Here is a 111352-nt window from a genome sequence, read left to right on the forward strand (position 1 = left end):
GGCCTTGGTGCGGCACCGGAATGGACCCACGAGCAGATGCCGTTGATGCCCAAAGGGCGCTACAAACTGATGGACGCCTATATGCAGAAAGTCGGCTCCATGGGCCGGGTGATGATGCGGCGGACCTGCACGGTGCAGGTGAACCTCGATTTCGGCTCCGAGGCCGACATGGTGCAGAAGATGCGGGTGGCGATCGCGCTACAGCCGGTGGCCACGGCGCTTTTCGCCAATTCACCCTTCTTCGAGGGTAAACCGAACGGTCACAAAAGCTGGCGAAGCCGAGTCTGGCGTGATCTCGATCCGGCGCGCACGGGCATGATCCCGTTCATTTTCGAGGACGGGTTCGGGTTTGAACGTTGGGTCGATTATGCGCTCGATGTGCCGATGTATTTTGTCTATCGCGACGGCGAGTATATCGACGCGCTGGGCCAGAGTTTCCGTGATTTTCTAGAGGGTAAGCTGCCCGCGTTGCCGGGCGAGACGCCAACATTGAGCGACTGGGCCGACCACCTGACCACCGCTTTCCCCGAAGCCCGCGTGAAGAAATATATCGAGATGCGCGGCGCCGATGGCGGTCCGTGGCGCCGCCTGTGTGCGCTGCCCGCCCTTTGGGTTGGGCTGATGTATGATCAGACCGCTCTGGATGCGGCCTGGGACATGGTCAAGGACTGGGACGCGGAAACGCGTGAAGCCTGGCGGGTCGAGGCCTCGGTCATGGGTTTGCAGGCGGTTGTCGGCGGGAGGCGGATGCTGGATCTGGCCGGTGAGGTGCTGGCAATTGCCCGTGAGGGACTGCGCGCGCGGGCCAAACCGGGGGCCGGGGGCATGGTGCCAGACGAGCGCCATTTCCTGCACGCGCTGGAGGATTCGGTGACCGATCACAAGGTGCCCGCCGACGAGTTGCTGGAACGCTATCAAGGTGAATGGAATGGCGATCTGAGCCGGATTTACGAAGAGTTCGCCTATTGATCGGTAAACGAGCGGTTAAGAGAATTTAACCTTTCTTAACGCCGTTTTCGTCGAAAATGGGTGTATGGAATCCGTCTGGCATCTGTCGGGTATCTGTCCCGCGAACGGTGTGCCCCCTGATTTCGGCGGAATTGGTTAAGATTGGGCCGAACGCACGGGTCAGAGCTTGTTTGCAATGGTTACTTCTTGCCAATCTTCGGCTCGGTTCCGGCATTGATCCGGGCGATGTTTTCGCGGTGGCGCCAGAAGAGCAGCAGGGTCAGGATCGCGCCCAGAATGATGGCGGTGTTGACGCCGAAAACCAGCATCCAGAGCGGTGACGACCCGGCGGCAAACAGAGCCGAGAGCGATGAAATCCGGCTCAGCAATGCGGTGAAAAGCCAGGTGGCGCAACAGGCCAGCCCCACCGGCCAGGCCAGTGCCAGCATGATGCCAAGGAATGTGGCGACGCCCTTGCCGCCCTTGAAGCCCAGCCAGACCGGGAAGCAATGGCCGAGAAAAGCGAAGAGAGCGGCGATTTGGGCCGCGTCCTCGCCGACAATCCAACGCGCCAGCAAGACGGCGACCGCGCCCTTGGCGCCATCGAGCAGCAGTGTCAATGCAGCGGCCTTTTTCGAACCAGTGCGCAAGACATTGGTCGCCCCGATATTGCCCGAGCCGATCTCGCGCAGGTTGCCCAGCCCCATGAGCTTGGATAGCACTATGCCGAAGGGGATCGACCCCAGAAGGTAGCCAAGCACCGCCCAGAGGGCGAGCGTTCCGTAGCTGGCCTCGATGAATGGCATCAGCCGTAAACCCTTTCTCCGCCGACATAAGTGGCGGTCACCTTACCCTGCATACGCTGGCCGTCAAATGGGGTGTTTTTCGATTTCGATTTAAGCGTAGTGCGGTCGAGCACGAAGGGTTTGTTCGGGTCAAACAGGACCAGGTCGGCTGGTGCGCCGGATGACAAGCGGCCCGAGGCAAGGTTCAGGCGTCTGGCCGGGTTGAGCGAAATGGCGCGGAAAAGCTGCGGCAAAGTCAGCTGGTCCGCATGCACAAGGCGCAGGGCGGCTGGCAGGAAGGTTTCCAGTGCCACGGCACCCGAGGCCGCCTCTTCAAACGGCAGTCGTTTGCTTTCCTCGTCCTGTGGCGTGTGCATCGACGAGATCGTGTCGATCAGGCCCGAGGCCACCGCCTCGACCACCGCCAGACGGTCGTCTTCCGAGCGCAGCGGTGGCTTGACCTTGAAGAACGTGCGGTAGTCGGCAACATCGAGCTCGTTCAGGGTCAGGTGGTGAATCGAGGTGCCGGCAGTGATGTTGAGCCCGTTCTTCTTGGCCCGTTCCAGCGCAGGCAAGGCGCGCGACGTGGTGATCTGATCGGCGTGATAGCGCGCGCCGGTCATCTCCAGCAGCGCGAGGTCACGGTCGAGCCCCATGCGTTCGGCCATGGGCGAGACCCCCGAGAGGCCGCGCAGCGAAGCGAATTTGCCCGAGGTGGCGGCGGCACCGTCGGACAGGATCGGGTCCTGGACGTGGGCGATGACCAGCGCGCCGAGGCTTTTGGCGTAGGTCAAGGCGCGGGAGAACACCTTGGGATTCGCGATCACGCTGTCGCAATCGGTGAAGGCCACGGCACCGGCATCCATCAGGAAGCCGATCTCGGCCATTTCACGACCCTTGCGGCCCTTGGTCAGGGCGGCCATCGGCAGGACATTGACCGGGGCAGCCTCGTTGGCGCGACGGCGGACGAACTCCAGCGCCTCGGGCGTGTCGATGGCGGGCAGGGTGTCGGGGCGGGTGACCATGGTGGTGACACCACCGGCTGCGGCGGCGAGGCCCGCGGAACGATAACTTTCCTTGTGGCGTTCACCAGGCTCGCAGACCTTGACGCCGATGTCGACGATACCGGGGGCGAGACAGTGGCCATTGCAGTCGATGGTTTCGTCAACCTGCTCGCCCGGCTCTTTCGTGCCAGTTTCGCAGATGACGCCGTTTTCGATCAGCAGCCAACCGGGGGTTTCGGATTGCGCCTCGGGGTCGATCAGGCGGGCATTGGTGAGAAGGGTTTTCATGTCTCGTCCCCAGATTGGATGTCGCGCATTAGCCGATAGACCTCGGAGGCCTCCTCGATCCGTTCGAAACCGACGGGTACCCGGTAGGTGCCGTTTCTGCCGCGTCGCACGTCATGGGCAAAATAGATCGTCCCGGGATGACCGCCGTCATAGTCCAGCGCGGTTTTGACGGTGATCGGGTAGGATTTCAAGCGTTTCCCCTTGAGCGGCAAGTTGGTGGCGACAAAGGCATGGCGGTTGGTCAGCGTGTACCAGGTATGGCGGGCACGATAGGCGCGGGTGAAGGCATAACCTCCGGCCATGTGCAACCCGACAAAGACGAAGATCATCCCGAACAGGGGGAAGACGTAGCGGAAGAACCAGGGTGCGTTCGAAGACCAAGTCATCGAGATCGCCATGGAAACCCAGAAAATCGCAAAGACGGTGAAAAAGATGCCCATCACGACCTGCATCGGGCGCACCGGCAACAGCGAAAGTTTCGTGTTGGGGCGGCCCTGCCAGAGGATTTCTTCGCCGTCGCGCAGGATGTCTTCCCATCCCGCGGTGGCGATGACATTCTGCTGCCCGGTGGGGGTGTTCATGGCCGCCCTCCGGCGCGGACGCGTTCGATCAGGGCCTTGGCGGCCTTTGCGTCGAGTTGATATTTGATCAGGTTTTTGCCGCCAGACTGGGTGACCACCTGCACCGCCGACATCAGGGTATTGACCGATTTGACCTCGCGCAGACCGATTGCGCGGCCCCCGGGACCCAGAAGGCGACGATCGGTCAGATCCCAGCGTTGGGTGAGTTCGTCTGAGGCGACATACCAGCCGCGCAGGATAATCGCCGCCAACCCGCCAATCGCCCCGGTCCAGACATGCGGATTGCCCAGCACCCAGAGGATCGCCATGCCGACGCCCATGGCAATCGCCGCCATCCAGGCGTGATCGCGGATGTAGGTGCCGCGGTCGGGTGTGAGGCTGGCCAACAGCTCTTCGCCCTCGTTCAGCGGAGCGGTCGGAGTGTTGTCGTATTTCAGGTCGGGTGCGTCAGGCATGGGATTCAGTGTCTTGTTTGGGAGCGTCGGGGTGCAGGGCCTTCTGTGCGGCCTCGATTTCCGATTGGATCTCGCGTGGGCGGGAAACGAACCGCATCGCAGTCGATGTTCCGCCTTCGAACCCCAATTGCAGCGCCCACCACAACCAGGGGCGCATCCATTCGATTCTTGCAAGCGGCACGGCAGCGTCCTCTTCCGGCGCGCCGACACGCTCGTAGATCAATCGCCGGTTGGTCAAGTGCCAACGATCGTTGCGGTGGCGGAACCACGTGGTGATATCGTCGAACACGATCAGGAAAATGACGGTAAAGCAGGGCACCGCAATCAGCCATTGCACCAGCGTAAGATAGCCGAGGCTGGCCAGCACCACGGCGGTGGCAAAGGCCAGCATCAGTGCGCGCTGGGCAAAGAGAAACATTTGCGGCTTCCATGTTCCCAGAAGTTGCTCGCCATCCTGGAACTGAGTCACCGGGGCAGGGTCGCTAGGGTTATGAGGCCCTGATGTGTTCATCCTGCAACCCAGATCATTATGCCCATCAAGGCGAACATGACCAGAAGCGCCACCATGGCGACCATGCCGCTGGCGCGTGGATCCTTGGGGTCTTCCTGGGACATGGTGGGGTCTCTTTCGGGGTCGGGATTATAGGGTGAAGATTTGCCAGAGTAGGATGGCGGCAATTGCCGCGATCAGCAAGAGCAACGGGGGCCAGGGGGATCGGGTGCGGGGCATGTCGGAAGGGGTGCCTGTCGCGCCGATGCGGGCGCGGCTGCCGGGCGGGGTGAACCGTCCCATGCGGTTGTCGGCCCCGGGCAGTGCATAGGTGGCAACCAGATTCAGCGACCGAATGGGAGAAAGCCGTGTGGCCCTCCGATCAAAGGCCTGGGACAGCAGCAACAGAGCATAGCCCTTGATTGCATCGAGCCGGGCGGCATCGGGGGCAAGGGTTTCGGGTGCAAGGTCGTAGCCCTCGCTCAGATAGCCCCTAAGGCCCAGTCCCGCGAGATCGGTCGTGTCGAACAGCTCGGCGTGGCGGTCGTCGAGACCGCCGATGCCCAACAACTGGGCGGCAGGTGAGGGGGTGGGCTGTGTGCCGTTTACCGGTTGCAGCATCTCACGCATCGCTTCGCGGGGCAGGTTGATGGCAAAAAGCCGAAGGATGTCATGCTCACCAGCGGGGATGTCGATCGTTGTCCCTTCGCTGCCTGGCGCAGTGGTCATGCCATAACGGCCTGGGGCGCTGGGGCCAGGTTGCGGGCCAGCAGGTCCATCGCCGCCATGCGTACCGCGACACCCATTTCCACTTGTTCCTGGATTACCGAGCGGTTGATGTCGTCGGCAATGTCGCCGTCGATCTCGACCCCGCGGTTCATCGGGCCGGGGTGCATGACGATGGCGTCGGATTTGGCATGCGAGAGCTTCTCGGCATCCAGCCCGTAGCGATGATAATACTCGCGCTCAGACGGGATGAAGCCGCCATCCATGCGTTCCTTCTGCAGGCGCAGCATCATCACCACGTCGACGTCCTTCAGCCCTTCTTCCATGTCGTCATAGACTTCGACCCCGAATTCGCCGATTTGGCTCGGCATCAGGGTCGGTGGGCCGACAAGGCGGACGCGGTTTTCCATCTTGCCCAGAAGCAGGATATTCGAGCGCGCCACGCGGGAATGGGCAATATCGCCGCAGATGGCGATGTTGAGCCGGTGCAGCCGGCCTTTGGCCCGGCGGATGGTCAGCGCATCGAGAAGCGCCTGGGTCGGATGCTCGTGACGCCCGTCGCCCGCGTTCAGCACGGCGCAATTCACCTTCTGCGCCAACAGGTCGACAGCGCCGGAATTAGGATGCCGCACCACCAGCAGATCGGGATGCATCGCGTTCAGCGTCAGAGCGGTGTCGATCAGGGTCTCGCCCTTTTTGATGGAACTGGCCTGCATCGCCATGTTCATTACGTCCGCCCCAAGCCGCTTGCCCGCCAGCTCGAAACTGGCCTGGGTGCGGGTCGAGTTCTCGAAGAACATGTTGATCTGGGTCAGCCCGGCCAGCGCCTCGGAATGCTTCACCGTCGAGCGGTTGAGCGTCACATATTGATCGGCAAGGTCGAGAACGGTGGTGATTTCCAACGGAGAGAGCGGTTCGATCCCCAGAAGATGCCGGTGTGGAAAGCTCATGGGCGGCGCCTCTCTTGTCGTGACTGGGGCGGTTATAGGAAGGGGAGGGGACGGAGTCTAGCGGTTGGCGAAGGAACTCGCTTTGCCACGCTCCCACCCGCCCACCCCGCATGACAAAGCGTGTTCACCGCTCGTTTGGGCGTCACTTTTAGGGGTTGTCGTTGCGCAGGTGAGTATTTTCACCAAGATAGAGATGAAGGGACCATGCAAGCCGGGACTCTTTCTTGGTCGAACTTGGTCGAAATTCTCAAATCCAACCGTTGCAGCGCGCGCTTCAATCGCAATTGAGGAACCACGCCGAGCGTGAGCTCGGCGCCACCAGATGCCATGCGGGGCCGAGCGCAGCTAGGACCCGGGCGACGCCGTCAGGCGGCGCAACCCTACTGGCGCAATTCATCGGTTCAGGTGGCGGGCTGGATCGGATAGGTTGGAGCCATGGAATCGGCGTTGGATTATCATGCCGCGGCAGCGGCGCTGGACTGGCTGGTCGAGCTCGGGGCGGATGAGGCGATCGGTGAAGCACCGGTCGACCGCTATGACTTGCCGCAATCGGCACCCAAAGCAAAACAGCCTGCCGCCACGCCGCAAGCGGTGGCTCAGGAACAGGTCGCCCAGAGGGTGCGCGCGGCGGATGTGCCAGCGGTCGATACCGTGGGCGAGGCCCGGCACCTGGCCGAGGCGGCACAGGACCTCGATGCGCTGAAGGCGGCGATGGCCAGCTATGAGCATTGCGAGTTGAAACGCGGCGCGCGGCAGCTGGTGTTTGCCGATGGCATTGCCGGTGCGAAGCTGATGATCGTCGGCGAGGCCCCGGGCCGCGACGAAGACCGCGAAGGGAAGCCGTTTGTCGGCCGGGCCGGGCAGTTGCTGGACCGGATGCTGTTGGCGATCGGCATGGGCCGTGCCAAAGCGGAGGCCCCGGTTTACATCACCAACGTCATGCCGTGGCGTCCGCCGCAGAACCGCGATCCCAAACCGGAAGAGATTGCCATGATGCTGCCATTCCTCGAACGCCACGTAGCGCTGGCCAATCCGGACATCGTGGTCCTGATGGGCAATATCAGCTGCCAGGCGGTGTTGGGTCGTCGAGGGATCACCCGGTTGCGCGGAAATTGGGTTGAGGCATTTGGCCGCCCCGCTTTACCTATGTTTCATCCGGCCTATCTACTAAGAACCCCAAGCGCCAAGCGTGAAACTTGGGCTGATTTGCTGAGCGTGAAGGCCAGATTGGGAACGTGACGGATGAAAAACCGGGCGATACTGGGGATGTTGACTTCCTTGCTATGCGGGCCTGCGATGGCCGGCGGCGTTGTGACAGAAGCACCAGCGGCTGAGATTCCAGCGATTTTGCCGGCGGAAACGGTTATATCCGGTTGGAATCCGGTCTTTGGCGAACCCACGCTGACAGGGTCGGCGCTTCGTTCGGTCAGCTATCGCGCCTTCGGCACACTAGGGCTGAACCCTGATCATCTGGGCCCGGCCGGCTGCGGCTACCACGCCATGCTCGATATCGTCGGATTCGTCGGCGATGCGACAGGGGCGGGGCGTGCGGTACGATCTGGATTGACGATGTGGAACGGGGCAATGGATATTCGGACACAGTTCTGTCCGATGACGAATTTCCTGAGCCAGACAACAGGCAGCTGGACAGATGGGTTTGGGCTGTTGCATCCCGAGCCTTGTGAGGAGGACGGCGCTTGATCGGCCGCTGTGTGGCCCGGTGCGGTGTCAAAGCTTGAGGAAAAAATGAAACTTCTCGCCTTCTCCGACCTGCATGCCAGCGGGAAACAAGCCGCGTCTCTCGTAGAGGCTGCGCAAAATGCGGATTTGGTGATTGGTGCCGGGGATTTCTGCAATGCACGCAGGGGGTTGGATGAGGCGCTTGCGCTGTTGGACGGCATCCGTGCGCCCATGGTTTTGGTGCCGGGCAATGCCGAGAGTGCAGAGGAACTGCGTGCGGCAGCGGGCAATAGGGCGAATGTGCTGCACGGCGACGGGATCGAATTCGAAGGTCGGTTACTACTGTTCGGCCTGGGTTATGGTGTTCCGCTCACACCATTTGGCGATTGGTCCTGTGATCTGACCGAGGAACAGGCCGAAACCATGTTGGCCGATTGCAAGGCGGCCGACATCCTGATCACCCATTCGCCACCCAAGGGCGTGGTGGATCAGACATCGCAGGGGATTTCGGTGGGATCAACCGCGATCAGGGCGGCGATAGAGCGCATCAAACCGGGGCTGGTGCTTTGCGGCCATATCCACGACAGTTGGCAGCAGCAAGGGCGAATTGGTGAAACGCGCGTCGTCAACCTTGGCCCCTTTGCCAACTGGTTTGAATTGTGAGGCAACCATGAGCAAGATCGGCGAAAACAACGACTTCATACCAGTCCGCATCGCGGTGTTGACCGTGTCGGACACGCGGCAGTTGGAAGAGGACCGCTCGGGTGATACGCTCGTCAAACGGATTGAGGGTGCGGGGCATATCCTGGCCGATCGCAAGATCATCCGCGACGAGCGTGAGCAGATTGCCGAGCAGCTGCGCGCCTGGATCGCCGACGACGGTATCGATGTGGTGATTTCGACCGGGGGCACCGGCCTGACCGGGCGAGATGTGACTGTCGAGGCGCATCGCGATGTCTACGAAAAGGAAATCGAGGCGTTCGGCACCGTGTTCACCATCGTATCGATGAAGAAGATCGGCACCAGCGCGGTCCAGAGCCGGGCCACGGGCGGGGTTGCCGGCGGCACTTACCTCTTTGCGTTGCCGGGCAGTACCGGAGCCTGCAAGGATGCTTGGGACGAGATTCTGGTGCACCAGCTGGATTACCGCCATCCGCCCTGCAATTTTGTTGAGATCATGCCACGGCTGGATGAACATCTGAGACGCAAGTGAGTGGGTTCCGCGACATTGGCGTAGTGCCGGAGACAGTGATCTGGCGCGGGGCCGGAATGCTGGCCCATGACGAACAGGGCCGGGTTCTGATGCATTTACGCGATGACCTGCCCGGGGTGGCGGCACCGGGGCTGTGGAGTTGTTTCGGCGGCGAGGTCGAGCCAGGCGAGACACTGGAGCAGGCGGCAAAGCGCGAGTTTCTCGAGGAAACCGGGGTGGACGTGTCGGGGGATGTGATCCGCCCGCTCTGCCGATTTGCAACGATTGCACATGGCGGCGGTGTACTGCATGTGTTCCAGTTGGAAAGGCCGGTGGCCGCCCAGGACATTCGATTGGGTGAAGGGGCTGGTTTTGCGTTTTTGAACCGCGATCAGCTGGCGCGTTTCCCCCTGATCGCCAATTTGCGGCAGGCGTTCAGTGATCTTGGTTTCATATAACCAAATTTCGCCGGAAATTCGCCGTGCTCACGTAACAGTGTTGTGGCTTGGCTTATCTGGTGGGTGCGTTAGACTTATCCACTGATAAATCACGGGTGTGCAACAAAGGGCCCATTGATGCGTTTTCTTCGTCAGAGCCTGACCGGGCTTTTCCTTCTCTCGCTTACGCTGGGCGTGCTGTTTTACGCGGCCGTCATGCTGCGCGACGCGGTGCAGGAGCGGATGGCACGCGACGCTCGCCCGACCCAGGCGCGCGAACGGATGTTCGCGGTCAACGTGGTACGGGCCGAAGTCGGGCAGGAGGCCCCGGTTCTGACCGCCTATGGGGAGGTGCAAAGCCGCCGGACGCTGGATTTGCGCGCCGCTGTGGCTGGTAAAGTCATTGAACTGGCAGAGAATTTTGTCGAAGGCGGACAAGTCGAACAAGGTCAGTTCTTGCTGCGAATCGATCCGGCGGATGCCGAGGCGGCGCTGGCGCGCGTGGCAAGTGACCTGCAGGATGCAGAGGATGAGGCGCGCGATGCCGACCGTTCGCTGATCCTGGCAAGGGACGAATTGAAGGCCGCCGAGGAGCAGTCGGATCTGCGCGAGCGTGCCTTCATGCGGCAGAAAGATTTACGCGCCCGGGGGGTTGGTACCGACGCGCAGGTGGAAACCGCTGAACTGGCGGCAAGTGCGGCACGCGCCACTGTGCTGGCGCGCCGGCAGGCACTGGCCCAGGCCGAGGCGCGGGTCGACAAGGCGGCGACAAGGCTCACCCGGGGGCAGATTGCCCGAGATGATGCTGCACGAACGCTGGCCGAAACTGAGCTCAAAGCCGGGTTCTCGGGCACGTTGAGCGGTGTGAGTGTGGTTGAGGGGCGGCTGTTGAGCGCGAACGAACGGGTGGCGCAACTGATCGACAATTTGGCGCTCGAGGTGGCGTTCCGCCTGTCGACGCGGGGCTACGCCCGGCTGTTGGATGTTGACGGAAAGCTGACCCAGGCGCCGATCCGGGTGCGCCTGGATGTGTTCGGCGTGGCGCTTGAAGCTACAGGTCAGATCAGTCGCGACAGTGCCGCCGTGGGCGAGGGGCAGACCGGACGCTTGGTCTTTGCGCGGATCGACAGCGCACGTGGGTTGAAGCCTGGGGATTTTGTCACCGTCGAGATTGACGAGGCACCACTCAACGGTGTTGTGCGCCTGCCTGCCGGGGCGTTGGGGCCGGATGGCACGGTTCTGGTGTTGGGCCCGGAGGACCGGCTGGAGCTGATCGAGGTCGAACTGCTGCGGAGGCAAGGCGACGACGTTATCGTGCGTGGCCACAGGCTTGATGGCCGCGAGGTGGTGGCCGCGCGCTCGCCGCTTCTGGGAGAAGGAATCAAGGTCAAGCCGCTGCGGGTTGGGCCAGAGGGGGCCGAGGCCCCGAAAGAACCCGAATTGCTGGAATTGAGCGATGAACGCCGGGCCAAGCTGGTGGCCTTTGTCGAGGCCAATACCCGGATGCCTGAGGAAATGCGCGACCGTATCCTTACGGCGTTGAGCCAACCCAAGGTTCCCGCCCGCATGGTTCAGCGGCTGGAAGAGCGGATTGGGGGCTGATCATGTGTCCTTACCATGATCCGGAGCTGATGAAATGAGGCGCGGTCTGCTGTCCTATTTCGCCCGCCATGCCACGGCTGCGAACCTTCTGTTAATGATACTTCTGGTCGCGGGCATTGCCGCGCTGCCGCGGATGCGGGCGCAGTTCTTTCCCGACGTAATCGTCGACAATGTGCGGATCAATGTCACCTGGGAAGGCGCCGGGGCCGAAGATGTGGACGCGGCCATCGTGCAGGTTCTGGAACCAGCGGCTTTGGCGGTCGAGGGTGTGGAAAGCTCGGTGGCGACTTCGACCGAAGGCAAGGTGAGGATCACGCTGAACTTCGAACCGGGCTATGACATGGCGCGCGCCGCAGATGACGTGCAGGCGGCGGTGGATGCGGTCACCACCCTGCCCGAAGAGGCCGACGAGCCAAAGGTCAAGCGCGGAGCCTGGCATGACCGGGTAACGGATGTGGTGATCACCGGCCCGGTCGGGCCGGACCAGTTGGGGCTGTTTGCCGACGAGTTTGTGACACGGCTGTTTGCCGCCGGGGTGACACGCACCACCATTCGCGGCGTTGCCGCGCCCCGCACGGTCGTCGAGGTGCCGACCGTCAACCTGATTGCCCATGACATCACGTTTGCCCAGATCGCCAAGGCGATTGCCGAGGAGGTCGATGCCGACCCGGCAGGCGACGTGGAAGGTGCCAATGCGCGGATTCGCACCGGGATCGAAAAGCGCAGCGCGGCGCAGATTGCGCAGGTGGTTTTAAAGGTTAACCCAGACGGATCAAAGCTGACCGTTGGGGATGTGGCACAGTTACGGGTCGAAGGTACCAACCGCAATCGCAGCTATTTTGTCGGTGAAAACCCGGCCACGTCGATCCGGGTGGACCGCTCGGTCCAGGGCGACGCGATCAAGTTGCAGCGCCAGGTCGAGGAGGTCGCCGAAGAGATGCAGGCGACCCTGCCCGAGGGGGTGAGCATCGACCTGATCCGCACCCGGGCCGAGGCGATCACCGATCGTCTCAATATCCTGCTCGACAATGGCGCGGTGGGGCTGATGCTGGTGGTGACGCTGCTCTTTCTGTTCCTCAATGCGCGCACCGCTTTCTGGGTGGCGGCGGGGATCCCGGCCTCGATGCTGGCGGCGATTGCATTGATGTATGTTTTCGGGCTGACCATAAATATGGTGTCGCTGTTCGGTCTGATCATCACGCTGGGTATTGTCGTGGACGATGCCATCGTGGTGGGGGAACATGCCGATGCGCGTTATCGCAAGTTCGGTGAAAGCCCGGTTCAGGCGGCGGAAAATGCCGCCAACCGCATGGCGTTGCCGGTGTTTTCCGCGACCCTGACCACGATCATCGCCTTTTTCGGTCTGACCGTGATATCGGGACGATTTGGTGACCTGATCGCCGATATTCCGTTTACTGTTATCGCCGTGCTGGCTGCAAGCCTGGTTGAGTGTTTCCTGATCCTGCCCAACCATATGGCGCACTCTTTAAAACATTCAGAGAAAGAGCATTGGTATGACCTGCCGTCGCGCCTGGTTAATCGCGGTTTTGTCTGGATGCGCGAGACCCTGTTCAGACCCTTCATCGCCGGTGTGATCTGGCTGCGCTACCCGGTTCTGGCGGGGGCGGTTCTGTTACTCGCTACCCAAACGGCGCTGTTCGTCAGTGGTGACGTTAAATGGCGCTTCTTCAACGCGCCTGAACGCGGCAGTGTGACCACCAACTGGGCGATGGCGCCGAGCGCCACCCGTGAAGACACCCGCGCGATGATGCTGGAAGTGCAGCGCGCGGTCGAGGCGGTAGGCAAAGCCTATGAGCAGGAACATGGGCTGAATCCGGTGGCCTATGCGGTGGCCGAGGTAGGTGGCAATTCGGGCCGGCCCTTGTGGGTGGCGGGCACCAAAGATCAGGACCATCTGGGCGGGATCGCCATCGAACTGATCGATGCCGACGACCGACCCTATTCAAGTTTTGCCTTTGTGGCGCGATTGCAGGATGAGGTGCAGCGTCATCCGCTGGTCGAAACCTTCAGCGCCCGCGGCTGGCGTTCGGGTCCCGGCGGCGAGGCGCTGGACGTACAGTTCTTTGGCGCCGAGGCCGGAACCCTGAAGGCAGCGGCGCAGGCGCTTGAGGCCGCGGTTGGCCGCTACCCCGAGGTCACGGCGGTTGAGGACGATCTCGCCTATGACAAGGACGAGTTGATCCTGGACCTGACGGCGCAGGGCCAGGCACTGGGCTTTACAATCGACAGTCTGGGCCGCGTGCTGCGCAACCGGTTGAACGGGCTTGAGGCCGCAACTTTCCCCGACGGGCCACGCAGCGCCGAGATCCGCGTGACCCTGCCCGAGGACGAACTGACCGCAGATTTCCTCGAGCGCCAACAGATGCGTACCCCGGACGGGGTCTATGTGCCGCTGGCGGATATCGTCAGCGTCTCCAACCGCACCGGGTTCTCCACGGTGCGACGCGAAAACGGGATCCGGACCGTGACCGTGACGGGCGATATTGCTGGTGACGACCCGGACCGTGACGCCGAGATCATGGCGGCATTGGAAAACGAAATCCTGCCCGATATCGCGGCGCGCTATCAGGTCGAGTGGCAACTCTCGGGCCTGTCCGAGCAGGAGGACGACTTCCTCAATGACGCGCGGCTGGGGCTGATGCTGTGCCTGTCAGGTATTTACCTTGTGCTGGCCTGGGTGTTTTCCAGTTGGACCCGCCCGGTGGTGGTGATGGCGATCATTCCCTTTGGTCTTGTCGGCACGATCTATGGCCACCATGCCTGGGATGTGCCGCTGAGCATGTTCACGGTTGTGGGACTCTTGGGCATGACCGGGATTATCATCAACGACTCGATCGTGCTGGTCACGACGATTGACGATTACGCCAAGGATCGCGGGCTGGTGCCGTCGATCATTGACGGCACGGCGGACCGGCTCAGGCCGGTGTTCCTGACCACGGCGACCACGGTGATCGGGCTGGCGCCGCTGCTCTATGAACGCTCGCAGCAGGCGCAATTCCTCAAACCCACGGTCATTACACTGGTCTACGGGCTTGGGTTCGGCGTGTTCCTGGTGCTCCTGGTGGTGCCTGCGCTGATCGCGATTCAGTCGGACGTGAAACGCCAGATCACGGCGTTTCGCCGGGCGCTGCGGGCGCGGCGCGGGGCGGGCGTTGTGCAGGGGGTCAGCCTTGCCGGTGCCGTTCTGGTGCTGGGCTGGCTAGCGGCGACGATGGGGCATTTGGCCTGGACGGGCGCACTCTGGCCCGGGGTTGCGGCGCTGTTGCCTGGGGGGGTGGCACAAAGTAATGCGCTGTCTCTGGGGTTGGCGCTGTTTGTCGGCGGCGTGTTGGTGATCGCTCTGTTCCTGTTCATCATTGGTGGCGTACTGCGGGTCGCGTCACAGCGGCGCGCCCGGGGGTAGCATCCCGGTTATTCGGCCAAAATTGGCCCGAGCCCTCCTGTCGCACTGGACCAGCGGGGGGCGGATCGGATATGACCGGAAACCGATGCGGTTGGGGGGTAGCCTGCGCGTGCGCCATCTTTTTTTCCTCTTGGGTTTCGTGGTCCTGTCGGCCTGTGCCGGTGATCCTCTGAAGGATGTGCCGCGCCTTCAGGACGTTGACGTGGTTGAGTCGACCCCTGTGGTCGAGGCCGTGGCCGCACCGCAGGAAACCGACGAAAAGGTCGGGTTCTTCCAGCGCGTAATGCGCAAGCGCGAGATCACGTCCGATGGGCAAGAGGCCGCCGCAGAGGCCGTGAAACCCGATGGCGACGAGCTGACGGTCGAGACCAAACCGGTTGATTCGCAGGTGGACGAAGAGCCCCAGGCCGCGCCGGATGACAAGCCCAGGAAACGCGGATGGTTGTTCGGACGGAAACCCAAGCCGGAGACCCAGGCCGAGCGTGTGGCCCCGGCGGAAACTTCGGACGAAGTCGTGCCGGTTGCGACCGCCGAGACGGAAGCACCGGCGGACGCCGCGCCTGATGTGGCCGAGGTGTCGACCAGGAAACGTGGACTCTTTGGTTGGGGCGGTAAGAAGGAAGCCAAGCCGGAAACCCTGCAACGGGCATCGCTGACCCCGGATACAGCAACGGATGACGCGGTCGAGGACGCCGCGAAGACCGAGAAAGCTGCCCGGACGGGGCTTTTCTCCAAGAAGAAGGCCGCGCGCCTGACCGGACCGGATGCGCGCGAAGTTGCTGCGGGCGAAGTTTTGCCCTTCGGCGCGGTGGCGCGCGCCTGTCACGTCAAACGTGGGCAGTTGGGCCGCGAGGTTGCGAAGTATCCCGAACGAGGCGCAAAATACCGGGTCTATGACAGTGCGCCGGGCAATCTGGGCCTGCACACTTTCTACGTCACCGGTTTCAAGGATGGCTGCCCGCGGCAGTTTACCGCCGCGCTGGCGGTGTTTGGCAGCGCCGGCATGTACGAGGCTCTGCGCTATGGCCTGCCGGTCAAGGCGCGGTCGAAAAAGCCGACCGATCTGGCCTATGAAAAGCTCAAGTCGCGCACCTGCGGTGTGAGCAGGACCAAGCCCTGTGGCGCCAAGATCGGAAGGATGGAAAAGAACACGGTGTTCTTGAGTCTTTACAACCGCTTTGGCGGCGCATCGGGCTGGACCAACCTTTTGCTCAGCGATGGCAAAGTTCTGGCCAAGGACAGCTGAGGCAGGCGCATTCGGGTGCTGACCGCGAGATGGATGCGCGAGGTTCCTTTCGGCCAGGCGCGGCAAGAGCGGTGTGAACCAGCGGTAAACCGAATGGTAGCAGGCGACGTGGTCCAGGGCTGCGGATGGCGTGGCTTTGGCGAATATAGTGCTGATAGTCGATCGAACCGCCAGGCAGGGTTTTGTATTCGGGTTGCTGTGTCATCGGGTGTCTCCTTTGCTGTGTTGTGTTCATGTTGCGCCACCCGGGAAGTGCCCGCTTGAAGATGTCCTTTAGAAACTCTTGTGATTTTCTTGATTTGTACTGCGTTTCGCCTGACTCTCGGGGGAACCAAGGGGAAATTGGGCCATTTCCTGCGATACTGTTTTGCCGATTGCGAGTTGGACACCAAGCGCTACACGCAGACTCGTGATGGTGCGCCGGTGGCGGTGGAACCTCGGGTGTTCGACCTGTTGGTCTGTTTGGTCTTTCTTGCCGAAAATGCGGGCGAGCAGGTCAGCAAGGATCGGTTGATCGATGTGGTCTGGGGCGGGAGTGACCGGTTCAGTAATGCGGTGGCGGGGGTTCGTCGCCGGCAAAGACGTGAGAGCTGCCGCCGGCGGCCTCTCGCTCGCCTTCGCGGCGCATCAGCATCTCGACCCGGCGTTTCAGAACGGCAATCTCGCCCTCTTGGCGCGCGATCACGTCCGAGAGTTCCTCGGTGACGCGGGTCAGGTGGGCAATGGCCTCTTCAAGCTGGGTGCGATCATCGGATGACATGGCGTAAGCGATAGAGGAATTCTGATCTGGGTCAATAGCTCCGTCGCGCACACGGCGTAGAACTGCAGCAGAAGAAGGAGGCCATGATGTCCGGATCGTCAAACATTGCCCTGATCGCAGCTGCCGCTATCGGCCTTGCCAGTGGGGTCCAAGCCTATGACGGCGAGCAATATGTCACCTGTGGGCTGGATCCGAATGGCGACAATTTTCTGGCCCTGCGCGCCTGTGGGTCATCGAAATGCGAGATGTTGCTCAAATTGGGGCCGGGGACCTTCATGATCTCGCTGGAACCTGTGGGGACCAAGGGCTGGCGCGAGGTGATCGTGCAAAGCGACGTAATGGACTGGTCCTACGAGGGCCCCAAGGGCTGGGTTTACGAGAAATACATCTGCTCGGCGACAAGTTAAGCCTTCAATGACCGGGCCCTGCCTTGCCCCTGCGGCCCCCATCCGTTAGAGGCTTGCGCCAAGCATAAAGGCAAGGAAGAGCCCCATGGCCAAGCAGAAAAAAACCCCGCGCCCCAAGGCGATCACGCCCAAGGGGTTCCGCGATTATTTCGGGTCGGACGTGACCGAGCGCGCCGAGATGCTGGCAAAGATCGCCGGGGTCTATCATGCCTATGGGTTCGACGCGCTGGAATCGTCGGCCGTCGAGACAGTCGAGGCGCTGGGCAAGTACCTGCCCGATGTCGACCGGCCCAACGAGGGTGTGTTCGCCTGGGAAGAGGATGAGAGTGGTTGGGTGGCGCTGCGCTATGACCTGACGGCGCCACTGGCACGGGTCTATGCCCAGCACCGCAATGACCTGCCGACGCCTTATCGCCGCTATGCGATGGGGCCGGTGTGGCGCAACGAAAAGCCCGGTCCGGGGCGCTATCGCCAGTTCTATCAATGCGATGCCGACACCGTGGGCGCGGCCAGCGTGGCAGCAGATGCCGAGATTTGCGCGCTCTTGAGCGATTGTCTTGAAACCGTGGGTATTCCCCGTGGGGATTACATTGTCCGGGTGAACAATCGGAAGGTCCTGAATGGCGTGTTGGAGGCTATGGGCGTTACCGATGAGGTGCAATCGGCTGCGGTTCTGCGCACCATCGACAAGTTCGACAAAGTGGGCGAGGCCGGGGTGCGCGAGCTGTTGGGCAAGGGGCGGCTGGATGCCTCCGGGGCTTATATCGACGGCGTAGGACTGGCCGAGGAACAGGCCGAGCCGGTGATTGCGTTTCTGACCTCAAAGGGCGAGAGCAACGAAGAGACTCTGAGCAATCTGCGCGCCGCGATTGGTGAAAGCAGCATTGGCGCCGAGGGCGTGGCCGAGCTGGAACAGATCGGTGCACTGCTGGCCGCGCAGGGCTATGGCCCGGACCGGATCGTGATCGACCCGTCGGTCGTACGCGGTCTGGGCTATTACACTGGGCCGGTCTACGAGGCCGAGCTGACCTTTGAAATCCTCGATGACAAGGGTCGCAAGCGGCAGTTTGGATCGGTCGCTGGCGGTGGCCGTTACGACGATCTGGTCAAGCGTTTTACGGGACAAGCTGTGCCTGCGACGGGTGTTTCCATCGGTGTTGACCGCCTGCTCGCGGCGCTGCGCGAAAAGGGTCGGATCAAGAGCCATGCACAAGGCCCGGTGGTCGTGACCGTAATGGACCGCGACCGGATGGCCGACTATCAGGCCATGGTGGGCGAGCTGCGCCAAGCAGGCATCCGCGCCGAGGTTTACCTGGGCAATCCGAAGAATTTTGGCAACCAGCTGAAATACGCGGACAAACGCGAAAGCCCAGTGGCGATTATTGCAGGCAGCGACGAGTTCGACGCCGGCAAGGTGCAGATCAAGGACCTGATCCTGGGTGCGAAGATTGCCGAGAACGCGACGTTGGAAGAGTGGAAAGAGCGCCCCAGCCAGTTTGAAGTGGCGCGCACAGACCTTGTGGCCAAGGTGCGTGAGATTCTGGACGGGCAGGACGACTGATGCCCATTCGTGCGGCAAAACGGGCCGAGGCGGCGCGCCTCAAGGCGCTCTTTGAGGCTGAAGGCGCACAAGCGGTTGAGGCGGCAATCCTGCTGCCTGCCGAGACGCTGCTGGACCTATATGGCGAGGATATCCGGGCGCGGGCCTATGTGACCTCGGATGCGCTGCGCGGTGAGCAGATGTTACGTCCCGATTTCACCGTGCCGGTGGTGCAAATGCATATGGACCACGGCGCCGAACCGGCGCGCTATACCTATGCAGGCGAGGTGTTCCGCCGTCAGGAAGACGATGCGGCAAGGGCCAATGAATACCTGCAGGTCGGCTACGAGATTTTCGACCGCGACAACCCGGCGGCGGCGGATGCCGAGGTGTTTGCCCTGATCGAAGGCACGCTCAAGGGCCTGCCGGTGCGGGCGGCCAGTGGCGATATCGGCATCCTTACCGCTGCCGTAGCTGGACTCCACACGACCGACCGCCGCAAGGAGGCTCTGATGCGCCATATCTGGCGGCCCAAACGGTTCCGGGCGCTGATCGAGCGGTTCTCGGGGCGCGTTGAAGTACCGCCGACGCGTCAAGCGCTGCTGGCCGCATTGGAGCCGTTGGAGAACCTGCCACCGGCCATCGGACTGCGGACACGCGACGAGATCGGCAAGCGGATCACCGCGCTACATGAAGATGCCGTCGCCGCGCCGATTTCCAAGGCCGAAGTCGAGCTGATGGAGGCGATCCTGTCGGTGCGCCAGACGGTTCCCAATGCGGTGGAGCGACTGCGCGACATTGCGGTCGACATGCCGGCGATTTCGACGGCGGTTGAACGGCTGGCCGACCGAGCCGATGCGATGGCGGTGCGGGGCGTTGATGTGGACAAGCTCGAATTCGAGGCCTCGTACGGGCGCAGCCACATGGAGTATTACGACGGGTTTGTCTTTGGCTTCTATGCCGTGGGCCGCCCTGATTTACCGGCAGTGGCCAGTGGCGGGCGCTATGACGCGCTGACCCGACGATTGGGCCAGGGTGACGAGATCCCGGCAGTGGGCGGCGTGGTGCGCCCGGGGCTGATGCTGGAACTGTCGGAGGAACTGGCCAAAGGAGACGGGGCATGAGTATCAAGCTCGGTGTGCCCTCGAAGGGCCGGTTGATGGAGAAGACCTTTGATTGGTTCGGCGAGCGCGGCGTGGTGCTGAGCCGGACCGGATCGGATCGCGAGTACTCTGGGGCCGTCGAAGGAGTGGACGGGATCGAATTGGTGCTTCTGTCGGCCGGGGAAATCCCCCGCGAGCTGGCGGCTGGGCGCATCCATCTGGGCGTGACCGGTACCGACCTGATCCGCGAGAAACTGGGCGGCTGGGAACGCCAGGTTGAAGAGCTGGCGCCGCTGGGCTTTGGCCATGCGGACCTGATCATCGCGGTGCCCGCTTTCTGGATCGATGTCGACCTGCTGGACGATCTGGATGCGGCGGCAGCGGCGTTTCGAACCGAACACGGTTTCCGGCTGCGGATTGCCACCAAGTATCACCGGCTGGTGCGCGAGTTCCTGCGCGATCATGGCGTGGCTGATTACCAGCTGGTCGACAGCCAGGGTGCCACCGAGGGCACGGTGAAGAACGAAACCGCCGAGGCGGTGGCCGATATCACCTCGACCGGGGACACGCTTCGGGCCAACCACCTGAAGATTCTGAAAGACGGGTTGGTGCTGAAATCCCAGGCGACGCTGTTCCGGTCGCGGATGGTCGAATGTGACAACGCGGAGCGGAGGGCGCTGGCGGGGCTGCTGGAACGGTTGGGCGCGCGCTGATCTCAGGGTGCGACCTTGGCCAAGCCGCCTTGCCTTTGGTCGAGAGGCAGGTAGGCTGAGACGTCAGTCAGCCTCGGAGGTCCACATGCCGCTTATTCCCTCATTGCCGGAAACGACACATCTGAGCGATCTTTTGTTGCGGTTCCCACGCCACATCGAACCGCTCATGGCGTTGAACAACAGCATTTTGCGCGCAGACGGGGCCCTGAGTTTTGCTGAGCGCGAGCTGATTGCCGCTTTCGTTTCGGGGCTGAATGCCTGCAATTTCTGTTACGGGTCGCATGCCATCTATGCCCGTGCTTTCGGTGTTGACGAGGACATGTTGCAGGCCCTGGTCGATGATTTCGACAACGCTCCGATCGAGGATCGCTATCGCCCGTTGCTGGCTTATGTCAGGAAGCTCAACACTCTGCCCAGCAAGCTGGTCCAGGCGGATGCCGATGCAGTGTTTTCTGCCGGCTGGAGCGAGGAGGCATTGGTCGAGGCGGTCGAAGTCACCGCGATGTTCAATTTCATGAACCGGCTGATCGAGGGTACCGGTGTGAACTTCGATTATGGCGGTGACGAAGCGCGCCATACAATTGCATCCAAGGACGAAGACACGTTGCGCGACAGTTACCGGCTTTATGGCGAGAAGCTGATCCAGATGGCTACGCGGGCCGGGTCCGTAGAGTGACGGTAAGTAGCGTTCGGCCTACAGTACGCCGATCTCGGCCAGCTTGGCGCTGAGATCCGGGGGAATGTCGTCGTCACTCTCGCGTCCAAGGGCCAGGTCGGGCGGGGCATCTGCGGGATCGAGATAGCGCCAGCCCTGGAACGGGCGTTTCAGGGCGGGCGCAACCCGGTAGAGTTCGGGGTCAAGAACAAAGGCACAACGGCGAATGCCGTCTTCGCCGATCACCTCGTCGAATCGCAGGATGCGTTGACGGCATTGCACCGCCCCCTTGATCACCCAATAGATCGAGCCGCCACGAAGAATCTGTGCCTCGCGGCGTGGCCACATCCGCGTGATGTGACGCGGCAACCCGTCATCGTAGTGGGCACGGCGTGTTTCCTGCCATGCGGCCAGCGTTTCGACGCTTTCGCTGCCGACGGAGAGCTTGATCAGATGCGTGATTTTGTTCGTCAATTGTTCTGACCCCCTAGATGTGGTAGGGTAAAGGCCTTCCGCCGATTCTGCCAGCGCTCTGACAAAAGCGCCCTGTTTGCCACGGCGAAGAATGAATCGTGCGCCCTTCCGCTTTAAATGTTTCGCGGCGCTGCGGTGCCTGCTAATGACGAAACCCTGCAATTTCCAACACGGGACCCTGACATGAGCCGTTTCGCTGCCCCCATCGCCGAACAGATATGGGACATGAAATACCGCCTGAAACAGGCGGATGGCACACCCGTGGACCTCAGCGTCGAGGACAGCTGGCGGCGGATCGCTCGGGCCCTGGCCAAGGTCGAGAAGGAACCCGAGGTCTGGGAAGACCGCTTCTATCACGCGCTTGAGGATTTCAAATTCCTGCCGGCGGGCCGGATCACCGCCGGGGCCGGCACGGCGCGCAACGTGACGCTGTTCAACTGTTTCGTGATGGGCACCATACCCGACAGTATGGGCGGTATTTTCGACATGCTGAAAGAGGCCGCACTGACCATGCAGCAGGGCGGCGGCATCGGCTATGATTTCAGCACGATCCGACCCAAGGGTGCGGATGTGAAGGGCGTGTCAGCGGATGCCAGCGGGCCGCTCAGCTTCATGGATGTGTGGGATGCGATGTGCCGCACGATTATGAGTGCCGGGTCGCGTCGTGGGGCGATGATGGCGACAATGCGCTGCGATCATCCGGACATCGAGGATTTCATCACCGCCAAGGCGGATGCGGCGCGGCTCAGGATGTTCAACATGTCGGTGCTGATCACCGATGATTTCATGGATGCGGTCAAGGCCGACGGCCCGTGGGACCTACGCTTCACGGGCAAGATCTATCACACCGTGCTGGCGCGCGATTTGTGGAACCGGATCATGCGCGCAACCTATGATTATGCCGAGCCGGGGGTGATCTTCATCGACCGGATCAACGCGATGAACAACCTCAGCTATTGCGAGGATATCGCCGCGACGAACCCGTGCGGCGAACAGCCTCTGCCGCCCTATGGCGCTTGCCTGTTGGGTTCAATCAACCTGGCGCGGCTGGTGAAAGCGCCATTCGAAGAGGCAGCTGAGTTGGACCAGGCGGAAATGACCGACCTGGTGGCGACAGCGGTGCGGATGATGGACAACACCGTCGATGCCAGCCGCTTCCCGCTTGAGGCGCAGGCGCAGGAGGCCCAGGCCAAGCGGCGGATCGGGTTGGGGGTGACGGGCCTTGCGGATGCCTTGCTGATGGTTGGCCTGCGCTATGGCGGCGACGAAGCTGCGGCGCAGACCGAGGAATGGCTCAAGGCAATTGCCCACGCGGCCTATGGCGCTTCGGTCGATCTGGCCCGCGAGAAGGGGGCGTTCCCGCTGTTTGATGCCGAGAAATATCTTGCAAGCGGATCGCTCACCCACATGGACGAAGACCTGCGCACACAGATTGCCGAACATGGCATCCGTAACGCGCTTCTGACCTCGATTGCGCCCACGGGGACGATCTCGCTCTATGCCGGGAACGTCTCTAGCGGGATCGAACCGGTCTTTGCCTATGCCTATACTCGCAAGGTGCTGCAGAAAGATGGCTCGCGCACCGAGGAAGAGGTGGTGGATTACGCCGTGGCGCTGTGGCGTGAGAAATTCGGTGACAAGGAGTTGCCGGAGTATTTCGTCAATGCCCAGACGCTGGCGCCCGGCGATCACGTCAAGATGCAGGCGGCAGCGCAGAAATGGGTCGACTCGTCGATTTCAAAGACGATTAACGTACCCGAAGACATTGATTTCGAAGCCTTCAAGAATGTCTATGCCCAGGCTTACGAGACTGGCTGCAAGGGCTGCACCACCTATCGGCCGAATGATGTGACCGGGTCGGTGCTGAGCGTCAGTGAACAGAGTGACGCCGCACCCGAGGCGGACCAGGGGGCCGAGGTGGTGTATATGACCGAACCGCTGGATCGTCCGCAGGCGCTGGAGGGGGCGACCTACAAGCTGAAATGGCCAGATAGCGAACATGCGATTTACCTGACGGTGAACGATATCACGGTCGGTGGACGACGCCGGCCGTTCGAGGTGTTTATCAACTCGAAGAACATGGAGCATTTCGCCTGGACCGTGGCGCTGACCCGGATGATCAGTGCCGTGTTCCGGCGTGGCGGTGATGTGAGCTTCGTGGTCGAAGAACTGAAAGCGGTGTTCGACCCGCGCGGCGGGGCCTGGATGCAGGGCAAGTACATCCCGTCGATCCTGGCGGCCATCGGTGGCGTGATTGAGCGCCACCTGATCGCCATCGGGTTTATCGAGGGCGAGGGAATGGGGCTCAAATCCGATCCGCAGGCGCAGGTGGTGAACATGGAAGGCGCGCCCAAGGGGCCGGCCTGTCCCAGTTGTGGCCAGTATGACATGCGCATGATCGAGGGCTGCATGACCTGCGGTTCCTGCGGCCATTCCAAGTGCGGCTGACCCCTCGGTTTTCCCCCAGGTTCAGCCGCGAATCCCCCGTTAGAGTCTCGGTCGCTTGGGGCGCTAAAACTGCTTAAAGGTATGGTGTTGGGGCGTTTTCGCGTCGCTTTTACGGGTCTGAACCCCGATCACGATCTGGATTCACTTCACCGCTTAACAATTATCAAGGCCAGTGTGGCCTGGCTCCTCTACGGCTGAAAGCGGTAACTGAGCTGGAGGCCGATATGCGTGAAGTCATGACAAAGACCATGGCCCGCAATGTGTTTTACGGCGGCTCGTTGTTCTTCATTGTGATCTTTCTGATCATGTCGGCGCAGTCGGTGCAATACATCAAGAATGTATCCACCGCGAACGCCGAATTGACGGACAGCGTGGCCCGCGGCAAGCACGTGTGGGAAAAACATGCCTGCATCAACTGCCACACTCTGATGGGGGAAGGGGCTTACTTTGCGCCCGAACTGCAGAATGTGATGGCACGTTGGGACGTGGCAGAAGACCCGGAAGATGCGTTTGAAACGCTGAAAGGTTGGATGGAATCCCAACCCACCGGTATCGAGGGGCGTCGTCAGATGCCGCAATTCAATCTGAGCGACGATGAAATCCGCGACCTTGCGGAATTCTTCCTGTGGGTCAACAAAATCGACGCCCAGGGCTGGCCGCCGAATGATGCGGGCTAAGGCGGTCAAGGAGGACGCGATATGAAATATGAAACACAGAAAATTGCCTACTGGTATTTCCTGACTGCGATGATCCTATTCGCCGTGCAGGTATCAGGCGGGCTGCTCGCCGGGTGGATTTACGTCTCACCCAACTTCCTGTCGGAACTGCTGCCGTTCAACATCATCCGTATGTTGCACACCAACTCGCTTGTGGTGTGGTTGCTCTTGGGCTTCTTCGGGGCGGCTTACTTCCTGATCCCCGAGGAATCGGAGCGGGAGATCCACTCGGTCAAGCTGGCTTACCTGCAGCTGATCATCCTGATCCTCGGCACCGCCGGGGTCGTGGTGACCTATGTCTTCGACCTGTTCCAGGGAAACTGGCTGCTGGGGAAAGAGGGCCGCGAGTTCATCGAACAACCAGTCTGGGTCAAGCTGGGCATCATCGTTGCTGCACTGATTTTCCTCTACAACATCACGATGACGGTTCTGAAGGGTCGCAAGACCGCGATCACGAACGTGCTGCTTCTGGGCCTCTGGGGTCTGGCGCTGCTGTTCCTGTTCTCGCTCTACAACCCGGCCAACCTGTCGCTCGACAAGATGTTCTGGTGGTACATCGTACACCTGTGGGTGGAAGGCACCTGGGAACTGGTGATGGCTTCGATCCTCGCCTACCTGATGCTGAAACTGACCGGCGTTGACCGCGAGATCATTGAAAAATGGCTCTACATCATCGTCGCAACCGCGCTGTTCTCGGGGATCCTGGGGACCGGCCACCACTACTACTGGATTGGGACACCCGGTTACTGGCAGTGGATCGGCTCGATCTTCTCGTCACTCGAGGTCATCCCGTTCTTCGCGATGATGAGCTTCAGCTTCGTTATGGTGTGGAAAGGCAAACGTGACCACCCCAACAAAGCGGCCCTTCTGTGGGCGCTGGGTGCAACCACCGTGGCCTTCTTTGGCGCCGGTGTCTGGGGCTTCCTGCATACGCTGCACGGTGTGAACTACTACACCCATGGCACGCAGATCACCGCAGCCCACGGCCACCTTGCCTTCTTCGGCGCTTACGTGTCGGTGAACCTTGCTATCTTCACCTATGCTTTCCCGATCCTGCTGGGGCGTGACCCCTACAACCAGGTTCTCAATATGGTGAGCTTCTGGATGATGACAGGTGGTATGGCCTTCATGACCTTCGTACTGACCTTTGCTGGTACCGTGCAAACGCACATGCAGCGGGTTCTGGGCGAGGACTTCATGAGCGTGCAAGACGGGCTTGGACTGTTCTACGTGATGCGCTGGGGTTCCGGTGCGATCGTAGTGATCGGTGCGCTCTTGTTCATCTACTCGATCCTGGCACCGCGTCGCGAAGTTATCGCGGCCGGCGAGGCGGAGGGCGCCTGATATGGCCGCTCTCAACAAAAAGGGGGAGGGGGCTTCGGCCCCCTTCTACTCCCCTGTCGCGGACGAATGTGAACTGTTCGAAACCGCGTTTAACAATGACCTTCCCATGCTGCTCAAAGGCCCGACGGGCTGTGGCAAGACACGTTTCGTGGCCCACATGGCCGCGCGTCTGGGCCGCCCGCTCTACACCGTGGCCTGCCATGACGACCTGTCGGCAAGCGATCTGGTGGGACGGTTCCTTCTCAAAGGTGGCGAGACCGTCTGGGTCGATGGGCCACTAACCCGTGCCGTGCGCGAAGGTGCGATCTGTTATCTCGACGAGGTGGTCGAGGCGCGTAAGGATGTCACCGTGGTGTTGCACCCGTTGACCGATGACCGGCGCATCCTGCCTCTGGACAAGACCGGCGAAGAGATCGAGGCCGCCCCCGGCTTCATGCTCGTCGCATCGTACAACCCCGGGTATCAGAACATTCTGAAAACCCTGAAGCCATCCACACGCCAACGCTTTCTGTCGATCGAGTTCGACTTCCCCGCCCAAGATAGAGAAGTCGATATCGTTACGCGGGAAAGCGGGCTTGATGCCAGCCGGGCTACGTCCCTTGTCCGGCTGGCACACAAGCTTCGGGGTCTGAAAGGTCAGGACCTGGAAGAAGGGGTTTCGACCCGTCTGGTGATCTATTGCGCGACCTTGATCATGGCCGGTGTGCCGGTCGAGCGCGCAATCCTGACGGCGATGATCGAACCTTTGAGCGATGACGAAGACGTCAAGGTCGGGTTGATGGACCTGGTCACTGCCGTCTTTGGCTGAACAAAATGGCGACCGGGCGGTGTAATCCGCCCGGTCGGGCCCTGCCGGGCCCAAGAACAATACGGGACACCCCATGTCCGAGCGCGAATTCGACATTTTTGAACCGGAAGAAACCGTCGGCAAGTTGTGGCACAGCTATGCCAGCCGGTTGGGCGAATCCGATACCAACGAGGAGCACGGCGTCGATCTGGTCGACGTGCAGGGCCGTTTGGGCGTGTTCTTTCGCGGGCTGGGCGGCAGCCACGCTGCCGAGATCAAACCGGCGGTAGAGCAGGCCAGTCACCACCGCCTGTCGTTCCGCAAGGCGCTGGGAACATGGCGCGAAACTGCCGTGCGGCCAAGTTTCGACGGCGAGGCGATGCGTCTGCCCGAGAGGATCACCGAATTTCCATCGCGCGAGGCCAATGCCGCGCTTTACTTTTGGATCGTGGCGTCGATGGCGCACGCACCAACTCCGGTTTACGAGGCCGATCCACTGCGTGCTGACATCCGATCGCTGCAATCTGCGGCGCGGATGACCCGGGCAACCCTTGCCGATTGTCCCGGTCTGAGAGGGTTCTACGAGACCTTGCTGGGCGCCTGCCGCGCCACCCGCCCCGAAGCCCCGCGTCTGCCCACATACGAGGCGGCGATGGAGGCGGCGATTGATCATCTGCTGGGTGGCCCCGAACCGGATAGCGCTTTGGCCAGGGATATGCTGATGGCAATCCGCCGGCCGGGCAGCGATTTGTCTGGTTTTGTCGCGCCCGGAAAATACCGTCCCTATCGTCCCGTGCCGATGTGGCCGGACATTCGCGCCCTGGCGGCGCGTTCGCAGTTCGAACGCTTGCCCGAGGCCGAAGAGGAGGGCAGTGGCGAAGGTGAAGAGGGAGAAGGCACCACAAAGAAGGCGCGGCGCAGCGAAAGCGACCTGGCCGAGCGCCGCGACAGCCTGATCCTGCACAAGTTCGAGGCGATTTTCAGCTGGGTCGAAAGCCTGAACATGAACCGTCGTGTCGAGGATGACGACGAGGACACCGCCAAGCGTGCGGCCGAGGACCAGGACGAACTGGCGCTGGGGCAGGTGTCGAAAAAGACGGCGACGCGACTCAAGTTCAGCCTAGACCTGTCGCCCGAGGACGCCGACCGCGAACGCCTGTCGGGCAAGCACATGTATCCCGAATGGGACCACCGACAAGGCACATACATCCCCGATCATTGCCGGGTGCTTTACAGCGTGGCCGACGAGATTGACGAGGCGCCGGAGTTTGCCACCGATCCGGCGGCGCAACGGCGCATCCGCGCGGTGAAACGGCAGTTCGAGGCGCTGCGCCCGAAACGGGTGATCCTGCCGCGGCAGTTGGAAGGCGACGAGTTGGACTTGGAGGCGGTAATCGCCTCGCAGGTCGAGCTGCGTGCAACCGGCCATGGGTCGGACCGGGTCTATCGCGCTGCGCGGACTCAAGATCGGGACCTGGCAATTTCCGTGCTGATGGACACCAGCCGCAGCACCGAGAGCGCGATTGGCGACCGAATGGTGATCGACGTTGAGCGCGAGGCGCTGGCCGCGCTGGCCTGGGGACTTGATGCCTGCGGCGACGATTTTTCAATCGACACGTTTTCATCGCTGAAACGCAACCGGGTCTATGTCCGCAGTTGCAAGGATTTCGATGAGAAGATGAACGCCCATGTCGAAGCCCGGATCGGCGGTATCAGCCCGACTTTTTATACCCGGCTCGGCGCGGCGATCCGGCATGTCTCTGCCAATTTGGAGGAACGGCCCAATTCACGGCGCCTGCTGTTGGTCATCACTGACGGCAAACCCAATGACCTGGACCATTATGAGGGCCGCCACGGGATCGAAGACACGCGTATGGCCGTGCGTGAAGCACGGCGCAAAGGTCAGGCCGTGCATGGCGTCGTTGTCGATCAGAACGGGCAAGGCTGGGTAAACCGGATATTCGGCACTGACGGGTTTTCGATCGTGCCCGATGCCAACAGACTAACGGCCGCGTTGCCGGAGATATATCGGCACATTACCGGTGGGGCATGAGCGATACACCCGACCAACCACATGTGCTGGATGAACTGCCCGGGGACCTGATGATCTGGGTTCTGATCGTGTCCGAACTTCTGGTGTTCGGTGCCGGGCTTCTGGCGTTTTTGGGGGTGCGGGCGATGGACCCGGTGGGGTTTGCTGCCGATCAGGACAACCTGAACCGGGTGGCGGGGGCGGTGAACACCATCGTTCTGGTCACGTCCGGCTATTGCGCAGCGCGCGCGGTGCATACCGCGCAGCATTTTCGCGCCTGGCTTTCGGGCGCCATGGCGCTTGGTGCCGTGTTCCTGGTGGTAAAATGGTATGAATATGCGGAAAAGGCCCGCCACGGGATCGGCATCGAGACCAGCGATTTCTTCACTTTCTACTACCTGCTGACCGGGTTCCACGCCATGCATGTCTTTGCCGGGTTGGTGATCTTTGCCCTGCTGATGCGTTGGCCCAGCGAGCGCAATCTCGAAGGCGGCGCCATGTTCTGGCACATGGTTGATCTGGTCTGGGTCCTGCTGTTCCCCATCATCTATCTGGTGCGCTGATGAATACGTCGCAACTGAACCGCGCTTGGATTCTGCTCGTTGGCCTGTCGTTGGGCACCACGCTACTGGCGCAATTCGTGCCCAATGCCGGGATGGCGTTTGTGGCAATGGTGCTGGTCCTGTCGGCCCTAAAGGCACGGGTAATTCTGATGGATTACCTTTGCCTGTCGCAAGCGCCCGGGTTTCGCGGCGGGTTCACGACATTTCTCGCGGGGTTCGTAACCTTGGCGTTCGTGCTTTACGCCATTGCGTAGCGTCGGGCTTAGCTGGCCCGCCCGGGCATCGGCTCGTCATCTTCGACAAAGCTTTTCAACTGCCCGATATCCGAGACCTGCACTGCGTGGCGTTTTACTGACACGCCCTGTTTGCGCAGGTTGGCAAAGCTGCGCGACAGGCTTTCGGGTTTCATGCCCAGGCGCTTGGCGATCAACACCTTGTCATAGGGCAGCACCAGCGAGCACGGACCTTCCTCGACCGGGGCAAGCGAGATCAGGAAAGTCGCCAGCCGTTGTGCGCCCGACAGGGCCTTGAGGCTTTCGATCTCCATCACCAGCTCGTGCAGATGGTTGAAGGTCGAGGACAGCATCGACAGGGCAAGATCCGGATCGCTGCGCAACGTGTCGAAGACGACGCGGCTTTCGACCTGCAACAGCAGGCTGTCCTGCACGGCATCGACCGTAACCGGATAGGTCCCGCCCTTCAGGGCAACCGCCTCGCCAAAGCTGGCGCCCTCGGAATAAACCGCCACGACAACCTCTTCACCGCCGGGCGTAATGCGGACAAGTTTCACACAGCCGGACAAAACGACATACATGTGGTTGGCGGGGTCGCCTTGTACAAACAGCGTTGCGCCACGCGCGACGTTGCGCTTGTGGCTGTCCTTCAGGAGTTCTGCCAGCATGCCGTCGGGTACGTGCGAAAACAGCACCGACCGCTTGGCCATTTGCAGTTCAGAATCGCTCAGCACACCTCATACCCCTGCTGTTTCACCTCGGATTACGGCAATCCGACACCCGGCTACAAGCGAATTTCGATGAATCCACAGTGACGTAACGCGCCGGTTTGATCAATATCAAGCCCATGCAGGGGGCTTGCATCTATGCTGGCGCAATCAGGACAGGAGAAGTGCAATGAAGAAATTCGCAACTGTTGCTGCGGCAACGATGCTGGCTGGACCCGCGCTGGCGCACCATGATCTGACACCTCTGCGTGAGGCGATGATGGATGGCCACTCCCACGCCGTGGGCGGGGCGACCTACTGGCTCGCCGGTGCTGTGATCGCCATGGTTCTGGCACTCTTTGCCGTGCAGAAATCGGTGTTCCGCAAGCGATGACCAACGACCACAAAGACGGCCGTTGGCCCGTTTGGGCCCTGTCGGTCGTGTCCTATCCCTTTGCGGCGGGGGCCGCGTTCGTGAACCTGTTTTTCCTGTCGCTTATGTGGCAGGAGTTTGGGTTTCGGGCGCTGTCGACCATGGAATCCACCATCGGGGGGGTCTTTCTGGGCGTCCCGCTGGCCTGGATCGGCGGGCGCTGGCTGCGCGGCATGATCGACAAGGCCGAGGACAGCCCATGACGCCTGCGAAATCCACGGCCCAGTCCCGCGAAACCGAGCTTGACGCGTTGAACACAACCTTTGGAAATCAACGAGTTGCAGAGGATGAGCGCCGTCACGAGGTCAACACTCTGTTTGACCGGATCGCGCCCCGCTACGACCTGATGAACGACCTGATGAGCTTTGGTCTGCATCGGCTGTGGAAGGCTGCGACCGTTCGTATGGCGCTGCGGCAATTTGATGGTACAGATGGTCCGCTGGTCGATCTGGCCGGCGGTACCGGCGATCTTGCTTTGGCGATCAAGGCGGCGCGTCCGATGCGGCAGGTGATCGTGGCCGATGCCAGTGCTGGCATGCTGGATCAGGCGCGCGCGCGCGGTGGCGACGGGCTGGAATACATGCATGCCGAGGCCGAGGCCCTGCCGCTGAAAACGGACAGCGTCGCCAGGATCACGCTTGCCTTCGGGTTGCGCAACATGACCCGGCCCACCGAGGCGCTGACGGAATGTGCACGGGTATTGAAATCCGGTGGCAGTCTTGTTCTGCTGGAATTCTCGAAACCGGCGGCATGGTTTGCCCCCTTTTACGGCATTCACTCCCGCTGGATCATTCCGGCGCTGGGTGCCTTGGTGGCACGCGACCGGGGCGCCTACAGCTATCTTGTCGAATCGATTCGCCGGTTTCCGGCGGCGGGCGACATCACCCGCGCGCTGGAAGGCGCCGGTTTTCAGGTGACCGAAACCCGGCCTTTCATGTTCGGCGTGGCGATGTTGCACGTGGCGGAGGTGCAGAAATGACAACGCAGGCGGCAATGGTAGCGCAATTGGAAGCTCTGCCCAAACCGCTGTTGTGGGTCATCGCGGCGCGGGTCAAGACGCTGGGCCTGTCGCTGGCGCCGGTGGGCGCGGGCAGTTGGTTGGCCGCCCATATGGGTCATTGGCGTGTGGATGTGATGCTTGCAGCAATGGGCGCAGCGGCGGCGATCCAGATCGGCACCAACCTGTGGAACGATGCGGCTGACGCCAAAAGCGGCGTGGACGGCCCCGAGCGGCTGGGCCCGCCGCGGCTGACCTCGCTGGGCCTGCTGGATGGCGGACAGGTGCGCCGCGCGGCGGCGGGCACCTTTGTCATCGCCGTGCTTCTGGGGCTTTACCTGACGGCGCTGGGCGGTTGGCCGATCGTGGCGATCGGGCTGGTGTCTCTGGCACTTGGTTTTTTCTATTCGATGGGGCCGCGCCCCTTGTCCGGCACGGCATTGGGCGAGTTGCTCGTAATTGCCTTTTTCGGTGTCGTTGCTGTGGCCGGCACAGTCTATCTTCAAGGCCACGCAGTTGGCGGTGCGGCCTTGGTTTTGGGAACGATTACCGGATTGCCTGCGGCGGCGGTTCTGCTGCTGAACAACCACCGAGACCGGGTGTCGGATGCGCGCGCCGGGCGGCGGACCTTGGCCATCCTGCTGGGGCAGGGTGCGTCGAAAGGGCTTTATGGGCTATTTCTGCTTGCTGCCTGGATCGGAGCTATCGCGTTCGCGGGTGGTGTGGCGATGGCGCTGTTGCCGGCTGCTGCGCTGGGTATTGCGCTTTGTCTGGCGATTGTGCGGCTAGACATATCACCGGCGCTGAACCGGTTGATCCCGGGTACGGCGGCGTTTCAGGTCCTGCTTCTTCTGGGGATTGCAGGCGGCGCGCTCTGATGTGAACGCACCGCCCAGGTCAAGCGTAGGGAAACGGCACGGCCCGTAGCTTCCGTACCACGCTTGATGGGTTATTTCATGGCACCAGGTCCCTTGACGGGCAGGGTGACTTTCACCTCGCCGGCCTTCTCGAAAATCAAGGTTGCCTCGATCTCCTGACCTTCGACCAGTTGTTCCGTGAGCTTGATGAACATCAGGTGCAGGCTGCCGGGCTGCAAAACAGCTTCACCGCCAGCGGGAATGTCGATGGCTTCGACTTTGCGCATCATCATGATGCCGCCCTCGCCCTTGATATGGGTGTGCAGTTCGGGCCGTTCGCAGGCGGGTGACTTGAATCCCAGTAGCGTATCTGCCGGGCCAAGCGACCGAATGGTCATGAACCCGGCGCCGGCCTTGGCCATTTTGGGAGAAGCACGCGAGAACGCCCCGGAAATCTCAAGCGAGTCGGTTGTCACGTCGCCCGCGGTCGCGGGCAGGCCGGTCATCGCCATGGACACCAGTGCAACCCCGAGAAAAACCCTGCGTTTCATTCTTTTAACTATCCTTTTTGCCAAGCTTTTCATGCCTGTGCCCTGATTAACCGGGGCCAGCCGCAACAGTCTTGATGTATGTCAAGCACCCTAGCGGCGATTCATGATTTTACGATATATGTACCGGTCCCCGGGCAATCGGTGCACGCGTCGTCAGAACACGCGTACAATCCGCCCGGAAACGAGGACGCAAAATGAAAACCAACTTTCGCAAGCGCTTAGCGGCGACAGCGAGTGTTACTGCATTGGGCTTTAGCCTGACCGTGGGATCGGTCTCGGCTGAAACGCTTGATGAGGTAATGGAACGTCGGGGCCTGACGCAACAGGACCTGATGGCTGCTGCCAAAACTTATACGCCGACCGGGGGACGCGATGAATTCATCGTATTCTCATCGGGTGGCCAATCCGGACAGGTTATCGTCTACGGTGTGCCGTCGATGCGTATTCTGAAATATGTATCGGCCTTCACGCCCGAACCCTGGCAGGGTTTTGGCTATGACGAGGAATCGAAAAGGATTCTCGAAGAAGGCAAGGTGGACGGACGCGCCATTCACTGGGGCGACACCCACCACCCGGCGATTACCGAAACCAATGGCGACATGGACGGGGAATATCTGTTCATCAACGACAAATCCGCCCCTCGCGTGGCGGTTATTTCGTTGCATGACTTCGAAACCCAGCAGATCGTCGTGAACCCGATCCTGCAATCCGAGCACGGCGGTACCTTCGTGACCCCGAACTCGGAATACGTGATCGAAGCCGCCCAATACCCGGGCGTTCTGGGTCGTGGCTTCGCACCGCTCAGCGAGTTCAACGAAAAATTCCGCGGCGCTGTGACCTACTGGAAGTTTGACCGCGAAGCCGGCCGGATCGCACCGGACAAGAGCTTCTCGATCGAGCTGCCGCCCTACAGCCAGGACTTGTCGGATGCCGGCAAGAACATTTCGGACGGTTGGTCCTTCACCAACTCGTTCTGTGCCGAACGCTATGTCGGCGGCATCGAATCGGGCCGTCCGCCGTTCGAGGCTGGCTGCTCGCAGGCTGACACCGACTATCTGCACGTGATCAACTGGAAGAAGGCCGAAGAGGTCTACAAGGCCGGCAAGGTCAACATGATCAATGACCACCCGGTCATCATGATGGATACCGCCATCGAAGAAGGCCTGGTCTATCTGATCGCTGAACCCAAGTCGCCGCACGGCGTCGACGTGTCTCCCAATGGCGAATACATCATCGTCGGTGGTAAGCTGGACACCCAGGGTTCGGTTTACTCCTTCTCGAAGATCAAGGCTGCCATCGACGCCAAGAAATTTGCTGGTGTTGATCCCTACGGCTTGCCGATCATCGCGATGGAAGACGCCATCCACGTTCAGGTTCCACTGGGTCTTGGCCCGCTCCACACGCAATACGACAGCAAAGAGTGCGTGGTCTACACGTCGCTCTACGTGGACAGCCAGGTTGCCAAATGGGACTATTGTGAAGGTAAGGTTCTCGACAAGATTTCGATCCACTACAACATCGGCCACCTGGTGGCGATGGAAGGCGAAACGGTTAACCCGAAAGGTAAATACCTGATTTCGCTGAACAAGCTGGCAATCGACCGGTTCAACCCGGTTGGTCCTCTGCACCCGCAGAACCACCAGCTGATCGACATCTCGGGCGACAAGATGGAGCTGCTCTATGACATGCCCATCCCGCTTGGCGAGCCGCACTATGCCACCGCGATCTCGGCTGACAAGCTGAAGCCGCTGGTGCGCTATCGCTATGGCACCGACAGCCGGACCGGCAAGAAGCACCCTGGTGCGGTACGTCCGGGCCAAGAGCGCATCGAGCGTGACGGCACCAACGTCAAGGTCTACATGACCGCGATCCGGTCGCACTTCACCCCCGAGATCGTTGAAGTGAACGAAGGCGATACCGTCGAGTTCATCATCACCAACTCGGAACGGGCCGAAGACGAAACCCACGGGTTCGCTGTTTCGACCTTCGACGTCAACCTTAGCCTTGAACCCGGTAAGACCGCGACCGCCAAGATCGTGGCCGACAAGCCCGGTGTCTTCTCGTACTACTGCACCGAGTTCTGCTCAGCGCTGCACCTCGAGATGACGGGCTTCCTGGTCGTCAAACCCGAAGGGTACGTGGAAGAAGCAGCTGCTTCGCCGTCCGAAGGTCAAGCCTATACCAAGGCCGACTTCGACAAGCAGATGGCTGTGAACTTCGAAACCCAGGCCGTGATCGACAGCGTTGTCGCCTACATCACCTCGCACAACTACAAGGACTTCCCCGAAGTTGTGTCGCTGGTGGAAGACGCGGTTGACCAGTTGAACTTCGCCACCGAGGCACGTGCCAAAGCTGAAGAGATGGCGGCTGCCGAAGACTGGCAGAACGCAACTCTGTGGGCTGGCCAATGGTGGCAGTACCAGGTGAAAGCCGCTGACATCGGTCTGCGCGCCAAAACCTACCTGGACGAGCACGGTGCGGTGAAAGCCGAATAACCACTCACGCGAAATCGCGGGCGGCGGCGTGGATCGCCGCCCGCACCCCGAACCAGACAACAATCAGGACAAGACGACATGCGCGCTCTTCTCTCCGCCTTCGTTATCGGTGCCGCCGCTTTGACGGGCACAACTGCCCTCGCGGCCAGCGATGCCGAAAAGGCCGGTAAACGGGTCTATATGACCAAGACATGCCTGGCCTGCCATGGCCGCAACGGGGCCAAGGCGATCATGTCCTACCCCAATCTGGCCGGGCAGAACGAAAAATACCTGGTGCAACAGCTCAAGCTGATCAAATCCGGCGAACGTGTCGGGTCTGTCGATCCCGAGACCGGGCACCCCTATGTCAAGGGCATGGCCGACGTGATGCACATCCTGACCGAGGATGACATCAAGAACGTGTCGAAATACCTTGCCAAGTTGACCCCGGCCGAGCCCGAGGTCTTGGAACCCGCACCGAGCGAAGAGATGCTGAAGGCGGGCGAGAAGGCTTACAAGAAACTCGGTTGCCGCTCTTGCCACGGCAAGGACGCCACCAAATCCAGCAACAAGCTTTATCCGATCATTGCCGGGCTCGACCGTGATTATCTGGCACGCCAGATGACGGACATGCGCGACAAGGTGCGCACAGGCGGCAAGGTGAAATTGATGTATGGCGTGATCAAACGCGCCAAGGACGAAGATATCGAGGCGATGGCGACTTGGCTGAGCCAGATCGACCGTACGCCCGAATAGCAACCATAATACGAGAAAAGGAAGCGCAAGATGAGAACCAAGGCATTGACCGCAATTCTGGCCGCGGGCCTGGCGTTTGGCGCACCGGCACTTGCCGATGAAACCCACACCCCGGCCGATGGTTGGAACAAGGGTGGGGAAGAGCAGGACGAAGCCCTGACCCTGACGCCTAATCTGGAAAACGGACTATATGTTTACGAGGTTTGCTCGGCCTGTCACGGGCTCAATGGCTGGGGCCTGACCGATGGGACCTTCCCGCAGATCGCCGGGCAGCACGCCAAGGTGACGATCAAGCAGCTCGCCGATATCCGGGCGCTGAACCGCGATAACCCGACGATGTACCCGTTTGCCAAGCCGCGCGAGATCGGCGGGTCACAATCGATCGCCGACGTGGCGGCTTATATCGCGAAATTGCCGATGAATCCTGAGCCGGGGGTGGGTGATGGCACCGACCTTGAACTGGGCGCGCAGCTTTACGCGGACAATTGCGTCAAGTGTCACGGTGACACCGGAGAAGGGGCGGACGAAAAGTTCTATCCGAAAATCCAGGGCCAGCATTACAATTACCTTGTCCGGCAGTATAACTGGATCAAGGAAGGCAAGCGCCGGAACGCCAACCCCGAGATGGTTGAACAGATCCAGCGCTTTACCGACAAAGACACCAAGGCCGTGCTGGACTATGTCAGCCGTCTGAAACCGCCAGCCGACAAGATCGGGGAACCCGGTTGGGTCAACCCTGACTTCGACTGGTAAACCCTGACCCTCTGTGTCGGGCGGCAAGACCTGTCGCCCGACCTCACCCCACAGAGAGTATTCGCCATGAGCACCTCTACAATCGACCGCCGCGGTATCATTTACCGCGTTCTGACCCTTATCGCCGTTGCCCTGATCGGCACCGCCTTTTTTCAGCCCGGCTGGTGGGTGTCGCTGACCGCGCCCAACTATCCCGAGTCGACCTTTCCGCAGGGGATTCGCATCCTGTTTCACATGGATAGCGTGCAAAACGGCTGTTATATCCGCGACAGTGTCGAGGTGGTCGAGACCGAGGCGCTGGATTGCGTGCACGAGATGGACACGATTAACCACTATGTGGGGATGTATCCGATTGCCTCGGGTGGCCCGGTGGAAAAGGCGTTCTCGCCCTTCCTCTTTACCATGCTGGCGGTGATGGCGCTGACCTTTGCGGCACCGGGGCGGATCGTGCGGATGGTCGTCGCCGTCGGTGGGTTTGGCGGTATCGCCGTCTGGATGACCATGGCGATGTACACCGAAAACGGCATCCGCCTGCATACGACCAATTATCTTGAGGGCATGGTTGTGTCGCTGGGACAGGATGCCGGGGAGACGGCGGTGAACCCGAACCTGCCGACCATTGTGCAGATGTTGCAGCAGTCACTTGCCGAGAGCGAGGCCGAAGAAGCCGAGGCAGTGGCGGAAAGCGGCGACAAAGCGGCGATGATCAAGACGCTGAAACGCGCCTATGAGCTGGACAACCGCAAGCTTCCACTGAAAGAGCAGGAGGATTGGAACGGGTCCGTGATGCAGGTGTTCAAGTGGCACTATGCAAAGTCGCTGAACCGCTGGTTCAACGAGCCCGAGCGTAATGAGCCGCTGGTTCAGATGATGGATAATATCGCCCAGTTGCTGTATGCAGCAGTGATCGGCGTCATGGTTCTGTTAGTTCTGGTCGCCTGGTCAGTGCGCACGATCTTTCACTGGCTGCTGGTGCTGGGGCCAATGGCGCTGCCGGTCGGGTTCCTTGCGGAATATGCCGCGTGGCTGTGGTGGTATGGTCATACGCTGAACGAGATGGGGGCGTTTACGTTGAAACCCTTCATGCCGACGGTGTTTGGACAGGGCAAGGTGGCGCAGTTCGCGACCCACTCCTATCCCGCCACCGGTTTCTTCCTTATGCTGGCCTCCTCGGCCCTTCTGCTTCTGGCGGCGCTGATCCGGCGCAAGCAGCTGCGTCTTGCAGGTGAAGACGCACGGGGGATGTAAGCCATGCGCTGCGCTCTGAATGTGATCATCGGCCTGGTTTGGGGGCTGGCATTGGCCACCCCCGGGCTCGCCGGAGCCTTGCAGGACATGATCAACGCGGCCGAAGACGGCGCCGAGATCGTGCCGCCGGCAGGGGTTTATTCCGAGCAGATCGTGGTTGATCGACCTGTCGTGATCGACGGGCGCAATGGCGTGGTGATCGACGGGGTCGGGCAGGGCACGGTTGTGACCCTGTCGGCCACGGGCGCCACGTTGAAAAACCTGGAAATTCGCAATTCGGGCAGGCTGCACAACAAGGTTGATGCCGGCATGCGCATCGAGGGCAGTTTCAATGTCGTGCGCGACGTGGAAATCCACAACTCGCTTTTCGGCATCGACATGACTCAGGCCTCGAACAACGTGTTGCGTCGGGTCTATATCAGTTCAAAGGATCTGCCGCTTGAAATGCGCGGCGATTCGATTCGCATTTGGTACTCTGACAACAACAAGCTTGAAGACCTGACGGTCGAAGACGCCCGCGATATCGTCATCTGGTATTCACAGGGGGTTGAAATACGCGACAGCACCATCCGCCGTGGACGCTATGGTATCCATTTCATGTACGCCCATGACAATCTGGTGGAAGACAACGAGATCAGTGATTGCGTGGTTGGCGTGTTCATGATGTACGCCAATGATACCACGGTGCAGAACAACGAAATTCTGCGCTCGTGGGGGGCGTCGGGCGTGGGCGTCGGATTCAAGGAAACGTCAGGCGCGAAAATCCTGGGCAACAAGATCATCGGCAATGCCAGCGGTGTCTACCTCGATCCGTCGCCGTGGGACCCTGACAAGACCAACCTGTTTGAGGGCAACACCATTGCCTATAACGGCATTGGCATTGAGTTCCACACCGAGTGGAAGGGCAACCATTTCCGCAACAACAGTTTTGCTTCGAACTTTACCCAGATCAGCGTGCGTGGTCGCGGCACCGCAATGAAGGAAAGCTGGGAGGGCAATTTCTGGGACGACTATGCCGGGTTCGACAAAAACGATGACGGGCAGGGCGACGTGCCCTACGAGATCTACAACTATGCTGACCGGATCTGGATGGAGGTGCCGCATGCCTCGTTCTTCCGCGGCGGATTGGCGCTGGCGGCGCTGGATTTCGTTGAACGGCTGGCGCCTTTTTCCGAGCCCAAGCTTCTGGTGCGCGAGCAGTCCTCACTGATGCAGCGGCCTGAACGGGTGGTTGAGAAGGAGAAACCGAAATCGGCTTTGGAGATGCTGCAATGAGCGAGCAAGCACCAGACAAACCGAAGAAAAAACGCCTGACCCGGCGCGAGCTGGAACGCCGCCGCATCCTTGTGCGTTCGATCGCAGCAGGAGCGGTGGCCGTGGGGGCAAGCCTTGTGGGCTGGTACCCGGTTGGCGCGCGTGTCTTTGACCGGCTGCGCCCGCCTGGCGCCATTCCCGAGGATGAGTTCTTGGCTGCATGTATTAAATGCGGCCAATGCGTCCAGGTCTGCCCGGTCGAGGCCATTGTGCTGGGCGATGGTGACGAAGGTTACGGCCTCGGCGTGCCCTACATCGACGCCCGCAAGCAGGCCTGTGACTTCTCATGCGATGCCACGCAATGCGTGCTGGCCTGCCCGACCGGAGCGCTAAGCCACGACATATCCAAGAAGGAAGAGGTCGATATCGGTTTTGCTCGCTTGTCGCGGCCCGACAGCTGCCTGGCGATGAAGGGGCTTGGCTTTACCGGCCAAGTGCAGGGGCCCGATTTCGAAGGCCTGTTGCGGTACGAAGAAATCGATCGCTGGACCCCGATCCCGGTGCGCGACCATCCTTATGACTTGGAGCTTTGCGACCTTTGCGTGCGCGAATGCCCGATCGAAAACGCCATCTCGCTGGAACCAATGAGCGACGATCCTGACGAGACCCGATTCATGCCGGTGGTACATGACGCCTGTGTCGGCTGTGGCACCTGCGAAATGATGTGTCCGACCGCGCCGGCCTCGATCGTGATCGATACCGAACTGGCCCTCAAACGTCAGGAGGGTGAGGCATGAGTTTCAAATGGTACCTTCACAAGCAGGCGATGATGTTTGGCGCCGCACCGCGTCGACCTTCCAATGAGGAAGAAACCGACGCTGCGCGCGAGTTGAAGAAGCATCAGAAGACACCGGAAGAGACCCAGATCCGCAAGGAGAAGATCGCCCACGAGCTGGAATATCCCGTGGTGAACCGCAAGTGGAAATATGCCCGCTGGTTGTCGATCATGATCATCAACGCGATGTTCATCGTGTCGTTTTCCTGGGATGTGCAGCTTGTAGAAGGCGCGATGACGGCGTCGCGATTCCTTGGCTTCCACATGGCCGATCCGACAGCGGCGTTGCAGGTGACGCTGGCATACAAGGATCTGATGCTGAACCTGCTGATTGGCACCGTGACGGTGATCATCGTCTGGTGGTTCTTTGGCGGACGGGCGTTTTGCTCCTGGGCCTGCCCCTATCACCTGTTGGCGGAATGGGCCGAAAGCATCCACCTGGCGCTGGCCAAACGCGGCTGGGTCAAGGACCATCCGTTCCATCGCGGCATGCGCGTGGTGCTGTGGGTGCTGTTCATGGCGCTGGCCTACCTGACCAGCTACACTGTGTTCGAATATATCAACCCGGTGGGCATCGTCAGCCGCGCACTGATCTATGGCCCGACACTGGCCTTGATGTGGGTTGCTTTCCTGCTGTCGTTCGAAATCTTTTTCAGCCGCCGCTTCTGGTGCCGCTATGCCTGCCCGATGGGCTTGACCTATGGTGTTCTGGGCACCGCCGCGCCGGTTCAGATCAAGTACGAGCTGGACAAATGTGTTCACGAAGGCGAGTGCCGAACCGTGTGTCTGGTTCCGCATGTTCTCGACATCACGAAAATGGGCTATGCTCAGGACGCCGAGGAATACATCGCGCCCGATTGCACCCGTTGCGGATTGTGCGTCGATGCCTGCCCGCAGGGCGCGCTCAGCTTCTCGCTGCGCGGGCTGGACAAGATGATTTGAGAAGGGCGAACTGAATGGGCATGATCCGTATAGACAGCCTGACCAAGCGGTTCGAACGCCGCGCGGTTCTGGACGAATTGACGCTGGCCATCGACGCCGGCGACCGGATCGCCTTGATTGGGTCAAACGGTGCGGGCAAGACGACGTTATTCCGCTGTCTGCTGGGGCACTATCGTTACACTGGCGAGGTCGGGTTCGGTGATGCAGGGGCCAAGCGGCGCGATATGGACTTCCTGTCGCGGGTCGCCTTCGTGCCGCAATTGCCGCCGCCGCTCAGGATGCCTGTGGGCGAGTTGATCAGCTTTGCCGCCAAGGGGGCCGGGGCCGACCGTGACCGGATGCAGGACATTGCCGACAAGATCGGCATCGATTTGAACGAGATCAGAAACCGCCCGTTCTATCGCCTGTCGGGCGGGCAGAAGCAGAAGGTTCTGGTGACCGTGGCCCTGGCGCGCGAGGCGGATCTGTTCATTTTTGACGAACCTGCTGCCAACCTCGATCCGGCGGCCCGCGCCGTTTTCATCGATCTTCTGGCCGCGCGCAAGGACGCCTCGATGCTGATCGCCTCGCACCGGCTGGAAGAGGTCGCGCCACTGGTGAACCGGGTGATCGAGCTGGACCGGGGCAAGGTTGTTCTGGATGACAGCGTGGTTGACCGGCTGAAGGCGGGCCATTTCCGCGACTGCCGTATCGGCATTTCCGAGCCGCATCCTACCTTTGCCGCTGCGCTGTCAGATTGGGGATTTGCCGACGAGGGCGGGGTTCTTTTCGCCGGCCGGGTGCCGGCAGGGGATACGCTGCGGTTTCTAGGCCTGCTCAGCCGTTATGCCAGCCTTATTGACCGATTGTCCCTGGAAACGGGAGAAACCTGATGTGCCGTTGCAAGCATAATCATTCCCGTCGCACCGTGTTGGCGATGCTTGTGGCTACCCCTGTGGTCAGCGCCTGCAAACCCCAGACGGAAGGGCCCGAGCCGATCCGATGGGGCCGCGAGACCTGCGAGATCTGTGGCATGATCATTTCCGACGCGCGCTACGGTGCCGAGGTCCGCGGTGGCCCGGACAAGCGCCTGGCGAAATTCGACGATATCGGCGATGCGCTGCACTGGCTGCGCCTGCAGGAGTGGAAGAACGAGCCGGACGTGGAAATCTGGGTTATGGACTCCAACAACGGCAAGGATTGGCTTGACGCGCGCGCGGCATTCTATCATCCCGATACGATAAGCCCGATGGATTACGGCTACGCGGCCGTGCCCATGCGCGAACCGGGCACCGTCAGTTTCGAGACGATGCAAACCGCCGTGATCCTTATGGGCCTGTCGCACCGGTGTCTGCCGGTTGATGATGAGGTCGAGGAGAACAGCTAACCCATGAGTGATCTTGCCCGTGCCGGATTCGGCCTGATGTTGCGGCTTGAACTGGCGGAAAGCCTGCGTTCGCGCTGGTTTCACTTCTATTCGGTGGTTTTGGTCGGACTGATGCTGCTGCTGATCCTGACCGGCGTGTCAGAAAGCAGGGTGCTGGGCTTTACCGGCCTGTCGCGCCTGCTGGTCACCTATATCCAGATCGCCATGGCGGTGCTGCCGTTGTTCATCATCGTGGCCACGGCCCGGTCGATGGTAGGCGATCGCGAGGCCGGGAACCTGGAATACATGCTGGCCTTTCCGATTTCACTCGGCACCTGGTTTTGGGGGCGGTTCCTGGCGCGGTTGATCCTGATCCTGCTGCCGGTGCTGGTGGCATTGGCGATTGCTGCGGTGTTCGGGGTGATGAAGGGGCACGAGATCCCTTGGCGCCACGTGGGGCTCTATTCCGGGCTGACGGCGGCGCTGGCGACCTGTTTTCTCGGGCTTGGTTTCTTCCTTTCGGCAATCAGCCGCTCGACCGAGGTGGCGCTGGGGGCGAGCCTGATGATCTGGCTTCTCCTGGTGGCGCTTTTGGACCTGTTGCTCTTGTCGGTTTTGATCCGGGCACAGTTCGTTCCAGAATTTGTTATCGGTATTGCGCTGGCCAATCCGTTGCAAAGCTTCCGCACGGCTTCGATGATCCTGTTCGATCCGCAGCTGATCCTGCTGGGGCCGGCCAGCTATGTGATCTTGGATAATTTCGGAGCGACGGGTTATGTACTCTGGGCACTGAGCTATCCAACCGCCCTGGGGCTTGGCTTTGCCGCGCTGGGGTTCTGGTGGTTCCGAAAGTCTGATCTGGTCTAGGGGTCTCGGTCTTGATTGGGACCGAAGTGATACCGGCAGGTCGAGTGCAACGGCGCGCAAGTGCCCAAACTGCCTGCAGGGCTGGTGATCGCACGGCGGCCTAATAGCTTGGATTCCGCACAGGCTTTGCGTGTCCAATGTCCGCTCAAAGCCGTCACTCCACCAGAACAAAACTCTCTTTCAACCATGGTATGTCCCTATGCGCCTGGGTAATGGCGTGGCTGGCAATCAGAGCGCGCAGCTTCTTTTCCACCAGCTCCAGCACCGAGCGCGAGCAATCGGGCGTCGACACGATCGCCAGTGTTCGTGCAAAACTCTTGCCCGGAAACCGGTGCATGCGAACCCGGTCATGAAACTGCCGTGCGCGCGAAAACAGCAGGGGCGTGGTAATGGTCCAGCCCGCGCCTGCGGCCACCATCGCCATTAGGGTTTGATTGCTGGAACATTCGAACCGGTGCGGCGCAGACACTCCAAGGCGCCGCAATTGCGATTCGATCTGTCGGGCGATGATCTGGTTCCCGGCAAAACGCAGGAAGGGCAGTTTGGTGCGGCCTTCGACCACGTCTGACAGCGATTGCTCGTTCATGCGCGGCAGCACCACGACAAAGGGGTCACGCAACAGCGGGCGGTCCTGCAGGTCGCGCAGCCGCTCCGGCGGGCTGGTGGTCACGCCAAGGTCCAGTTGCCGGTCGCGCAGCATGTCGATGATGGTGTGACTGGTATCGGTATGAAACAGGAAGTTACAGCGAGGCATCGCCTCGGCCAGGTAGACGGCCAGTTCCGGGACGATGTCAGTGGTAAAATCCTCAATCGTCGCCAGGCGCAGGTGGCTGGCCTCGCTGATATTGCCCGCCGTGGCTTCGGCCTTTGCCTTGCGGATGGATTGCAGCGCGTCGTCGATATTGCGCAGAAAGACCCGGCCCTTGGGGGTCAGCACCATCGGGCGGCGGGCATGGTTGAACAGCTCAATGCCAAGGTGGTTTTCAAGGTTGCGCAGGTGGTGCGACACGGTGCTGACCGACAAGCCGGTTTCCTGTGCCACCGCTTGGAGCGATCCCTTACGGGCGCAGATCTGGAACAGCTCCAGCCCTTTTAGGCTGAGATCCTTGCGCGCGGTTGGATTAGGCATGGGGCACCTCAGATAGATCGCTTGCTGCGACCTTATCAAAATAGGTTTCCCAAGAAATCGAAAAGATGCGGCTTAGGCGAAGCAGATGTCCACCGAACCGAAGGCACCGAAATCGGCGTGGATTTCGGTGCCGGCAGGGCATTCGACGGGGCGGATGAAACTGCCCGACAGGATAACCTGGCCGGCCTCGATGGACTGGCCGTATTGCGCCATGCGCCGGGCCAGCCAGACCACGCTTTCCACCGGATCATTCAACACGCCGGCGCCAAGGCCGGTTTCCTCGACCGCGCCATTGCGGCTGGTGATGGCGCCGACCCATCGCAGGTCATGGGCATCGACGGCGTGACGTTCGGCACCCAGCACGATCCCGGCATTGGCGGCGTTGTCGCTGATCGTGTCGATCACGTTGCGGGCCTGTCCAGTGGCAGGGTCGGCGCGCAGGATACGGGTATCGAGGATCTCGATTGAGGGGGCGACATAGTGTGTCGCGGCAATAACGTCATCGCGGGTCACATCGACCCCACCTAGAGGCGATTTCATGACAAAGGCGATCTCGGCCTCGATGCGCGGCTGGATGAAACGGCCTGCGGGCACGGTTGCGTCATTGTCGAACGCCATGTCATCGAACAGCACCCCGCTGTCGGGAATGTCGATGCCAAGCGCATATTGCATCGCTTTCGAGGTCAACCCGATCTTCCAGCCGATTACCCGCTGTCCGGCATCCAGTTTCGCCGCCAGAAGCGCGGATTGGATGGCATAGGCATCATCCATTGTGATGTCGGGGTATTGCAGCGACAGAAGGCCGATCTGTTGGCCGGTCTGTTCGGCGTGAAGCAATGCGTGCGCGGCCTTTGCATGCTGTTCGGGGGTCATACCTCGTCCTCCACCCCGTTGCGAAGCGTTCCAATGCCCTCGACCGAAACTTCGACCACGTCACCGGGTTTCAGGTAGCGCGGCGGATCGAATCGCGCGCCCGCGCCGGTCGGGGTGCCGGTGACGATGATGTCGCCGGGCTGCAGTGTCATGAAGGTCGAGATATAGGCGATCTCCTCGCGGATCGGGAACATCATCCGGTTCAGGGTGTCGTCCTGGCGCAGCTCACCGTTCACATGGGTGGTGATGCGCGCGTCATCGAGTTGCGCTGCATCTGTAAACGGCACCAGCCACGGGCCGATGGCACCAGAGCTGTCCCAGTTCTTGCCCTGGGTGACGTTGAACTTGGCATGACGCACCCAGTCGCGAATCGTGCCTTCGTTGCACAGTGTCAGGGCAGCAATGTGATCGTAGGCGTCCGCAGCGGGAATGCGGCGGCCCGACTTGCCGATTACGATGGCGACCTCACCCTCGTAGTCTAGCGTATGGTTCTCGGGCGGGCGGATCAGCGGGCGGTCATGGCCGGTGAAACCGCTGGCAAAGCGTGGGAAAAGTGACATGTATTTCGGCTGGGCGCTGCCGTCCTTGTACTCGGCATTTCGGTCGGGGAAGTTGACGCCGACGCAAAGGATGCGCGGCGCGTTCGGCATGACCATTTCATACTGGAATTCGGCGTGGGTGACCGGCTTGCCTCGCGCCGCGTTGATCAGCGTCTGCATGCCATCAACCGCGATGGCGTCGTAAAGTGTCGGCCACTCGGGAAACTCAGGCGACAGGGCGATCATGCCCGCGTCGCTGACTGCGCCATAGTAGGTTTTTCCGTCACTGGAATAGGTTGCAAGTCGCATTGTCAGCCTCCTTTTTCACCTCCTTACCCGTAGATAGTTAACTTGTAAACTAAATTGACGAGTCGTACCTAGGCGTGGGCAGCCTTGATCATGTCCGCCGCCTTTTCCCCGATCATGATCGTGGGGGCGTTGGTGTTGCCCGAGACGACTGTCGGCATGACCGACGCATCGGCGACGCGCAGACCTTCCAGCCCATGGACCCGAAGCTCTGGGTCGACCACGGACATCTCGTCCACCCCCATCTTGCAGGTGCCGACCGGGTGATAGACCGTGTCGGCGCGGCTGCGGATATGGTCTTCCCACTCCGCATCCGTGGTGGCGTCATTCACGCCGAATAGCTCCTTGTGCTTGTAGGGCGCCATCGCCGGGGCCTCCATCACCGTGCGGGTCATCTTTGCGGCGCGGACCATGGTCTGCAGGTCACGCTCGTCACTGAGGAATTTGGGGTCGATGCCGGGGGCCGCTAACGGATCAGACGAAGTCAGGAAGACCTCGCCGCGCGAATAGGGGCGCAGAGCGCAGACATGGCAGGAATAGCCATGACCCAAATGAAGTTTGCGGGCGTGGTCATCGACAATTGAAATCACGAAATGGGTCTGCGCATCCGGCCGATCCAGAGACGGATCGGTTTTGAAGAAACTGCCAGCCTCCGCCATCGGCGAGGCCAGCATCGAGTTGCCGGTTCTCCGCCATTTCAGGATGTGCTTGAACAGGTGGAAGCCGGCGCGCAGGCCCAGCCCGACATTGTCGCGGTCGCGAGTCTTGTAGGACAGGATGAAGTCGAGGTGATCCTGCAAGTTTTGTCCGACGCCTTGCAGGTCGTGCACCATTTCAATGCCCAGCTTGGTCAGGTCCTGTGCACGTCCGACCCCCGAGAGCTGCAACAGCTGGGGCGAGTTGAAGGCACCGCCGCACAGGATCACCTCTTTGTGGGCGCGCAACTCGTGACCCTTGCGGCGCTGGCGATAAGCCACGCCCACGGCGCGCTTGCCTTCGAACAGGATCTTAGTGGCCTGGGCCTTGGTGATCACGGTCAGGTTGGGCCGGTCCATTACCGGGAACAGGTATCCGGCGGCCGCCGAGCAGCGTTCACCGTTCCTTTCACCACCATGGAATTGAGTCACTTGGTAGAGGCCTGCGCCATCGTTCTCGCCGGTGTTGAAATCGCTGCGTTCAGGCATTTGTACCTGGGTGCTGGCCTCGACAAAGGCGCGCGAGATCGGGCGTGGGGCGCGTTGATCGGACACCTGAAGCGGGCCATCGCCGCCATGGGCGTCATTCGCGCCGCGTTCATTGGTTTCGGCCTTCTTGAAATAGGGCAGAACGTCGTCCCAGCCCCAACCGTCACAGCCCATGTTGGCCCAACCATCATAATCGGCGGCCTGACCACGGATATAGAGCATGGCGTTGATTGCCGAGGATCCGCCCAGGGCTTTGCCGCGCGGTTGATAGCCTTGCCGCCCGTTCAATCCCGGTTGTGGCACGGTCTTGAAAGCCCAGTTGTTGATCTTGCCATAGCCTGGCAGCATCGCCACAACGCCCATCGGCGCGCGCACAAGGATACCGTTGCCGCCACCACCGGCCTCGAGCAGGCAGACGCTGACATTCGGATCTTCGCTCAACCGTGATGCGATGGTGGACCCGGCGGACCCACCGCCGACGACGACAAAATCATATTCCATGGTACGGCCCTCTTTGCGCGCTTGGCTGGTATTGGGCCGGTTTTCACGGCATTTGTCCAATTGTCCCTTGCGGCACCGGGTCGGATGTCAGAGGAAAACGGATTCGAAACTGTTTTCGACGCCAATTCGAATTTGCGTAACTAAGGCGCTTCAAAACGCCAAGCGGTCTACTGATAGTTCAGCTCTTCGAGATCGACATAAAATTCCGAGATCGCCATGTCCGGCCACTTGCTGCCGGGATAGGACGTGACCACATCGAGCCGCAGGTTCGCCGCCGTGACCGGCTCGGACAGGCGGATGGTCTGCATCTGCATGCTGTCCGCCAGTCGGATCGCCTCGATGAACTCGCCATTGGCAAAGACACGGATATCGCGGGGACGGGCGTTGTTTTTATGCAGGCTGTCGTTCTTTGTGTACCCAGCCTGGATATAGAAGGTCTGGAACCGCATCATCCCATCGAAAATAAACTCGACCCATTGCCCGGCGCCGTCATTGGCGGCGGCCTCGACCCAGGCAGTGGCGGGATCGTCATCGTACATGTTGGCTGGGTCGTAACTGTTGCCCGACTGACCTGCCAGGGTGGACGACGCGCAAATCTCGATCCGGCCGAACTGACTATCGGCAATTGCGGTGTCGCAGCGCGGGTCCAACGGTCCGGCAATCGCCGGGGGGCCTGATATCAGCATGGGTAGGGCTGCCAAGGCCAGACTCGAGAAGGCGTATTTGCAAAATGTCATGGACATCTCCGAAGAGCAGGGGGGTGGTCCACCGTCTGCGGGCATAGGGCCATGGTTTAAACCAAGCCACAATGATCGAAATCAAGGTTCCCGGGCGGGGCTTGATCGAAAGTCGGTCTTGGGGAAGTGTGTAAGAAAATCAATTGAGTCCGGCGCAATGCATTTTTCAAGGAATGCCGGGCGGAAGGGGTCTGACATGCCGGGACCGGTTCGTGTTTTCATTGTTTTGATTGCGTTGTTTCTGGGAATGATCACAATGCCGGGCCGTGCCCGTGCGGCCGAGGTGATCACCGAGTTCCAGATCGGGAGTTGGTTTGGCGCGGCATATGAAAAAGACGGCAGCTTCTCCTATTGTCTTGTTGGCCGGCGCGGAAGCGACAGCCGCTACGTTCTGATCCTGCGGGCTGTCTCGATTGGCTATGGGTTGGGCATCTATGCCCCCAACAAGCCGTTTCGTGAGGATGCCACCTACACCACACGCTCCTGGGTCGACAAGCGCTGGAGTTATGAAGGCGATGGGATTGGTGGCTCGCCGACCTTGATGCGCATTCCGCTGCCCGGTGATGAGGGGCTGCGGGCGATCGAGCATATCGCCGCCGGCAACCGTTTGACCATTGATCAATTGGGTGAACCGGAGCTGCGGGTGTCGCTCAAGGGCAGCAGCAGGGCTCTGGACAAGCTGGAAGAGTGCTATGCGCGTTATGCCCCCAAGGCGACCACGCCACCGCCTTCGACGGTGCAATCCGGTCAGGACAGTGCGCCGCGCGACGTCACGGTTCTGGTCTCACGTCGGGTGAGCAAGCTGGCCGAGGCGGTTGGCCTGCCGGCACCCGGCGGTAGTCTGGCCGCATTGCGGCGCCGCGCCGAGAGTTTCGACAACGCGGCGCTGATCACGCTCGGGCTTGCCCTGATCGACATGCCGGAACAGGCCCTGTACCAGGACGAGGCGGCGGGCTTCATATCGCTGGCGGCAGAGGCGGGCGATGCGCGCGGCCTCTATGTGCTGGCGCGGATGATCCAGATGGGCGCCGCCGCACAGGCCTATCCGGGGCATGCGGATGAGTTGATCAGTGAAGCCGCTGATTTGGGGTTGTCCCAGGCGCTGGTGGATCGCGCGCATTTGCGCCGCGACAGTGATCTTGACGGGGCCCTGGCCGACTTGCGCGCTGCGGCGGGGCAGGGTCATGCAGAGGCAAAGAGCCTTTTGGCGCAATGGCAACCCGTGGTCGCCCCTGTGCCCAAGCCCGTTCCGGTGCCCAAACCGCCGGTTTCGGCACCGTTGCCGCCTTTGGCGATTGCCCCGGTATCGGAGAAAGTGGCCGAGGGTCACGCGGTTGAAATGCGCTATTCCGGCCTGCCGGCGACGGGGGCCAACTGGCTTGCCATTGCCGCGCCGACCCATACCGACGAGCAGTATTTTGATCTGGTGATGCTGGAGCCCGGCCAGGTGGCAGGCAGCCATACCTTTACCGTGCTGCCAGTTGGTGACTACGTGCTGCGTGCCTATCTCGACTGGCCAGATGGCGGCTATCGGGTGGCGGCCTCGGCCGCGGTTTCAGTCGTGGCCCCAGCCCCGGCACCCGCCGCGCCGGTGCCCGTGCAACCGGTGCCGCAGACGTCCAGCCCGGATCCGGCTCCCGTGCCGGACCCGGTGGCCCAGCCCGAACCTGCGGCCCAACCTGACCCGGTTGCTCAGCCCGCCGAACAAACGGCGCAAACCGCGCGCGAGTTTGTCAGCCAGGGGCAAAAGGCCTGCTACGGCGTGGCCGAGTTCCCGGATGATTGGCGCACTATTGCTGACTGCCGCCCGCAGGGATGTTCCTTCGGCATACAAGACCGCGCATCCTGCCTGGCTCTGGCCGAGAAACACGGTGCAGGCATGGTGGTGCACGGCCGGGCCGAAGGTCTGTGGCCCAATGAATGCTGGTTGCAGAACAGCTGTTCCGACATTCGCGGTCACGAGGATTTCGAAACGATCATCCGCTCCGATCTGGTGACAGCCGAGCCCGACGCGGCATCGACACCCGAGCCGAGCCCAACACCGGTTCCGCAACCCGATCCGGCCCCGGAGCCCGAACCCGTGGTGACGCCCACGCCTACGCCTGCTCCGGCACCCGATCCGGACCCTGCAGCGGCCCCAAGCCCCTCTGCGCAATCTGCCTCGGGCTTTACCAGCCAGGGCAGTCAGGCCTGCTATGGCGTGGCCGAGTACCCGGAAGACTGGCGCGCGATTGCCGATTGCCGCCCGCAAGGGTGTTCCTTCGGCTCCCAGGACCGCGACGCCTGTCTTGCCCTGGCCGAGCAGCACGGGGCGCAGATGGCGATCCATGGCCGGGCTGATGGCATGTGGCCAAATGAATGCTGGTTGCAGAATGCCTGCTCCAGCCTGCGCGAGGATGGCGACTTCGAACTGATGACCCGTGGCGAGCAGGCGTCATCCGCGGCGCAACCGGTGCCGGAGCCCGAACCCGCCGCCGTGGCCACTCCGATGCCAAGCTCGGCACCGGAGCCGTCGACCGAACCGGAACCAGCCGCTGCTCCGGACCCTGCGCCATCAGATGCGCCGGACCGTGACCTGGTTGTGGCCATTCAATCGCTGTTACTGGCTTCCGGCTATGATCCCGGCCCCGCTGACGGACAGACATCGCCCGCGACCCAGACCGCCATCCGTGCCTTCCAGAAAGATAACGGATTGCCGGTCGATGGCCGTTCGACTCCCGAATTGCGTGATGCAATTTTGGCGGTGATTACCGGCGGGACGGCCAGCGCGCCGTCAAGCGGCGTTGAAACAAGCGATAAAGAGGCCGATCCGGTACCGCAACTGCAACCTGCCCCGGAGCCCGAACCTGTAGTGACGCCCACGCCTACGCCTGCTCCGGCGCCCGATCCGGACCCTGCAGCGGCCCCAAGCCCCTCTGCGCAATCTGCCTCGGGCTTTACCAGTCAGGGCAGTCAGGCCTGCTATGGCGTGGCCGAGTACCCGGAAGACTGGCGTGCGATTGCCGATTGCCGCCCGCAAGGGTGTTCCTTCGGCTCCCAGGACCGCGACGCCTGTCTTGCCCTGGCCGAGCAGCACGGGGCGCAGATGGCGATCCATGGCCGGGCTGATGGCATGTGGCCAAATGAATGCTGGTTGCAGAATGCCTGCTCCAGCCTGCGCGAAGATGGCGACTTCGAACTGATAACACGTGGTAGTCAAACGGCATCGGCATCGGCACCGGCTGCGGAACCTGCTGCCGTCGTTTCTCCGCAGCCTGAACCTGCGTCCGAACCGGAGCCCGAACCCGTAGTGACGCCCACGCCTACGCCTGCTCCGGCGCCCGATCCGGACCCTGCAGCGGCCCCAAACCCCTCGGCGCAATCTGCCTCGGGCTTTACCAGCCAGGGCAGTCAGGCCTGCTATGGCGTGGCCGAGTACCCGGAAGACTGGCGCGCGATTGCCGATTGCCGCCCGCAAGGGTGTTCCTTTGGCTCCCAGGACCGCGACGCCTGTCTTGCCCTGGCCGAGCAGCACGGGGCGCAGATGGCGATCCTTGGCCGGGCTGATGGCATGTGGCCAAATGAATGCTGGTTGCAGAATGCCTGCTCCAGCCTGCGCGAGGATGGCGACTTCGAACTGATGACCCGTGGCGAGTAGGCTTCATCCGCGGTGCAATCTGCACCGGCCGCACCAGGCGCTTCCCCCGCACCGGTACCGGCCGCGATTGCACCGCCGCCGCCAGCCAGCCCCGCAGGATATGTACCGCAGCTGTGCAAGGACAATGATGGAAACTACACCCGTGACATCACCGAGATTCCGGGTTTTTCCTGCTTGCTGGAACCGCCCCAGACTGTCAGCGTCGGCCCCGACGATCCGCGTATGGTGACCTGCTATCACGTGGCTATCCAGGACAAGAAGACCAACCGGACTCTCGAGGAGTGTCGCGCCAAGTTCAATGACGCCAGCACCTTTGTCGTGCCTCTGGCCGATGGTCAGGCGGAATGCTTCGAGGTTACTTTCTATCCCGACGGAAAGCTGAAAACATGCAAGCAGGAGCACGATACGGCGCTACTTAACGTTGAAACCCTGGGCATGAGCCTGAAATGCGCCGAGGCCGAATTCGACGAAAACGAGCAGTTGAGCCTGTGTCGGGGTGATTTCCAGACCGAGGCCGAGGCAAGCTTTCCAACCGGCTATGGCGTTGACGTGACTTGCACGCTCAAGGGCTACCGCGTGGTTCAGTTGCAGGATGGCCATTTGCGCGAATGCTGGATGAGCGCGGCGATCGAGATGGAAACCGATCAGTTGATGATTGCTTGTGACGGTGACCGCCAGGTCAAACTCGATGAGAACGGGTACATTCTGCCGCAATTCCTGAAATCCTGTACGCGGCGGCTGAAATCCGCCATCGGCCCGGCAACCGAGACGCTGGTGCGCGATCACCCCAATCCCGGACCCACCGATTTCAAGGCCATGCCGATCTGCAATCGGACCTCGGATCAATGCAGCCTGAAAGAGCCGCGCTGGATCGCGCTTGGGCCGGATGGCCGCAAACAGGTACTGTGCCAAGGGGCAACCTTCCTGCACGCCAACCCTGGCTACCTGCTGCGTTGCAAGACGGCTCAACCGCCGACATTCGACACGCCCAACGGTCCGATCACCTGTTATGAGTTCGAATTCAGGGCAGATGGGCATTTGGCCTTCTGCGGCGGTGTCCGCTATGGCGACCGCGATCAGCTCTTGCCGTATGAAGCGGTAAGTGTTGCCGGCGACAGGCTGTTATGCGCGCTGGATGACAATCAGCACGATATCGCGTTCTGGCCCGGCGACGTGCTCGGTCAATGCACCCCGGTTGAGCCTGCCGAGATCACGGTCAAGTTTGGCAAGGTTGGTTGCGCCGCCGGTGAAAAGGTCCGGTTCTGGCCCAATGGCAACTTGCGAAGCTGTACCACCACGGCGCCGGCCAAGGTGGCAGGCCCCTATGGCGGCGACGTGACCTGCCAGCCGGGCGCGCTGCGTTTCCTGCCCGACGGGGGCGTGTCCTACTGCGTCTTTGCCGAGGGTGAAAGCCTGCCGGTCGAGCTGCCGGGCGGCAAAAAGGTGACTTGCCTGCGTGAGATCGAGCACTACGTCAGCGCCGACAGGGATAGCGGCAAGATGATCTCGGTGGCCTTGAAAACCTGTGATGCATTCGAGACGCCGGTGACGCTGCAATCGGGTGGCGAAAGCTATGACTGCGTTGGCGCTGCCTGGCACCCTGCCCGCAAGGGCGGTGGGCTGGCCGGCTGTGTGACACAGGACAACGGGCGGTTCGAGGTCAATCATGAGTTCCAACCCGCCTGCGGGCGGAGCGATGCCGTGGCGCTAATGTTCGACAACAACGGGTCGGTTAAGACCGTGCATCAGTGCAAGGAATAGGAGGGGGCGAGAATGCGATTTCTTCCCGGTCTTGCCTGTTTATTAGTTCTGTCCCTCGGAGAGCAGGCCGGTAACGCCGCAGAAGGCGACCTGCAGGTGGCGGATATCCAGGCCCGCGCCGACGCTGGCGATCCGGTAGCGATGGTGGGCTTTGCGATGCTGCTGCTGGATGGCAGCGCCCTGGCCTATGACGCGGACCGCGCGGCCACGCTGATCACAATCGCTGCCGAGACCGGCAACCGTCATGCCCGCTTGATGCTGGCCGTGATGCTGGAAGAAGGGCTGGGCATGGCTCGCGATCGCGATCGTGCGGCGCAGTTGATCGAGGAGCTGGCAGAAAGCGGTTTGCCCGAGGCGCTCTATCGCCGAGCGCAACTCAGGGCCGCAAGCGATCCCGAAGCGGCGATGCTCGATCTGCAACTTGCCGGAGCGCAAGGCCATGTACCTGCGCTCCAGGTGTTGGCGACCCTGCGCAACTGGGACGAATTGTTGGCAAACCGAGACGGAGAAACAACCGCACGGCCCGCGGTGGCCGAGCCACCCGATGTCAACGTGATCATCGCCATCCAGGCGATGCTGGGGCAATTGGGTTACAACCCGGGCGTACCGAACGGGCAACAGACGCCCGAGACCACCACGGCCATCGTTCTCTACCAGGTCGCCCAGGACCTGCCCACAGACGGGCGGCCCACGGTGGCACTACGCGACCATATCGCCAAGGTGCTGCGGGAGGGGGGACAATGAGTGTGCAACAGCGAACCGGCCTGCAGGCCGCGGCCTTGTCTCTTGCGATCGGATTTGCCCTGGCGCCCGTGATGCTCATGGCGCAGGACATCGATGCGCAGGGCGCTCGAGTGACCCAGGCGATGGACGTGATCGAGCAATCATCACCCGAGGGCGGGCTGACCGCGATGAAAAACGGCCCCAAGATCGGTTTTAGCGAAAGCTTCATGCGGTTCGTCACCCGTCACGAATTCTGGAAACCCAAGCGTGAGGGGTTGGAACGCGGCGAAGCCCCGTTATGGAAACAGGATGACATCATGGGATTGGTGCGTGACCGTCCGGCCCGCGCCCGTACCGGCCCCAAGTTGGGCACCTTCTATGATGCGCAAGGGCGGCTGCGCCTCTACAAGCCCAGCCCGCCGCCGCGCGGTCGCGTGGCTATCTTGAGCTTGGATGCGGTGGACTGGTTCAAGCCCTTTGCCAAGAAGAACGTGAACTGGCTTGAGGAGAAGGAAAAGGCGCTCAAGTCGTTGCCTCCGAAATACCGCAACGACCTCGTGCCAAGGTTCGAACAGCACATGAAGGAGTTCAACGCTTCCAGGGAGGTCTATCGTTCGGTGCGCCAGATCATACGGGCTGCGGCAAAGACCCCGCCGGCCACGTCAGATGCGGTTGCAAAGCCGGTGTATCCACCGGACTGCAATTACGACGACGCGGTGCTGGCTCAGGTCACCGAACGGTTGCTCAATGAACAGGGGAACCCGTCGCGCTTGGCCAGCCTGACGGCGCATTTCAAAGAGCAGGAAGACATCGTGAGTCTGCGCAACTGTATCTGCCGGGTGCATTCGGGAAAATCCACCACCGTGTCGGTGTTCTACCAGAACGAACCGCATGGCGGATCGCCCGGTTGCGAAGACCCGGCCAACGGGCCTTGCGTCGGGGCAGGGTTCGGCTGTGGCCGGTCGAAATTTGTGCCAGACCGCGCGGCGTTGGAGGCTTGTGGCGCGGCCCGGGTGATCAGCAAAGCAGTCTGCGAAAAGCAAACGGGAGTGCGCAAATGAGTCGGGGAGGGGATGCCATGAAAATGCTGACGGCCATGATATTTGCGCTTGCCCTGCCTACAGGTCACGCCTTGGCTCAACAGGGCGCGGTGATCACCGACAACTGGAACAAGGGCGGTTGCGGTTACACCGATATCATACGATTCGATCTGTCCGTGGCGCAGGATGTCGGGCGGGCGCGGACCTGGATCAACTGGCCAGAGGGTGTGGCGAATGTGCTCTACACGCTGGTTCAGGACGGAGCCACGGTTCTGAACGGTGCCTTCACCCGCAACAACTGTGATCCTTACCAACAAAGCTGGTGTGAGGGCATTGCCGACTGGAACCTGCCGTTGGAGGCCGGGCGGTATGTCATCGTTTCGGGGATGGAACGGGTCTGTCAGAACGGCGCCAGCGGTGGCAATGGTTTCCTTGCGCTCCACCGGGCGACAGCCGCCGTTACGGCGGCGGTGCCGGTGCAGTCCGCACAGCCACAACCGGGGGCGGGTCAACCGATGGACCATGCGATGATCCGGCATGGAATTTCCGTTGGCGATTTTGCGCAGCGCACCGGCCCCTTTGTGCCCTGTGAGGAATGTGAAGGTGTCGACGATTTCACCGCTACCTTTGCCACCACCCAGGGCATGATCCAGCAGCGCCCCTCGGGGGTGGTCAACGCCTCGGGCTCGGCTCTGCCCGGCGATGTAGACGTGGTGCTGTTTGCCCTGAGCGCCGGCAGCGACATCTCGGCCACCCTGCGGCCCTGTTCCAGCAGCGCCCGGATGCGGCTGTTCGATCTCGACGCCAACCTGCTTGGGGAAACCGAGGCTTTCAGTTCGGGTTATTACGGGCTCTATTCCAAATTCGAGGTCAGCGGCATGAAGGAAGGGGCTTATGCCTTGGCCATCGACTATCCCGATGGCAGCACCTGCGACGGCCGCAATGGCTGGATAGCCGAGATCGGTGGGCCGATCACCGATCCGCAACCCTATGTCGGCCCGTTCGAGGTCAAACCCGATTTTTCGATGGATGAGGGGCTGGATGTTGGTGACCTTCTGGGAGACATCACCCGGATTCTGACAACGGGGCAGTAAGCAGAACAATTCATTGATGATTGCCCATGCATCATAATGCCCCTTAAGTAGAAACATGGGTGGAAACGCAAGTTTTAAAGGGTCGTTAACCACGATCATCCAGATTTGGACATATTCGCGCCTCAAATTAGTCAACGCGGTGTTACATGATCGAGCCTCCCGGAGCGCCGTTCTGATGGTGCCCCGGACGGTTTGTTTTTTTAATGAGGCTGAGAACTTGGAACGAGTAAACCCGCGACCTTCGACCCGACCGACACCGAATGGCAAGTCCGAAGGCGACAACACTGTGAGCGCCGTTCGACTGATGATGGAAGCCGAGCAGCGCATGGCGCCCTTGAGCGAAACCCGCCCGACCGACGGTGGGTTGCCGCCGCTTGGTGATACGGACCCAACTCAGTCCCAGCAGTTCGAAAGCGGCCCGATCAATGGGACCGACGAAGACGCCACCCGAATCAAGGTTCTTCGGGGGTTCACCCCGAGCTGGAAACAGGGTGTCTTCATGCTCTTTGTCGCGGTGATGCTTGTGAAGCCCTGGCTGATCCCCGGCCTTGTGCTTCTGACATTGTGGATCGCGCTGATTGCCTATTTCTCCGTCGGACCCGAGCGGATCAGCGAGTTGGCCCTGACGTTTTGGGATCGTTACGAAAAACGCTTTCCCGAACGGGCGGAACGGACTCTGGCCATGCTCCAGCGCGGTGCAGATCGGATGGATGGCTGGCTGGCGCGGCTGCCGGAAAGCTGGACTGACGGAATCTACCTGCCGGACCTGGGACGGTCCGGTGAGGTTGGCACCGAGGATGGGCCCGACCCGTTCGACCGACTGGCCGCCGAGCGAGAGGCGCTTCTGGGGACATCCAACAGAGCGTAGGATCGAACAGTCCTCTCTGTTCTTCCCAGGCGGGCTTGAAATCGCCCGCCGCGCCGCGTATGTGACGCCCTGTCAGCTACGAAAGAAAACGCATCATGGCCAGCACCAATCCGCTTCAATTCATCCAGCAGGTCCGCTCGGAAGTCGCCAAGGTTGTTTGGCCGACCCGCCGCGAGGTATTCCTGACCACGGTGATGGTGTTCATCATGGCCACCCTGACGGCTATCTTCTTTGCGCTTGTCGACCTGATCATCAAATCGGGTCTGCAGGGCGTTCTGGGCATGTTTGGCTGATTTTCAATTTTCTTTGCAAATTGCGTGTCGCTCGCTTGCGAGCGCGTCTCGCCGTGGCATGGTGAAAATGCACTGACGCCTCTTGAAATCCGTGGGCGTTGGCGGTAGCTAGCCGACACTTCCCAAAAATTGGTAACGGCGAATCAAGCCCTGACCCCTTGTTTGCGGGAAGCGCGGCGATGTATGCCGGATCACGAAACAGTCCGCGGCGGGGCCGCGCAAGCATGAGGCTCAGGTCACGATGGCAAAACGGTGGTATTCGGTCAGCGTTCTTTCGAATTTCGAAAAGAAGATCGCGGAACAGATCAGAACGCTTGTGGCCGAGCAGGGGCTTGAAGACCAGATCGACGAGGTTCTGGTGCCGACCGAAGAGGTGATCGAGGTTCGTCGCGGCAAGAAGGTCCCGACCGAGCGCCGCTTTATGCCGGGGTACGTACTGGTCCACATGGAAATGTCGGACACCGGCTATCACCTGATCAACGGCATCAACCGGGTCACCGGCTTCCTGGGCCCGCAGGGCCGCCCGATGCCGATGCGCGATGCTGAGGTTGAAACCATCCTTGGCCGCGTCGCCGAAGGTGAAGAAGCACCGAAGCTGCTGATCAGCTTCGAAGTTGGCGAAAAGGTCAAGGTCAACGACGGCCCGTTCGAGGATTTCGACGGCATGGTCGAGGAAGTCGACGACGACAACCAGCGCCTGAAGGTGACGGTTTCGATCTTTGGCCGCGAAACCCCGGTCGAGCTGGAATACACCCAGGTCACGAAACAGAGTTGATCTCGACTCACCCCGCTTTTTGAAGACCCGGAGTTGCGTGGAATGTGCGCGCAACTTCGCTTATCAGCGTCTTGACCGCGGGCGTTCGGCTTTTGCGATGGATGCGGGCAATGAAGGTGAGGCCGGGCGGGGTGGGGAGCACGCCCTCGATCACTTCCATGTCGGGGGTCACGTGCAGCCCATTGAGAAGCGCAATCCCGAGACCGGCGCGCACGGCGGATTGAATGCCCGCCGCGCTGGGGCATTCGAGAACCATTTCGAAACGATGGCCGCGCGACTGACCTTCGCCAAACCCCCATTGCCGGTAAAAGCAGTGCTCATCAAAGGACAGGAATGGGACAGGTTCTGTCGGGTCAAGCGCGAGGTCCGGCGATTTGACCCAATACAATTGGTCCTCGAACAGGATGTGATCATCGTCTGATACATGACCTTGGAAGACCTGCATGATCGCGGCGTCAAGCTCGCCTGCTTTCAACCAGTTCTGAACCACCAGGCTTTGCCCGGTACGGGTTCGTACATTGACCGTCGGGTAAAGCCGTGTGAAGCGGCCGAGGGCCTTGGCGAATGCGCTGGTGCTGGCATCCTCGGTCATGCCCAGCCGGATTGACCCCAAAAGCGGTTTCTTTCCCAGTTCGGCCAGTGCTTCGTCGTGCAAATCGACCAGACGGTTGGCGTAAAGGGTCAGGCGCATTCCGGCATCAGTGAAAAGCGGACCACCGGCGCGGCGCGTCAGCAGGCTGCAATCAAGGGTTTGCTCCAGTCGCCGGATCTTGTGGCTCACCGCCGATTGCGACAGGCCCAAGTGTTCGGCCGCGCGTGTGATCCCCCCGTGTTCGACGATGGCCAGAACGGCGCGAAGGGCTTCGATTTCAAGTTTCTCGGGCACTGTAGATTCCTCGTGCATGACAAAAATGAATGGAAATATGAAAAACATTCATTTGTTTCATGTTATGAAATTGACGTAATGCTGGCAAGAGCTGGACCGCAATAGTGGAGACACCACCCATGACAGACGCGACGCAAACGCAAGTGATTGGGCAGGAGCATCGCAAGCTGACCGTTCTGTTCGAGATCACCGGGTCGGTTATGGCGATGGTCTATGCCATGTTGATTGCTTCGAACATCGGGGCGGAGATGATCGGCTTTACCTTGCTGCTGATCTCGTCCGGGCTGTTTGCCGGGTGGGCGGTGATCGACCGGCGCTGGACCTTCCTGCTGCTTCAGCTGTTTTACGCAACCTCGGCGATTATCGGGCTGGTGCGCTGGGCCTGAGCGATACCTTTTGAAAGGGAGGAAAAGATGAAACTGACGGATTTCAAGGTTCTGGCATTCGATGTCTACGGCACGCTGATCGACTGGGAAAGCGGCATGGTGAACGCATTGAAACCGCTGACTGACAAGCTTGATCGGCTGCTGACCCGCGATGAAATCCTCGAGGCCCATGCCTTTCACGAATCCAGCACGCAGCGCTGGACTCCGGCGAAACGCTATTGCGAGCTTCTGACGGTGGTCTATCGCCGCCTGGCCGAGGAATGGGGTGCCCAAGTGAGCTGGGAGGAATGCCAGGCCTATGGCCGGTCCGTGCGCCAGTGGCCTGCATTCGATGATAGCCGTGCGGCGCTTGCCTATCTCAAACAGCATTTCAAGCTGGTGGTGCTGACCAATACCGACAACCTGTCGTTCCAGGGTTCGAATGCCCGGCTTGGGGTACATTTCGATGGTGTCTTCACCGCCGAGGATATCGGCAGCTACAAGCCTGCGGATCGGAATTTTGACTACATGCTGGAAACGCTGGCGCGGCAGGGCATCGAAAAGGGCGACATCCTGCACACGGCGGAAAGCATGTTTCATGACCACGCCCCGGCCAACAAACATGGTCTGAGCAATTGCTGGATCTATCGCCGCCACGACAAGGAAGGGTTCGGCGCGACAATGAATCCCGGTGACATGCCGAGCTATGATTTTCGCTTCAACGGCATGGCCGATCTGGCGGCGGCGCATCGGGCGGAATTGGCGGACGGCGATCAGTGATCGACAGAAAGACCGCGTCCTGCGTCAAGCTGTCGCAGTTTCGCTTGACCAATGCTTAGCTGCGACCGGGCGTAAGCTGGCATTGTTGGAAGTCTATCCAAACCACATTGGGGGAAGACTTGTGACAGTTTCCGCGAAAACCGCAACGCCGCCATATCGGCGCGCCATCCACAGCCTGACCGGTGCTTTCGCGATCGGATTGGCCGCTTCCACGGCAGTGCTGGCATGGTCGGACGAGACCACGAACGAACGCGACTACAACACCGTGTGCGAATACAAGCCCGAGTCCCAATGCGCCGGAGCCATCCGCATGGATGCGGATATGTCCGGTGTCGATATGCAGAACGCCTCGATGACGACGATGCGGCTCGACCGTGCCAACCTGATGCGCGCCAACCTGTCGGGGGCTATTTTGCAGATGACCAACCTGCAAGGGGCGAACCTGATGCTGGCCAACCTGACCCGGGCGCATATGCATGCGGTCAACCTGCAAGGCGCAAACCTTTCGCTGGCCAATCTCAGCGGCGTCAATCTTCTGGATGCAGACCTGCGAGGGGCCAATTTCACCGGGGCCAACATGACCGGGGCAATCCTGATCCAGGCCAAGCTGGATAACGCGACCTGGACCGACGGGCGTATCTGTGCCGAAGGTTCGGTGGGGGAATGCCGATAGGGCGACTTTTCCAGGTGCTTGAAATGCGTGGGCTTGCAAAACAGTAAGCATCACTGTATCTCGCGCCAGTCGCCTCGAAAGGGGTGATTCACTTGTGGGAGGCGAGGGTTTCGCGAAATCCGGACCGGACCACATCAACATGAACCTCAAGGGACGCGTCCCGAGGGGGTTGGAAAAGGAGAAGGCCAATGGCCAAGAAACTTGCCGGGACCATGAAGCTTCAGGTCCCCGCCGGTCAAGCAAACCCGAGCCCGCCGGTAGGTCCGGCGCTGGGTCAGCGCGGCATCAACATCATGGAATTCTGCAAGGCGTTCAACGCCAAGACCGCAGATCTGGAGCCCGGTGCGCCGTGCCCGACCGTGATCACCTACTATCAGGACAAATCGTTCTCGATGGACATCAAGACGCCGCCGGCGTCGTATTTCCTGAAAAAGGCCGCCAAGGTCAAATCGGGCGCCAACAACCCCGCACGGGAAGTTGTCGGTTCGGTGACTGGCAAACAAGTTCGTGAAATTGCTGAGGCCAAAATGAAGGACCTCAACGCAAACGATATCGAAGCCGCGATGAAGATCATCGCCGGTTCGGCTCGTTCCATGGGCATCGAGGTGAAGTAAGATGGCAAAGCTTGGAAAACGTACCCGCGCCGCTCGTGAAGCCTTTGCAGGCAAAATGAACGTGACCGTGGAAGAGGCCGTAAGCCTGATCAAAGGCAACGCCAACGCCAAATTCGACGAAACCGTCGAAATCGCCGTTTGCCTGGGTGTTGACCCGCGCCACGCCGACCAGATGGTCCGCGGTGTTGTCGGCCTGCCCAATGGCACTGGCAAGGATGTGCGCGTTGCCGTCTTCGCCCGTGGCCCCAAGGCCGAAGAAGCACAGGCTGCAGGCGCCGACATCGTTGGCGCAGAAGACCTGATGGAAACCATCCAGGGCGGCACGATCGACTTTGATCGCTGCATCGCCACGCCGGACATGATGCCCGTCGTTGGCCGTCTGGGTAAGGTTCTGGGCCCGCGCAACCTGATGCCGAACCCCAAGGTTGGCACTGTGACCATGGACGTGGCCGATGCGGTCAAGAACGCCAAGGGCGGTGAAGTCCAGTTCAAGGTCGAAAAAGCCGGTGTTGTGCACGCAGGTGTTGGCAAGGCGTCGTTCGACGAAACCAAGCTGGTTGAAAACGTCCGCGCCTTCATCGACGCCGTGGCCAAGGCCAAGCCGGCCGGTGCCAAGGGTGCCTACATGAAGAAGATCGCGCTGAGCTCGACCATGGGCCCGGGCGTGACCGTCGACGTGGACAATGCCACTGGCAACTGATCTTCGCGATCAATCGAATTTGGAAGGGCGCCTTTCGGGGCGCCTTTTCTTTTGTGGGTATTGAACCGGGTGATCAGCTCCGCAGTTACGGGGTGTCTGGCTTGGAGTGACATTTTCCAAACCGTGCCTGCGCGGAATCAAGGCCGTAGGCCGCCGCGCAATCGCCAGCATTGACCCGGCAGGCGAGTTTTCAAGAAAAACTCTGCCGGGAGGGGGCCGCCCGCAGGGCTGGCGATATAGAGAGGGTGCACGACGCAGTGAGTTTGTGCGTATGCCTCGGCGATAAAGCGGCCCTAACGCAGGTTTGATCGCCGCCCCACGGTCTGGCGATTGCGCGGCTTTTTTCTTGGTTTTCAAACGTCAGCGACGGCCGCGTTGATCGGTGGTGCAAGGCGACAAGGTGCGAAAAACCTTGCAAGCAGCCCACGTCTTGCGCGACCCTCAGAGGGCAACAGTGCGAGGACAAGCCATGAAGGATCGTTTGTTGAACTGTCTCGGTGGAATGGCGCTTTTGCTCGTGTCAGACAGTGTGGCAGCGGAAAGTCCACAACAGGTCTTTGCCGGCAACGTGGTCGCCAGCGACATGGCGGGGCTCAGTTACGAGGCGCGGGGCTGTATCGTTTCAATTTCGGACGAGGCCAAGCGCGGGGGGATGGCCAGCGTGGGACAGACGCTGGTCGAGTTGGACCGGCAAAAACCGGAACTGGCGCTGCGCTCGGCGCAGGCGAAAGTTGCCGATTTGCAGGCGGCGGTGGATGAGCGGCAATTGTCAATTGATGCCGCAAGCGCTGACAAAGACCGCCGGGCGCAGGAGGTCGAGTTCGTGGCGCGCGAGTTCAAACGCAACGAGACCATGTTCCGCCGCGGGCTGATCAATGAAAGCACCATGGAGACCGTTGAACGGCGGATGATGGACGCCAATTTCGCGGCCGACCGGGCCAAGGAGGCGCTGGCCGGCGCCCAATCGGCCAAGGCCCGGGCCGAGATTGCCTTAGAGATCGGCCAGTTGGAGTTGCAACGCGCACAGGTGGATCTGGAGGCGCTTCGCATCGTGGCACCTATCGACGGCGTTTTGGTGGGGTTCGAGCCCAATGTCGGGGATTGCGTGCAAGAGGGCGCGCTGGCGGCCAAGATTTATGCACCAAGCGAAAAGGCGGTCGAGTTCTTCGTGTTGATTGACCAACTGTCGAAAGAACAGGAGAAAGGAGTCTCGATTGGCGCACCGATGAGGATCACCCGTGCCAGCGGCGCGGTCTGTGGCGGCGTGGTAACCCGGATCGACACTGAGGCTAATCTCGAGACGCAATATGTGAAATCCTCAATTGAGGTCGAGGAAGGTTGTGCTGCGGGTCTTTTCCTTAATGAAGCGGTCGAAGTCGAGGTGTTAGACAATTCCTGAGCAGGGTAGGGGACGGGCGGTCCGTCAACCGTTTTTTCGCCGATGCCCCTTGCCCCCGAAACCGTTTCGAACTAAATGACCCTTCATCAGGTCGCCCGATTCCGTCGCGCGGCCTGATATTCGTCCGAGACGGTGGGTGTGATGGGCCTAGATCCCTGACCATAATTCCTGCCAGAGACGGGAAAGACCAGATTTCTTCGGATCGCCGCCCGCGGTGACCCGGGGCGAGATTGGAGCGGACCCGTAAGGACCCGAACGCCGGGTTTCTGACCCGGTGGAATAAGAGCCGGGGGGTCTGAAAGCCTCCCACAATTGGAGTGAAACTGTGGATAGAGCCCAGAAAGAGAAAGTGGTCGAGGAACTCGGCCAGATCTTTGAAAGCTCTGGCGTCGTCGTGGTTGCCCACTACGCCGGTCTGACAGTTGCCGAGATGCAGGATCTTCGTGCCCGCGCAAGCGAAGCCGAAGCCTCCGTACGTGTCGCCAAGAACAGGCTCGCCAAGATCGCCCTGAAGGACAAGCCCTGCGAAAGCATGGCCGATTACCTGTCGGGCATGACCGTTCTGACCTATTCCGAGGACCCCGTGGCGGCAGCCAAGGTGGCCGAGGACTTCGCCAAGGAGAACAAGAAGTTCGAAATCCTTGGCGGTGCTATGGGCGAGAACGCTCTGGACCGTGCCGGTGTTGAAGCCGTGTCGAAAATGCCCTCGCGTGATGAACTCATCTCGACGATTGCGGGCATGCTCGGCGCACCTGCTTCGAACATCGCCGGTGCCATTGGCGCACCTGCTTCGAATATCGCATCCATCCTTTCGACTATCGAAGAGAAGGCTGCGTAAGCAACTGACTGACCGACGTTTGGAAAACCCGAAACGTTGGAACACAAACTTAAGATACGGAGCCCAGTAAAATGGCTGATCTGAAAAAACTGGCGGAAGAGATTGTTGGTCTGACCCTTCTCGAAGCACAAGAACTGAAAACCATCCTGAAAGACGAATACGGCATCGAGCCCGCCGCTGGCGGCGCTGTGATGATGGCCGGCCCTGCTGGCGACGCCGGTGGCGCCGCTGCTGAAGAGCAGACCGAATTTGACGTGCTCCTGATTTCGCCGGGCGCATCGAAAATCAACGTCATCAAAGAAGTCCGCGCCATCACCGGCCTGGGCCTCAAAGAAGCCAAAGAGCTGGTCGAAGCCGGTGGCAAAGCCGTCAAAGAGCAGTGCTCGAAAGACGAAGCTGACGAGCTGAAAGCCAAGCTGGAAGCAGCTGGCGCCGAAGTCGAAATCAAGTAATTCGGCTTTCCCGGGGCATCATCCCCCGGAAAAATCAAGGCTGGGCCCGGGAAATCCCGGGTCCAGCCGAACCTGTCTTAGAAAGGGCCTGATTGATCCGGGCGTTTTCTAAGGTGCGGTTCACCGATCGGGAGGCTGTCATTGGGACGATGGCCAGGAATAGATCAGAACCAACCGTCTCGTATGGGCGAGGTGCCGGGGCCCGACGGCGCCTGCGTCCGGTGAGAAACTGAAAGGTGATATCGACCATGGCTCAATCCTTCCTTGGCCAGAAACGTCTTCGTAAATACTATGGCAAAATCCGCGAAGTTCTGGAGATGCCGAACCTGATCGAAGTGCAGAAAAGCAGCTACGATCTTTTCCTCAACTCCGGCGACCAGGAGGCCCCGCAAGACGGCGAGGGCATCAAGGGCGTGTTCCAATCGGTGTTCCCGATCAAGGACTTCCACGAAACCAGCGTGCTGGAATTCGTAGATTACGAGCTTGAAGAACCGAAATACGACGTTGAGGAATGCCAGCAGCGCGACATGACCTACAGCGCGCCGCTGAAGGTCAAGCTGCGCCTGATCGTGTTCGATATTGACGAAGACACCGGGGCCAAGTCGGTCAAGGATATCAAGGAACAGGACGTGTTCATGGGCGATATGCCCCTGATGACGCCCAACGGCACCTTTGTTGTCAACGGCACCGAACGTGTGATCGTGTCCCAGATGCACCGCTCGCCCGGCGTGTTCTTCGATCACGACAAGGGCAAGACCCACGCCAGCGGCAAGCTCCTGTTCGCCTGCCGGATCATTCCCTACCGCGGCAGCTGGCTCGACTTCGAATTCGACGCCAAGGACATCGTCTTTGCCCGTATCGACCGTCGCCGCAAACTGCCGGTGACCACACTCTTGTATGCGCTGGGTCTCGATCAGGAAGGCATCATGGATGCCTATTACGACACGGTAAAATACAAGCTGCGCAAGAAGGACAATGGCTGGATCACCAAGTTCTTCCCCGAACGTGTACGCGGCACCCGCCCGACCTATGATCTGGTGGACGCCAAGACCGGCGAAGTGATCGGCGAAGCCGGCAAGAAAGTCACCCCGCGCGCGGTCAAGAAGATTATCGACGAAGGCAAGATCACCGATCTGCTGCTTCCGTTTGAGCAGATTGTCGGCAAATACGTCGCCAAGGACATCATCAACGAAGAAAACGGCTGGATTTATGCCGAAGCTGGTGACGAGCTTGTGCTTGAGCATGACAAGGAAGGCACCATCATCGGTGGCAACCTGAAAGAACTGCTGGATGCCGGTATCACCGAGATCCCGGTTCTGGACATCGACAACGTCAATGTCGGTCCCTACATGCGCAACACCATGGCGGTCGACAAGAACATGAACCGCGACTCCGCGCTCATGGACATCTATCGCGTCATGCGCCCGGGCGAACCGCCCACCGTTGATGCGGCCTCGGCCCTGTTTGACACCCTGTTCTTTGACAGCGAGCGCTATGACCTCTCGGCCGTGGGCCGGGTGAAAATGAACATGCGCCTGGCGCTCGACAAGGAAGACACCCAGCGGACGCTGGATCGTGAAGACATCGTTCAGTGCATCAAGGCACTGGTCGAGCTGCGCGATGGCAAGGGCGATGTCGATGACATCGACCACCTTGGCAACCGTCGTGTCCGGTCTGTTGGCGAACTGATGGAAAACCAGTATCGCGTCGGCCTTCTGCGTATGGAGCGTGCAATCAAGGAACGCATGTCCAGTGTCGAGATCGACACCGTGATGCCGCAGGACCTGATCAACGCCAAACCGGCCGCTGCCGCCGTGCGCGAATTCTTTGGCTCCTCGCAGCTTTCCCAGTTCATGGACCAAACCAACCCGCTTTCGGAAGTCACCCACAAACGCCGTCTCTCGGCGCTTGGGCCGGGTGGTCTGACCCGTGAGCGTGCCGGCTTTGAGGTTCGTGACGTGCACCCGACCCACTATGGCCGGATGTGTCCGATTGAAACGCCGGAAGGCCCGAACATTGGTCTGATCAACTCGCTGGCAACCTTCGCTCGCGTCAACAAGTACGGCTTCATCGAAACGCCTTATCGCAAGGTGGTTGATGCCAAGGTGACCGACGAAGTGCATTACATGTCGGCAACCGAGGAAATGCGCCACGTCGTGGCCCAGGCCAACGCGCATCTGGACGAAGACGGCAAGTTCGAAAACGATCTGGTGTCGACCCGTCAGTCGGGCGAATACACCCTGGCCCAACGTGAAAGCGTTGACCTGATCGACGTTAGCCCGAAACAGTTGGTTTCGGTCGCGGCCTCGCTCATTCCGTTCCTTGAAAACGATGACGCCAACCGCGCTCTGATGGGCTCGAACATGCAACGTCAGGCGGTTCCGCTTCTGCGGGCCGAGGCGCCGCTTGTTGGTACCGGCATTGAGGAAATCGTGGCCCGTGACTCGGGTGCGGCGATCATGGCGAAACGCGGCGGCATCATCGACCAGGTCGATGCCCAGCGGATCGTTGTGCGCGCCACCGAAGACCTCGAACTGGGTGACGCGGGTGTGGACATCTACCGTATGCGCAAGTTCCAGCGTTCGAACCAGAACACCTGTATCAACCAGCGTCCGCTGGTGAAAGTAGGTGACCGGGTAACCAAGGGCGAAGTGATTGCCGACGGTCCGTCGACCGATATTGGTGAACTGGCTCTGGGTAAAAACGTGGTCGTCGCGTTCATGCCGTGGAACGGCTACAACTACGAAGACTCGATCCTGATCTCCGAGCGTGTCGCCCGTGATGACGTCTTTACCTCGATCCACATCGAGGAATTCGAAGTCGCCGCCCGTGACACCAAGCTTGGGCCGGAAGAGATCACCCGCGACATACCGAACGTCGGTGAAGAAGCGCTGCGTAACCTCGACGAGGCTGGCATCGTTTACATCGGCGCGGACGTCGAACCGGGCGATATCCTTGTTGGCAAGATCACCCCCAAGGGTGAAAGCCCGATGACGCCGGAAGAAAAGCTTCTGCGCGCCATCTTTGGCGAGAAGGCCAGCGACGTGCGCGACACCTCGCTGCGCGTGAAACCGGGTGACTTCGGGACCGTTGTCGAGGTTCGTGTCTTCAACCGCCATGGTGTGGAAAAAGACGAACGCGCCCTGCAGATCGAGCGGGAAGAGGTCGAGCGCCTGGCCCGTGACCGGGACGACGAACTCGCCATCCTGGATCGCAACATCTATGCCCGTCTGAAGGACATGATCCTGGGCAAAGTGGCCGTCAAAGGCCCCAAAGGTGTGAAGTCCAACAGCGAGATCACCGAAGAGATGCTGACCGAGGTCCTGACCCGTGGTCAGTGGTGGCAGCTGGCGCTGAAGGACGAGAAAGACGCCCAGATCGTCGAAGCCCTGCACGAGCAATACGAGGCGCAGAAGCGCACGCTCGATGCACGGTTCGAAGACAAGGTCGAGAAGGTTCGCCGTGGCGACGATCTGCCCCCGGGCGTGATGAAGATGGTCAAGGTGTTCGTCGCGGTGAAGCGCAAGCTGCAACCGGGCGACAAGATGGCCGGCCGTCACGGCAACAAGGGTGTGATTTCCAAGGTGGTGCCAATGGAGGACATGCCGTTCCTCGAAGACGGTACGCCGGTCGATTTCTGCCTCAACCCGCTGGGTGTGCCGTCGCGTATGAACGTCGGTCAGATCCTTGAAACCCACATGGGTTGGGCCGCACGTGGTCTGGGCATCCGGATTGATGATGCGGTGGGTGAATACCGCCGCTCGGGCGATCTCACCCCGGTGCGCGAGGCGATGAACCACGCTTATGGCGATGATGTCTACAAGGACGGCATTGTAGGCATGGACGAGGGGGCATTGATCGAAGCGGCGGAAAACGTCGCGGGTGGTGTGCCGATCGCCACGCCGGTGTTTGACGGTGCCAAAGAGGCAGACGTGAACGACGCGTTGGTGCGGGCCGGGTTCGACACCTCGGGCCAATCGATCCTGTTTGATGGCCGTACCGGTGAGCAGTTCAGCCGCAAGGTGACGGTGGGTGTCAAATACCTGCTGAAACTGCACCACCTGGTGGACGACAAGATCCACGCCCGCTCGACCGGTCCGTACTCGCTCGTTACCCAGCAGCCGCTGGGTGGTAAGGCGCAGTTCGGTGGTCAGCGCTTCGGGGAAATGGAAGTCTGGGCTCTGGAAGCCTATGGTGCCGCCTATACCCTGCAGGAAATGCTGACAGTGAAGTCGGACGACGTTGCCGGACGGACGAAAGTCTATGAAAGCATCGTCAAGGGCGAGGACAATTTCGAAGCCGGCGTGCCGGAATCGTTCAACGTTCTTGTCAAAGAAGTCCGTGGCCTCGGCCTGAACATGGAACTCCTGGATGTGGAGGACGAGGAATAAGGGCCTCGGCCCTTCTTCCCTCCCTCCCTCCACACGAAATTTGAGGTATCAAAATGAACCAGGAACTGACCAACAACCCGTTCAACCCGCTGACCCCGCCGAAGATTTTCGACGAAATCCGCGTCTCGCTGGCATCGCCCGAGCGGATCCTGTCGTGGTCGTATGGCGAGATCAAGAAGCCGGAAACCATCAACTATCGGACCTTCAAGCCCGAGCGTGATGGCCTGTTCTGTGCCCGTATCTTTGGCCCGATCAAGGATTACGAATGCCTGTGCGGCAAGTACAAGCGCATGAAGTATCGCGGCGTTGTCTGCGAGAAATGCGGTGTTGAAGTCACGCTGCAAAAGGTCCGCCGCGAGCGGATGGGCCATATCGAACTGGCCGCGCCCGTCGCACACATCTGGTTCTTGAAGTCGCTGCCGTCGCGCATCGGCCTGATGCTGGACATGACGCTGCGTGATCTGGAGCGGGTTCTCTACTTCGAAAACTACGTCGTCATTGAGCCGGGCCTCACCGACCTCACCTACGGTCAGATGCTGACCGAAGAAGAGTTCATGGACGCCCAGGACCACTATGGCATGGACGCCTTCACCGCCAATATCGGCGCCGAAGCGATCCGCGAGATGCTGTCCCAGATCGACCTTGAGCAAGAGGCCGAAACCCTGCGCGCCGACCTAAAAGAGGCGACAGGCGAGCTGAAACCCAAGAAGATCATCAAGCGTCTGAAAGTCGTCGAGAGCTTCATTGAGAGCGGCAACCGCCCGGAATGGATGGTTCTGACCGTGATTCCGGTGATCCCGCCGGAACTGCGCCCGCTGGTGCCGCTCGATGGTGGCCGGTTTGCAACTTCGGACCTGAACGATCTCTATCGCCGGGTGATCAACCGGAACAACCGTCTCAAGCGCCTGATCGAACTGCGCGCGCCCGACATCATCGTCCGCAACGAAAAGCGGATGCTGCAAGAGTCGGTTGATGCTCTGTTTGACAACGGTCGCCGCGGCCGCGTCATCACCGGTGCCAACAAGCGCCCGCTGAAATCGCTTTCGGATATGCTCAAGGGCAAGCAGGGCCGCTTCCGTCAGAACCTTCTGGGGAAACGCGTCGACTTCTCGGGCCGCTCGGTCATTGTGACCGGTCCGGAACTCAAGCTGCACCAATGCGGTCTGCCGAAAAAGATGGCGCTGGAGCTGTTCAAGCCGTTCATCTATTCGCGTCTTGAGGCGCGGGGGCTTTCGAGCACTGTCAAGCAAGCCAAGAAACTGGTGGAAAAGGAACGTCCCGAGGTTTGGGATATCCTGGACGAGGTGATCCGCGAACACCCGGTGATGCTGAACCGGGCACCGACGCTGCACCGTCTGGGTATCCAGGCGTTTGAACCCGTGCTGATCGAAGGCAAGGCGATTCAGCTTCACCCGCTGGTGTGCTCGGCCTTCAACGCCGACTTTGATGGTGACCAGATGGCCGTTCACGTGCCGCTGAGCCTCGAAGCCCAGCTTGAAGCGCGTGTTCTGATGATGTCGACGAACAACGTTCTGTCGCCGGCCAACGGCGCGCCGATCATCGTTCCGTCGCAGGACATGATCCTTGGTCTCTACTACACGACCATCGAGCGCGAAGGCATGAAGGGTGAGGGCATGGTGTTCTCGTCCATCGAAGAGGTGCAGTATGCGCTCGATACCGGTGAAGTGCACCTGCACGCCAAGGTGACCGCACGTATTCCGCAGGTTGACCCGGAAACCGGTGAAACCGTGATGGAACGCTATGAAACCACCCCGGGCCGTGTGCGTTTGGGTGCGCTTCTGCCGATGAACGCCAAGGCACCGTTCGAACTGGTCAACAAGCTTCTGCGCAAGAAAGAAGTGCAGAACGTCATCGACACCGTCTACCGTTACTGCGGCCAGAAAGAGTCGGTTATCTTCTGTGACCAGATCATGACCATGGGCTTCCGTGAAGCGTTCAAGGCCGGCATCTCGTTCGGCAAGGACGACATGGTAATTCCCGATGGCAAATGGACCATCGTGGACGAAACCCGTGATCAGGTGAAAGACTTTGAACAACAGTACATGGACGGCCTGATCACTCAGGGCGAAAAGTACAACAAGGTCGTCGATGCATGGTCGAAATGTAACGACAAGGTCACCGATGCCATGATGGGCACCATCTCGGCCGATACGCGCGATGAAAATGGTGCCGTCGCCGAACCGAACTCGGTTTACATGATGGCTCACTCGGGCGCGCGGGGCTCGGTCACGCAGATGAAGCAGCTGGGCGGCATGCGCGGCCTGATGGCCAAGCCGAACGGTGACATCATCGAAACGCCGATCATCTCGAACTTTAAAGAAGGTCTGACCGTGCTCGAGTACTTCAACTCGACCCACGGCGCCCGTAAGGGTCTGTCGGATACCGCTTTGAAGACCGCGAACTCGGGGTATCTGACCCGCCGTCTGGTTGACGTTGCACAAGACTGCATCGTGCGCGAAGTGGACTGTGGCACCGAAAAGGCGATCACCGCCGAAGCGGCTGTCAACGATGGCGAAGTTGTCTCGTCGTTGTCCGAGCGTATCCTGGGTCGTGTCGCGGCCGACGATATCCTCAAGCCGGGCACCGATGAGGTTCTGGTCGAGCGTGGCACAATTATCGACGAACGGATGGCCGATGCGGTCGAGGAAGCCGGTGTTGTAAGCACCCGCATCCGTAGCCCGCTGACCTGTGAAGCCGAAGACGGCGTTTGTGCCCAGTGTTACGGTCGTGACCTGGCGCGTGGTACCCGCGTGAACACCGGCGAAGCCGTCGGCATCATCGCGGCCCAGTCGATTGGTGAACCCGGTACACAGCTGACGATGCGGACCTTCCACATCGGCGGCGTTGCCCAGGGTGGTCAGCAGTCGTTCCTCGAAGCCAGCCAAGAAGGCAAGGTGGTCTTCGAGAACGCCAACCTCCTGAAAAATGCCAGCGGTGAGCAACTGGTGGTGGGCCGCAACATGAAGCTGATCATTCAGGACGACGAGGGCGGCGAACGTGCCAGCCACAAGCTGAGCTATGGCTCCAAGCTCTTTGTCAAGGATGGCGGCAAAGTGGCCCGTGGCGACAAGCTGTTCGAATGGGATCCTTATACCCTGCCGATCATCGCCGAAAAGGCCGGTACTGTGAAGTATGTCGACCTTGTTTCCGGTCTTGCCGTGCGCGACGAGACGGACGAAGCAACCGGCATGACGCAGAAGATCGTGATCGACTGGCGCACGGCTCCGAAAGGCAACGAGCTCAAGCCCGAGATCATCCTTCAGGATGCAGATGGCGAACCGGTCCGCAACGATGCGGGCAACCCGGTGACCTATCCGATGTCGGTGGACGCAATCCTGTCGGTCGAAGACGGCCAGGAGATCAAGGCCGGTGACGTTGTCGCGCGTATCCCGCGTGAAGGCGCCAAGACCAAGGACATCACCGGTGGTCTGCCGCGTGTGGCCGAATTGTTCGAGGCACGTCGCCCCAAGGACCACGCCATCATCGCCGAGATCGACGGTTACGTCCGCTACGGGCGCGACTACAAGAACAAGCGCCGCATCTCGATCGAACCGGCTGACGAGTCAATGGAAACCGTGGAATACATGGTGCCCAAGGGCAAGCACATCCCGGTCATGGAAGGCGACTTCGTGCAGAAGGGCGACTACATCATGGACGGCAACCCGGCGCCGCATGACATCCTTTCCATTATGGGTGTCGAAGCGCTGGCGGACTACATGATCGACGAGGTCCAGGACGTCTATCGCCTGCAGGGCGTGAAGATCAACGACAAGCACATCGAGGTGATCGTTCGCCAGATGCTGCAGAAGTGGGAGATCCTCGACAGCGGCGATACCACGCTTCTGAAGGGCGAACATGTCGACAAGGCCGAGTTCGACCTGGCCAACGAGAAATCCGAAGCCAAGGGCGGTCGCCCGGCATCGGGCGAGCCGATCCTCTTGGGTATCACCAAGGCGTCGCTGCAAACCCGTAGCTTCATCTCGGCGGCCTCGTTCCAGGAAACCACCCGCGTCCTGACCGAGGCTTCGGTTCAGGGCAAGCGCGACAAGCTGGTTGGTCTGAAGGAAAACGTCATCGTTGGCCGCCTGATCCCGGCGGGTACCGGAGGCGCAACCCAGAAGGTTCGCCACATCGCGCAGCAGCGTGACAACGTGGTTATCGAAGCGCGCCGCGAAGAGGCCGAGGCCGCCGCAGCGCTGGCCGCCCCGGTCATGGATGACGTTGTCGGCGGTGACGAGTTTGACAATTTCGTCGAAACGCCGGAGAGCCGCGAAGAGTAAGCCTCGCTTCTCAAAGACATTGAAAACCCCCGCCGGGAAATCGGCGGGGGTTTTTTGTTGTGACGCCCGGTAAGTTCACACGGCACTGGACAGGAGGGCCGACCGTTTTCAAACTGTCTGCAAGGGCCTCAAGGATCAGAGCTGGGAACACCATGGAATATCTGCGTACTCCTGATGAGCATTTCGACAATCTACCGGATTTTGACTTTGCACCGAACTATGTGGACGTGGACGATACCTTGGGCGGGCGGTTGCGTGTCGCCTATGTGGACGAAGGTCCGCGCGACGCCGCGCCGGTCCTGATGATGCATGGCGAACCGAGCTGGTCTTACCTCTATCGCCACATGATCCCGATCTTCACTGCCGGCGGCCACCGCGCAGTCGCACCCGACCTGATCGGTTTTGGCCGCTCAGACAAACCGACCGAGCGCAGCGATTACACCTATCAGCGCCACGTTGACTGGATGGCCGGCTGGTTGGAACAGGTTGACTTGCAGGGCATCACGCTGGTTTGCCAGGATTGGGGCGGGTTGATCGGTTTGCGGCTGTTGGCGCAGATGCCTGACCGATTTGCCCGTGTGGTGGTGGCCAACACGGCCCTTCCCACCGGCGACCAACCGATGAGCGACGCTTTCCTTGCCTGGCGCGAGTATTCGCAAACCGTGCCAGATTTCAACGCCGGCCGGATCGTTTATGGTGGCACGTCCCAAAAGATCAGCGAAGCGGAAGTTGCCGCCTATAACGCTCCGTTCCCGGATGATCGATACAAAGCGGGCGCGCGCCAATTCCCGGCGCTTGTGCCCGCCACGCCGGATGATCCCGCCTCGGACGCCAACCGCGCCGCATGGCAAGTGCTGCAACAACTCGACATCCCGGTTCTCACCGTGTTCGGTGCCGACGACAAGGTCATGGCGGGTGTCGACAAGGTGTTTCACAAGCTGATGCCGGGCGCAGCAGGGCAGGCGCATCAAGTGCTGCCCGACGCGGGTCATTTCCTGCAGGAAGATGTCGGCGCGGAACTGGCCCAGGCGACGCTGGATTTCATGGCCGGGTAGGGAACGAAACAGTGAAATCCAGCAGCATTTGTCTGATTTCGTTTGTTTCGCCCTGAATACACTCAGAGTTTATTGCGCGCCGCGTAACGGCGATGGGAGGTTTTGCCTGAATCTGAAAAACCGGGTAAAGCAATGATTGAAGAGACCAAGTTCGAGAAACTATTTTCCACACCCTTGCTGCGGTTCAAAGTCGCCAACCACGCGGCGCTTAGTCGGGCGCTTTTGGCGGAAGGGGCGATGATGCAGTCCGAAGAGGACGGGGTAAGCAAGTCCAACCGTCTCGGCTGGCATTCCTCTGGCAACCTGTTTGACCGCAACGCTGACCCGATCGTCGAGCTGCGGGTTGCGGCGGAAATGGCAATCTTGGCGGCCACCCGCCGGATCACCACAAAGGTGGATCCTGAAACGCTGAAGATGAAGCTGTTCGGCTGGATGAACGTCAACCCGCAGGGCGGATACAACGTGCCCCATACCCACCCCGGGGCGCATTGGTCCGGCGTCTACTACGTGTCGCAGCCCGAGATCGACGAGGGCAATTCCGGAATGATCGAATTCCTGGCCCCACGCACCGACCTGTCCCACTGGGCTATTCTCAAGGCCAGCGCCTTCAGCCTGAAAAAGCGTATCCGCCCCGCAGCGGGCGAGATTGTCGTCTTTCCCTCTTATCTCTTGCACTGGGTCTATCCCAACGAGGCCGATGCCGACCGGGTGACCATTGCGTTCAACGCCACGTTCAGCAAACCCAAAGGCTGAGAGCGCTTTCCTTTCGTCGTGATCCGGTGTCTTGTCTGGCGGAACGGGTAGAGGGCAGGCGCTATGGACGGACGCGACAACATGAAGGGCGCGGGGCTGATGATGGTCTCGATGGCCGCGTTCACCTTCAATGACGTCTGCATGAAAGAGCTAGCCGGGGATATCCCGCTGATGCAGGCGATTTTTCTGCGCGGCGTCCTGACCAGCCTGCTCATCTTTGTTGCGGCCCGGCACATGGGGGTGCTGCGCTTTGCGATACCGCGGCGGGACTGGGGCCTGATCGGATTGCGCAGCATTGCTGAGATTGGCGCGACCTTTTCCTTCCTGACGGCGCTGTTCCATATGCCCATCGCCAATGTCACGGCGATTTTGCAGGCGCTACCGCTGACCGTAGCGCTGACCGCCGCTGTGTTCTTTGCTGAGCCTCTGGGTTGGCGGCGGATGCTGGCCATCGGCATCGGGTTCTGCGGGGTGCTGATGATTGTGCAGCCGGGCGCCGACGGATTTTCCACCTATTCGATCTATGCGCTGATCGCCGTGGGGTTCGTCACGTTGCGGGACTTGTCGTCGCGGCGCCTGTCACCTGCAGTGCCGTCCTTTACCGTTGCCTTCATCACCGCTGTGATCATTGCTTGCGCTGGCGGCATAACGTCAATCTGGCAAGGCTGGGCCCCGGTCGAAACACGCCACGGTTTCCTGCTGGCCGGGGCCAGCCTGTTCATCCTCGGGGGCTATCTGGCCTCAGTCGCGGTGATGCGAGTGGGCGAGATCAGCTTCATCGCGCCGTTCCGCTATACCGGCCTGATCTGGGCGCTTGTGCTCGGATATCTCGTGTTCGGCGACTGGCCGGATCAACTGACCCTTCTGGGGGCGGCGATCGTCGTTGCGATGGGCGTCTTCACATTGTATCGCGAGGCCGCCGCGCGGCGTGCCACCCGGAACTGATACGCGACAGGCGCACGTCAAAAGCCTCTGTTGACAAGGGGTGCGACTCCCCCTATACGCCCCCCATCCGGCTAGGGGTGCAAGCTCCAATGCCGATATCAGAACTCTAGTGGACAAGATCCGGTCTAATGCTGACCCGATCCTCTGGAAACCCACCGCGTCGTTTACCTCGGAATGGAAACGATAGCGGTTTTTGCGCTGTTTGGACGCATTCGGCGCGCGAGATTTAGGAAGCCTGTGTGGGGACACCCATACGACACATGTGTTGAGAAACGGGGAAAGAAGCCCAATGCCAACGATCCAACAGCTGATCCGCAAGCCGCGTCAGCCCAAAGTGAAACGCTCCAAGTCGCTGCACTTGGAAGGAAACCCTCAGAAGCGCGGCGTATGCACCCGCGTCTACACCACCACGCCGAAGAAGCCGAACTCGGCTATGCGTAAGGTTGCCAAGGTCCGCCTGACCAATGGCTTCGAGGTGATCTCCTACATTCCCGGTGAAAGTCACAACCTTCAGGAACACTCGGTTGTCCTGATCCGTGGCGGCCGTGTGAAAGACCTTCCCGGTGTGCGTTACCACATCCTCCGCGGTGTTCTGGATACCCAGGGCGTCAAAGACCGTAAACAACGTCGTTCGAAATACGGCGCCAAGCGTCCTAAGTAAGGAGAGAGCGAGATGTCACGTCGTCACGCCGCAGAAAAACGCGAAGTCCTGCCCGATGCCAAATTTGGCGACAAGGTACTGACCAAGTTCATGAACAACCTCATGCTCGACGGTAAGAAATCCGTTGCTGAGAAAATCGTCTACGGTGCGCTGGATCGCGTCGAAGACAAGATCAAGCGCGCGCCGCTTGAAGTGTTCCACGAAGCACTCGAAAACATCCAGCCCAGCGTCGAAGTTCGTTCGCGCCGTGTTGGTGGTGCCACCTACCAGGTGCCCGTCGAAGTACGCCCCGAGCGTCGTCAGGCCTTGGCGATCCGCTGGTTGATCAACGCCAGCCGTGCGCGCAACGAAAACACGATGGTCGAACGCCTGGCTGGTGAACTGATGGATGCTGTGCAATCCCGTGGTTCCGCCGTTAAGAAGCGCGAAGACACTCACAAGATGGCCGACGCGAACAAAGCGTTCAGCCATTACCGCTGGTAACTCCGAGAGAGAAGCAGACCAATGGCACGCGATTATACGCTCGAACACTACCGCAACTTCGGTATCATGGCCCACATCGACGCAGGCAAGACCACCTGCTCGGAACGGATCCTGTATTACACCGGCAAATCCCACAACATTGGTGAGGTGCACGATGGTGCGGCCACTATGGACTGGATGGAGCAGGAGCAGGAACGCGGCATCACCATCACCTCGGCTGCGACCACCACCTTCTGGGAGCGCACCGAAGATGGCACGACCCCGGATAGCCCCAAGCACCGGATGAACATCATTGACACCCCCGGCCACGTTGACTTCACCATTGAAGTTGAGCGTTCGCTGGCGGTTCTCGATGGTGCCGTCTGTGTTCTTGACGCCAACGCCGGTGTTGAGCCCCAGACCGAAACCGTCTGGCGTCAGGCCGACCGTTACAAGGTTCCGCGGATGGTGTTCGTCAACAAGATGGACAAGATCGGTGCCGACTTCTTCAACTGTGTCGAGATGATCGAAGACCGCACCGGCTCGAAAGCCGTTCCGGTTGGTGTGCCGATTGGTGCAGAGACCGAGCTCGAGGGCCTGGTTGACCTGGTGACCATGGAGGAATGGCTGTGGCAGGGTGAGGATCTGGGTGCTTCCTGGATCAAAGCTCCGATCCGTGACAGCCTGAAGGACATGGCCGAAGAATGGCGCGGCAAGATGGTCGAAGCGGCCGTCGAAATGGACGACGATGCCATGATGGAATACCTCGAAGGCAACGAGCCCGACGTGCCGACCCTGCGCGCATTGCTGCGCAAGGGCACGCTCGAGCTGGCTTTCGTTCCGGTTCTGGGTGGCTCGGCCTTCAAGAACAAAGGTGTGCAGCCGCTGCTCAACGCCGTGATCGACTATCTGCCCAGCCCGCTGGACGTTGTCGATTACATGGGCTTCAAACCCGGTGACGAAACCGAGACCCGTGACATCCCGCGCCGTGCGGATGATGACATGGCCTTCTCGGCGCTGGCGTTCAAAATCATGAACGACCCCTTCGTTGGCTCGCTGACCTTTACCCGCATCTACTCGGGCACGCTCAGCAAGGGTGACACGCTTTTGAATTCGACCAAGGGTCGCAAAGAGCGTGTTGGCCGGATGATGATGATGCACTCCAACGACCGTGAGGAAATCACCGAAGCGTTCGCGGGCGACATCATCGCGCTGGCAGGTCTGAAAGACACCACCACGGGCGACACGCTCTGTGCCGTCAATGACCCGGTTGTTCTTGAAACCATGACCTTCCCCGATCCGGTGATCGAGATCGCGGTCGAGCCGAAAACCAAGGCCGACCAGGAGAAGATGTCCCAGGGTCTGCAGCGCCTCGCCGCAGAAGACCCCTCCTTCCGTGTGGAAACCGACATCGAGTCGGGCCAGACCATTATGAAAGGCATGGGCGAACTTCACCTCGACATCCTGGTGGATCGTCTCAAGCGTGAATTCAAGGTTGAAGCCAACATCGGCGCCCCGCAGGTTGCCTACCGCGAGACCATCGGTCACGAGGTCGAGCACAGCTACACCCACAAGAAACAGTCGGGTGGGTCTGGTCAGTTCGGCGAAGTGAAAATGATCATTTCCCCGACAGAGCCGGGCGAAGGTTACAGCTTTGAGAGCCGCATCGTTGGTGGGTCTATTCCCAAGGAATACATCCCGGGCGTTGAAAAAGGCATCAACTCGGTTATGGATAGCGGCCCTCTGGCTGGCTTCCCCGTGATCGACTTCAAGGTTGCCCTGATCGACGGTAAGTTCCACGACGTTGACTCAAGCGTTCTGGCGTTCGAAATCGCGGCCCGTATGTGTATGCGTGAAGGCATGCGCAAAGCTGGCGCCAAACTGCTCGAACCGATGATGAAAGTCGAAGTGATCACGCCGGAAGAATACACCGGTGGCATCATTGGCGATCTGACCTCGCGTCGGGGTCAGGTGTCGGGGCAGGAACCGCGCGGCAACGCCGTTGCGATTGATGCTTTCGTGCCGCTCGCCAACATGTTCGGCTACATCAACAACCTGCGTTCGATGAGCTCGGGCCGTGCGAACTTCACCATGCAGTTCGATCACTACGATCCGGTACCGCAGAACATCAGCGACGAGATCCAGGCGAAATACGCCTAAGAAACATGGAATTGTGGGGTGCGTGATGGCACGCGCCCTACCTCAGGAATAACAGGAGGCCATCATGGCAAAGGAAAAGTTTGAACGCACGAAACCGCACGTGAACATCGGTACTGTTGGTCACGTTGACCACGGCAAGACGACGTTGACGGCGGCAATCACCAAGTATTTTGGTGACTTCAAGGCCTATGACCAGATCGACGGTGCCCCCGAAGAGAAGGCGCGCGGCATCACCATCTCGACCGCGCACGTCGAGTATGAAACCGAGAACCGCCACTACGCCCACGTCGACTGCCCCGGCCACGCTGACTATGTGAAGAACATGATCACCGGTGCGGCGCAGATGGACGGCGCGATCCTGGTATGCTCGGCGGCCGATGGCCCCATGCCCCAGACCCGCGAGCACATCCTGCTGGGTCGCCAGGTTGGTATCCCCGCGTTCACCGTTTACATGAACAAGGTTGACCAGGTTGACGACGAAGAGCTTCTGGAGCTCGTCGAGATGGAAATCCGCGAGTTGCTGTCGAGCTACGAGTACCCGGGTGACGATATCCCGATCGTAGCCGGTTCGGCCCTGGCCGCGCTGGAAGGCCGTGATCCGGAAATCGGTGAGAACTCGATCCGCAAGCTGATGGAAGAGGTTGACGCCTACATCCCGACGCCCGAGCGCGCGATTGACCAGCCGTTCCTGATGCCGATCGAAGACGTGTTCTCGATCTCGGGTCGTGGTACCGTTGTGACCGGCCGTGTCGAGCGTGGCGTGATCAACGTGGGCGACGAGATCGAAATCGTCGGCATCCGCGACACCACCAAGACCACCTGCACCGGTGTGGAAATGTTCCGCAAACTGCTGGATCGCGGTGAAGCCGGCGACAACATCGGCGCCCTGCTGCGCGGTGTTGACCGTGAAGGTGTCGAGCGTGGCCAGGTTCTGTGTAAGCCGGGCTCGGTGACACCGCACACCAAGTTCACGGCCGAGGCCTATATCCTGACCAAGGAAGAGGGTGGCCGTCACACGCCGTTCTTTGCCAACTATCGTCCGCAGTTCTACTTCCGGACCACGGACGTGACCGGCACGGTTGAGCTGGCCGAAGGCACCGAGATGGTGATGCCGGGCGACAACGTGTCGTTCACGGTTGAGCTGATCGCGCCGATCGCCATGGAAGACGGTCTGCGCTTCGCCATCCGCGAAGGCGGCCGCACCGTCGGTGCCGGCGTCGTCGCAAAAATCATCGAGTAATTCGAACTAAGGGTTCGACGAGGGAGGCCGGATGGTCCGGCCTTCCTCCTATCAACTCCAACGCCGCGAAAGGCAAAGAAATGCAATCGCAAAACATCCGTATTCGGCTCAAGGCGTTTGACTATCGCGTTCTGGACGCCAGCACGCAAGAGATCGTCAACACCGCCAAGCGGACCGGCGCCACTGTTCGTGGTCCGATCCCGCTGCCGAACAAGATCGAAAAATTCACCGTTCTGCGTGGTCCCCACGTGAACAAGAAATCCCGCGATCAGTTCGAGATCCGTACGCACAAGCGTCTTCTCGACATCGTTGACCCGACCCCGCAGACCGTGGACGCGCTGATGAAGCTCGACCTGGCCGCTGGCGTCGACGTTCAGATCTCGGTCTAAGGAAGGTATTGGAACAATGCGCTCTGGTATCATCGCCAAGAAGGTGGGCATGACCCGCCTGTTCATGGAGGACGGCAAGCAGATTCCTGTGACCGTTCTTCAACTCGACAACCTGCAGGTCGTGGCAACACGCACCGCCGACAAAGACGGCTACACCGCTGTTCAGCTCGGCGCCGGTGCCGCCAAGGCCAAGCGGACTTCGAAGGCCATGCGTGGTCACTTTGCGGCTGCCAAGGTTGAACCCAAACGCAAGATCGCGGAATTCCGCGTGTCCGAGGACAACCTCATCGGTGTGGGAGAGGAAATCTCTGCCGAACACTATGTGGTTGGTCAGAAGGTCGACGTTGCGGGCACCTCGATTGGTAAAGGCTTTGCCGGCGCCATGAAACGCCACAACTTCGGCGGTCTGCGCGCCTCGCACGGTGTTTCGATCTCGCACCGTTCGCACGGCTCGACCGGTCAGTGTCAGGACCCCGGCAAGGTGTTCAAAGGCAAGAAAATGGCCGGCCACATGGGCGCCGCCCGCGTGACCACCCAGAACCTCGAAGTCGTCAAGACCGACGCCGACCGTGGCCTGGTGTTCATCAAGGGGGCCGTTCCCGGCTCGAAAGGTGGCTGGGTCACCGTCAAGGATGCGGTCAAGAAAGCCGCGCCCGAAGGCGTGCCTTATCCGGCAGCCCTGAAATCGGCAGCTCAAACCGAAGCACCGGCGGAAGAAGCGCCTGCGGAAGGTGGTGAAGAATGAAACTTGATGTGATCAAACTCGACGGCGGCAAGGCCGGTTCGGTTGAGCTCGACGAGGCCCTGTTCGGTCTCGAGCCGCGCGCCGACATCCTGCACCGCGTCGTCCGCTGGCAGCGCAACAACGCGCAGGCCGGTACGCACAAGGTCAAGACCCGCTCGGAAGTCAAATACTCGACCAAGAAGATCTATCGCCAAAAAGGCACCGGTGGCGCACGCCACGGCGCCCGTTCGGCACCGATCTTCCGCGGTGGTGGTGTCTATAAGGGCCCGGTTGTTCGCAGCCACGGCCACGAGCTGACCAAGAAGTTCCGCAAACTGGGCCTGCGCCACGCGCTGTCGGCCAAGTTGGCTGCGGGCGAGCTGGTTGTGATCGAAAACGCCGACTCCGAAGGCAAAACCGCTGCTCTGGCCAAACAGGTCAAGAACCTGGGCTGGAAACGCGCGCTTGTCATCGACGGGGCGACGGTCAACGAGGGCTTCCTGAAAGCCGCGAAGAACATCGAAGGTCTGGATATCCTGCCGACGATGGGCGCAAACGTCTATGACATCCTCAAGCGTGACACCCTGGTGCTCACCAAAGCGGCTGTCGAAGCATTGGAGGCTCGCCTGAAATGAGTGCCGAAGCAAAACACTACGACGTGATCCGCAAGCCGATCATCACCGAGAAAGCAACCATGGCATCGGAAACCAATGCCGTTGTATTCGAAGTGGCGATTGATGCTGCCAAACCGCAGATCAAAGAGGCCGTCGAGGCGCTCTTTGGTGTGAAGGTCAAGGCGGTGAACACCACGATCACCAAGGGCAAGGTCAAACGCTTCCGCGGCCAGCTGGGCAAGCGGAAAGACGTAAAAAAAGCCTATGTGACCCTGGAAGAAGGCAACACGATCGACGTGAGCACCGGGCTCTGATCGGACGTTTGTCTTCTTGAAGAGATTGAACCCCGGCTGCGAAAGTGGCCGGGGTTTTCATTTGCAATCACCATGAATCCAGGAGTAATTTTGGACGAATTTTTAGTTTGGGTCGCAATTACAGCAGGCGAATAAATTAATCTATGGATGCGGTTTCAAACACAAAGTTGGCAAAAACCGTTGTGTTCGTCGTCGAGCAGTTAGCGAACGGTCGTTTTGATGAATTGGCGGAGATTACCAATTCCACACGTCTCACCGCTAGCGAGATGGAAGAAGCTCTCTCGGAATATGGTATCAATCTTCTCGCTCCAATCTCAATTTCTATGGACGAACTAGATGTCGTTGAGGTGAGCCGCGGGTATCGAAAAGCTCCGCACGAATGGAGCGTCTGGTATCAGCTGGTCGACAAGGTGCTTGGCCCAAGCGATCTTACACTTAGACTGACGATTGTGGACAAGGGTACACAGATTTTAGGTGTCGAGGTTGATGATATACGCGTCAATTGACGTCTATAGCCGAGCGATGCCACAGTTGAGTTAATAAACGAGCGCGCGAAACAGCGGCCCTTGGGCCGCCGCGCATTGCCGACGCGCCCCCACGCGGCGGCGATTGGGTGAGGCAAGTGCGACACTGACAGGGCGTACGGACCACGCGGGGATAAAGTGGTGTCCGGAAAAGGTAGGTCGCCACCGCGCGCGTCGGCCATGCGCGGGGTGTGCCTCACGGTGCTGGTCTTTGCCACCTGATCCCGCTAAAGCCGCCTCATGAGCGATACTCTGCCCCCATGCCCCGCCTGTTCGTCGGCCTTCACCTATGAAATGGACGCCCTTCTGGTCTGCCCCGAGTGCGGCCATGAGTGGACGGCGGGGGAGGGCGTAGCCACAGGGGCCGAGGTGCGCGACTCTGTCGGCAACCTGCTGGCGGATGGCGACGACGTGACGGTGATCAAGGATCTCAAGGTCAAGGGTTCATCCGCGACCGTGAAGGTGGGTACCAAGGTGCGTGGCATTCGTCTTGTCGACGGGGATCACGATATCGACTGCAAGGTGCCCGGCATTGGCAAGATGGGGCTGAAATCTCAATTCGTGAAAAAGGCCTGAGCACCAGCGCGGCCAAACCAGCCGTTGCGTGTCCCCTGCATGGGGCGTAGGCTCGCCTCCATGAAACATGTCCCCAAAGAAAACACCGATGATGCGCTGATCCAGGAATACCTGAACAAGGGTGGCAAGGTCACTGTTGGCAAAACCAAACCGCCCAAGCCCGAGCTGGGGCTGAGCAAAAATGCCTGGAACGCCAAGCTGACCAAGGAAGAGAAGGCCGCGCGCGACGGCAAGTGATCGCGCGCGAACGCAAGGGTAGGGGCGTAGGGTGTGTGCTTGCACGAACCACTCCGAGCGCCTTGGCGGAAGGTGCGTGAAATCACGCACCCTACATCTCGGAAATCCCCCTTATTTCTATGGACACCCCCCATCTTCCCTGTTACATCGCCCAAGTCGCGTGGCCTCGGATTCGTTCCGGGGCCTGTGATATTTTGAACCGGGGACCTTCGGGGCCCTATAAAAACGGCCACCCACGGGGGGCTAACACATAGGCGGGGAACCCCTCGCCACTTGCTAACGGAAGACAGAAAGCATGGCACTCAAGTCGTATAAGCCGACGACGCCGGGCCAGCGCGGGCTGGTGCTGATCGACCGTTCGGAGCTGTACAAAGGACGTCCTGTCAAATCCCTCACTCAGGGTTTGACCAAGTCGGGCGGCCGCAACAACACCGGACGTATCACATCACGCCGACGTGGCGGGGGCGCAAAACGCCTTTACCGGATCGTTGATTTCAAACGTAACAAAATGGATGTCGCGGCAACCGTCGAACGGATCGAGTATGACCCGAACCGGACCGCCTTCATCGCGCTGATCAAATATGACGATGGCGAGCAGGCCTATATCCTTGCCCCCCAGCGTCTGGCAGTTGGCGATCAGGTGATCGCGTCGGCCAAGGCAGACATCAAACCGGGCAACGCGATGCCGTTCTCGGGCCTGCCGATCGGGACCATCATCCACAATATCGAGCTCAAGCCCGGCAAGGGTGGCCAGATCGCACGCGCCGCGGGCACCTATGCCCAGTTTGTCGGTCGTGACGGTGGTTATGCCCAGATCCGTCTGAGCTCGGGCGAGCTGCGTCTGGTGCGTCAGGAATGCATGGCCACCGTTGGTGCCGTCAGCAACCCCGACAACTCGAACCAGAACCTCGGCAAGGCCGGCCGCAAGCGCCACATGGGCGTTCGCCCGTCCGTGCGTGGTGTCGTCATGAACCCGATCGACCACCCCCACGGTGGTGGTGAAGGCCGGACCTCGGGTGGTCGTCACCCGGTGACGCCCTGGGGCAAGCCGACCAAGGGTGCACGCACCCGCAACAAGAACAAAGCGTCCAGCAAGCTGATCATCCGCTCGCGGCACGCCAAGAAGAAGGGGCGTTAATCTATGTCTCGCTCTGTTTGGAAAGGTCCTTTCGTCGACAGCTATGTCCTGAAAAAGGCAGAAGCTGCACGCGAGTCGGGCCGCAACGACGTGATCAAGATCTGGTCGCGCCGTTCGACGATCCTGCCCCAGTTCGTGGGTCTCACCTTTGGTGTCTACAATGGCCAGAAGCACATTCCGGTCAATGTCACCGAAGACATGATTGGCCAGAAGTTCGGTGAATACTCGCCGACTCGGACCTACTATGGTCACGCGGCTGACAAGAAAGCCAAGAGGAAGTAAGCCATGAGCAAGGATAAAAATCCCCGCCGCGTGGCCGACAACGAAGCCATGGCGAAAACCCGCATGCTTCGTACCTCGCCGCAAAAGCTGAACCTGGTGGCGCAGATGATCCGTGGCAAGAAGGTGGACAAGGCTCTGACCGACCTGACCTTCTCGAAGAAGCGGATTGCCCAGGACGTGAAGAAATGCCTTCAGTCCGCCATCGCCAATGCCGAGAACAACCACAATCTGGACGTTGATGATCTGATCGTCGCCGAAGCCTGGGTTGGCAAGAACATGGTGATGAAGCGTGGCCGTCCGCGGGCACGTGGCCGTTTCGGGGCGCTGAAAAAGCCGTTTTCGGAACTGACGATCAAAGTGCGTCAAATCGAGGAGCAAGCCTAATGGGTCAGAAAGTAAATCCGATCGGCATGCGCCTTCAGGTCAACCGCACCTGGGACAGCCGTTGGTTCGCGAACACCAAGGATTACGGTGATCTTCTGCTGGAAGACATCAAGATCCGTGCGTTCATCAACGAAGAGTGCAAACAGGCCGGCGTGGCCCGTGTGATCATCGAACGTCCGCATAAGAAGTGCCGCGTCACGATCCACACCGCGCGTCCGGGCGTCATCATCGGCAAGAAAGGCGCCGACATCGAGACCCTTCGTCAGAAGATCTCGAAGATGACCGACAGCGAGCTGCACCTCAACATCGTCGAAGTGCGCAAGCCCGAGCTTGACGCCCAGCTGGTGGCCGAGAACATCGCCCAGCAGCTCGAGCGCCGGGTCAGCTTCCGCCGTGCGATGAAACGTGGTGTACAGAACGCCATGCGCATGGGCGCCCTGGGTATCCGGGTCAACGTCGCGGGCCGCCTTGGCGGTGCCGAGATCGCCCGGACCGAATGGTACCGCGAAGGTCGCGTTCCGCTTCACACCCTGCGTGCCGACATCGATTACGCCGCTGCCGAAGGCATGACCGCCTATGGCATCATCGGGATCAAGGTCTGGATCTTCAAAGGTGAGATCATGGAACATGACCCCGCAGCGCGTGACCGCAAGGCACAGGAACTCCAGGACGGTCCGGCCCCGCGTGGCGCCGGTGGCCGCCGATAAGGGGATAAGAGATGCTTCAACCAAAGCGCACTAAATTCCGCAAAATGCACAAGGGCCGGATCAAGGGCCTCGCCAAGGGCGGGTCTGATCTGAACTTCGGCTCCTTCGGTCTCAAGGCAACCACGCCCGAGCGTGTCACCGCCCGCCAGATCGAGGCCGCCCGTCGTGCCATGACGCGTCACATGAAACGTCAGGGCCGGGTCTGGATCCGGATCTTCCCCGACACCCCCGTGACCGCCAAGCCCATCGAAGTTCGTATGGGTAAGGGTAAGGGCTCGGTCGACCGCTGGACCGCCAAGGTCAAGCCCGGCCGCGTGATGTTCGAAATCGACGGTGTCGATGAGGACGTCGCCCGCGAGGCCTTGCGCCTGGCCGCGATGAAATTGCCCGTTAAGACACGGGTTGTGGTTCGGGAAGACTGGTAAGGTCGAAAACGCGGAAGCGTTTTCCGGGCCGCGCCCCGGCGAAGAAAATGAAACCCCCGTGCGAGAGATCGTGCGGGGGTTTCGCGGTTTCAGCGTGCAAATAAGCGTGCAATCCTGTTGGGCCAAGAGTTTACCGGGGGGCCTGGAGAAAAACGTGACAGCCTGCCTCTCTTTGCCTGTGCGCTGTCTGGAAATGCCTTCACCATCGTCGTGGTGGCTCGCGACAGAACTTCCCCTCCGAAATTCAATGCTAAAGTCATTGCCTCGATGTCGAACTGGTTTTTTAGCCCTGTGCCCCGCCCATTGGCTTCGACGCGATAGAATTGAAACGAAAAGACATGAGTATATTGAGACAAGTAGTTCCAGTAGAATTCGAAGTCATCTTTGGAAAGGCCGCAGTCTATCGCGGCTTCTTGTCGAGATTTGAACATCAAGTGTTTGCTGGAAAGGGCCGCCTTTTGCTTGGCTTTCGGTAGGTTTTTGAAGAAGTCTGTGCTCTGGAGAACGTTCTTTATCCGTTCCCCTTCAGCGGCAAAACCTTCGATTTGGTCTTTGGGAAGAACGGCGGGGAGAATGCTACCACGCTTGCTGCAGTCATATAAGTGCATCAGATGAATGTACGCTCTTTGAGTGTCTTCGTCAGAAGGCGCGGAAACGAGGTAATTCAAGAGGAGCCAACCCTCCAAAATAGAGCGAACGTGTCCTGCCACACTTCCAACGTCCCAATTCGGCCACCATTTAAATGACCATCTTGACCTGGGAACAGCGTTCAGGACTGCGACGGAGTTTGCTCCCATTCGCCCAAACACATAACTACCATATCCTAGTGTAGGCCGAACAAACCGAGCCGAAGTATGCTGGCCTACAGCAAGCGCTTCACAGGCGGCGCGATCAAAGGATTCTTATGCTTTACTGAATTCATGGTACGAGGTTTTGACTGCGTTCATTATGACAACGTTAGTTGAGGATCAGAAAGTGATCTAGATACCGCGTTTCAAAAACTATTGGACAACGGCGTTTCGTCGGAAGCAACCCTCACCGCACCTTCTTCACCACCCCCCGATCCGGCCAACACGTCCCCCGCAACCCATTGGCCTCTTGCCAGCGCCCAATCGACCGCCGGGTCTTGAAACCGACCAACCCATCGGCCCCGCCCACATCATGGCCCTTGGCCTCGAGCCGTTTCTGCATCTTGGCGATATCCGAGCGCTTGATCTTGTCCACGCCGGGCCATTTGCCGATGAAACCGGACGATCCATAGGCAATCCGGTCGCCGACATGGCCAACGAAAAGCGCATAAAGGTCGCTTTCGTTATATTCCTTCAAAACATAGAAATTCGGAGTGACGATGAACGCAGGGCCATCCCGTCCGGCGGGCAGCAAGAGCGAGCCTTTCTGAGCAAGCTCCGCCTTGGGGAAGGGGCGTCCCGACACACGCACAACGCCCATATCTACCCAATCCCGGATCGGACGCATCTGATCCGGACCTTCCAGGGTGCAAGACATGGTCTTGGGCAGGCGCACCTCGAACCCCCAGTCGCGCTTCCCATTCCAGCCATGGCGTTTCAGGTATTCCCCGATCGAGGCCAGGCTGTCGGCCTCGGATCGCCAAATGTCGGCCTGCCCGTCACCATCACCGTCTTTCGCGAATTTCTCAAACGACGACGGCAGGAATTGTGGCTGGCCCATTGCCCCGGCCCAATTGCTTTTCATCGCCGCCAGCTTGGCCTTACCGCTTTGCGCAACGCGCAGCGCCGCCAGCAATTCCTTTTGAGCATTCTGGGGCATTCGTCCCATGAACCCATGGGTGGCCAGCACCCGGAACACGTCGCTTTTGATCGACACCTTGCCAAAGCCCGATTCACGTCCCCAGATCCCCAGCAGGATATGCCCGGGTACGCCCGATGCCTTAGACGCTCGCGCCAGCGCACTCTTGTGTTTGCGCGCCATCGCCGTGCCTTGCGAGGTGGTGGATTGCAGTTGCCCGCGGGTGAAATACCGAGCGGGATCGCCGAACTCGGCCTGTTTGAACGGCTTGGCCTTTGTGCCGGGCAGGGACCAGTCCAACGTGACATGCCCAAGCGCACGGTCAAAAACGGAGCGGCTTACCCCGGATGATTTCGCTTGAGGCCAGATGGTCTTTTCGAGCCAGGTCTGGAACTTGCGCTCGGTGGCCTTGCGCGATTGCGCCTCGGCAGGTTGCGCCAGAAGCCCCGCGATCAGAAGGATCAGTACCTGTAATCTCATGCCCGTTTGCCCCGGCCAAATCGTGATATTGCCCTACTATAGGCAGAGCATCCGGTATTGTCGTGGCCAAGTCGGTCAGGGCGCGAGAAATCGCGCAGCGCGAAATCCGTTACTCACCCCACTTGTAATTGAAGGACACCGAAACCCGCTCTTCGTCGGCCATGTTCAGCGGCACTTCGTGGCGCAGCCAGCTTTCCCACAGCAGGACGTCGCCCACTGCGGGTTTCACATAGACAAAGGTCTGCAATTCCTCGCGCGCGTCCTTGAGGCGGGCAGGGGAGGCCATCATCCGTCCCGAGCGCGGGTCTTCCAGTTTCAGCGCCGAGGCGCCTTCGGGCATGTTGACGTAAGTCGTGCCCGAGATCACCGAATGCGGGTGTAGGTGCGAGGAATGGGTGCCGCCAGGGGGCAGGATGTTGATCCACAGGTCCTCGAGCACCAGCTTGCGGTCATCGAGGTTGAATTCCAGGTCTTCGGCAAAGCTGGCGACATGGGCATCGAGCGCCTCGACAATGTCGGCAAAGATCGGAAAGCGCCAGGGCAGGTCGGTCAGCGAGGCGTACGAGGTATAGCCCGGGTAGCCGTTCTCGTCACACCAAAGCTGGCCGGCCTCGTCATCCTCAGCAATGGAAAAGCACGAGGCTTCCAACTCCTCGGTGTCGATGGAGGGTCCATGCTCGCTGAGGCGGGCGTGGTAGAGGCGGGTCACGAAGAGGGATTTGATCTGGGACATGGGTGGTTTTTAGCGTGGAAAGGGGGTGAACGCGAGAGGTGAACACTTTCACCAACTAAGAATATTGAAACGAGCGGAATGGCCATCTGAAAATGTGCCGCATATGATCATCGAACAATGTATTTGTAAGGGGCAAGCCAAGTGCTGATTAGGCATGCACATTTTCACATGCAGCAGGTCAAGGGTGAAGCAGAGTTTCTTTTCTTGGCATTGGTATTCGAAACGGCGCCCCCTGGGTCAGGTGTTTTGCTTGAAAACTGGACATTGGTGCCGTTCAAAAATATTGAAACAGAACGTTGGGATGCCATCTATGACGGCGCCAAAACGGCTTTAAACGAAGCAGGTATTCAAGACGCAAAAGTTTGTGTGGCAGATGTTAGAATCTTCGATGTTGCTTCGTCTCCAAGCCTTTTCAGAAAGATTGCGGAAACTTGCATCCGGAAAGGTTTAGAGTCGCCCGAAATAGTTTTCACCGAAAGTGGGCAGCGACGTCCTTTGGACCGATGGAAAGAGGCCAATCAAGAACTGCTGCTTGAGTGGGGAAACTCCAGTTGAATGGCTACCCGCCCGGCACCGCCGGGCAGCGCCCGACCCGCCCCATGGGCGGGCGCTTACGCACCCACCCCGGGTCGGGTGCCGCCTTTGTTGAAAGCCGTTTTGTTTGTCTGTAAAACAAGGGCCGTAAACTAATTTACCCAAAGGGGTTGCCAGATCACCGATCCGGGCGTATAGGGCAGCCTTCTACTCATGAACTCCACTGGAATCAGGGTAACCCGAAAGAGGGCCCTCCAGTGATGTTGAAAAAAGGAAAATGGCATGAACGCCAGCGAACTTCGCGAGAAGTCGGTGGACCAGCTCAAGGATGAGCTGGCGAACCTCAAGAAAGAGAGCTTCAACCTGCGTTTCCAACTGGCCACGAACCAGCTGGAGAACCCCGCGCGCATGCGCGTGGTGAAGCGTGACACCGCCCGTGTCCTCACCATTCTGAACGAAAAGGCCGCAGCCGCGGCCGCCGACGAGTAAGGAGCCTTACCAATGCCCAAGCGTATTCTCCAAGGCACCGTGACCTCGGACGCCAACGAACAGACCATCACCGTGAACGTCGAACGCCGCTTCACGCACCCGGTTCTGAAGAAAACCATCCGTAAGTCCAAGAAGTACCGGGCTCACGATGAGCAGAATACCTACAAAGTAGGTGACAAGGTTCGCATCATCGAATGCGCGCCGAAATCCAAGACGAAACGTTGGGAGGTTCTGGAGGCGTAAGCCGTCAGAGCCTTTTGGCTTTTTATTAGCGAAACCCTGGGGGACAAGGCCATGCATCGGCCCCCCATAGGTCGGGAGAAACCAAATGATCCAGATGCAGACCAACCTGGATGTTGCTGACAACAGCGGCGCGCGCCGTGTTCAGTGCATCAAGGTCCTGGGTGGTTCCAAGCGTAAATACGCATCCGTGGGCGACATCATCGTCGTCTCGGTCAAGGAAGCCATCCCGCGCGGCCGCGTGAAGAAAGGTGACGTCCGCAAGGCCGTCGTCGTGCGCACCGCCAAGGAAGTCCGTCGCGAAGACGGCACCGCGATCCGCTTTGATCGCAATGCCGCCGTCATCCTGAACAACAACAACGAGCCGATCGGCACCCGTATCTTCGGGCCGGTGGTTCGCGAGCTGCGTGCGAAGAACTTCATGAAGATCATCTCGCTCGCGCCGGAGGTGCTGTGATATGGCTGCGAAACTGAAAAAAGGCGACAAGGTCGTCGTGCTGGCCGGCAAGGACAAGGGCAAGGAAGGCACCATTGCTTCCGTTGACCCGAAAGCCGGCAAAGCTGTTGTGGACGGCATCAACATGGCCATCCGCCACACTCGTCAGAGCCAAACCTCGCAAGGCGGTCGTCTGCCCAAGGCAATGCCGATCGACCTTTCGAACCTGGCCTTCCTGGACAAGAACGGCAAAGCCACCCGCGTCGGTTTCAAAATGGACGGCGACAAGAAAGTGCGCTTCGCCAAGAGCACGGGGGACGTGATCTGATGCTTGATGCTGCAACTTACACCCCGCGTCTGAAAGCTGCCTACAAGGACACCATCAAAGGTGCCATGAAGGAAGAGTTCGGTTACGCCAACGACATGATGATCCCGCGCCTCGACAAGATCGTGCTGAACATCGGTTGTGGCCGCGCCGCCGTGAAGGACTCGAAGAAAGCCAAGTCGGCTGTCGCAGACCTGACCACCATCGCCGGCCAACAGGCCGTGATGACCATGGCCAAGAACTCCATTGCTGGTTTTCGCGTTCGCGAAGGCATGCCGATGGGTGCCAAGGTCACCCTGCGTGGCGATCGGATGTACGAATTCCTCGACCGGCTGACCACCATCGCACTGCCCCGCGTCCGCGACTTCCGCGGCGTTTCGGGCAAAAGCTTTGATGGTCGTGGCAACTACGCCATGGGCCTGAAAGAGCACATCGTGTTCCCGGAAATCGACTTTGATAAAGTCGACGAAGCCTGGGGCATGGACATCGTCATCGCCACCACCGCGAACACCGACGCGGAAGCCAAGAGCCTGTTGAAAGCTTTCAACATGCCCTTCAACAGCTGATCCGCGGGAGGAATTAGATAATGGCTAAGAAATCCATGGTCGCTCGGGAAGTTAAGCGTCAGAAGCTGGTGGAGAAATACGCCGCCAAACGCGCCGAGCTGAAAGCAATCATCAACGATCAGGAAAAGCCGATGGAAGAGCGTTTCCGCGCCTCCCTGAAACTGGCGAAACTGCCGCGCAACAGCTCGGCCACCCGCCTGCACAATCGTTGCCAACTCACCGGTCGTCCGCACGCTTACTATCGTAAGCTGAAAATTTCGCGGATCGCACTGCGCGAGCTGGGCTCGTCGGGGCAGATCCCCGGCATGGTGAAATCGAGCTGGTAAGGGAGATAAGTCTATGAACGATCCTATCGCCGATATGCTCACACGTATCCGCAACTCGCAGATGCGCGGTAAATCCGTTGTTTCCACGCCCGCCTCAAAGATTCGTGGTTGGGTTCTGGATGTGCTGGCCGACGAAGGCTACATCCGTGGTTACGAAAAAGGCACCGATGCCAACGGTCACCCGACCCTTGAAATCAGCCTGAAATATTTCGATGGCACCCCTGTCATTCGCGAGCTCAAGCGGGTTTCGAAACCCGGCCGTCGCGTTTACGTGGGCGTCAGTGACATTCCTTCGGTCCGCCAGGGCCTGGGTGTGTCGATTGTCTCCACCCCCAAGGGTGTGATGTCGGACGCAAACGCACGCGCAGCCAATGTTGGCGGCGAAGTGCTTTGCACGGTCTTCTAAGGAGAAAGACATGTCTCGAATTGGTAAAAGACCGGTCGAGCTGCCGTCGGGCGTAACTGCCGCGATCTCCGGCCAGACCATCGAAATCAAAGGCCCCAAGGACACCCAGTCCTTTACGGCTTCCGACGATGTGACCATTGCACAGGAAGACAACACCGTGGTGATTACTCCCCGCGGCAAGTCCAAACGTGCGCGCCAGCAGTGGGGCATGAGCCGCACCATGGTGCAGAACATGGTCACCGGCTGCACCAGCGGTTTCAAGAAAGAGCTTGAGATCAACGGTGTGGGTTACCGGGCCCAGCTTCAGGGCAACGTCCTGAAACTGAACCTCGGCCTGTCGCATGACGTGGATTTCCAAATCCCCGCCGGCGTCACCGTCACCTGCCCGAAACAGACCCAGATCATCGTCGAAGGCACCAACGCACAACTCGTCGGCCAGGTCGCGGCCAATATCCGCGAATGGCGCAAGCCCGAGCCCTATAAAGGCAAAGGCATCAAGTACAAAGACGAGTACATCTTCCGCAAGGAAGGCAAGAAGAAGTAAGGACCAGCAAAATGGCAAACAGCAAACGGACACTGTTCCTCAAGCGCCGCCTGCGCGTCCGGAACAAGCTTCGCAAGGTGAACCGCGGCAAGATCCGTCTTTCCGTGCACCGCTCGAACAAAAACATCAGCTGCCAGCTGATCGACGATGTTCAAGGCGTCACCCTGGCGTCGGCCTCCTCGATGGAGAAAGACCTGGGCGTTGTCGGCAAGAACAACATCGACGCAGCGGCCAAAGTCGGAACAGCCATCGCAGAGCGCGCCAAGAAGGCGGGCGTCGAAGAGGCTTATTTCGACCGCGGTGGCTTCCTGTTCCACGGCAAGGTGAAGGCCCTGGCCGACGCCGCGCGTGAAGGCGGGCTGAAAGTCTAAGACCCTGAGGAGGGCGGCTTGCTGCCCTCCCGATGATCCGGGTCGCGCCCTGCGGCACCAGGATTGAGATCAACGGCGCACGGAAAAACGCGCCCATTTGAAAGGATTGCCAAATGGCAGAACAACGTAACGAGCGTCGGGGCCGCGGCCCGCGTCGCGACCGCGAGGAAACTCCGGAATTTGCAGATCGCCTGGTCGCGATCAACCGTGTGTCGAAAACCGTGAAAGGTGGTAAGCGTTTTGGCTTCGCCGCTCTCGTGGTTGTCGGTGACCAAAAAGGCCGCGTCGGCTTCGGCAAAGGCAAAGCGAAAGAGGTCCCCGAGGCCATCCGCAAAGCCACCGAGCAAGCCAAGCGCCAGATGATCCGCGTGCCGCTGCGTGAAGGCCGCACCCTGCACCACGACATGGAAGGCCGCCACGGCGCCGGTAAAGTCGTGATGCGAACCGCCCCTGAGGGTACTGGTATCATCGCCGGTGGTCCGATGCGTGCCGTGTTCGAGATGCTGGGCATCAAGGACGTTGTGTCGAAATCGATCGGCTCGCAGAACCCCTACAACATGATCCGCGCCACCATTGACGGGCTTCAGAAAGAAAGCTCGCCGCGCATGGTGGCACAGCGTCGCGGCAAGAAAGTCGCCGACATCCTGGGCAAACCGGCCGAAGCGCCTGCCGCCCCGGCTGCCGAAGCTGAAGCGTAAGGAGACGGAACCATGGCAAAAACCATCGTCGTCAAACAGATCGGCTCGCCGATCCGTCGCCCGGAAAAACAGCGCCAGACGCTGATCGGCCTGGGCCTCAACAAGATGCACAAGACCCGCGAGCTGGAAGATACCCCTTCGGTTCGTGGCATGGTCGCGAAGATCCCGCATCTGGTCGAGATCGTCGAAGAGAAGGGCTAAGCGGCCCGAAGGTGCGTGTAAGCACGCACCCTACGAAATAGGAAACGCTCTCGGTCATGGCCGGGGGCGTTTTTTTTTGAAAAAGAAATGCAAAAATGGGAGCAACATGGAATCCAATTGAGAGGCAATCGTTAAAATGCAACGTGCCCTGTTTCTGAGCGTTCTTTTGTGTCTTTTGAGCAAACCAGCATTAGCCGACAGCTACGACCGACGGTGACAGAGTTTTCCGATGGTGAAAGAGGCCCTGGATCGCTTGCGATCCGGTTCGCGCCTGCTTTGACCGGCAGGCGGTTTTCCCATGGAAAACCTGCCGAGAGGGGCCCCGCCCCCCAGGGCGGGCGCGAATGGAATGTATCGTTTCGGTTAGACGCAACAGATGTGTGGGCCCCAATGCGATGGGTAGTCCTCAATGCGCCCACCCTCGGTGTCGGGCGCGAACCTCCGTCGTTCACCACTGCTCCGGATTATTCCCCCGCTCACGGAACTCCGCCGCCCAGGTTTGGGTGAACTCCCGCATTTGGTTATGACGAGGGAACGTGTCACATGGTCCATTATGCGTAATGCCTGTCTACTGAACGGGTCAACCCAAGAGGATCAGGTCATGACACAAACCAAAGGCAGGTGGGCACTGAACATCGCTGCAATCGTTGCGATCCTGTTCGGCTTGATGACCATCCTCTCCGGCGGCAGCGCGCTCTTTGGCAGCCCCGAGACCCGGGCCGCTCTGGGTGAGGTGGTGCCCTTCGTGCTGTGGTTCAATTTCTGCGCCGGGTTTGCCTATGTTCTGGCCGGGGTCGGGCTGTGGTTGCGGGAACGCTGGGCCGTGGTGCTGGCTATGCTAATCTTTGTCGGCTCGGCGGTGGTGCTGGTGGCGCTTGATGTGCATATCCTGCGCGGCGGCGCCTACGAGACCCGCACGCTCTTCGCCATGAGCCTACGCACGCTGGTCTGGGCCGTGATCGCCTGGGTGGCGCGAGGAGCTTTGCTTGTCAGGTCAGAGAATACCGGCTCTTCGAAATAGGCCTTCAAAGACCGATTACCACCGCTCCGGATCAACCCCCCGCTGCCGGAACTCCGCTGCCCGCAGTTTCGTGAACTCGCGCAGGCTCAGATCCTCATGCTGATCGCTGAGGAAATAGGCCAGCACGGTGAAATAGTGGAACGACTTCAGATAGCCCGGCATCCGGAAGGCGACCGACCGTAAATCCTTGTCTTTCAGTACACCACCCGAATTGAACACCACCGTGGTCGGCGCGCCCGTGACCTTCATGCGCCGCGCCAGTTGCGCTTCGGTCATCACCGTGCCGTCGCGCGCCCGCACCTTGCGTTTGCCGGCCATGTCCAGTGGCACCACCCGGAAGTTCTTGTTCAGAAGGTCGCGGATTACCGGGTTCTTGAAGTTCTTTTCATGCAACCGGGTGCAATAGACGCAGCCCGGCTGTTCCCAGAGCAGCATCAGCGATTTGCCTTCCTGCGCCGCAAGTTCCAGATCGATACCCACATCGCCCTGGCTGGTATCCATCCAGGTTTCCTGTTTCTGCCAGTTGGGTCGTTGGTCAAAGGGGATGTCGTCGGCATGGGCAACCACCGCCGCGCATAGAACAAAAATAACCGAAAGGAACCTGTGAATCATGACCGCCCGTTTTTGTGTTTCCGCTATCATTAGCCAATGATCGGGCCCTTGGGAAACAAAATTTTCGGGAAAGTTCCCATGACGCATGATTGTTGCGAGGGTGGCGGTTGGCTTACGGGTTTGCACCAGCCACCTTGCGCGCGCCGAACCGTGCCAGCACCCGGTCGAAGGCACGACCAACGGGGGTGGGGTTCATCTTGGCATCGACAAGATTGATCCGCGGGGTGCGGCCCTTCCACGGATAGGGGTTGGCGGCAAACCAGGCGTGGCGCTCGACGTAAGGCAGGGCTTCCATCATCGCGATGGCCTCGGTGGCGAAACGGGCATTCTGTTCATAGGTCACGGCGCCGGGGCGGGACCAGTTGATCATGGCAAACTCGGTCACCCAGATCGGGCGTTTGTATTCACGATGCACAGCCTGCAGCCATTTGCGGAAGGCGCGCACGTCACCATTGGTGGAATAGTAATGCACCGCCATGAAATCGACCCGCAGCCCGCGCTTGTCCGCCTCGGTCATGAACCGACGCTGCCATGACCCCTTTCCCAGCGTTTGACCCTGAGTGGTGGCCGGGCTGCCAAGGCGCAATCCGCGCTTTTCCAGTTTGGGCCACAGGCGAATGGCTTCCTGCACCGACATGCCGGCCTGGTGCTTGCCGTTTTTCTGGTCCGGCTCGTTGAAACCCAGCAGGGCCTTGACCCGGCGACTCGAGGTGATGCGCTTATTCACGTCTTTTGCGGAATGGATCATCGGCACGAATTCAACGGTGCGCGCCGTGCCGCCCTTGTGCCAGATATGGTCGGTGCGCCAGTTGTAGTACCAGCTAAGACCGGCACGGTCCTCGATCCAGTCAAGCGTCGTGCGGTTGCCGTTTTCCCACGCACCAACACCGACCTTTTGAGCCAAGGCAGGCATGGCCGTCATCATGAATCCGATCAAGAACGCGAATGTCCGAAGCATATGTCCCTCGTACTTTTCGGGTAGACTAGATTCCGCGGGTGACGGGAATTGGGTCCCGCAAAGGCAGAATTGTGACGTTACGCTTGCGCTATGATGTAGTTGTTGATGATTAATACGCCTTTAACGAGTATTTGGCCTTGCCGCTATGCCAATCCGCTGCGTGGCGTTGTCGCAGGTGCCGGATCGTGACGGATGCACCGGTTTGCAAGCCCCCTTGCGCGATGCGCGTCTTGGGTCTATACGCGCCCGGTGGCCGCTCGGCCCGATTCAAAAACCAAGAAACGCCGCGTTTGGCCCTTTACGCTTCATGGGTCAATTCCGGCAAAGGAGAAGCGACATGAAATTGCATGAACTGCGCGACAACGACGGCGCAACCAAATCCCGCAAACGTATCGGCCGCGGCCCGGGTTCGGGCAAAGGTAAAACCGGTGGCCGGGGTATCAAGGGTCAGAAATCCCGTTCGGGTGTGGCCATTGCCGGCTACGAAGGCGGCCAGATGCCGCTCTACCAACGGCTGCCCAAGCGCGGCTTCAACAAGCCGAACCGCAAGAAATTTGCCGTAATCAACCTTGGCCTGATCCAGAAATTCGTCGACGACAAGAAACTGGACGCCAAGAAAGCCATCACCGAAGACGTGCTGGTCGAAAGCGGCCTTGTACGCCGCAAACTGGACGGTGTGCGCGTTCTAGCCAAGGGCGACGTTAGCGCCAAGCTGAACCTCGAAGTGACCGGTGCGTCGAAGGCTGCTGTCGAAGCGGTCGAGAAAGCAGGCGGCTCGCTTACGATCACGGCTGCGAAAGCTGCCGAATAAGAGGTTGTCCCCGGGCCACCGGGGCCTTACATAACCTCAAGTTTCCAATTTGCGCCGCCGGGCTGGGAAACCGCCCTGGCGGCGCTCGCATGAAAGAGCACCTAGAATGGTATCTGCCGCAGAGCAAATGGCCGCCAACACAAGCTGGGCGGCGCTTGGGAAAGCCACCGACCTTCGCAATCGCATCCTGTTCACGCTTGGACTGCTGATCGTCTATCGCCTTGGCACCTTTATTCCGGTGCCCGGGATCGACGGCATTGCCCTGCGCGAGTTCATGGAAGGCGCGGCAGCCGGCATTGGTGGCATTCTGTCGATGTTCACCGGCGGTGCGCTTTCGCGGATGGGTATCTTTGCCCTGGGCATCATGCCCTACATCTCGGCCTCGATCATCGTACAGCTTCTGACTTCGATGGTTCCCTCGCTTGAGCAACTCAAGAAAGAGGGCGAGCAGGGCCGCAAGAAGATCAACCAATACACCCGTTACGGCACGGTTTTCCTCGCCACGCTGCAATCCTACGGCCTTGCCGTCAGCCTTGAGGCGGGCGAGTTGGCCACCGACCCGGGCATGTTTTTCCGCGCCTCGACCATGATCACCCTTGTGGGCGGCACCATGTTCCTGATGTGGCTGGGTGAACAGATCACCAATCGCGGCATCGGCAACGGCATCTCGCTCATTATCTTCGTCGGCATCATCGCCGAGGTTCCCGCCGCCTTGGCGCAATTCTTCAGCCAGGGCCGCTCGGGTGCGATCAGCCCTGCCGTGATCATCGGTGTGATGGTGATGGTGGTTGTGACAATTGCCTTCGTGGTCTTCATGGAACGGGCGCTCAGGAAGATCCATATCCAGTATCCGCGCCGCCAACAGGGTATGAAAGTATACGAGGGTGGCTCGTCTCACCTGCCGGTCAAGGTCAACCCGTCGGGCGTGATCCCGGCGATCTTTGCCAGCTCGCTTCTGTTGTTGCCGGTAACGATCAGCACGTTCTCAGGCAATCAGACCGGTCCAGTGATGTCGACAATCCTGGCCTATTTCGGCCCGGGTCAGCCGCTCTACCTGCTGTTCTTCGTGGCGATGATCGTGTTTTTCGCCTACTTCTACACCTTCAACGTCAGCTTCAAACCCGATGACGTGGCCGATAATCTGAAGAACCAGAATGGTTTTGTTCCTGGCATCCGCCCGGGCAAGAAGACCGCCGAATACCTGGAATACGTGGTCAACCGCGTGCTGGTTCTGGGCTCGGCCTATCTGGCGCTGGTCTGCCTGCTACCCGAGATCCTGCGCAGTCAGCTGGCGATCCCGTTTTACTTCGGGGGCACCTCGGTGCTGATTGTTGTGTCGGTGGTGATGGATACCATCCAGCAGGTGCAAAGCCACCTTCTGGCGCATCAATATGAAGGTCTGATCGAGAAATCGCAGCTTTCCGGCAAAGGCCGCCGTCGCAAACGCAGAGGACCCACTCGCAAATGAATATCATCCTTCTCGGACCGCCCGGCGCAGGCAAAGGCACCCAGGCACGTAACCTGGTCGACACCCGCGACATGATCCAGCTCTCGACCGGCGACATGCTGCGCGAGGCCAAGGACAGCGGCACCGAGATGGGCAAGATCGTTGCCGACGTCATGGCGCGCGGTGAACTTGTGACCGACGAGATCGTGATCGGGCTGATCCGCGAGAAGCTTGAAGGCGACAAACAGGGCGGCTTCATCTTCGATGGCTTCCCGCGCACCCTGGCTCAGGCCGACGCGCTGGCAACCCTGCTGGCGGAATGTGGTGAAAGCCTTGATGCCGTGGTCGAGATGCAGGTCGATGACGATGCGCTGGTCGACAGGATCACCGGCCGTTACACCTGCGGCAATTGTGGCGAGGTCTATCACAAGACCACCAAGCCCGAAGCGGTTGACGGCACTTGTGACAAGTGCGGTGCCCAGGACATGAAGCACCGCGCCGACGACAACGAAGAGTCGCTGCGCACCCGGCTGATGGAATACTACAAGAAGACCTCGCCACTGATCGGCTATTACTATGCCAAGGGTCAGCTGAAATCGGTCGATGGTCTGGGCGAGATTGCCGAAGTGCAATCGGCCATCGCCGGCGCGCTGGACGGGTGATCCGGGCGGCGCGCATCGCGGCAGCCGCGGCACTGGTTTCGGCCGCCGCAACGCAATCCTTTGCCGGCAACATGCTCTACATGTCCGATCCCGGCCTCTGTGACGCCGGCGATGGCGTGACGGAGTTGATGGACACGACCTTCCTGTCCGAGCGCAGTGTCGGGAACCACTATTTCGAGTGTACCTGGAAGAAGGACCTCGGCAGGCTGCTCAAGCGCCGGTCGCCGGTGGAAATGAAGGTCTCCTGCATGAACGACACGGAAAGCTGGACTCAGGTCATGCGTTTCAGCATGCATGACGAAACCGGCATCGACTATGACGTGAAGTATCCCAGGTATATCTCGGTCCGGCTTGATCCGCGCGGTACGCTGGCAGCGCAGTTCTATCCCTGCAGGGACTGACAGGGGCGCGGGTTCAACCTGCGCCTGTTGACCCGGTGCAGCGTTTGCACGAATCGCCAAAGAGCGTCATCATCGTCTCACGGCATCGGGGGATGCCGGTTCCGATTGTGATTGTTCCTGTAGATCTGCCCTTGATGCCCGTGCCCGGTTTCCGGTCGCAAAGCGGGGTGTTTGGGGTGTCTTCTGATCCTCCCCGCGCATCAATTGGGGGACTACACATGAAAAAAGCTGTCACTGCATCCGTATTGGCCCTGTCGCTGACCGCGGCCACTGCAACCGCTCCGTTGGCCCAAGGCCGTGAAACCAATATGAGCGAGCAACAAATCAAAAGCGCCATGGTCAGCACGCAAAGCAGCAGCCCGGCATCAGCAGCAAGCGCAAGCGGACAGGCGTCGATCAACGGTGTGCCACTGGTACTGGCGCTCGTGATCATTCTGACAATTGCTGCGTCGCGCAGCGGCCACATGTACTATTCCTACTGAGGGGAACCCCCGGATTGCGACATGAGCCTGCTGCGGAATTGCGTTACGATTCCGTAGCAATACGAGACCAGATTCCGGGCACTTCACGGTGGCCATTCCCGGTATTTGCGGGCATGGTCTAGTTGGTACTTGACGCCTGTTGGATTTCCCAATACCCAGCACCATCTCCTCGGAGAACTGATTCTGCCCGGGTCGCACCCGGCTTGATCTGACAACCTCGAATTCAGCTGCGGCCCGAAGCGCAAAATCGCCTCGGGCTTACGTTGTGAAAAAAGGTTCCGGCGCTACGGAACCGCAACGAAAGGAAGTCCCACGTGGCACGTATTGCTGGCGTCAACCTCCCGACGCACAAGCGCGTTCCGATCGCGCTCACTTACATCACCGGTATCGGCCATACCTCGGCCAAGGCCATCTGCGAAGCCGTGAACATCGACTCGACCCGTCGTGTGAATGAACTCAGCGACGCCGAAGCTCTGGCGCTGCGCGAGCACATCGACGCCAACTACATGGTTGAAGGTGACCTGCGCCGCGAAGTGCAGATGAACATCAAACGCCTGATGGACCTGGGCTGCTATCGCGGTCTGCGCCATCGTCGTAACCTCCCGGTTCGCGGTCAGCGGACTCACACCAACGCTCGCACCCGCAAAGGCCCCGCAAAGGCCATTGCCGGCAAGAAGAAATAAGGGAGGGCTTGATCAATGGCACGTGATACCCGTCGGACCAAGAAAAAGGTCTCCAAGAACATCGCTGCTGGCGTCGCACATGTGAACTCCAGCTTCAACAATACCAAGATCCTGATCTCGGACGTGCAGGGCAACGCGATCGCATGGTCGTCGGCCGGCACCATGGGCTTCAAGGGCTCGCGTAAATCGACCCCCTATGCCGCGCAGATGGCTGCAGAAGATGCAGGCCGCAAGGCACAGGACCACGGCGTGAAAACGCTGGAAGTCGAAGTGCAGGGCCCCGGCTCGGGCCGTGAATCGGCACTGCGCGCGCTGGCCGCCATCGGCTTCAACATCACCTCGATTCGTGATGTGACCCCGATCGCGCACAACGGCTGCCGCCCGCCGAAACGTCGCCGGGTCTGATATATTCGAGCTTTCCGGGGTTGTGCATCCGCACGGCCCCGGTCCGTCATTTTAACCTCGGGCGTCTTTGGCCTTTGGACATGGGGCAAAGACAAGAATGGAGGGACGCATGATCCACAAGAATTGGCAGGAACTGATCAAACCCACAGCGCTTGACGTCAAGCCGGGCAATGACCCGACCCGTCAGGCCACCATCGTCGCCGAACCGCTGGAACGCGGCTTTGGTCTGACGCTGGGGAACGCGCTGCGCCGGGTTCTGATGAGCTCGCTACAAGGTGCCGCGATCACGTCGGTACAAATCGACAACGTTCTGCACGAGTTCAGCTCGGTTGCCGGTGTGCGCGAAGACGTCACCGACATCGTTCTGAACCTCAAAGGTGTTTCGGTCCGCATGGAAGTCGAAGGGCCCAAGCGCCTGTCGATCAATGCCAAGGGCCCGGGTGTTGTCACCGCCGGTGACATCTCTGACAGCGCCGGAATCGAGATCCTGAACCGCGATCACGTCATCTGTCACCTTGACGATGGTGCCGATGTCTACATGGAACTGACCGTCAACACCGGCAAAGGCTATGTCGCGGCTGACAAGAACAAGCCTGAAGACGCACCGATCGGCCTGATCCCGATCGACGCGATCTATTCGCCGGTCAAGCGTGTCTCCTATGACGTGCAGCCGACTCGTGAAGGCCAGGTTCTGGACTATGACAAGCTGACCATGAAGATCGACACCGACGGGTCGATCACGCCGGATGACGCGCTGGCCTTTGCTGCCCGTATCCTGCAGGACCAGCTGTCGATCTTCGTCAACTTCGAAGAGCCCGAAGCCGCCGGCCGTCAGGAAGAAGACGATGGTCTCGAGTTCAACCCGCTTCTCCTGAAGAAAGTGGACGAGCTGGAACTGTCGGTACGTTCGGCCAACTGCCTGAAGAACGACAACATCGTCTACATCGGCGACCTGATCCAGAAAACCGAAGCCGAGATGCTCCGCACCCCGAACTTCGGTCGCAAGTCGCTGAACGAGATCAAGGAAGTGCTCTCGGGCATGGGTCTGCACCTCGGCATGGACGTCGAGGACTGGCCGCCGGACAACATCGAAGATCTGGCCAAGAAATTCGAAGACGCGTTTTAAGGTGCGTGTGAACACGCACCCTACGCCGGAAATGTAGGGTGCGTGATTTCACGCACCATCCACAATGCCCGCACTGGCGGGGACCAAACTGGGCCTGATGCCCCAAGGAGAGCCGGTGACACGCATCGCAGGCCAGACAAAGTAAAACCGCCCGTAGAGGGCATAAGGAGTAAGACACATGCGTCACGCAAAAGGCTATCGTCGCCTCAACCGGACCCACGAGCACCGCAAGGCGCTTTTCTCGAACATGGCTGGCAGCCTGATCGAGCACGAGCAGATCAAAACGACCCTGCCGAAAGCCAAAGAACTCAAGCGCGTCATGGACAAGCTGATCACGCTGGGCAAACGCGGCGATCTGCACGCCCGTCGTCAGGCCGCAAGCCAGCTCAAGGAAGACAAGGACGTCGCCAAGCTGTTCGAGGTTCTGGGCCCGCGCTATGCCGAGCGTCAAGGCGGCTACACTCGCGTTCTTAAGGCCGGCTTCCGTTACGGCGACATGGCGCCAATGGCGATCATCGAACTGGTCGACCGCGACGTTGACGCCAAAGGTGCCGCCGACAAGGCCCGCGTTGCCGCCGCAGAAGAGGCGATGGACGAAGAGTAAGCTCTTCATCCCGAAGAATTCAGTAAACCCCCGTCCGATGTGGCGGGGGTTTTGCTTTTAGGGGGCGGCAATTGGGTAAGGCCATGTGGAACAACGAGGTTCTTTGGATGAGACCGAGAAAAAGTGCCATGCTGACAGTGCGGTTCGCCACCCCGCGGATCGGCGAGCGTACGGCTTTTCCTCAATGTCAGATCAAGGCCACCGCCGGTCAAAGTAACGACTGCGAGCCATGGCCGGTTTACCTCCACTTGCATTCCCGCCTGCGGCTCCGCATATCTTGACCACGTCAAAGGGAGCCAAACATGTTCCGCAGTCTCTGCCTGATCTTCGCCCTCGCTGCCGTGCCGCTTGCAGCGGAAACCCGGGTGCCCACGTCGCAAGCCGAAATCAGCTTCGGATTTGCCCCCTTGGTCAAACAGGCCGCCCCGGCGGTGGTCAATATCTACGCAAAGCGCGTGGTCCAGGTGCAATCCAGCCCCTTCATGAACGATCCGTTCTTCCAGGACTTTTTCCAGGGCTTTAGCGGACCACCGCGGCCACAGGTGCAAAACAGCCTTGGCTCGGGAGTGATCCTGGCCGGTGACGGGCTAATGGTCACCAACTACCACGTTGTGCGCGAGGCCACTGACATCCGCGTCGTTCTCAACGATCGCCGCGAATACGACGCCCGCGTCCTTTTGGCCGACCAGGAAAGCGATCTTGCCATCCTGCAACTCGATGGTGCCAGCGATATGCCACATCTGCCTTTCCGTGACAGCGAGAGTATAGAAGTCGGCGAGCTGGTGCTGGCCATCGGCAACCCGTTTGGCGTTGGCCAGACGGTGACCAGCGGCATCATTTCCGGCCTCGCGCGCTCGGGCACCGCCTCGGGCGGCGCGCGCGGCTATTTCATTCAGACCGATGCGCCGATCAATCCGGGCAACTCTGGCGGTGCGCTGGTCGACGTCAACGGTGCGCTTGTCGGCATCAACACCCGCATCCTGACCCGCTCGGGCGGATCGAACGGGATCGGCTTTGCCATTCCGTCTTCCCTCGTACAGCGTTTCGTCGAGCAGGCCCGCGACGGCCATGACAAGTTCCAACGCCCCTGGGCGGGAATGAATGGGCAGCCGGTGGACAGCGACATTGCCGAAAGTCTCGGGCTGGCCACGCCCCAGGGCCTGGTGATCTCGGACCTGCACGAGGTCAGCCCATTCCTCGCCGCCGGGTTCCAGCCTGGCGACGTGATCGTCGCTGTCGGCGGACAGGCGGTAAACACCCCCGATGAGATGATCTTTCGCATGACCGTTGCCGGTCTGGGTAACACTGTCGCCGTGACACGCATCCGGGCGGGTGAGGCCGAAGCGGTCGCGGTCGCTTTGATGGCAGCCCCCGATGTTCCATCGCGTGATGCACAGACCACCGGCAAACGCTCGGCATTGCCGGGGATGGTGTTATGGTCGCTCAACCCCGCAGTTCTGGCTGAATTGGGTCTGCCCCTGTCAGTCGATGGTGTCGTCGTGGCCGATCCCGGCCCGGCTGGGGCGCGTGCCGGGCTTGCGCGCGGCGATGTGCTGCGCTCGATCAATGGTGAAGAGGTCCATGACAGCACCGCCGCAGTTGCGGCTCTCAGGAAAGCTTCGCGGCGCCTGACCCTCGACGTACAGCGCGGTGCGCGCCGTGTCGTGATGCGGTTCCGGCTCTAGTGTCGGATTTATTCGATAACGCCCCGCCGCCCGAAGGTGCTAAGGGTCCGCGTCCGCTTGCCGACCGTCTACGCCCGGCGGCCCTGTCCGAGGTGATCGGTCAGGAACATATCCTCGGCCCCGAGGCCCCACTGGGCGTTATGCTGGGGGCCGGGGCATTGGGATCGCTCATTCTCTGGGGGCCTCCGGGTGTCGGCAAGACCACCATCGCCCGGCTTCTGGCGGACGAGACCGACCTGCATTTCGTCCAGATCAGCGCGATCTTCACCGGCGTTCCCGAGCTTCGCAAAGTGTTCGAGGCCGCCAAGCACCGCCGCGCCAACGGGCAGGGCACGCTACTTTTCGTTGACGAAATCCATCGCTTCAACAAGGCCCAGCAGGACGGGTTCCTGCCGCATATGGAGGATGGCACCATCCTTCTTGTGGGTGCCACAACCGAGAACCCCAGCTTCGAATTGAACGCGGCCCTCCTCAGCCGCGCGCAGGTGCTGGTCCTGAACCGCCTCGACCTCGCGGCGCTGGAACGCCTGGCACAACGGGCCGAGAAAGAGTTGAACAAACCCCTGCCACTTGATGGCCACGCCCGCGAGGCGCTTTTGGAAATGGCCGATGGGGACGGCCGGGCGCTCTTGAACCTGATCGAACAGGTGATGGCGTGGAAGATTGACGGCAAACTTGACACCGAGAGCCTGTCGAAACGCCTGATGAAACGCGCCGCCAAGTATGACAAGTCCGGCGATGAGCATTACAACCTGATCTCCGCTCTGCACAAATCGGTGCGCGGCTCGGATCCGGATGCGGCGCTTTACTGGTTTGCCCGCATGCTGGAAGGCGGCGAAGACCCGCGTTTCCTGGCCCGTCGCCTGACGCGCATGGCGGTTGAGGATATCGGGCTGGCCGATCCGAACGCCCAGACCCAATGCCTGCACGCCTGGGAAACCTATGAACGGCTTGGAACGCCGGAAGGGGAATTGGCCTTGGCGCAGGCCGTGACCTACCTGGCGCTGGCGCCGAAATCGAACGCGGTCTACGTCGCCTACAAGGCGGCGCGCAAATCGGCGAAACAGACCGGCTCCGAACCGCCGCCCAAACATATCCTCAACGCGCCAACTTCGCTGATGAAGGATCACGGCTATGGTGACGGGTATGCCTATGACCACGATGCCGAGGACGGGTTCTCAGGTCAGAACTACTTCCCTGACGGGATGAAACGCCCGGTTCTCTATCAGCCGGTTGAGCGCGGCTTTGAGCGGGAATTGAAAAAGCGGCTGGATTTTTTCACGGGACTGCGCCTGAAGCGGCGGAAAGACACATAGGTCGTGCAGTTTTTCAGGGTGACTCAACATGCAGGCGGTTGAGCCGGAAATCTCCTTTGCTTAGTCTAGAGGACGTTAAGCCACTCAATTGTATGGAGACAGATCATGCGCAAAACCCTTATCGCCGCCCTTGTTGTCGCTCCGGTGCTCGCCCATGCTGGCCCCGCCGAAGATACCGTCGCTGCCCGCCAGGGCTTCTACAAACTGTTGGGCGCCAACATGGGCATCCTTGCGGCCATGGCCAAAGGCGAGCGTGACTATGAGGGCGCCGCTGCTGAAACCGCGGCCAACAACATCGTGCTGCTGACCACCTATAACTTGGGTCACCTTTATATGCCGGGCACGTCGTCGGCGGAAATCAAGGGTTCGCGCGCCAAGCCCGCGATCTGGAACGAATTCACCGAAGCTCAGAAAAAGGCTGACGCGCTTTTCGAGGCCGCAAATAAACTGACCGAGGTGGCAGGCTTCGACAAGGCCGACATGGTCGACGCATTGGAGGCCGTGGGCGGCGCCTGCAAGAGCTGCCACGACAACTATCGCGAAGACTGAGCGAAACCTGTTGGCGCAGACCCGATATGGCAGCTGAACTTCCCAACGGGGTTTCCCGGGAAAAAATCTGGGATCCGGGGCTGCGCCTGTTTCACTGGACCTTGGCCGTCTGTGTAAGCGGGGCCTGGATGTTGGGGCATTTCGGCCCCAACGTAATGACACTGCATTTCTATTTCGGTTACGCGGTTATTGTGCTGCTGGGGTTCCGCGTGATCTGGGGCCTGATTGGCCCCGGTCCGGCGCGGTTTTCCCATTTCACCTACGGCCCCGGAGCCACCGCCCGCTACATTGCGAGGCTGGGCAAACGCGCGCCCTCTTACTGGCCTGGTCACAACCCGTTGGGCGCACTTGCGGTTTTTACGCTTCTCGGGGCGCTGATGGTGCAAGTGGGCGCGGGGCTTTTCTCCGACCCGGATGATTACATCAACGTGGGCCCGCTGGCGGGCATGGTCGACCGCGAGGCCAACCGCACCGCCACATGGCTCCACAACCGCATGGCCTGGGGTATTCTGGCGTTGGTCGGGCTGCACCTGTCGGCGATCCTGTTCTACCGGTTTTTCAAACGCGAAGACCTGGTCACACCGATGATCGCCGGATGGAAGCTGGTGCGACGAGATAGGTCTGAATAGGGCGGACAGGGCGGAGCCGGAGATGGTCTGGAATGGACGTTGGCCAAACAGCCCCCGCGCGGATTCCACGGGGATAAATCGGTCGAAACTTGCGTTGGATCAGCATCCCACAGTCTGGTGATCGTGCGGCTCCCCCTTAATGTCTGTTCAAGGCCAACATACTCCGGCAACCGGAGTATGCCCTAAACCCATAAAACAAAGCCCGAAAGCACCTGCTCAGCCTTGACATTACCGCCCTTACGGTGGGAATGAGCGGCCATGCTGACAAACCTACTTCAGGTCGCCCTTGGCGGGGCCATCGGTGCTTCGGGGCGCTATCTGGTGAACATGGGCGCAATGCGCCTTATGGGGCCGGGATTCCCTTGGGGCACGCTGGCGGTCAATGTCGCCGGCAGTTTCCTGATGGGGGTGCTTGTGGTGGTGCTGGCGCACAAGGATGGCGGCGGCATGCGCTTTGCACCACTGTTGATGACCGGCATGCTGGGTGGCTTCACCACATTTTCCGCCTTTTCACTTGATGCGCTGACATTGTGGGAGCGTGGCAATACCGGACTGACGGTTTTCTATATCGTCGCATCGGTGTTCCTGTCGCTGGGAGCGATCGTTCTGGCGCTATGGCTGACCCGGGGGATCTATCAATGAGCCGCGTACAGATATTGACCGTTGCTGCAGGTGATGGTGACCAACGGCTTGACCGCTGGTTCCGCCGCCAGTTCCCCCATGTCGGCCAAGGCCGGATCGAGAAGATGTGCCGCAAGGGTGAGATTCGCGTCGACGGCGCCCGTGCCAAACCCGCCACCCGCGTCGAAGAGGGCCAGCAGGTCCGTATCCCGCCGCTGCCCGATCCGGGCGAGGCCAAAGCGATGCCGAAAACCCCGCGTGTCAGTCCGCAAGATGCCCGGATGATGCAGGACGCGATCCTGTGGCAGGACGAGCATATCATCGCCCTGAACAAACCCGCGGGCCTGCCCACGCAGGGTGGTAGCAAACAGACCCGCCATGTCGATGGGCTCTCTGAGGCGCTGCGCTTTGGCTATGACGAGAAACCGCGCCTTGTGCACCGGCTCGACAAGGACACTTCTGGCGTGCTTCTGCTGGCCCGCACCCGTGCCGTGGCCGCAGGCCTGACCGCAGCGATGCGCCACCGCGAAACCCGCAAGATCTACTGGGCCGTGGTCGCCGGCGTGCCCACGCCCTACCTTGGCGAGATCAAATACGGGCTGGTAAAGGCGTCGGGTGGCGGTAAGGGACAGGGCGAAAAGATGCTCTGCGTCCATCCCCGCGACGTGGAACACACCTATGGTGCCAAACGTGCGATCACCCAATATGCCACGCTCTACCGGGTTGCCAGCCGGGCCGCCTGGGTTGCGATGGAGCCGATTACAGGCCGCACCCACCAGCTGCGCGCCCATATGGCCGAGATCGGTCACCCGATCATCGGGGACGGTAAATATGGCGGCAGCGGGCAGGAGAATCTGGGCGACGGCTGGGGCGCCAAGCTGGGCGGGATCATTTCGAGCAAACTGCACCTGCATGCCCGCACGATGAGCTTTGAACACCCGGTGACACGCGAATTGATCACCGTTAACGCACCCCTGCCGGATCACATGGCCGAGACCTTCGAGACCCTGGGCTGGGCGCCCGACATGGCCGCCGAAGACCCGTTCGAATCGCTGACCTGACCCCCTATGAGTGACCTGGGCCTGGCAATTTTCGATGTCGACGGCACCCTGGCCGACAGCCAGGCCGAAATCGTGCTGGCGATGACCGCGGCCTTTACTAGTGAAAACTTGG

Annotated in this window: 123 protein-coding genes (2 of these 123 only partly in view); 101 read left to right on the plus strand and 22 right to left on the minus strand. The window is 60.3% G+C overall.

The features are described 5' to 3' along the window. Positions 1–969, plus strand: the 3' portion of a protein-coding gene (locus RXV86_RS13945; RefSeq protein WP_316300852.1) for a glutamate--cysteine ligase. It extends 402 nt beyond the left edge of the window; the window shows 969 of its 1371 coding nt (coding positions 403–1371); the start codon falls outside the window, past its left edge; its stop codon occupies positions 967–969. 179 nt (positions 970–1148) lie between these two features. On the opposite strand, the gene plsY is transcribed toward RXV86_RS13945, so the two are convergent. The 7 genes from plsY to RXV86_RS13980 all read right to left on the minus strand — a co-directional run bounded on the left by plsY (position 1149) and on the right by RXV86_RS13980 (position 6227). Next, entirely contained in the window at positions 1149–1754 is a 606-nt protein-coding gene (gene plsY / locus RXV86_RS13950; RefSeq protein WP_316300853.1) for a glycerol-3-phosphate 1-O-acyltransferase PlsY, read from the minus strand. Continuing rightward, a complete protein-coding gene (gene pyrC / locus RXV86_RS13955) occupies positions 1754–3025 on the minus strand; it encodes a dihydroorotase (RefSeq protein WP_316300854.1) in 1272 nt (423 codons plus the stop codon). Before pyrC ends, plsY begins: the two co-directional genes overlap by 1 nt. Next, the gene (locus tag RXV86_RS13960; protein ID WP_316300855.1) at positions 3022–3606 is read right to left on the minus strand and encodes an aspartate carbamoyltransferase catalytic subunit; all 585 of its coding nucleotides are present in this window, start codon (positions 3604–3606) and stop codon (positions 3022–3024) included. Before RXV86_RS13960 ends, pyrC begins: the two co-directional genes overlap by 4 nt. Continuing rightward, the gene (locus RXV86_RS13965) at positions 3603–4061 is read right to left on the minus strand and encodes a hypothetical protein (protein ID WP_316300856.1); all 459 of its coding nucleotides are present in this window, start codon (positions 4059–4061) and stop codon (positions 3603–3605) included. The genes RXV86_RS13960 and RXV86_RS13965 overlap by 4 nt, the downstream gene beginning before the upstream one ends. Beyond that, positions 4054–4479, minus strand: a complete 426-nt coding sequence (locus RXV86_RS13970) for a hypothetical protein (RefSeq protein ID WP_316300857.1) — start codon at positions 4477–4479, stop codon at positions 4054–4056. Before RXV86_RS13970 ends, RXV86_RS13965 begins: the two co-directional genes overlap by 8 nt. Before the next feature lie 222 nt (positions 4480–4701). Then, positions 4702–5280 carry a hypothetical protein gene (locus tag RXV86_RS13975; protein ID WP_316300858.1) on the minus strand — a complete coding sequence of 193 codons (579 nt, stop codon included), beginning with the start codon at positions 5278–5280 and terminating at the stop codon, positions 4702–4704. Beyond that, positions 5277–6227 (minus strand): aspartate carbamoyltransferase catalytic subunit, encoded by a 951-nt coding sequence (locus tag RXV86_RS13980; RefSeq protein ID WP_316300859.1) that lies wholly within the window; start codon positions 6225–6227, stop codon positions 5277–5279. Before RXV86_RS13980 ends, RXV86_RS13975 begins: the two co-directional genes overlap by 4 nt. Before the next feature lie 435 nt (positions 6228–6662). Here RXV86_RS13980 and RXV86_RS13985 point away from each other — a divergent pair, with 435 nt between their 5' ends. The 8 genes from RXV86_RS13985 to RXV86_RS14020 all read left to right on the plus strand — a co-directional run bounded on the left by RXV86_RS13985 (position 6663) and on the right by RXV86_RS14020 (position 15808). Further along, a complete protein-coding gene (locus RXV86_RS13985) occupies positions 6663–7466 on the plus strand; it encodes a uracil-DNA glycosylase (protein ID WP_316300860.1) in 804 nt (267 codons plus the stop codon). A 57-nt stretch (positions 7467–7523) separates the two neighbouring features. Then, entirely contained in the window at positions 7524–7928 is a 405-nt protein-coding gene (locus RXV86_RS13990) for a hypothetical protein (RefSeq protein ID WP_316300861.1), read from the plus strand. A gap of 45 nt (positions 7929–7973) precedes the next feature. Continuing rightward, complete coding sequence (locus tag RXV86_RS13995; protein ID WP_316300862.1) at positions 7974–8570, plus strand: metallophosphoesterase family protein; 597 nt, start codon at positions 7974–7976, stop codon at positions 8568–8570. A 7-nt stretch (positions 8571–8577) separates the two neighbouring features. Continuing rightward, positions 8578–9120 carry a molybdenum cofactor biosynthesis protein B gene (gene moaB / locus RXV86_RS14000; protein ID WP_316300863.1) on the plus strand — a complete coding sequence of 181 codons (543 nt, stop codon included), beginning with the start codon at positions 8578–8580 and terminating at the stop codon, positions 9118–9120. Then, positions 9117–9557 (plus strand): NUDIX domain-containing protein, encoded by a 441-nt coding sequence (locus tag RXV86_RS14005; RefSeq protein ID WP_316300864.1) that lies wholly within the window; start codon positions 9117–9119, stop codon positions 9555–9557. Before moaB ends, RXV86_RS14005 begins: the two co-directional genes overlap by 4 nt. A 117-nt stretch (positions 9558–9674) precedes the next feature. Further along, a complete protein-coding gene (locus RXV86_RS14010; RefSeq protein WP_316300865.1) occupies positions 9675–11138 on the plus strand; it encodes an efflux transporter periplasmic adaptor subunit in 1464 nt (487 codons plus the stop codon). Positions 11139–11172: 34 nt separating this feature from the next. Beyond that, complete coding sequence (locus tag RXV86_RS14015; RefSeq protein WP_316300866.1) at positions 11173–14562, plus strand: efflux RND transporter permease subunit; 3390 nt, start codon at positions 11173–11175, stop codon at positions 14560–14562. 109 nt (positions 14563–14671) lie between these two features. Further along, the gene (locus RXV86_RS14020) at positions 14672–15808 is read left to right on the plus strand and encodes a hypothetical protein (protein WP_316300867.1); all 1137 of its coding nucleotides are present in this window, start codon (positions 14672–14674) and stop codon (positions 15806–15808) included. A gap of 544 nt (positions 15809–16352) precedes the next feature. Here RXV86_RS14020 and RXV86_RS14025 read toward each other — a convergent pair. Beyond that, complete coding sequence (locus RXV86_RS14025; protein ID WP_316300868.1) at positions 16353–16568, minus strand: SlyX family protein; 216 nt, start codon at positions 16566–16568, stop codon at positions 16353–16355. Between the two features lie 86 nt (positions 16569–16654). On the opposite strand from RXV86_RS14025, the gene RXV86_RS14030 reads away from it, so the two are divergent. The 5 genes from RXV86_RS14030 (at position 16655) to RXV86_RS14050 (ending at position 21007) form a co-directional block, all read left to right on the plus strand. Further along, complete coding sequence (locus RXV86_RS14030; RefSeq protein WP_316300869.1) at positions 16655–16975, plus strand: hypothetical protein; 321 nt, start codon at positions 16655–16657, stop codon at positions 16973–16975. Between the two features lie 85 nt (positions 16976–17060). Further along, positions 17061–18536 (plus strand): histidine--tRNA ligase, encoded by a 1476-nt coding sequence (gene hisS / locus RXV86_RS14035; RefSeq protein ID WP_316300870.1) that lies wholly within the window; start codon positions 17061–17063, stop codon positions 18534–18536. Continuing rightward, positions 18536–19639, plus strand: a complete 1104-nt coding sequence (locus RXV86_RS14040; RefSeq protein ID WP_316300871.1) for an ATP phosphoribosyltransferase regulatory subunit — start codon at positions 18536–18538, stop codon at positions 19637–19639. The genes hisS and RXV86_RS14040 overlap by 1 nt, the downstream gene beginning before the upstream one ends. Continuing rightward, on the plus strand, positions 19636–20331 hold the full coding sequence (hisG, locus tag RXV86_RS14045) for an ATP phosphoribosyltransferase (protein WP_316300872.1): 696 nt from the start codon (positions 19636–19638) through the stop codon (positions 20329–20331). The genes RXV86_RS14040 and hisG overlap by 4 nt, the downstream gene beginning before the upstream one ends. An 85-nt stretch (positions 20332–20416) precedes the next feature. Next, on the plus strand, positions 20417–21007 hold the full coding sequence (locus RXV86_RS14050; protein WP_316300873.1) for a peroxidase-related enzyme: 591 nt from the start codon (positions 20417–20419) through the stop codon (positions 21005–21007). A gap of 18 nt (positions 21008–21025) precedes the next feature. Here the strand turns inward: RXV86_RS14050 and RXV86_RS14055 are convergent, their stop codons facing one another. Next, positions 21026–21460, minus strand: coding sequence for a DUF1489 domain-containing protein (locus RXV86_RS14055; RefSeq protein ID WP_316300874.1), 435 nt, complete (start codon positions 21458–21460; stop codon positions 21026–21028). 183 nt (positions 21461–21643) lie between these two features. On the opposite strand from RXV86_RS14055, the gene RXV86_RS14060 reads away from it, so the two are divergent. The 7 genes from RXV86_RS14060 (at position 21644) to RXV86_RS14090 (ending at position 29604) form a co-directional block, all read left to right on the plus strand. Beyond that, positions 21644–23908: an adenosylcobalamin-dependent ribonucleoside-diphosphate reductase gene (locus RXV86_RS14060; protein WP_316300875.1), complete on the plus strand. Its 2265-nt coding sequence runs from the start codon at positions 21644–21646 to the stop codon at positions 23906–23908. A 224-nt stretch (positions 23909–24132) separates the two neighbouring features. Further along, on the plus strand, positions 24133–24585 hold the full coding sequence (locus tag RXV86_RS14065; protein WP_316300876.1) for a cytochrome c: 453 nt from the start codon (positions 24133–24135) through the stop codon (positions 24583–24585). Positions 24586–24606: 21 nt separating this feature from the next. After that, a complete protein-coding gene (locus RXV86_RS14070) occupies positions 24607–25968 on the plus strand; it encodes a cbb3-type cytochrome c oxidase subunit I (RefSeq protein WP_316300877.1) in 1362 nt (453 codons plus the stop codon). Position 25969: 1 nt separating this feature from the next. After that, positions 25970–26776, plus strand: a complete 807-nt coding sequence (locus RXV86_RS14075) for a CbbQ/NirQ/NorQ/GpvN family protein (protein ID WP_316300878.1) — start codon at positions 25970–25972, stop codon at positions 26774–26776. 73 nt (positions 26777–26849) lie between these two features. Further along, complete coding sequence (locus tag RXV86_RS14080) at positions 26850–28808, plus strand: VWA domain-containing protein (RefSeq protein ID WP_316300879.1); 1959 nt, start codon at positions 26850–26852, stop codon at positions 28806–28808. After that, on the plus strand, positions 28805–29350 hold the full coding sequence (locus RXV86_RS14085; RefSeq protein ID WP_316300880.1) for a cytochrome c oxidase subunit 3 family protein: 546 nt from the start codon (positions 28805–28807) through the stop codon (positions 29348–29350). Before RXV86_RS14080 ends, RXV86_RS14085 begins: the two co-directional genes overlap by 4 nt. Beyond that, positions 29350–29604, plus strand: coding sequence for a nitric oxide reductase F protein (locus tag RXV86_RS14090; RefSeq protein WP_316300881.1), 255 nt, complete (start codon positions 29350–29352; stop codon positions 29602–29604). The genes RXV86_RS14085 and RXV86_RS14090 overlap by 1 nt, the downstream gene beginning before the upstream one ends. 8 nt (positions 29605–29612) lie before the next feature. Here RXV86_RS14090 and RXV86_RS14095 read toward each other — a convergent pair whose 3' ends face one another. Next, positions 29613–30317: a Crp/Fnr family transcriptional regulator gene (locus RXV86_RS14095; protein ID WP_316300882.1), complete on the minus strand. Its 705-nt coding sequence runs from the start codon at positions 30315–30317 to the stop codon at positions 29613–29615. A gap of 163 nt (positions 30318–30480) precedes the next feature. Between RXV86_RS14095 and RXV86_RS14100 the strand changes: the two genes are divergently transcribed. Genes RXV86_RS14100 through menA form a run of 4 tightly spaced genes read left to right on the plus strand, consistent with a single transcriptional unit; the run spans position 30481 to position 32598 of the window. Then, the gene (locus tag RXV86_RS14100) at positions 30481–30684 is read left to right on the plus strand and encodes a hypothetical protein (protein WP_316300883.1); all 204 of its coding nucleotides are present in this window, start codon (positions 30481–30483) and stop codon (positions 30682–30684) included. Beyond that, a complete protein-coding gene (locus RXV86_RS14105; RefSeq protein ID WP_316300884.1) occupies positions 30681–30926 on the plus strand; it encodes a hypothetical protein in 246 nt (81 codons plus the stop codon). Before RXV86_RS14100 ends, RXV86_RS14105 begins: the two co-directional genes overlap by 4 nt. Beyond that, entirely contained in the window at positions 30923–31702 is a 780-nt protein-coding gene (locus RXV86_RS14110; protein WP_316300885.1) for a ubiquinone/menaquinone biosynthesis methyltransferase, read from the plus strand. The genes RXV86_RS14105 and RXV86_RS14110 overlap by 4 nt, the downstream gene beginning before the upstream one ends. Further along, positions 31699–32598, plus strand: a complete 900-nt coding sequence (gene menA / locus RXV86_RS14115; protein WP_316300886.1) for a 1,4-dihydroxy-2-naphthoate octaprenyltransferase — start codon at positions 31699–31701, stop codon at positions 32596–32598. The genes RXV86_RS14110 and menA overlap by 4 nt, the downstream gene beginning before the upstream one ends. A gap of 71 nt (positions 32599–32669) precedes the next feature. On the opposite strand, the gene RXV86_RS14120 is transcribed toward menA, so the two are convergent. Further along, entirely contained in the window at positions 32670–33128 is a 459-nt protein-coding gene (locus RXV86_RS14120; RefSeq protein ID WP_316300887.1) for a copper chaperone PCu(A)C, read from the minus strand. 194 nt (positions 33129–33322) lie between these two features. Between RXV86_RS14120 and nosZ the strand changes: the two genes are divergently transcribed. The 10 genes from nosZ to RXV86_RS14170 all read left to right on the plus strand — a co-directional run bounded on the left by nosZ (position 33323) and on the right by RXV86_RS14170 (position 43602). Then, positions 33323–35623, plus strand: a complete 2301-nt coding sequence (nosZ, locus tag RXV86_RS14125; protein WP_316300888.1) for a Sec-dependent nitrous-oxide reductase — start codon at positions 33323–33325, stop codon at positions 35621–35623. Positions 35624–35701: 78 nt separating this feature from the next. Then, entirely contained in the window at positions 35702–36358 is a 657-nt protein-coding gene (locus RXV86_RS14130; protein WP_316300889.1) for a c-type cytochrome, read from the plus strand. A 30-nt stretch (positions 36359–36388) separates the two neighbouring features. Then, a complete protein-coding gene (locus tag RXV86_RS14135) occupies positions 36389–37111 on the plus strand; it encodes a c-type cytochrome (protein WP_316300890.1) in 723 nt (240 codons plus the stop codon). A gap of 66 nt (positions 37112–37177) precedes the next feature. After that, positions 37178–38359 carry a hypothetical protein gene (locus tag RXV86_RS14140; protein ID WP_316300891.1) on the plus strand — a complete coding sequence of 394 codons (1182 nt, stop codon included), beginning with the start codon at positions 37178–37180 and terminating at the stop codon, positions 38357–38359. A gap of 3 nt (positions 38360–38362) precedes the next feature. Continuing rightward, positions 38363–39634 (plus strand): nitrous oxide reductase family maturation protein NosD, encoded by a 1272-nt coding sequence (gene nosD / locus RXV86_RS14145; RefSeq protein WP_316300892.1) that lies wholly within the window; start codon positions 38363–38365, stop codon positions 39632–39634. Next, complete coding sequence (locus RXV86_RS14150; protein WP_316300893.1) at positions 39631–40410, plus strand: 4Fe-4S dicluster domain-containing protein; 780 nt, start codon at positions 39631–39633, stop codon at positions 40408–40410. Before nosD ends, RXV86_RS14150 begins: the two co-directional genes overlap by 4 nt. Further along, complete coding sequence (locus RXV86_RS14155; RefSeq protein WP_316300894.1) at positions 40407–41390, plus strand: NapH/MauN family ferredoxin-type protein; 984 nt, start codon at positions 40407–40409, stop codon at positions 41388–41390. Before RXV86_RS14150 ends, RXV86_RS14155 begins: the two co-directional genes overlap by 4 nt. A 14-nt stretch (positions 41391–41404) precedes the next feature. Further along, positions 41405–42262 (plus strand): ABC transporter ATP-binding protein, encoded by an 858-nt coding sequence (locus RXV86_RS14160; protein ID WP_316300895.1) that lies wholly within the window; start codon positions 41405–41407, stop codon positions 42260–42262. A 44-nt stretch (positions 42263–42306) separates the two neighbouring features. Next, complete coding sequence (locus RXV86_RS14165) at positions 42307–42756, plus strand: hypothetical protein (RefSeq protein WP_316300896.1); 450 nt, start codon at positions 42307–42309, stop codon at positions 42754–42756. A gap of 3 nt (positions 42757–42759) precedes the next feature. Further along, positions 42760–43602: an ABC transporter permease subunit gene (locus tag RXV86_RS14170; RefSeq protein ID WP_316300897.1), complete on the plus strand. Its 843-nt coding sequence runs from the start codon at positions 42760–42762 to the stop codon at positions 43600–43602. A gap of 154 nt (positions 43603–43756) precedes the next feature. Here the strand turns inward: RXV86_RS14170 and RXV86_RS14175 are convergent, their stop codons facing one another. The 5 genes from RXV86_RS14175 to RXV86_RS14195 all read right to left on the minus strand — a co-directional run bounded on the left by RXV86_RS14175 (position 43757) and on the right by RXV86_RS14195 (position 48871). Continuing rightward, a complete protein-coding gene (locus RXV86_RS14175) occupies positions 43757–44731 on the minus strand; it encodes a LysR family transcriptional regulator (protein WP_316300898.1) in 975 nt (324 codons plus the stop codon). A 72-nt stretch (positions 44732–44803) separates the two neighbouring features. Continuing rightward, positions 44804–45604, minus strand: a complete 801-nt coding sequence (gene hpaH, locus RXV86_RS14180; protein WP_316300899.1) for a 2-oxo-hept-4-ene-1,7-dioate hydratase — start codon at positions 45602–45604, stop codon at positions 44804–44806. Continuing rightward, entirely contained in the window at positions 45601–46452 is an 852-nt protein-coding gene (locus RXV86_RS14185) for a fumarylacetoacetate hydrolase family protein (protein ID WP_316300900.1), read from the minus strand. The genes hpaH and RXV86_RS14185 overlap by 4 nt, the downstream gene beginning before the upstream one ends. 68 nt (positions 46453–46520) lie before the next feature. Beyond that, on the minus strand, positions 46521–48134 hold the full coding sequence (locus RXV86_RS14190) for a GMC family oxidoreductase N-terminal domain-containing protein (RefSeq protein ID WP_316300901.1): 1614 nt from the start codon (positions 48132–48134) through the stop codon (positions 46521–46523). A 167-nt stretch (positions 48135–48301) separates the two neighbouring features. Beyond that, positions 48302–48871: a discoidin domain-containing protein gene (locus tag RXV86_RS14195; protein ID WP_316300902.1), complete on the minus strand. Its 570-nt coding sequence runs from the start codon at positions 48869–48871 to the stop codon at positions 48302–48304. 196 nt (positions 48872–49067) lie between these two features. Here RXV86_RS14195 and RXV86_RS14200 point away from each other — a divergent pair, with 196 nt between their 5' ends. From RXV86_RS14200 to nusG, 8 genes are all read left to right on the plus strand, one after another. Further along, positions 49068–52508 (plus strand): peptidoglycan-binding protein, encoded by a 3441-nt coding sequence (locus RXV86_RS14200; protein ID WP_316300903.1) that lies wholly within the window; start codon positions 49068–49070, stop codon positions 52506–52508. A gap of 12 nt (positions 52509–52520) precedes the next feature. Further along, a complete protein-coding gene (locus RXV86_RS14205) occupies positions 52521–54269 on the plus strand; it encodes a hypothetical protein (protein ID WP_316300904.1) in 1749 nt (582 codons plus the stop codon). Positions 54270–54281: 12 nt separating this feature from the next. Continuing rightward, a complete protein-coding gene (locus tag RXV86_RS14210; protein ID WP_316300905.1) occupies positions 54282–55013 on the plus strand; it encodes a peptidoglycan-binding protein in 732 nt (243 codons plus the stop codon). Then, entirely contained in the window at positions 55010–56053 is a 1044-nt protein-coding gene (locus RXV86_RS14215) for a hypothetical protein (protein ID WP_316300906.1), read from the plus strand. Before RXV86_RS14210 ends, RXV86_RS14215 begins: the two co-directional genes overlap by 4 nt. A gap of 17 nt (positions 56054–56070) precedes the next feature. Continuing rightward, entirely contained in the window at positions 56071–57126 is a 1056-nt protein-coding gene (locus tag RXV86_RS14220; protein WP_316300907.1) for a hypothetical protein, read from the plus strand. A 217-nt stretch (positions 57127–57343) separates the two neighbouring features. After that, complete coding sequence (locus RXV86_RS14225; protein ID WP_316300908.1) at positions 57344–57994, plus strand: hypothetical protein; 651 nt, start codon at positions 57344–57346, stop codon at positions 57992–57994. 95 nt (positions 57995–58089) lie between these two features. After that, on the plus strand, positions 58090–58287 hold the full coding sequence (gene secE, locus RXV86_RS14230) for a preprotein translocase subunit SecE (RefSeq protein ID WP_316300909.1): 198 nt from the start codon (positions 58090–58092) through the stop codon (positions 58285–58287). Between the two features lie 241 nt (positions 58288–58528). Further along, complete coding sequence (nusG, locus tag RXV86_RS14235) at positions 58529–59062, plus strand: transcription termination/antitermination protein NusG (RefSeq protein ID WP_316300910.1); 534 nt, start codon at positions 58529–58531, stop codon at positions 59060–59062. Positions 59063–59069: 7 nt separating this feature from the next. Here nusG and RXV86_RS14240 read toward each other — a convergent pair whose 3' ends face one another. Next, positions 59070–59948, minus strand: a complete 879-nt coding sequence (locus tag RXV86_RS14240; protein WP_316300911.1) for a LysR family transcriptional regulator — start codon at positions 59946–59948, stop codon at positions 59070–59072. Positions 59949–60067: 119 nt separating this feature from the next. On the opposite strand from RXV86_RS14240, the gene RXV86_RS14245 reads away from it, so the two are divergent. The 29 genes from RXV86_RS14245 (at position 60068) to rplP (ending at position 88051) form a co-directional block, all read left to right on the plus strand. Beyond that, a complete protein-coding gene (locus RXV86_RS14245; RefSeq protein WP_316300912.1) occupies positions 60068–60334 on the plus strand; it encodes a hypothetical protein in 267 nt (88 codons plus the stop codon). Between the two features lie 27 nt (positions 60335–60361). Continuing rightward, positions 60362–61093 carry a haloacid dehalogenase type II gene (locus tag RXV86_RS14250; protein ID WP_316300913.1) on the plus strand — a complete coding sequence of 244 codons (732 nt, stop codon included), beginning with the start codon at positions 60362–60364 and terminating at the stop codon, positions 61091–61093. A gap of 121 nt (positions 61094–61214) precedes the next feature. Then, positions 61215–61766: a pentapeptide repeat-containing protein gene (locus RXV86_RS14255; RefSeq protein ID WP_316300914.1), complete on the plus strand. Its 552-nt coding sequence runs from the start codon at positions 61215–61217 to the stop codon at positions 61764–61766. Between the two features lie 188 nt (positions 61767–61954). Beyond that, a complete protein-coding gene (rplK, locus tag RXV86_RS14260) occupies positions 61955–62380 on the plus strand; it encodes a 50S ribosomal protein L11 (protein WP_316300915.1) in 426 nt (141 codons plus the stop codon). A gap of 1 nt (position 62381) precedes the next feature. Further along, on the plus strand, positions 62382–63080 hold the full coding sequence (rplA, locus tag RXV86_RS14265) for a 50S ribosomal protein L1 (protein WP_316300916.1): 699 nt from the start codon (positions 62382–62384) through the stop codon (positions 63078–63080). A 469-nt stretch (positions 63081–63549) separates the two neighbouring features. Continuing rightward, positions 63550–64479: an HlyD family efflux transporter periplasmic adaptor subunit gene (locus RXV86_RS14270; protein WP_316300917.1), complete on the plus strand. Its 930-nt coding sequence runs from the start codon at positions 63550–63552 to the stop codon at positions 64477–64479. 325 nt (positions 64480–64804) lie between these two features. Continuing rightward, on the plus strand, positions 64805–65317 hold the full coding sequence (gene rplJ, locus RXV86_RS14275; RefSeq protein ID WP_316300918.1) for a 50S ribosomal protein L10: 513 nt from the start codon (positions 64805–64807) through the stop codon (positions 65315–65317). Between the two features lie 71 nt (positions 65318–65388). After that, positions 65389–65769 carry a 50S ribosomal protein L7/L12 gene (gene rplL / locus RXV86_RS14280; RefSeq protein WP_316300919.1) on the plus strand — a complete coding sequence of 127 codons (381 nt, stop codon included), beginning with the start codon at positions 65389–65391 and terminating at the stop codon, positions 65767–65769. Positions 65770–66017: 248 nt separating this feature from the next. Continuing rightward, positions 66018–70160: a DNA-directed RNA polymerase subunit beta gene (gene rpoB, locus RXV86_RS14285; RefSeq protein WP_316300920.1), complete on the plus strand. Its 4143-nt coding sequence runs from the start codon at positions 66018–66020 to the stop codon at positions 70158–70160. Between the two features lie 53 nt (positions 70161–70213). Next, the gene (gene rpoC / locus RXV86_RS14290; RefSeq protein ID WP_316300921.1) at positions 70214–74461 is read left to right on the plus strand and encodes a DNA-directed RNA polymerase subunit beta'; all 4248 of its coding nucleotides are present in this window, start codon (positions 70214–70216) and stop codon (positions 74459–74461) included. 152 nt (positions 74462–74613) lie between these two features. After that, complete coding sequence (locus tag RXV86_RS14295) at positions 74614–75516, plus strand: haloalkane dehalogenase (protein ID WP_316300922.1); 903 nt, start codon at positions 74614–74616, stop codon at positions 75514–75516. Positions 75517–75648: 132 nt separating this feature from the next. Continuing rightward, the gene (locus RXV86_RS14300) at positions 75649–76269 is read left to right on the plus strand and encodes a TIGR02466 family protein (protein ID WP_316300923.1); all 621 of its coding nucleotides are present in this window, start codon (positions 75649–75651) and stop codon (positions 76267–76269) included. A gap of 63 nt (positions 76270–76332) precedes the next feature. Continuing rightward, a complete protein-coding gene (locus tag RXV86_RS14305; RefSeq protein ID WP_316300924.1) occupies positions 76333–77214 on the plus strand; it encodes a DMT family transporter in 882 nt (293 codons plus the stop codon). Between the two features lie 289 nt (positions 77215–77503). Further along, positions 77504–77875 (plus strand): 30S ribosomal protein S12, encoded by a 372-nt coding sequence (gene rpsL, locus RXV86_RS14310; RefSeq protein ID WP_024809820.1) that lies wholly within the window; start codon positions 77504–77506, stop codon positions 77873–77875. Positions 77876–77887: 12 nt separating this feature from the next. Further along, positions 77888–78358 carry a 30S ribosomal protein S7 gene (gene rpsG, locus RXV86_RS14315; RefSeq protein WP_316300925.1) on the plus strand — a complete coding sequence of 157 codons (471 nt, stop codon included), beginning with the start codon at positions 77888–77890 and terminating at the stop codon, positions 78356–78358. A gap of 21 nt (positions 78359–78379) precedes the next feature. Beyond that, complete coding sequence (gene fusA / locus RXV86_RS14320) at positions 78380–80497, plus strand: elongation factor G (RefSeq protein WP_316300926.1); 2118 nt, start codon at positions 78380–78382, stop codon at positions 80495–80497. A 64-nt stretch (positions 80498–80561) separates the two neighbouring features. Next, entirely contained in the window at positions 80562–81737 is a 1176-nt protein-coding gene (gene tuf / locus RXV86_RS14325) for an elongation factor Tu (protein ID WP_316299022.1), read from the plus strand. Between the two features lie 80 nt (positions 81738–81817). Then, positions 81818–82126, plus strand: coding sequence for a 30S ribosomal protein S10 (gene rpsJ / locus RXV86_RS14330; protein ID WP_316300927.1), 309 nt, complete (start codon positions 81818–81820; stop codon positions 82124–82126). Between the two features lie 16 nt (positions 82127–82142). Further along, a complete protein-coding gene (gene rplC / locus RXV86_RS14335; protein ID WP_316300928.1) occupies positions 82143–82871 on the plus strand; it encodes a 50S ribosomal protein L3 in 729 nt (242 codons plus the stop codon). Continuing rightward, entirely contained in the window at positions 82868–83485 is a 618-nt protein-coding gene (gene rplD / locus RXV86_RS14340; protein WP_316300929.1) for a 50S ribosomal protein L4, read from the plus strand. Before rplC ends, rplD begins: the two co-directional genes overlap by 4 nt. Beyond that, positions 83482–83778, plus strand: a complete 297-nt coding sequence (locus RXV86_RS14345; protein WP_316300930.1) for a 50S ribosomal protein L23 — start codon at positions 83482–83484, stop codon at positions 83776–83778. The genes rplD and RXV86_RS14345 overlap by 4 nt, the downstream gene beginning before the upstream one ends. Positions 83779–83921: 143 nt before the next feature. Continuing rightward, entirely contained in the window at positions 83922–84284 is a 363-nt protein-coding gene (locus tag RXV86_RS14350; RefSeq protein WP_316300931.1) for a hypothetical protein, read from the plus strand. Positions 84285–84542: 258 nt separating this feature from the next. Beyond that, the gene (locus RXV86_RS14355) at positions 84543–84878 is read left to right on the plus strand and encodes a zinc ribbon domain-containing protein YjdM (RefSeq protein WP_316300932.1); all 336 of its coding nucleotides are present in this window, start codon (positions 84543–84545) and stop codon (positions 84876–84878) included. A 60-nt stretch (positions 84879–84938) separates the two neighbouring features. Beyond that, positions 84939–85115, plus strand: a complete 177-nt coding sequence (locus RXV86_RS14360) for a hypothetical protein (protein WP_316300933.1) — start codon at positions 84939–84941, stop codon at positions 85113–85115. Between the two features lie 295 nt (positions 85116–85410). Next, the gene (gene rplB / locus RXV86_RS14365; RefSeq protein ID WP_316300934.1) at positions 85411–86253 is read left to right on the plus strand and encodes a 50S ribosomal protein L2; all 843 of its coding nucleotides are present in this window, start codon (positions 85411–85413) and stop codon (positions 86251–86253) included. A gap of 3 nt (positions 86254–86256) precedes the next feature. After that, on the plus strand, positions 86257–86535 hold the full coding sequence (rpsS, locus tag RXV86_RS14370) for a 30S ribosomal protein S19 (RefSeq protein WP_316300935.1): 279 nt from the start codon (positions 86257–86259) through the stop codon (positions 86533–86535). 3 nt (positions 86536–86538) lie between these two features. Further along, positions 86539–86919 carry a 50S ribosomal protein L22 gene (rplV, locus tag RXV86_RS14375; protein ID WP_316300936.1) on the plus strand — a complete coding sequence of 127 codons (381 nt, stop codon included), beginning with the start codon at positions 86539–86541 and terminating at the stop codon, positions 86917–86919. Further along, on the plus strand, positions 86919–87626 hold the full coding sequence (gene rpsC, locus RXV86_RS14380) for a 30S ribosomal protein S3 (protein WP_316300937.1): 708 nt from the start codon (positions 86919–86921) through the stop codon (positions 87624–87626). Before rplV ends, rpsC begins: the two co-directional genes overlap by 1 nt. A gap of 11 nt (positions 87627–87637) precedes the next feature. Continuing rightward, positions 87638–88051 (plus strand): 50S ribosomal protein L16, encoded by a 414-nt coding sequence (gene rplP, locus RXV86_RS14385; protein ID WP_316300938.1) that lies wholly within the window; start codon positions 87638–87640, stop codon positions 88049–88051. A gap of 89 nt (positions 88052–88140) precedes the next feature. Here rplP and RXV86_RS14390 read toward each other — a convergent pair whose 3' ends face one another. The 3 genes from RXV86_RS14390 to RXV86_RS14400 all read right to left on the minus strand — a co-directional run bounded on the left by RXV86_RS14390 (position 88141) and on the right by RXV86_RS14400 (position 91031). After that, a complete protein-coding gene (locus RXV86_RS14390; RefSeq protein ID WP_316300939.1) occupies positions 88141–88659 on the minus strand; it encodes a hypothetical protein in 519 nt (172 codons plus the stop codon). 427 nt (positions 88660–89086) lie between these two features. Further along, positions 89087–90298: a lytic murein transglycosylase gene (locus RXV86_RS14395; RefSeq protein ID WP_316300940.1), complete on the minus strand. Its 1212-nt coding sequence runs from the start codon at positions 90296–90298 to the stop codon at positions 89087–89089. Between the two features lie 109 nt (positions 90299–90407). Beyond that, entirely contained in the window at positions 90408–91031 is a 624-nt protein-coding gene (locus tag RXV86_RS14400) for a 2OG-Fe(II) oxygenase family protein (RefSeq protein WP_316300941.1), read from the minus strand. Positions 91032–91199: 168 nt separating this feature from the next. Between RXV86_RS14400 and RXV86_RS14405 the strand changes: the two genes are divergently transcribed. From RXV86_RS14405 to RXV86_RS14465, 13 genes are all read left to right on the plus strand, one after another. Beyond that, the gene (locus RXV86_RS14405) at positions 91200–91586 is read left to right on the plus strand and encodes a hypothetical protein (RefSeq protein ID WP_367575565.1); all 387 of its coding nucleotides are present in this window, start codon (positions 91200–91202) and stop codon (positions 91584–91586) included. Between the two features lie 261 nt (positions 91587–91847). Then, positions 91848–92054, plus strand: a complete 207-nt coding sequence (rpmC, locus tag RXV86_RS14410; RefSeq protein WP_316300943.1) for a 50S ribosomal protein L29 — start codon at positions 91848–91850, stop codon at positions 92052–92054. Positions 92055–92066: 12 nt separating this feature from the next. Beyond that, positions 92067–92297 (plus strand): 30S ribosomal protein S17, encoded by a 231-nt coding sequence (gene rpsQ / locus RXV86_RS14415; RefSeq protein ID WP_316300944.1) that lies wholly within the window; start codon positions 92067–92069, stop codon positions 92295–92297. An 85-nt stretch (positions 92298–92382) separates the two neighbouring features. Next, complete coding sequence (gene rplN / locus RXV86_RS14420; protein WP_011567679.1) at positions 92383–92751, plus strand: 50S ribosomal protein L14; 369 nt, start codon at positions 92383–92385, stop codon at positions 92749–92751. A gap of 1 nt (position 92752) precedes the next feature. Next, the gene (gene rplX, locus RXV86_RS14425; RefSeq protein WP_316300945.1) at positions 92753–93058 is read left to right on the plus strand and encodes a 50S ribosomal protein L24; all 306 of its coding nucleotides are present in this window, start codon (positions 92753–92755) and stop codon (positions 93056–93058) included. Further along, entirely contained in the window at positions 93058–93621 is a 564-nt protein-coding gene (rplE, locus tag RXV86_RS14430) for a 50S ribosomal protein L5 (RefSeq protein ID WP_316300946.1), read from the plus strand. Before rplX ends, rplE begins: the two co-directional genes overlap by 1 nt. Positions 93622–93641: 20 nt before the next feature. Next, the gene (rpsN, locus tag RXV86_RS14435; RefSeq protein ID WP_316300947.1) at positions 93642–93947 is read left to right on the plus strand and encodes a 30S ribosomal protein S14; all 306 of its coding nucleotides are present in this window, start codon (positions 93642–93644) and stop codon (positions 93945–93947) included. A 13-nt stretch (positions 93948–93960) separates the two neighbouring features. Next, positions 93961–94353 carry a 30S ribosomal protein S8 gene (rpsH, locus tag RXV86_RS14440; protein WP_316300948.1) on the plus strand — a complete coding sequence of 131 codons (393 nt, stop codon included), beginning with the start codon at positions 93961–93963 and terminating at the stop codon, positions 94351–94353. Between the two features lie 10 nt (positions 94354–94363). Next, complete coding sequence (rplF, locus tag RXV86_RS14445; protein WP_316300949.1) at positions 94364–94897, plus strand: 50S ribosomal protein L6; 534 nt, start codon at positions 94364–94366, stop codon at positions 94895–94897. 11 nt (positions 94898–94908) lie between these two features. Further along, positions 94909–95268, plus strand: coding sequence for a 50S ribosomal protein L18 (gene rplR / locus RXV86_RS14450; protein ID WP_316300950.1), 360 nt, complete (start codon positions 94909–94911; stop codon positions 95266–95268). 113 nt (positions 95269–95381) lie between these two features. Continuing rightward, positions 95382–95966 carry a 30S ribosomal protein S5 gene (gene rpsE, locus RXV86_RS14455; RefSeq protein WP_316300951.1) on the plus strand — a complete coding sequence of 195 codons (585 nt, stop codon included), beginning with the start codon at positions 95382–95384 and terminating at the stop codon, positions 95964–95966. A 12-nt stretch (positions 95967–95978) separates the two neighbouring features. Further along, positions 95979–96167, plus strand: a complete 189-nt coding sequence (gene rpmD, locus RXV86_RS14460) for a 50S ribosomal protein L30 (protein ID WP_316300952.1) — start codon at positions 95979–95981, stop codon at positions 96165–96167. A 601-nt stretch (positions 96168–96768) separates the two neighbouring features. Next, positions 96769–97188 carry a hypothetical protein gene (locus RXV86_RS14465; protein ID WP_316300953.1) on the plus strand — a complete coding sequence of 140 codons (420 nt, stop codon included), beginning with the start codon at positions 96769–96771 and terminating at the stop codon, positions 97186–97188. Positions 97189–97203: 15 nt separating this feature from the next. Here the strand turns inward: RXV86_RS14465 and RXV86_RS14470 are convergent, their stop codons facing one another. After that, entirely contained in the window at positions 97204–97800 is a 597-nt protein-coding gene (locus RXV86_RS14470; RefSeq protein WP_316300954.1) for a thioredoxin fold domain-containing protein, read from the minus strand. Positions 97801–97912: 112 nt separating this feature from the next. Next, complete coding sequence (locus RXV86_RS14475) at positions 97913–98758, minus strand: glycosyl hydrolase (RefSeq protein ID WP_316300955.1); 846 nt, start codon at positions 98756–98758, stop codon at positions 97913–97915. Between the two features lie 337 nt (positions 98759–99095). On the opposite strand from RXV86_RS14475, the gene rplO reads away from it, so the two are divergent. The 16 genes from rplO to RXV86_RS14555 all read left to right on the plus strand — a co-directional run. Further along, the gene (rplO, locus tag RXV86_RS14480; protein ID WP_316300956.1) at positions 99096–99569 is read left to right on the plus strand and encodes a 50S ribosomal protein L15; all 474 of its coding nucleotides are present in this window, start codon (positions 99096–99098) and stop codon (positions 99567–99569) included. A gap of 106 nt (positions 99570–99675) precedes the next feature. Further along, entirely contained in the window at positions 99676–101037 is a 1362-nt protein-coding gene (secY, locus tag RXV86_RS14485; RefSeq protein ID WP_316300957.1) for a preprotein translocase subunit SecY, read from the plus strand. Next, complete coding sequence (locus RXV86_RS14490) at positions 101034–101678, plus strand: adenylate kinase (protein ID WP_316300958.1); 645 nt, start codon at positions 101034–101036, stop codon at positions 101676–101678. The genes secY and RXV86_RS14490 overlap by 4 nt, the downstream gene beginning before the upstream one ends. After that, positions 101675–102079 carry a hypothetical protein gene (locus tag RXV86_RS14495; RefSeq protein ID WP_316300959.1) on the plus strand — a complete coding sequence of 135 codons (405 nt, stop codon included), beginning with the start codon at positions 101675–101677 and terminating at the stop codon, positions 102077–102079. The genes RXV86_RS14490 and RXV86_RS14495 overlap by 4 nt, the downstream gene beginning before the upstream one ends. A gap of 218 nt (positions 102080–102297) precedes the next feature. Continuing rightward, positions 102298–102561 (plus strand): hypothetical protein, encoded by a 264-nt coding sequence (locus tag RXV86_RS14500; RefSeq protein ID WP_316300960.1) that lies wholly within the window; start codon positions 102298–102300, stop codon positions 102559–102561. A gap of 314 nt (positions 102562–102875) precedes the next feature. Then, positions 102876–103244, plus strand: a complete 369-nt coding sequence (gene rpsM, locus RXV86_RS14505) for a 30S ribosomal protein S13 (RefSeq protein ID WP_316300961.1) — start codon at positions 102876–102878, stop codon at positions 103242–103244. A 15-nt stretch (positions 103245–103259) separates the two neighbouring features. Next, positions 103260–103649, plus strand: a complete 390-nt coding sequence (gene rpsK, locus RXV86_RS14510) for a 30S ribosomal protein S11 (protein WP_316300962.1) — start codon at positions 103260–103262, stop codon at positions 103647–103649. 109 nt (positions 103650–103758) lie between these two features. Then, positions 103759–104775 carry a DNA-directed RNA polymerase subunit alpha gene (locus RXV86_RS14515; protein ID WP_316300963.1) on the plus strand — a complete coding sequence of 339 codons (1017 nt, stop codon included), beginning with the start codon at positions 103759–103761 and terminating at the stop codon, positions 104773–104775. 178 nt (positions 104776–104953) lie between these two features. After that, positions 104954–105379 carry a 50S ribosomal protein L17 gene (gene rplQ, locus RXV86_RS14520; RefSeq protein ID WP_316300964.1) on the plus strand — a complete coding sequence of 142 codons (426 nt, stop codon included), beginning with the start codon at positions 104954–104956 and terminating at the stop codon, positions 105377–105379. Positions 105380–105681: 302 nt separating this feature from the next. Continuing rightward, complete coding sequence (locus tag RXV86_RS14525; RefSeq protein WP_316300965.1) at positions 105682–107064, plus strand: trypsin-like peptidase domain-containing protein; 1383 nt, start codon at positions 105682–105684, stop codon at positions 107062–107064. Beyond that, complete coding sequence (locus tag RXV86_RS14530) at positions 107064–108380, plus strand: replication-associated recombination protein A (protein ID WP_316300966.1); 1317 nt, start codon at positions 107064–107066, stop codon at positions 108378–108380. The genes RXV86_RS14525 and RXV86_RS14530 overlap by 1 nt, the downstream gene beginning before the upstream one ends. 105 nt (positions 108381–108485) lie before the next feature. Next, positions 108486–108929 (plus strand): cytochrome c, encoded by a 444-nt coding sequence (locus RXV86_RS14535; protein WP_316300967.1) that lies wholly within the window; start codon positions 108486–108488, stop codon positions 108927–108929. A gap of 26 nt (positions 108930–108955) precedes the next feature. Beyond that, positions 108956–109558 (plus strand): cytochrome b/b6 domain-containing protein, encoded by a 603-nt coding sequence (locus RXV86_RS14540; protein ID WP_316300968.1) that lies wholly within the window; start codon positions 108956–108958, stop codon positions 109556–109558. A gap of 258 nt (positions 109559–109816) precedes the next feature. Continuing rightward, positions 109817–110200, plus strand: coding sequence for a fluoride efflux transporter CrcB (gene crcB, locus RXV86_RS14545; RefSeq protein WP_316300969.1), 384 nt, complete (start codon positions 109817–109819; stop codon positions 110198–110200). Next, complete coding sequence (locus tag RXV86_RS14550) at positions 110197–111240, plus strand: RluA family pseudouridine synthase (RefSeq protein WP_316300970.1); 1044 nt, start codon at positions 110197–110199, stop codon at positions 111238–111240. The genes crcB and RXV86_RS14550 overlap by 4 nt, the downstream gene beginning before the upstream one ends. Before the next feature lie 6 nt (positions 111241–111246). Then, positions 111247–111352: the 5' portion of an HAD-IA family hydrolase gene (locus RXV86_RS14555; RefSeq protein ID WP_316300971.1), read on the plus strand. 602 nt of this gene lie beyond the right edge of the window; only the first 106 of its 708 coding nucleotides appear in the window; the start codon lies at positions 111247–111249; the stop codon falls past the right edge of the window.

This window comes from Aliisedimentitalea sp. MJ-SS2 (assembly GCF_032586155.1).
In the GTDB taxonomy this organism is placed as follows: Bacteria; Pseudomonadota; Alphaproteobacteria; order Rhodobacterales; family Rhodobacteraceae; genus JAWHTC01.

Bases quoted from the DNA above. Each gene is read 5' to 3' on its own strand.
- plsY (WP_316300853.1), bottom strand. From the start codon at position 1,754: ATGCCATTCATCGAGGCCAGCTACGGAACGCTCGCCCTCTGGGCGGTG.
- pyrC (WP_316300854.1), bottom strand. From the start codon at position 3,025: ATGAAAACCCTTCTCACCAATGCCCGCCTGATCGACCCCGAGGCGCAA.
- RXV86_RS13960 (WP_316300855.1), bottom strand. From the start codon at position 3,606: ATGAACACCCCCACCGGGCAGCAGAATGTCATCGCCACCGCGGGATGG.
- RXV86_RS13965 (WP_316300856.1), bottom strand. From the start codon at position 4,061: ATGCCTGACGCACCCGACCTGAAATACGACAACACTCCGACCGCTCCG.
- RXV86_RS13970 (WP_316300857.1), bottom strand. From the start codon at position 4,479: ATGTTTCTCTTTGCCCAGCGCGCACTGATGCTGGCCTTTGCCACCGCC.
- RXV86_RS13975 (WP_316300858.1), bottom strand. From the start codon at position 5,280: ATGACCACTGCGCCAGGCAGCGAAGGGACAACGATCGACATCCCCGCT.
- RXV86_RS13980 (WP_316300859.1), bottom strand. From the start codon at position 6,227: ATGAGCTTTCCACACCGGCATCTTCTGGGGATCGAACCGCTCTCTCCG.
- RXV86_RS13985 (WP_316300860.1), top strand. From the start codon at position 6,663: ATGGAATCGGCGTTGGATTATCATGCCGCGGCAGCGGCGCTGGACTGG.
- RXV86_RS13990 (WP_316300861.1), top strand. From the start codon at position 7,524: ATGGCCGGCGGCGTTGTGACAGAAGCACCAGCGGCTGAGATTCCAGCG.
- RXV86_RS13995 (WP_316300862.1), top strand. From the start codon at position 7,974: ATGAAACTTCTCGCCTTCTCCGACCTGCATGCCAGCGGGAAACAAGCC.
- moaB (WP_316300863.1), top strand. From the start codon at position 8,578: ATGAGCAAGATCGGCGAAAACAACGACTTCATACCAGTCCGCATCGCG.
- RXV86_RS14010 (WP_316300865.1), top strand. From the start codon at position 9,675: ATGCGTTTTCTTCGTCAGAGCCTGACCGGGCTTTTCCTTCTCTCGCTT.
- RXV86_RS14015 (WP_316300866.1), top strand. From the start codon at position 11,173: ATGAGGCGCGGTCTGCTGTCCTATTTCGCCCGCCATGCCACGGCTGCG.
- RXV86_RS14025 (WP_316300868.1), bottom strand. From the start codon at position 16,568: ATGTCATCCGATGATCGCACCCAGCTTGAAGAGGCCATTGCCCACCTG.
- RXV86_RS14030 (WP_316300869.1), top strand. From the start codon at position 16,655: ATGTCCGGATCGTCAAACATTGCCCTGATCGCAGCTGCCGCTATCGGC.
- hisS (WP_316300870.1), top strand. From the start codon at position 17,061: ATGGCCAAGCAGAAAAAAACCCCGCGCCCCAAGGCGATCACGCCCAAG.
- RXV86_RS14040 (WP_316300871.1), top strand. From the start codon at position 18,536: ATGCCCATTCGTGCGGCAAAACGGGCCGAGGCGGCGCGCCTCAAGGCG.
- hisG (WP_316300872.1), top strand. From the start codon at position 19,636: ATGAGTATCAAGCTCGGTGTGCCCTCGAAGGGCCGGTTGATGGAGAAG.
- RXV86_RS14050 (WP_316300873.1), top strand. From the start codon at position 20,417: ATGCCGCTTATTCCCTCATTGCCGGAAACGACACATCTGAGCGATCTT.
- RXV86_RS14060 (WP_316300875.1), top strand. From the start codon at position 21,644: ATGAGCCGTTTCGCTGCCCCCATCGCCGAACAGATATGGGACATGAAA.
- RXV86_RS14065 (WP_316300876.1), top strand. From the start codon at position 24,133: ATGCGTGAAGTCATGACAAAGACCATGGCCCGCAATGTGTTTTACGGC.
- RXV86_RS14070 (WP_316300877.1), top strand. From the start codon at position 24,607: ATGAAATATGAAACACAGAAAATTGCCTACTGGTATTTCCTGACTGCG.
- RXV86_RS14075 (WP_316300878.1), top strand. From the start codon at position 25,970: ATGGCCGCTCTCAACAAAAAGGGGGAGGGGGCTTCGGCCCCCTTCTAC.
- RXV86_RS14080 (WP_316300879.1), top strand. From the start codon at position 26,850: ATGTCCGAGCGCGAATTCGACATTTTTGAACCGGAAGAAACCGTCGGC.
- RXV86_RS14085 (WP_316300880.1), top strand. From the start codon at position 28,805: ATGAGCGATACACCCGACCAACCACATGTGCTGGATGAACTGCCCGGG.
- RXV86_RS14090 (WP_316300881.1), top strand. From the start codon at position 29,350: ATGAATACGTCGCAACTGAACCGCGCTTGGATTCTGCTCGTTGGCCTG.
- RXV86_RS14100 (WP_316300883.1), top strand. From the start codon at position 30,481: ATGAAGAAATTCGCAACTGTTGCTGCGGCAACGATGCTGGCTGGACCC.
- RXV86_RS14105 (WP_316300884.1), top strand. From the start codon at position 30,681: ATGACCAACGACCACAAAGACGGCCGTTGGCCCGTTTGGGCCCTGTCG.
- RXV86_RS14110 (WP_316300885.1), top strand. From the start codon at position 30,923: ATGACGCCTGCGAAATCCACGGCCCAGTCCCGCGAAACCGAGCTTGAC.
- menA (WP_316300886.1), top strand. From the start codon at position 31,699: ATGACAACGCAGGCGGCAATGGTAGCGCAATTGGAAGCTCTGCCCAAA.
- RXV86_RS14120 (WP_316300887.1), bottom strand. From the start codon at position 33,128: ATGAAACGCAGGGTTTTTCTCGGGGTTGCACTGGTGTCCATGGCGATG.
- nosZ (WP_316300888.1), top strand. From the start codon at position 33,323: ATGAAAACCAACTTTCGCAAGCGCTTAGCGGCGACAGCGAGTGTTACT.
- RXV86_RS14130 (WP_316300889.1), top strand. From the start codon at position 35,702: ATGCGCGCTCTTCTCTCCGCCTTCGTTATCGGTGCCGCCGCTTTGACG.
- RXV86_RS14135 (WP_316300890.1), top strand. From the start codon at position 36,389: ATGAGAACCAAGGCATTGACCGCAATTCTGGCCGCGGGCCTGGCGTTT.
- RXV86_RS14140 (WP_316300891.1), top strand. From the start codon at position 37,178: ATGAGCACCTCTACAATCGACCGCCGCGGTATCATTTACCGCGTTCTG.
- nosD (WP_316300892.1), top strand. From the start codon at position 38,363: ATGCGCTGCGCTCTGAATGTGATCATCGGCCTGGTTTGGGGGCTGGCA.
- RXV86_RS14150 (WP_316300893.1), top strand. From the start codon at position 39,631: ATGAGCGAGCAAGCACCAGACAAACCGAAGAAAAAACGCCTGACCCGG.
- RXV86_RS14155 (WP_316300894.1), top strand. From the start codon at position 40,407: ATGAGTTTCAAATGGTACCTTCACAAGCAGGCGATGATGTTTGGCGCC.
- RXV86_RS14160 (WP_316300895.1), top strand. From the start codon at position 41,405: ATGGGCATGATCCGTATAGACAGCCTGACCAAGCGGTTCGAACGCCGC.
- RXV86_RS14165 (WP_316300896.1), top strand. From the start codon at position 42,307: ATGCTTGTGGCTACCCCTGTGGTCAGCGCCTGCAAACCCCAGACGGAA.
- RXV86_RS14170 (WP_316300897.1), top strand. From the start codon at position 42,760: ATGAGTGATCTTGCCCGTGCCGGATTCGGCCTGATGTTGCGGCTTGAA.
- RXV86_RS14175 (WP_316300898.1), bottom strand. From the start codon at position 44,731: ATGCCTAATCCAACCGCGCGCAAGGATCTCAGCCTAAAAGGGCTGGAG.
- hpaH (WP_316300899.1), bottom strand. From the start codon at position 45,604: ATGACCCCCGAACAGCATGCAAAGGCCGCGCACGCATTGCTTCACGCC.
- RXV86_RS14185 (WP_316300900.1), bottom strand. From the start codon at position 46,452: ATGCGACTTGCAACCTATTCCAGTGACGGAAAAACCTACTATGGCGCA.
- RXV86_RS14190 (WP_316300901.1), bottom strand. From the start codon at position 48,134: ATGGAATATGATTTTGTCGTCGTCGGCGGTGGGTCCGCCGGGTCCACC.
- RXV86_RS14195 (WP_316300902.1), bottom strand. From the start codon at position 48,871: ATGACATTTTGCAAATACGCCTTCTCGAGTCTGGCCTTGGCAGCCCTA.
- RXV86_RS14200 (WP_316300903.1), top strand. From the start codon at position 49,068: ATGCCGGGACCGGTTCGTGTTTTCATTGTTTTGATTGCGTTGTTTCTG.
- RXV86_RS14210 (WP_316300905.1), top strand. From the start codon at position 54,282: ATGCGATTTCTTCCCGGTCTTGCCTGTTTATTAGTTCTGTCCCTCGGA.
- RXV86_RS14215 (WP_316300906.1), top strand. From the start codon at position 55,010: ATGAGTGTGCAACAGCGAACCGGCCTGCAGGCCGCGGCCTTGTCTCTT.
- RXV86_RS14220 (WP_316300907.1), top strand. From the start codon at position 56,071: ATGAAAATGCTGACGGCCATGATATTTGCGCTTGCCCTGCCTACAGGT.
- secE (WP_316300909.1), top strand. From the start codon at position 58,090: ATGGCCAGCACCAATCCGCTTCAATTCATCCAGCAGGTCCGCTCGGAA.
- nusG (WP_316300910.1), top strand. From the start codon at position 58,529: ATGGCAAAACGGTGGTATTCGGTCAGCGTTCTTTCGAATTTCGAAAAG.
- RXV86_RS14245 (WP_316300912.1), top strand. From the start codon at position 60,068: ATGACAGACGCGACGCAAACGCAAGTGATTGGGCAGGAGCATCGCAAG.
- RXV86_RS14250 (WP_316300913.1), top strand. From the start codon at position 60,362: ATGAAACTGACGGATTTCAAGGTTCTGGCATTCGATGTCTACGGCACG.
- rplK (WP_316300915.1), top strand. From the start codon at position 61,955: ATGGCCAAGAAACTTGCCGGGACCATGAAGCTTCAGGTCCCCGCCGGT.
- rplA (WP_316300916.1), top strand. From the start codon at position 62,382: ATGGCAAAGCTTGGAAAACGTACCCGCGCCGCTCGTGAAGCCTTTGCA.
- RXV86_RS14270 (WP_316300917.1), top strand. From the start codon at position 63,550: ATGAAGGATCGTTTGTTGAACTGTCTCGGTGGAATGGCGCTTTTGCTC.
- rplL (WP_316300919.1), top strand. From the start codon at position 65,389: ATGGCTGATCTGAAAAAACTGGCGGAAGAGATTGTTGGTCTGACCCTT.
- rpoB (WP_316300920.1), top strand. From the start codon at position 66,018: ATGGCTCAATCCTTCCTTGGCCAGAAACGTCTTCGTAAATACTATGGC.
- rpoC (WP_316300921.1), top strand. From the start codon at position 70,214: ATGAACCAGGAACTGACCAACAACCCGTTCAACCCGCTGACCCCGCCG.
- RXV86_RS14295 (WP_316300922.1), top strand. From the start codon at position 74,614: ATGGAATATCTGCGTACTCCTGATGAGCATTTCGACAATCTACCGGAT.
- RXV86_RS14300 (WP_316300923.1), top strand. From the start codon at position 75,649: ATGATTGAAGAGACCAAGTTCGAGAAACTATTTTCCACACCCTTGCTG.
- RXV86_RS14305 (WP_316300924.1), top strand. From the start codon at position 76,333: ATGGACGGACGCGACAACATGAAGGGCGCGGGGCTGATGATGGTCTCG.
- rpsL (WP_024809820.1), top strand. From the start codon at position 77,504: ATGCCAACGATCCAACAGCTGATCCGCAAGCCGCGTCAGCCCAAAGTG.
- rpsG (WP_316300925.1), top strand. From the start codon at position 77,888: ATGTCACGTCGTCACGCCGCAGAAAAACGCGAAGTCCTGCCCGATGCC.
- fusA (WP_316300926.1), top strand. From the start codon at position 78,380: ATGGCACGCGATTATACGCTCGAACACTACCGCAACTTCGGTATCATG.
- tuf (WP_316299022.1), top strand. From the start codon at position 80,562: ATGGCAAAGGAAAAGTTTGAACGCACGAAACCGCACGTGAACATCGGT.
- rpsJ (WP_316300927.1), top strand. From the start codon at position 81,818: ATGCAATCGCAAAACATCCGTATTCGGCTCAAGGCGTTTGACTATCGC.
- rplC (WP_316300928.1), top strand. From the start codon at position 82,143: ATGCGCTCTGGTATCATCGCCAAGAAGGTGGGCATGACCCGCCTGTTC.
- rplD (WP_316300929.1), top strand. From the start codon at position 82,868: ATGAAACTTGATGTGATCAAACTCGACGGCGGCAAGGCCGGTTCGGTT.
- RXV86_RS14345 (WP_316300930.1), top strand. From the start codon at position 83,482: ATGAGTGCCGAAGCAAAACACTACGACGTGATCCGCAAGCCGATCATC.
- RXV86_RS14350 (WP_316300931.1), top strand. From the start codon at position 83,922: ATGGATGCGGTTTCAAACACAAAGTTGGCAAAAACCGTTGTGTTCGTC.
- RXV86_RS14355 (WP_316300932.1), top strand. From the start codon at position 84,543: ATGAGCGATACTCTGCCCCCATGCCCCGCCTGTTCGTCGGCCTTCACC.
- RXV86_RS14360 (WP_316300933.1), top strand. From the start codon at position 84,939: ATGAAACATGTCCCCAAAGAAAACACCGATGATGCGCTGATCCAGGAA.
- rplB (WP_316300934.1), top strand. From the start codon at position 85,411: ATGGCACTCAAGTCGTATAAGCCGACGACGCCGGGCCAGCGCGGGCTG.
- rpsS (WP_316300935.1), top strand. From the start codon at position 86,257: ATGTCTCGCTCTGTTTGGAAAGGTCCTTTCGTCGACAGCTATGTCCTG.
- rplV (WP_316300936.1), top strand. From the start codon at position 86,539: ATGAGCAAGGATAAAAATCCCCGCCGCGTGGCCGACAACGAAGCCATG.
- rpsC (WP_316300937.1), top strand. From the start codon at position 86,919: ATGGGTCAGAAAGTAAATCCGATCGGCATGCGCCTTCAGGTCAACCGC.
- rplP (WP_316300938.1), top strand. From the start codon at position 87,638: ATGCTTCAACCAAAGCGCACTAAATTCCGCAAAATGCACAAGGGCCGG.
- RXV86_RS14390 (WP_316300939.1), bottom strand. From the start codon at position 88,659: ATGCACTTATATGACTGCAGCAAGCGTGGTAGCATTCTCCCCGCCGTT.
- RXV86_RS14395 (WP_316300940.1), bottom strand. From the start codon at position 90,298: ATGAGATTACAGGTACTGATCCTTCTGATCGCGGGGCTTCTGGCGCAA.
- RXV86_RS14400 (WP_316300941.1), bottom strand. From the start codon at position 91,031: ATGTCCCAGATCAAATCCCTCTTCGTGACCCGCCTCTACCACGCCCGC.
- RXV86_RS14405 (WP_367575565.1), top strand. From the start codon at position 91,200: ATGCAGCAGGTCAAGGGTGAAGCAGAGTTTCTTTTCTTGGCATTGGTA.
- rpmC (WP_316300943.1), top strand. From the start codon at position 91,848: ATGAACGCCAGCGAACTTCGCGAGAAGTCGGTGGACCAGCTCAAGGAT.
- rpsQ (WP_316300944.1), top strand. From the start codon at position 92,067: ATGCCCAAGCGTATTCTCCAAGGCACCGTGACCTCGGACGCCAACGAA.
- rplN (WP_011567679.1), top strand. From the start codon at position 92,383: ATGATCCAGATGCAGACCAACCTGGATGTTGCTGACAACAGCGGCGCG.
- rplX (WP_316300945.1), top strand. From the start codon at position 92,753: ATGGCTGCGAAACTGAAAAAAGGCGACAAGGTCGTCGTGCTGGCCGGC.
- rplE (WP_316300946.1), top strand. From the start codon at position 93,058: ATGCTTGATGCTGCAACTTACACCCCGCGTCTGAAAGCTGCCTACAAG.
- rpsN (WP_316300947.1), top strand. From the start codon at position 93,642: ATGGCTAAGAAATCCATGGTCGCTCGGGAAGTTAAGCGTCAGAAGCTG.
- rpsH (WP_316300948.1), top strand. From the start codon at position 93,961: ATGAACGATCCTATCGCCGATATGCTCACACGTATCCGCAACTCGCAG.
- rplF (WP_316300949.1), top strand. From the start codon at position 94,364: ATGTCTCGAATTGGTAAAAGACCGGTCGAGCTGCCGTCGGGCGTAACT.
- rplR (WP_316300950.1), top strand. From the start codon at position 94,909: ATGGCAAACAGCAAACGGACACTGTTCCTCAAGCGCCGCCTGCGCGTC.
- rpsE (WP_316300951.1), top strand. From the start codon at position 95,382: ATGGCAGAACAACGTAACGAGCGTCGGGGCCGCGGCCCGCGTCGCGAC.
- rpmD (WP_316300952.1), top strand. From the start codon at position 95,979: ATGGCAAAAACCATCGTCGTCAAACAGATCGGCTCGCCGATCCGTCGC.
- RXV86_RS14465 (WP_316300953.1), top strand. From the start codon at position 96,769: ATGACACAAACCAAAGGCAGGTGGGCACTGAACATCGCTGCAATCGTT.
- RXV86_RS14470 (WP_316300954.1), bottom strand. From the start codon at position 97,800: ATGATTCACAGGTTCCTTTCGGTTATTTTTGTTCTATGCGCGGCGGTG.
- RXV86_RS14475 (WP_316300955.1), bottom strand. From the start codon at position 98,758: ATGCTTCGGACATTCGCGTTCTTGATCGGATTCATGATGACGGCCATG.
- rplO (WP_316300956.1), top strand. From the start codon at position 99,096: ATGAAATTGCATGAACTGCGCGACAACGACGGCGCAACCAAATCCCGC.
- secY (WP_316300957.1), top strand. From the start codon at position 99,676: ATGGTATCTGCCGCAGAGCAAATGGCCGCCAACACAAGCTGGGCGGCG.
- RXV86_RS14490 (WP_316300958.1), top strand. From the start codon at position 101,034: ATGAATATCATCCTTCTCGGACCGCCCGGCGCAGGCAAAGGCACCCAG.
- RXV86_RS14500 (WP_316300960.1), top strand. From the start codon at position 102,298: ATGAAAAAAGCTGTCACTGCATCCGTATTGGCCCTGTCGCTGACCGCG.
- rpsK (WP_316300962.1), top strand. From the start codon at position 103,260: ATGGCACGTGATACCCGTCGGACCAAGAAAAAGGTCTCCAAGAACATC.
- RXV86_RS14515 (WP_316300963.1), top strand. From the start codon at position 103,759: ATGATCCACAAGAATTGGCAGGAACTGATCAAACCCACAGCGCTTGAC.
- rplQ (WP_316300964.1), top strand. From the start codon at position 104,954: ATGCGTCACGCAAAAGGCTATCGTCGCCTCAACCGGACCCACGAGCAC.
- RXV86_RS14525 (WP_316300965.1), top strand. From the start codon at position 105,682: ATGTTCCGCAGTCTCTGCCTGATCTTCGCCCTCGCTGCCGTGCCGCTT.
- RXV86_RS14535 (WP_316300967.1), top strand. From the start codon at position 108,486: ATGCGCAAAACCCTTATCGCCGCCCTTGTTGTCGCTCCGGTGCTCGCC.
- RXV86_RS14540 (WP_316300968.1), top strand. From the start codon at position 108,956: ATGGCAGCTGAACTTCCCAACGGGGTTTCCCGGGAAAAAATCTGGGAT.
- crcB (WP_316300969.1), top strand. From the start codon at position 109,817: ATGCTGACAAACCTACTTCAGGTCGCCCTTGGCGGGGCCATCGGTGCT.
- RXV86_RS14550 (WP_316300970.1), top strand. From the start codon at position 110,197: ATGAGCCGCGTACAGATATTGACCGTTGCTGCAGGTGATGGTGACCAA.